General features: G+C 60.9%; 105 protein-coding genes and 3 pseudogenes (2 of these 108 running past the window's edge). 63 read left to right on the top strand and 45 right to left on the bottom strand.

What is annotated here, in order from left to right; all coding sequences use genetic code 11:
• The 3 genes from HYG82_RS32145 to HYG82_RS32135 all read left to right on the top strand — a co-directional run.
• On the top strand, window positions 1-686 hold the 3' portion of the coding sequence (locus tag HYG82_RS32145; RefSeq protein ID WP_179261133.1) for an NAD-dependent epimerase/dehydratase family protein. The gene continues 361 nt to the left of window position 1, outside the view; only the last 686 of its 1047 coding nucleotides appear in the window; its start codon lies off the left edge, out of view; the stop codon is at window positions 684-686.
• A 308-nt stretch (window positions 687-994) separates the two neighbouring features.
• Window positions 995-3982: a PAS domain-containing sensor histidine kinase gene (locus HYG82_RS32140; protein WP_179261132.1), complete on the top strand. Its 2988-nt coding sequence runs from the start codon at window positions 995-997 to the stop codon at window positions 3980-3982.
• A 260-nt stretch (window positions 3983-4242) separates the two neighbouring features.
• A complete protein-coding gene (locus tag HYG82_RS32135; protein ID WP_179261131.1) occupies window positions 4243-5304 on the top strand; it encodes an NAD(P)-dependent glycerol-1-phosphate dehydrogenase in 1062 nt (353 codons plus the stop codon).
• 79 nt (window positions 5305-5383) lie between these two features.
• Here the strand turns inward: HYG82_RS32135 and HYG82_RS32130 are convergent, their stop codons facing one another.
• The 3 genes from HYG82_RS32130 to HYG82_RS32120 all read right to left on the bottom strand — a co-directional run bounded on the left by HYG82_RS32130 (window position 5384) and on the right by HYG82_RS32120 (window position 9280).
• Entirely contained in the window at window positions 5384-6199 is an 816-nt protein-coding gene (locus HYG82_RS32130; RefSeq protein WP_179261130.1) for an ABC transporter permease subunit, read from the bottom strand.
• On the bottom strand, window positions 6196-7137 hold the full coding sequence (locus HYG82_RS32125) for an ABC transporter ATP-binding protein (protein WP_179261129.1): 942 nt from the start codon (window positions 7135-7137) through the stop codon (window positions 6196-6198). Before HYG82_RS32125 ends, HYG82_RS32130 begins: the two co-directional genes overlap by 4 nt.
• 313 nt (window positions 7138-7450) lie before the next feature.
• Window positions 7451-9280, bottom strand: a complete 1830-nt coding sequence (locus tag HYG82_RS32120) for a S9 family peptidase (protein WP_179261128.1) — start codon at window positions 9278-9280, stop codon at window positions 7451-7453.
• Window positions 9281-9481: 201 nt separating this feature from the next.
• On the opposite strand from HYG82_RS32120, the gene HYG82_RS32115 reads away from it, so the two are divergent.
• From HYG82_RS32115 to HYG82_RS32100, 4 genes are all read left to right on the top strand, one after another.
• Window positions 9482-10156 (top strand): ICP22 family protein, encoded by a 675-nt coding sequence (locus HYG82_RS32115; RefSeq protein WP_179261127.1) that lies wholly within the window; start codon window positions 9482-9484, stop codon window positions 10154-10156.
• Window positions 10157-10730: 574 nt separating this feature from the next.
• Entirely contained in the window at window positions 10731-12401 is a 1671-nt protein-coding gene (locus tag HYG82_RS32110; RefSeq protein ID WP_179261126.1) for a hypothetical protein, read from the top strand.
• A gap of 812 nt (window positions 12402-13213) precedes the next feature.
• The gene (locus tag HYG82_RS32105; RefSeq protein ID WP_179261125.1) at window positions 13214-14275 is read left to right on the top strand and encodes a glycosyltransferase; all 1062 of its coding nucleotides are present in this window, start codon (window positions 13214-13216) and stop codon (window positions 14273-14275) included.
• Window positions 14276-14529: 254 nt separating this feature from the next.
• Window positions 14530-14940: an HIT family protein gene (locus HYG82_RS32100; protein ID WP_179261124.1), complete on the top strand. Its 411-nt coding sequence runs from the start codon at window positions 14530-14532 to the stop codon at window positions 14938-14940.
• 51 nt (window positions 14941-14991) lie between these two features.
• On the opposite strand, the gene trpB is transcribed toward HYG82_RS32100, so the two are convergent.
• From trpB to HYG82_RS32085, 3 genes and pseudogenes are all read right to left on the bottom strand, one after another.
• A complete protein-coding gene (gene trpB, locus HYG82_RS32095) occupies window positions 14992-16143 on the bottom strand; it encodes a tryptophan synthase subunit beta (protein WP_179261123.1) in 1152 nt (383 codons plus the stop codon).
• 179 nt (window positions 16144-16322) lie between these two features.
• Window positions 16323-16529: pseudogene (locus HYG82_RS44630) on the bottom strand (YeiH family protein); the annotation flags it as partial.
• Window positions 16530-16770: 241 nt separating this feature from the next.
• Window positions 16771-16911, bottom strand: a complete 141-nt coding sequence (locus HYG82_RS32085; protein WP_179261122.1) for a hypothetical protein — start codon at window positions 16909-16911, stop codon at window positions 16771-16773.
• Between the two features lie 31 nt (window positions 16912-16942).
• Here HYG82_RS32085 and HYG82_RS32080 point away from each other — a divergent pair, with 31 nt between their 5' ends.
• A complete protein-coding gene (locus HYG82_RS32080; RefSeq protein ID WP_179261121.1) occupies window positions 16943-17230 on the top strand; it encodes a hypothetical protein in 288 nt (95 codons plus the stop codon).
• Window positions 17231-17334: 104 nt separating this feature from the next.
• Here HYG82_RS32080 and HYG82_RS32075 read toward each other — a convergent pair whose 3' ends face one another.
• Window positions 17335-19017 carry an NADH-quinone oxidoreductase subunit D gene (locus HYG82_RS32075; RefSeq protein ID WP_179261120.1) on the bottom strand — a complete coding sequence of 561 codons (1683 nt, stop codon included), beginning with the start codon at window positions 19015-19017 and terminating at the stop codon, window positions 17335-17337.
• Window positions 19018-19176: 159 nt separating this feature from the next.
• On the opposite strand from HYG82_RS32075, the gene HYG82_RS32070 reads away from it, so the two are divergent.
• Window positions 19177-20112: a phosphatase PAP2 family protein gene (locus HYG82_RS32070; RefSeq protein WP_179261119.1), complete on the top strand. Its 936-nt coding sequence runs from the start codon at window positions 19177-19179 to the stop codon at window positions 20110-20112.
• Between the two features lie 26 nt (window positions 20113-20138).
• Here HYG82_RS32070 and HYG82_RS32065 read toward each other — a convergent pair whose 3' ends face one another.
• Entirely contained in the window at window positions 20139-20987 is an 849-nt protein-coding gene (locus HYG82_RS32065) for a hypothetical protein (RefSeq protein WP_179261118.1), read from the bottom strand.
• A gap of 343 nt (window positions 20988-21330) precedes the next feature.
• Here HYG82_RS32065 and HYG82_RS32060 point away from each other — a divergent pair, with 343 nt between their 5' ends.
• The 6 genes from HYG82_RS32060 to HYG82_RS32035 all read left to right on the top strand — a co-directional run bounded on the left by HYG82_RS32060 (window position 21331) and on the right by HYG82_RS32035 (window position 30369).
• Window positions 21331-22920: a sulfatase family protein gene (locus HYG82_RS32060; protein ID WP_179261117.1), complete on the top strand. Its 1590-nt coding sequence runs from the start codon at window positions 21331-21333 to the stop codon at window positions 22918-22920.
• Between the two features lie 399 nt (window positions 22921-23319).
• Entirely contained in the window at window positions 23320-23646 is a 327-nt protein-coding gene (locus tag HYG82_RS32055; protein WP_179261116.1) for an Hsp20/alpha crystallin family protein, read from the top strand.
• A gap of 144 nt (window positions 23647-23790) precedes the next feature.
• Window positions 23791-24456 carry a lactate utilization protein gene (locus tag HYG82_RS32050; protein ID WP_179261115.1) on the top strand — a complete coding sequence of 222 codons (666 nt, stop codon included), beginning with the start codon at window positions 23791-23793 and terminating at the stop codon, window positions 24454-24456.
• A 310-nt stretch (window positions 24457-24766) separates the two neighbouring features.
• On the top strand, window positions 24767-26227 hold the full coding sequence (locus HYG82_RS32045) for a beta propeller repeat protein (protein WP_179261114.1): 1461 nt from the start codon (window positions 24767-24769) through the stop codon (window positions 26225-26227).
• 285 nt (window positions 26228-26512) lie between these two features.
• Window positions 26513-27679, top strand: coding sequence for a GNAT family N-acetyltransferase (locus HYG82_RS32040; protein ID WP_179261113.1), 1167 nt, complete (start codon window positions 26513-26515; stop codon window positions 27677-27679).
• 95 nt (window positions 27680-27774) lie between these two features.
• Window positions 27775-30369, top strand: coding sequence for a heavy metal translocating P-type ATPase (locus tag HYG82_RS32035; RefSeq protein ID WP_179261112.1), 2595 nt, complete (start codon window positions 27775-27777; stop codon window positions 30367-30369).
• Between the two features lie 13 nt (window positions 30370-30382).
• Here the strand turns inward: HYG82_RS32035 and HYG82_RS32030 are convergent, their stop codons facing one another.
• A complete protein-coding gene (locus HYG82_RS32030; protein ID WP_179261111.1) occupies window positions 30383-30946 on the bottom strand; it encodes a TIGR03668 family PPOX class F420-dependent oxidoreductase in 564 nt (187 codons plus the stop codon).
• A 96-nt stretch (window positions 30947-31042) separates the two neighbouring features.
• On the opposite strand from HYG82_RS32030, the gene HYG82_RS32025 reads away from it, so the two are divergent.
• The gene (locus HYG82_RS32025; RefSeq protein ID WP_179261110.1) at window positions 31043-32281 is read left to right on the top strand and encodes an MFS transporter; all 1239 of its coding nucleotides are present in this window, start codon (window positions 31043-31045) and stop codon (window positions 32279-32281) included.
• 254 nt (window positions 32282-32535) lie between these two features.
• Here the strand turns inward: HYG82_RS32025 and HYG82_RS32020 are convergent, their stop codons facing one another.
• Together HYG82_RS32020 and HYG82_RS32015 are read right to left on the bottom strand one after the other, a co-directional pair.
• The gene (locus HYG82_RS32020) at window positions 32536-32988 is read right to left on the bottom strand and encodes a response regulator (RefSeq protein ID WP_179261109.1); all 453 of its coding nucleotides are present in this window, start codon (window positions 32986-32988) and stop codon (window positions 32536-32538) included.
• Between the two features lie 210 nt (window positions 32989-33198).
• Window positions 33199-33585: a DCC1-like thiol-disulfide oxidoreductase family protein gene (locus HYG82_RS32015; RefSeq protein ID WP_179261108.1), complete on the bottom strand. Its 387-nt coding sequence runs from the start codon at window positions 33583-33585 to the stop codon at window positions 33199-33201.
• Between the two features lie 156 nt (window positions 33586-33741).
• On the opposite strand from HYG82_RS32015, the gene HYG82_RS32010 reads away from it, so the two are divergent.
• The 4 genes from HYG82_RS32010 (at window position 33742) to HYG82_RS31995 (ending at window position 39835) form a co-directional block, all read left to right on the top strand.
• Window positions 33742-35196 (top strand): citrate/2-methylcitrate synthase, encoded by a 1455-nt coding sequence (locus HYG82_RS32010; RefSeq protein WP_179261107.1) that lies wholly within the window; start codon window positions 33742-33744, stop codon window positions 35194-35196.
• A 261-nt stretch (window positions 35197-35457) separates the two neighbouring features.
• Window positions 35458-36618, top strand: coding sequence for a citrate synthase/methylcitrate synthase (locus HYG82_RS32005; protein WP_179261106.1), 1161 nt, complete (start codon window positions 35458-35460; stop codon window positions 36616-36618).
• 221 nt (window positions 36619-36839) lie between these two features.
• Window positions 36840-37454, top strand: coding sequence for a DUF7978 family protein (locus HYG82_RS32000; RefSeq protein WP_179261105.1), 615 nt, complete (start codon window positions 36840-36842; stop codon window positions 37452-37454).
• An 863-nt stretch (window positions 37455-38317) separates the two neighbouring features.
• Entirely contained in the window at window positions 38318-39835 is a 1518-nt protein-coding gene (locus tag HYG82_RS31995) for a hypothetical protein (protein WP_179261104.1), read from the top strand.
• Between the two features lie 471 nt (window positions 39836-40306).
• Here the strand turns inward: HYG82_RS31995 and hisE are convergent, their stop codons facing one another.
• The 3 genes from hisE to pdxT all read right to left on the bottom strand — a co-directional run bounded on the left by hisE (window position 40307) and on the right by pdxT (window position 41767).
• A complete protein-coding gene (gene hisE / locus HYG82_RS31990; RefSeq protein ID WP_179261103.1) occupies window positions 40307-40591 on the bottom strand; it encodes a phosphoribosyl-ATP diphosphatase in 285 nt (94 codons plus the stop codon).
• Window positions 40591-41058, bottom strand: a complete 468-nt coding sequence (locus tag HYG82_RS31985) for a bifunctional nuclease family protein (protein ID WP_179261102.1) — start codon at window positions 41056-41058, stop codon at window positions 40591-40593. Before HYG82_RS31985 ends, hisE begins: the two co-directional genes overlap by 1 nt.
• 91 nt (window positions 41059-41149) lie before the next feature.
• Window positions 41150-41767, bottom strand: coding sequence for a pyridoxal 5'-phosphate synthase glutaminase subunit PdxT (pdxT, locus tag HYG82_RS31980; protein WP_179261101.1), 618 nt, complete (start codon window positions 41765-41767; stop codon window positions 41150-41152).
• A gap of 208 nt (window positions 41768-41975) precedes the next feature.
• Between pdxT and sp36 the strand changes: the two genes are divergently transcribed.
• Window positions 41976-42191: a Sp36 family protein gene (gene sp36 / locus HYG82_RS31975; protein ID WP_179261100.1), complete on the top strand. Its 216-nt coding sequence runs from the start codon at window positions 41976-41978 to the stop codon at window positions 42189-42191.
• A 6-nt stretch (window positions 42192-42197) separates the two neighbouring features.
• Window positions 42198-43226: a DUF7972 family membrane protein gene (locus tag HYG82_RS31970; RefSeq protein ID WP_484549564.1), complete on the top strand. Its 1029-nt coding sequence runs from the start codon at window positions 42198-42200 to the stop codon at window positions 43224-43226.
• 134 nt (window positions 43227-43360) lie between these two features.
• Here the strand turns inward: HYG82_RS31970 and HYG82_RS31965 are convergent, their stop codons facing one another.
• Complete coding sequence (locus HYG82_RS31965; protein ID WP_006185602.1) at window positions 43361-43522, bottom strand: preprotein translocase subunit Sec61beta; 162 nt, start codon at window positions 43520-43522, stop codon at window positions 43361-43363.
• 118 nt (window positions 43523-43640) lie between these two features.
• Between HYG82_RS31965 and HYG82_RS31960 the strand changes: the two genes are divergently transcribed.
• Window positions 43641-43910 (top strand): thioredoxin family protein, encoded by a 270-nt coding sequence (locus tag HYG82_RS31960; protein ID WP_007110841.1) that lies wholly within the window; start codon window positions 43641-43643, stop codon window positions 43908-43910.
• 216 nt (window positions 43911-44126) lie between these two features.
• Here the strand turns inward: HYG82_RS31960 and npdG are convergent, their stop codons facing one another.
• On the bottom strand, window positions 44127-44795 hold the full coding sequence (npdG, locus tag HYG82_RS31955) for an NADPH-dependent F420 reductase (protein WP_179261099.1): 669 nt from the start codon (window positions 44793-44795) through the stop codon (window positions 44127-44129).
• A gap of 266 nt (window positions 44796-45061) precedes the next feature.
• A complete protein-coding gene (locus tag HYG82_RS31950) occupies window positions 45062-45319 on the bottom strand; it encodes a hypothetical protein (RefSeq protein WP_179261098.1) in 258 nt (85 codons plus the stop codon).
• A 109-nt stretch (window positions 45320-45428) separates the two neighbouring features.
• Here HYG82_RS31950 and HYG82_RS31945 point away from each other — a divergent pair, with 109 nt between their 5' ends.
• The 8 genes from HYG82_RS31945 to HYG82_RS31910 all read left to right on the top strand — a co-directional run bounded on the left by HYG82_RS31945 (window position 45429) and on the right by HYG82_RS31910 (window position 54832).
• Entirely contained in the window at window positions 45429-46271 is an 843-nt protein-coding gene (locus tag HYG82_RS31945; protein WP_179261097.1) for a glycerophosphodiester phosphodiesterase, read from the top strand.
• 443 nt (window positions 46272-46714) lie between these two features.
• Window positions 46715-49192, top strand: a complete 2478-nt coding sequence (locus HYG82_RS31940; protein ID WP_179261096.1) for a cbb3-type cytochrome c oxidase subunit I — start codon at window positions 46715-46717, stop codon at window positions 49190-49192.
• 143 nt (window positions 49193-49335) lie between these two features.
• Entirely contained in the window at window positions 49336-50103 is a 768-nt protein-coding gene (locus HYG82_RS31935) for a Nif3-like dinuclear metal center hexameric protein (RefSeq protein WP_179264464.1), read from the top strand.
• Between the two features lie 136 nt (window positions 50104-50239).
• A complete protein-coding gene (locus HYG82_RS31930; RefSeq protein WP_179261095.1) occupies window positions 50240-50503 on the top strand; it encodes a hypothetical protein in 264 nt (87 codons plus the stop codon).
• A 381-nt stretch (window positions 50504-50884) separates the two neighbouring features.
• The gene (locus HYG82_RS31925; protein WP_179261094.1) at window positions 50885-51718 is read left to right on the top strand and encodes a hypothetical protein; all 834 of its coding nucleotides are present in this window, start codon (window positions 50885-50887) and stop codon (window positions 51716-51718) included.
• A 93-nt stretch (window positions 51719-51811) separates the two neighbouring features.
• Complete coding sequence (locus HYG82_RS31920; RefSeq protein ID WP_179261093.1) at window positions 51812-52957, top strand: deoxyhypusine synthase; 1146 nt, start codon at window positions 51812-51814, stop codon at window positions 52955-52957.
• Between the two features lie 229 nt (window positions 52958-53186).
• Window positions 53187-54410: an NAD(P)/FAD-dependent oxidoreductase gene (locus HYG82_RS31915; protein ID WP_179261092.1), complete on the top strand. Its 1224-nt coding sequence runs from the start codon at window positions 53187-53189 to the stop codon at window positions 54408-54410.
• A gap of 206 nt (window positions 54411-54616) precedes the next feature.
• Entirely contained in the window at window positions 54617-54832 is a 216-nt protein-coding gene (locus tag HYG82_RS31910) for a hypothetical protein (RefSeq protein ID WP_235217666.1), read from the top strand.
• Between the two features lie 167 nt (window positions 54833-54999).
• Here HYG82_RS31910 and HYG82_RS31905 read toward each other — a convergent pair whose 3' ends face one another.
• Both HYG82_RS31905 and HYG82_RS31900 read right to left on the bottom strand, forming a co-directional pair.
• Entirely contained in the window at window positions 55000-55386 is a 387-nt protein-coding gene (locus tag HYG82_RS31905) for a pyridoxamine 5'-phosphate oxidase family protein (RefSeq protein ID WP_179261091.1), read from the bottom strand.
• A 471-nt stretch (window positions 55387-55857) separates the two neighbouring features.
• The gene (locus HYG82_RS31900) at window positions 55858-56535 is read right to left on the bottom strand and encodes a glycosyltransferase family 2 protein (protein WP_179261090.1); all 678 of its coding nucleotides are present in this window, start codon (window positions 56533-56535) and stop codon (window positions 55858-55860) included.
• A 289-nt stretch (window positions 56536-56824) separates the two neighbouring features.
• Between HYG82_RS31900 and HYG82_RS31895 the strand changes: the two genes are divergently transcribed.
• On the top strand, window positions 56825-57052 hold the full coding sequence (locus HYG82_RS31895; RefSeq protein ID WP_179261089.1) for a hypothetical protein: 228 nt from the start codon (window positions 56825-56827) through the stop codon (window positions 57050-57052).
• A gap of 502 nt (window positions 57053-57554) precedes the next feature.
• On the opposite strand, the gene HYG82_RS31890 is transcribed toward HYG82_RS31895, so the two are convergent.
• A complete protein-coding gene (locus HYG82_RS31890; protein WP_218834176.1) occupies window positions 57555-58154 on the bottom strand; it encodes a site-specific integrase in 600 nt (199 codons plus the stop codon).
• A 101-nt stretch (window positions 58155-58255) separates the two neighbouring features.
• Entirely contained in the window at window positions 58256-59590 is a 1335-nt protein-coding gene (locus HYG82_RS31885) for a hypothetical protein (RefSeq protein WP_179261088.1), read from the bottom strand.
• 375 nt (window positions 59591-59965) lie between these two features.
• Between HYG82_RS31885 and HYG82_RS31880 the strand changes: the two genes are divergently transcribed.
• The gene (locus tag HYG82_RS31880) at window positions 59966-60643 is read left to right on the top strand and encodes a hypothetical protein (RefSeq protein ID WP_179261087.1); all 678 of its coding nucleotides are present in this window, start codon (window positions 59966-59968) and stop codon (window positions 60641-60643) included.
• A gap of 149 nt (window positions 60644-60792) precedes the next feature.
• On the opposite strand, the gene HYG82_RS31875 is transcribed toward HYG82_RS31880, so the two are convergent.
• The 3 genes from HYG82_RS31875 to HYG82_RS31865 form a co-directional block, all read right to left on the bottom strand.
• A complete protein-coding gene (locus HYG82_RS31875) occupies window positions 60793-61227 on the bottom strand; it encodes a hypothetical protein (RefSeq protein WP_179261086.1) in 435 nt (144 codons plus the stop codon).
• Window positions 61228-61652: 425 nt separating this feature from the next.
• Window positions 61653-61844: a hypothetical protein gene (locus HYG82_RS31870; protein ID WP_179261085.1), complete on the bottom strand. Its 192-nt coding sequence runs from the start codon at window positions 61842-61844 to the stop codon at window positions 61653-61655.
• Window positions 61845-62313: 469 nt separating this feature from the next.
• Window positions 62314-63462 carry an MBL fold metallo-hydrolase gene (locus HYG82_RS31865; RefSeq protein ID WP_179261084.1) on the bottom strand — a complete coding sequence of 383 codons (1149 nt, stop codon included), beginning with the start codon at window positions 63460-63462 and terminating at the stop codon, window positions 62314-62316.
• Window positions 63463-64419: 957 nt separating this feature from the next.
• On the opposite strand from HYG82_RS31865, the gene HYG82_RS31860 reads away from it, so the two are divergent.
• Window positions 64420-66360 (top strand): PA domain-containing protein, encoded by a 1941-nt coding sequence (locus HYG82_RS31860; protein ID WP_179261083.1) that lies wholly within the window; start codon window positions 64420-64422, stop codon window positions 66358-66360.
• 56 nt (window positions 66361-66416) lie between these two features.
• Here the strand turns inward: HYG82_RS31860 and HYG82_RS31855 are convergent, their stop codons facing one another.
• Complete coding sequence (locus HYG82_RS31855; RefSeq protein ID WP_179261082.1) at window positions 66417-67664, bottom strand: sulfatase-like hydrolase/transferase; 1248 nt, start codon at window positions 67662-67664, stop codon at window positions 66417-66419.
• Window positions 67665-67782: 118 nt separating this feature from the next.
• Here HYG82_RS31855 and HYG82_RS31850 point away from each other — a divergent pair, with 118 nt between their 5' ends.
• A complete protein-coding gene (locus HYG82_RS31850) occupies window positions 67783-68022 on the top strand; it encodes a hypothetical protein (protein WP_179261081.1) in 240 nt (79 codons plus the stop codon).
• A 287-nt stretch (window positions 68023-68309) separates the two neighbouring features.
• Here HYG82_RS31850 and HYG82_RS31845 read toward each other — a convergent pair whose 3' ends face one another.
• Window positions 68310-69572, bottom strand: coding sequence for a cation:proton antiporter (locus tag HYG82_RS31845; RefSeq protein WP_179261080.1), 1263 nt, complete (start codon window positions 69570-69572; stop codon window positions 68310-68312).
• Window positions 69573-69735: 163 nt separating this feature from the next.
• Between HYG82_RS31845 and HYG82_RS31840 the strand changes: the two genes are divergently transcribed.
• From HYG82_RS31840 to HYG82_RS31815, 6 genes are all read left to right on the top strand, one after another.
• Window positions 69736-69894 (top strand): DUF1059 domain-containing protein, encoded by a 159-nt coding sequence (locus tag HYG82_RS31840; protein ID WP_179261079.1) that lies wholly within the window; start codon window positions 69736-69738, stop codon window positions 69892-69894.
• A gap of 8 nt (window positions 69895-69902) precedes the next feature.
• The gene (locus HYG82_RS31835) at window positions 69903-70667 is read left to right on the top strand and encodes a helix-turn-helix transcriptional regulator (RefSeq protein WP_179261078.1); all 765 of its coding nucleotides are present in this window, start codon (window positions 69903-69905) and stop codon (window positions 70665-70667) included.
• A gap of 146 nt (window positions 70668-70813) precedes the next feature.
• A complete protein-coding gene (locus HYG82_RS31830; RefSeq protein ID WP_179261077.1) occupies window positions 70814-71146 on the top strand; it encodes a HalOD1 output domain-containing protein in 333 nt (110 codons plus the stop codon).
• Between the two features lie 57 nt (window positions 71147-71203).
• Window positions 71204-71611, top strand: a complete 408-nt coding sequence (locus HYG82_RS31825; protein ID WP_179261076.1) for a DUF7344 domain-containing protein — start codon at window positions 71204-71206, stop codon at window positions 71609-71611.
• Window positions 71612-71780: 169 nt separating this feature from the next.
• The gene (locus tag HYG82_RS31820; protein ID WP_179261075.1) at window positions 71781-72620 is read left to right on the top strand and encodes an ion transporter; all 840 of its coding nucleotides are present in this window, start codon (window positions 71781-71783) and stop codon (window positions 72618-72620) included.
• Window positions 72621-72684: 64 nt separating this feature from the next.
• The gene (locus HYG82_RS31815; protein ID WP_218834175.1) at window positions 72685-74046 is read left to right on the top strand and encodes an SRPBCC family protein; all 1362 of its coding nucleotides are present in this window, start codon (window positions 72685-72687) and stop codon (window positions 74044-74046) included.
• An 88-nt stretch (window positions 74047-74134) separates the two neighbouring features.
• Here the strand turns inward: HYG82_RS31815 and HYG82_RS31810 are convergent, their stop codons facing one another.
• On the bottom strand, window positions 74135-74599 hold the full coding sequence (locus HYG82_RS31810) for a pyridoxamine 5'-phosphate oxidase family protein (protein ID WP_179261074.1): 465 nt from the start codon (window positions 74597-74599) through the stop codon (window positions 74135-74137).
• A 432-nt stretch (window positions 74600-75031) separates the two neighbouring features.
• Here HYG82_RS31810 and HYG82_RS31805 point away from each other — a divergent pair, with 432 nt between their 5' ends.
• Window positions 75032-76051: a hypothetical protein gene (locus HYG82_RS31805; protein WP_179261073.1), complete on the top strand. Its 1020-nt coding sequence runs from the start codon at window positions 75032-75034 to the stop codon at window positions 76049-76051.
• Window positions 76052-77470: 1419 nt separating this feature from the next.
• Here the strand turns inward: HYG82_RS31805 and HYG82_RS31800 are convergent.
• Complete coding sequence (locus HYG82_RS31800) at window positions 77471-78673, bottom strand: LEA/WHy family protein (RefSeq protein WP_179261072.1); 1203 nt, start codon at window positions 78671-78673, stop codon at window positions 77471-77473.
• 302 nt (window positions 78674-78975) lie between these two features.
• On the opposite strand from HYG82_RS31800, the gene HYG82_RS31795 reads away from it, so the two are divergent.
• From HYG82_RS31795 to HYG82_RS31775, 5 genes are all read left to right on the top strand, one after another.
• A complete protein-coding gene (locus HYG82_RS31795; RefSeq protein WP_179261071.1) occupies window positions 78976-80571 on the top strand; it encodes a GMC family oxidoreductase in 1596 nt (531 codons plus the stop codon).
• Between the two features lie 103 nt (window positions 80572-80674).
• Entirely contained in the window at window positions 80675-81343 is a 669-nt protein-coding gene (locus HYG82_RS31790; protein ID WP_179261070.1) for an AIM24 family protein, read from the top strand.
• Between the two features lie 73 nt (window positions 81344-81416).
• Window positions 81417-82808 carry a sodium:calcium antiporter gene (locus HYG82_RS31785; RefSeq protein ID WP_179261069.1) on the top strand — a complete coding sequence of 464 codons (1392 nt, stop codon included), beginning with the start codon at window positions 81417-81419 and terminating at the stop codon, window positions 82806-82808.
• A gap of 46 nt (window positions 82809-82854) precedes the next feature.
• Window positions 82855-83595, top strand: a complete 741-nt coding sequence (locus HYG82_RS31780; protein ID WP_179261068.1) for a hypothetical protein — start codon at window positions 82855-82857, stop codon at window positions 83593-83595.
• A gap of 100 nt (window positions 83596-83695) precedes the next feature.
• Window positions 83696-84139 (top strand): DUF2391 family protein, encoded by a 444-nt coding sequence (locus HYG82_RS31775; RefSeq protein ID WP_179261067.1) that lies wholly within the window; start codon window positions 83696-83698, stop codon window positions 84137-84139.
• 124 nt (window positions 84140-84263) lie between these two features.
• On the opposite strand, the gene HYG82_RS31770 is transcribed toward HYG82_RS31775, so the two are convergent.
• The 4 genes and pseudogenes from HYG82_RS31770 to HYG82_RS44625 all read right to left on the bottom strand — a co-directional run.
• Window positions 84264-85091, bottom strand: coding sequence for a GNAT family N-acetyltransferase (locus HYG82_RS31770; protein ID WP_179261066.1), 828 nt, complete (start codon window positions 85089-85091; stop codon window positions 84264-84266).
• Window positions 85092-85173: 82 nt separating this feature from the next.
• Window positions 85174-85593: a universal stress protein gene (locus HYG82_RS31765; RefSeq protein WP_179261065.1), complete on the bottom strand. Its 420-nt coding sequence runs from the start codon at window positions 85591-85593 to the stop codon at window positions 85174-85176.
• A 90-nt stretch (window positions 85594-85683) separates the two neighbouring features.
• Complete coding sequence (locus tag HYG82_RS31760; protein WP_179261064.1) at window positions 85684-87345, bottom strand: acetate--CoA ligase; 1662 nt, start codon at window positions 87343-87345, stop codon at window positions 85684-85686.
• A 232-nt stretch (window positions 87346-87577) separates the two neighbouring features.
• A pseudogene (locus HYG82_RS44625) lies at window positions 87578-87805 on the bottom strand (hypothetical protein); the annotation flags it as partial.
• Between the two features lie 303 nt (window positions 87806-88108).
• Here HYG82_RS44625 and HYG82_RS31750 point away from each other — a divergent pair.
• Window positions 88109-88612 carry a response regulator gene (locus tag HYG82_RS31750; protein WP_179261062.1) on the top strand — a complete coding sequence of 168 codons (504 nt, stop codon included), beginning with the start codon at window positions 88109-88111 and terminating at the stop codon, window positions 88610-88612.
• On the opposite strand, the gene HYG82_RS31745 is transcribed toward HYG82_RS31750, so the two are convergent.
• The 3 genes from HYG82_RS31745 to HYG82_RS31735 all read right to left on the bottom strand — a co-directional run bounded on the left by HYG82_RS31745 (window position 88581) and on the right by HYG82_RS31735 (window position 90837).
• Window positions 88581-89462 carry a TIGR01548 family HAD-type hydrolase gene (locus HYG82_RS31745; protein WP_179261061.1) on the bottom strand — a complete coding sequence of 294 codons (882 nt, stop codon included), beginning with the start codon at window positions 89460-89462 and terminating at the stop codon, window positions 88581-88583. The genes HYG82_RS31750 and HYG82_RS31745 overlap by 32 nt on opposite strands.
• 294 nt (window positions 89463-89756) lie before the next feature.
• On the bottom strand, window positions 89757-90392 hold the full coding sequence (locus tag HYG82_RS31740; protein WP_179261060.1) for a metalloprotease family protein: 636 nt from the start codon (window positions 90390-90392) through the stop codon (window positions 89757-89759).
• 49 nt (window positions 90393-90441) lie between these two features.
• Window positions 90442-90837 (bottom strand): UPF0146 family protein, encoded by a 396-nt coding sequence (locus HYG82_RS31735; RefSeq protein WP_250160953.1) that lies wholly within the window; start codon window positions 90835-90837, stop codon window positions 90442-90444.
• 39 nt (window positions 90838-90876) lie between these two features.
• On the opposite strand from HYG82_RS31735, the gene HYG82_RS31730 reads away from it, so the two are divergent.
• The 3 genes and pseudogenes from HYG82_RS31730 to HYG82_RS44615 all read left to right on the top strand — a co-directional run bounded on the left by HYG82_RS31730 (window position 90877) and on the right by HYG82_RS44615 (window position 92104).
• On the top strand, window positions 90877-91398 hold the full coding sequence (locus HYG82_RS31730; RefSeq protein WP_179261058.1) for an archaemetzincin family Zn-dependent metalloprotease: 522 nt from the start codon (window positions 90877-90879) through the stop codon (window positions 91396-91398).
• A gap of 88 nt (window positions 91399-91486) precedes the next feature.
• A complete protein-coding gene (locus tag HYG82_RS44620) occupies window positions 91487-91918 on the top strand; it encodes a transposase (RefSeq protein ID WP_425495330.1) in 432 nt (143 codons plus the stop codon).
• Window positions 91887-92104 (top strand): annotated as a pseudogene (locus HYG82_RS44615) (zinc ribbon domain-containing protein). The gene HYG82_RS44620 and the pseudogene HYG82_RS44615 overlap by 32 nt, the downstream one beginning before the upstream one ends.
• Before the next feature lie 144 nt (window positions 92105-92248).
• Here the strand turns inward: HYG82_RS44615 and HYG82_RS31720 are convergent.
• From HYG82_RS31720 to HYG82_RS31700, 5 genes are all read right to left on the bottom strand, one after another.
• Window positions 92249-92767 (bottom strand): DUF3592 domain-containing protein, encoded by a 519-nt coding sequence (locus HYG82_RS31720; protein WP_179261057.1) that lies wholly within the window; start codon window positions 92765-92767, stop codon window positions 92249-92251.
• Between the two features lie 304 nt (window positions 92768-93071).
• The gene (locus HYG82_RS31715; RefSeq protein ID WP_179261056.1) at window positions 93072-94886 is read right to left on the bottom strand and encodes a ribosome biogenesis/translation initiation ATPase RLI; all 1815 of its coding nucleotides are present in this window, start codon (window positions 94884-94886) and stop codon (window positions 93072-93074) included.
• A 1-nt stretch (window position 94887) separates the two neighbouring features.
• The gene (locus tag HYG82_RS31710) at window positions 94888-95205 is read right to left on the bottom strand and encodes an EMC6-like membrane protein (RefSeq protein WP_179261055.1); all 318 of its coding nucleotides are present in this window, start codon (window positions 95203-95205) and stop codon (window positions 94888-94890) included.
• 200 nt (window positions 95206-95405) lie between these two features.
• Complete coding sequence (locus HYG82_RS31705) at window positions 95406-96254, bottom strand: hypothetical protein (protein ID WP_179261054.1); 849 nt, start codon at window positions 96252-96254, stop codon at window positions 95406-95408.
• Window positions 96255-96323: 69 nt separating this feature from the next.
• Window positions 96324-96896, bottom strand: coding sequence for a DUF7344 domain-containing protein (locus tag HYG82_RS31700; RefSeq protein ID WP_179261053.1), 573 nt, complete (start codon window positions 96894-96896; stop codon window positions 96324-96326).
• A gap of 494 nt (window positions 96897-97390) precedes the next feature.
• On the opposite strand from HYG82_RS31700, the gene HYG82_RS31695 reads away from it, so the two are divergent.
• The 6 genes from HYG82_RS31695 (at window position 97391) to HYG82_RS31670 (ending at window position 103225) form a co-directional block, all read left to right on the top strand.
• Window positions 97391-97897 (top strand): hypothetical protein, encoded by a 507-nt coding sequence (locus tag HYG82_RS31695; protein WP_179261052.1) that lies wholly within the window; start codon window positions 97391-97393, stop codon window positions 97895-97897.
• Between the two features lie 27 nt (window positions 97898-97924).
• Complete coding sequence (locus HYG82_RS31690) at window positions 97925-99079, top strand: CARDB domain-containing protein (protein WP_179261051.1); 1155 nt, start codon at window positions 97925-97927, stop codon at window positions 99077-99079.
• 207 nt (window positions 99080-99286) lie between these two features.
• The gene (locus HYG82_RS31685; protein WP_179261050.1) at window positions 99287-100465 is read left to right on the top strand and encodes a signal peptidase I; all 1179 of its coding nucleotides are present in this window, start codon (window positions 99287-99289) and stop codon (window positions 100463-100465) included.
• A 138-nt stretch (window positions 100466-100603) separates the two neighbouring features.
• Window positions 100604-101788: a DUF5305 domain-containing protein gene (locus HYG82_RS31680; protein ID WP_179261049.1), complete on the top strand. Its 1185-nt coding sequence runs from the start codon at window positions 100604-100606 to the stop codon at window positions 101786-101788.
• Window positions 101789-102472: 684 nt separating this feature from the next.
• On the top strand, window positions 102473-102766 hold the full coding sequence (locus HYG82_RS31675; RefSeq protein ID WP_179261048.1) for a MarR family transcriptional regulator: 294 nt from the start codon (window positions 102473-102475) through the stop codon (window positions 102764-102766).
• A 45-nt stretch (window positions 102767-102811) separates the two neighbouring features.
• Window positions 102812-103225 carry a hypothetical protein gene (locus tag HYG82_RS31670; RefSeq protein WP_179261047.1) on the top strand — a complete coding sequence of 138 codons (414 nt, stop codon included), beginning with the start codon at window positions 102812-102814 and terminating at the stop codon, window positions 103223-103225.
• 82 nt (window positions 103226-103307) lie between these two features.
• Here HYG82_RS31670 and HYG82_RS31665 read toward each other — a convergent pair whose 3' ends face one another.
• Window positions 103308-104237 carry an NAD+ synthase gene (locus HYG82_RS31665; protein ID WP_179261046.1) on the bottom strand — a complete coding sequence of 310 codons (930 nt, stop codon included), beginning with the start codon at window positions 104235-104237 and terminating at the stop codon, window positions 103308-103310.
• 154 nt (window positions 104238-104391) lie between these two features.
• Window positions 104392-105000 carry a hypothetical protein gene (locus HYG82_RS31660; RefSeq protein WP_179261045.1) on the bottom strand — a complete coding sequence of 203 codons (609 nt, stop codon included), beginning with the start codon at window positions 104998-105000 and terminating at the stop codon, window positions 104392-104394.
• 164 nt (window positions 105001-105164) lie between these two features.
• On the opposite strand from HYG82_RS31660, the gene HYG82_RS31655 reads away from it, so the two are divergent.
• The 5 genes from HYG82_RS31655 (at window position 105165) to HYG82_RS31635 (ending at window position 110537) form a co-directional block, all read left to right on the top strand.
• Entirely contained in the window at window positions 105165-105890 is a 726-nt protein-coding gene (locus tag HYG82_RS31655; protein ID WP_179261044.1) for a bacteriorhodopsin, read from the top strand.
• A 246-nt stretch (window positions 105891-106136) separates the two neighbouring features.
• Window positions 106137-107012, top strand: coding sequence for a bacteriorhodopsin (locus HYG82_RS31650; RefSeq protein ID WP_179261043.1), 876 nt, complete (start codon window positions 106137-106139; stop codon window positions 107010-107012).
• Window positions 107013-107193: 181 nt separating this feature from the next.
• On the top strand, window positions 107194-107976 hold the full coding sequence (locus HYG82_RS31645) for a lycopene cyclase domain-containing protein (protein ID WP_179261042.1): 783 nt from the start codon (window positions 107194-107196) through the stop codon (window positions 107974-107976).
• A complete protein-coding gene (locus HYG82_RS31640; protein ID WP_179261041.1) occupies window positions 107966-109036 on the top strand; it encodes a Brp/Blh family beta-carotene 15,15'-dioxygenase in 1071 nt (356 codons plus the stop codon). Before HYG82_RS31645 ends, HYG82_RS31640 begins: the two co-directional genes overlap by 11 nt.
• Before the next feature lie 229 nt (window positions 109037-109265).
• Window positions 109266-110537: an RNA-guided endonuclease InsQ/TnpB family protein gene (locus tag HYG82_RS31635; RefSeq protein ID WP_179261040.1), complete on the top strand. Its 1272-nt coding sequence runs from the start codon at window positions 109266-109268 to the stop codon at window positions 110535-110537.
• Window positions 110538-110632: 95 nt separating this feature from the next.
• Here the strand turns inward: HYG82_RS31635 and HYG82_RS31630 are convergent, their stop codons facing one another.
• Both HYG82_RS31630 and HYG82_RS31625 read right to left on the bottom strand, forming a co-directional pair.
• Complete coding sequence (locus tag HYG82_RS31630; protein ID WP_179261039.1) at window positions 110633-110803, bottom strand: hypothetical protein; 171 nt, start codon at window positions 110801-110803, stop codon at window positions 110633-110635.
• A 466-nt stretch (window positions 110804-111269) separates the two neighbouring features.
• A complete protein-coding gene (locus HYG82_RS31625) occupies window positions 111270-113147 on the bottom strand; it encodes a PINc/VapC family ATPase (RefSeq protein WP_179261038.1) in 1878 nt (625 codons plus the stop codon).
• Window positions 113148-113460: 313 nt separating this feature from the next.
• On the opposite strand from HYG82_RS31625, the gene HYG82_RS31615 reads away from it, so the two are divergent.
• Window positions 113461-114885 (top strand): PKD domain-containing protein, encoded by a 1425-nt coding sequence (locus HYG82_RS31615; RefSeq protein WP_179261037.1) that lies wholly within the window; start codon window positions 113461-113463, stop codon window positions 114883-114885.
• 69 nt (window positions 114886-114954) lie between these two features.
• Here the strand turns inward: HYG82_RS31615 and HYG82_RS31610 are convergent, their stop codons facing one another.
• On the bottom strand, window positions 114955-115343 hold the final stretch of the coding sequence (locus tag HYG82_RS31610; RefSeq protein WP_179261036.1) for an RNA ligase family protein. 493 nt of this gene lie beyond the right edge of the window; the window shows 389 of its 882 coding nt (coding positions 494-882); its start codon lies off the right edge, out of view; its stop codon occupies window positions 114955-114957.

Here is a 115343-nt window from a genome sequence, read left to right as displayed (position 1 = left end):
GTACTGCAGAGCAAGCGACCGACGACTCGTTCGAGACCTACGGAAACCGGAAAGCCGAGGGCGATAGAGCGGCGTTCGCTGCAGCAGAGGAGGGCATCCGTACGATGGTTGTCCGCCCGCCGATCGTCTACGGGCCCCACGACCACACCGAACGACTGGACTGGTGGGTCGATCGCGTGAACCGGTTCGACCGCGTCATCGTTCCCGGAGATGGGACGAACCTCCGCCATCGCGTCTACGTCGAAGACGTCGCCAGCGCACTGCGGATCGTCGCCGAACGCGGCGAAGCCGGCGAAGCTTACAACGTCGGTGATCGACGGCTCGTAACGCTCCAAGAGATGATCGAGTTGATCGCCGACTCGCTGGACAGCGTGGCGCGTAGCGACACGGAACGCACAGACGGTGAGCAAAGCGGGCCGAGAGCGGGCGATGTTGAACTCGTCCACGCCGGCCCTCGAGAACTCGCAGCTGGCGACGTTACACTGGACGATTATCCACTTTACCGGTCGTATCCGCACGTTCTCTCGACTTCGAAACTCGCCGCGTTAGGCTGGGAATCGACGCCGCTCGAGGAAGCGATGCAGCAGTCGGTCGAAGACCACCTCGAGAGCGACCGGGACGGGGACGAAAACGGACCGGATCGGGAGGCCGAAGAGCGCGTGCTGGGGATTCTCGAGACGCTTTGATAGCGTCCTGGCTCCCGAATCGCTTGCTGTTGGCATACAGCGCCGATGATTGCTTGAATGTCGGCGGGACGAACGCCCCGCTGATCTTGCGGGAACGATGCACTCACGCCGCTTCGCTCCACTCAGTCACAAAACCATCCGATTTTCGATCAACCCGGGGTACTCGGCCTGGCAGCATCTGTCGATCACGATGACGAATGACGAGGCGATCGGAACCAGCTATCGCCCTGGATCCGTTGCTCCGAGTAGTATTGCAACAGCACACAGGCAGCGAGTGGTTTAATTATCGCAACGGTCTTTTACTGATCATGTGTTCACGAGCGGGCGCGACTACCGAAGCTTTCTGTGGGGACGTTTCGGACGATGTAGCGCTCAACCGGTATCGCACACTCGTCGAGACGATCGACGACGGGATATATCAGCTCGATTCTGACGGGCACTTCGTTGCGGTTACCGACGTCATCGTCGAAATGACGGGGTACCCTCGCGATGAACTCCTCGGCGAGCACGTCTCGCTCGTTCTCACCGACGACGATATCGATCGAATCGAACGTGAAACCGAAAATCTGCTCGACACGGACGAGACAGGCGTCGCTACCTTTGAGACCGCCGTCCAGACAGCGAACGGAGGGACTTTCCCCTGCGAACTACGTATTACCCCGCTTATCGAAGAGGAGGAATGTCAGGGAACGATCGGCGTTGCGCGGGACATCTCCGAAGAAACGAAGCGGCCAGCAACGTCCGAGTCGACGCGGGCGTCGTACGACTCGATCACGAGCGTTCTCGACGAAGCGAACATCGGCGTCTTCATTATTAATGACAAATTCGAGGTCGCGTCGGCCAACGAGACGATCGAACAGTATCTGGACCTCGATCGAGAGACCCTTATCGGTCGTGACAAACGACGGGTCGTCCGCGAAAACGTGTTGGACAAAATCGACGACCCGGACCGATTCGCGGAGACGGTTCTGGCCACCTACGGTGACAACAGTTACATCGAGGAGTTCGAATGCCACGTCGCCGCAGGCGACGATAGAGAGGAACGCTGGCTCGAACACTGGAGCAAACCGATCGAGTCGGGTCAGTACGCTGGCGGCCGAATCGAGCTCTACTACGATATCACGGATCGGAAACGATCGGAAGATGCCCTCCAGGACACCACGGAACGGTTTCACTCGCTGGTCGACGCCGTCGAAGAGTACGCTATCTTCCGCCTCGATCGGGACGGCCACATAATCAGTTGGAACGAAGGAGCAAGAGAAATCAAAGGCTACGACCGCGACGAAATACTTGGGAAGAGCTTTTCGACGTTCTACACCGAGGAGGATCGAGCGGCGGGCGTTCCCGAGCACAATCTCGAGCAAGCGACGAAAGCAGGATCGATCGAAGACGAAGGGTGGCGCATCAGAAAGGACGGCAGCCGGTTCTGGGCAAACGTGACGATTACGTCTATTTGGGACGGGGACGACACTCACCGTGGGTATCTGAAAGTAACGCGCGATATGACCGATCGGCACGAACGCGAGCAGGAACTCGAAAACGAACTTCAGCGCATTCTTCATCGAATATCGGACGCGTTCTATGCAGTCGACGAAGACTTCCGATTTACCCACGTCAACGAGCGTGCCGAAGATCTCCTCCAATACTCCGAGGAAGAGTTGCTTGGCAAGAACCACTGGGACGTATTTCCGGCGGTCGCTGGCGAGGACGAGGTCCGAACTACCTTCCAGACGGCGATGAACTCACAGGAAGCGATGACCATCGAATTTTACGACGAATCGTTCGGGTTCTGGGTCGAGGCGAATCTCTACCCCTCCGAATCCGGAGTTTCAGTATACTTTCGAAATGTCACCGAGCGCAAAGAACGCGAGCGTGAACTAACGAAGTACGAGACGATCGTCGAGACCGTCAACGACGGCATTTACACGGTCGACGAGAACGGCCGATTCACGATGGTCAACGAGGCGTACACGGAGCTAACCGGGTACTCTCGAGAGGAACTGCTCGGGTCGCACGTCTCACTGGTTGTTGACGACGAGACTATCGAACGGGCAACGGACCTCGAGGCGGAGATGGCGGCGGGAACCGTCGACAAGCCGATGGTAGAAACGGTAATAGAGACGGCAGATGGGGGCCAGGTTCACTCGGAGGCAACGTTCTCGCTGTTACCCGATGACGACCGCGTGCGAATCGGTGTTGCCCGCGACGTCACCGAACGGAAAGAGCGCGAACGAGCGCTGGAAGAGAGCGAACGTCGCTATCGGACGCTCGTCGAACACTTCCCGAACGGAGCAGTCGGGCTCTACGACGAAGCGTTGACGTACACCGTCGCAGGTGGAGAGATTCTGGCCGAACTCGATATTTCATCCGACGAGGTAGTTGGCACCTCCATCTACGAACGCTATTCCGACGACGTAATCGAGGAGATTAAACCACACTTTCGTGCCGTCTTCGATGGTGAGTCGAGGACATTCGAGATGGAGTACCGCGGTCGGCATCTAGTCGGGTATACGCTCCCCGTTCGAAACGCTGACGACGAGATTTACGCCGGAATGTTGATGATGCAGGATATCTCCGAGCGTATGGAATACCGTCGCAAACTCGAGAAATCGAACGAACGACTGGAACAGTTCGCGTATGCCGCGAGCCACGATCTTCAAGAGCCGTTGCGTATGGTCACGAGTTATCTCCAGTTGATCGACCAGCGATACGGAGATGCGCTCGACGAGGACGGAGAAGAATTTCTCGAGTTCGCTGTCGACGGTGCCGAGCGAATGCGCGAAATGATCGACGGCCTGCTTACGTATTCACGGGTCGAAACGAACGGCGATCCGTTCGGAGTGGTCGACTTGAACGTCATCGTCGAAAATGTTCGCGAAGACCTGCAGATACAGATCGAAGAGAGCGACGCCGAAATCACGACCGATAATCTTCCACACGTCGAAGGAGACGCGAGTCAACTCCGACAGGTCTTCCAGAATCTGCTGAGCAACGCGATCGAGTACAGCGGGGACCAACCGCCTCGGGTCGACATCACTACCGACCGCGACGGCAGCGACTGGGTCATTTCAGTTCGTGACGAGGGGGTTGGAATCGAAACCGACGATCAGAAACGCATCTTCGAGGTATTCCAACGGTTGCATACCCGTAGAGAGCACGCAGGGACGGGTATCGGACTCGCGCTGTGTCGCCGAATCGTCGAACGCCACGGCGGCGAGATCTGGGTTGAGGCAGAACCCGGTGTCGGTTCGACGTTCTCGTTTACGCTGCCGGCGGCACGTGATTGCGACGAGTGACCGAACGCTTGTGTCGGATCGACCGGCTGCTGCTCAGGCAAGCCGACCGGTGACGCACGACCGTCGCTATCGGCTGTGGTCGCTCTCCTGGTCGTTCGCTGTCCCAGTGTAGGCCGATCCGGGCGAGTAACAGTGAGACCGTCGCCTTCGAGCGAGTAGCAATCCGGCGCACGTCGATCAACCGTACTCGGAGTCTTCGAATCCCAAAAGCGCAGCGAGCGAACCTCACTTACTAAATGTTCCCGTAAGAAAGGAGTGATATGTTCGAGAAGTCGACGTGGATCCGCCTCCCGCGAAACGTTGTCGTCGGCCACGGCGTCCGGAGCGCGGTCGTGGACGTGGTCGACGATCTCCACCTGCAGGGGCGGCCGCTGTTCGTCACGAGCCCGACGCCCCGCGAGGTCGCTGCGGACCCCATCGCTGCTGACTTCGAGGCTGCCGGGATCGAACCCAAAATCGTAACGGTCGAAAAAGCGACGTTCGACGCCGTCGAGCGAGTCATCGAGGTTGCCGAGGCCGAAGGCGCCGCGTACCTCGTCGGAATCGGCGGTGGAAAGGCCATCGATATCGCGAAAATGGCCAGCTACCATCTCGAAATGGGCTTTCTCTCCGTTCCGACCGCAGCGAGCCACGATGGGATCGTCAGCAATCGCGGCTCCGTCCCCGACGGGGATTCCCGCCACAGCGTCGCCGCAGAGCCGCCGCTTGCGGTCGTCGCCGACACCGCTACCCTCGCCGATGCGCCGTGGGAACTGACGACGGCCGGATGCGCTGACATCATCTCGAATTACACCGCAGTGATGGACTGGCGGTTGGCCAAACGGTTGAAAGACGTCGAATACTCCGAGTACGCCGCCGCGCTCTCGGAGATGACCGCCGAAATCCTGGTCGACAACGCCGAACTCATCCGGCCAGGCCTCGAGGAGTCGGCCTGGGTCGTCACGAAGGCGCTCATGTCCTCGGGCGTCGCGATGAGCATCGCCGGCTCTTCGCGGCCCGCAAGCGGTGCCGAACACCTCTTTTCCCACCAACTCGACCGACTGGCACCCGGCGCAGCCCTCCACGGCCACCAGGTCGGCGTCGGCTCAGTTATGACCGCCTACCTCCATGGAGGCGACCGGGGCATCTGGCGTGATATTCGCAATGCCCTCTCGAGTATCGACGCGCCGACGACTGCGGCGGAACTGGGCATCGACGACGAGACCGTCGTCGAAGCGCTGACCACGTGCCACGAAATTCGAGATCGGTATACGATTCTGGGCGATGGGATGAACGAGCGTGCCGCTCGAGACGTCGCGAAGAAAACCGGCGTCATCGACTGAGCGACCGAGAAACGCTCCGCTAGGAGAGGGAAAACGCCTCTGTAGTCCGCCTAACACCGTCCTAACGGGTAGATTGACGTCAGTCGAGATCGGCGCGTTTGAACAGACGAATTCCGATTACGACTGGCACTATCAGCCAGGCGCACAGAATGGCGATCACCACTTCGCCCTGGAGATACCACGGATACTGGGGCGGGACCGATTTTCCGGGGAACGCTACTGGTGTGGCGACGAGGTATGCCGCCGTCGGACTGATAAGCACCTGCATGAATTTGATCCCGAAATCGGGGACCCCGAGCCCGGCAAGGTCGTTAAGGAAAAACCTGATACCGCGTTCGAGTGGGCCGAACAGATTCAACACGTTCGTCACGAAGAAAAAGCCGACCGCTCCAGCCATTGCCCGCGATCGGGATGCCGCCGATGCAGAAATGCCGATCGCGATGGCGACGTAGGTAAGCGTATAGAGGAGCGTCAGAGCTGCGATACCAACGAACATCTCCGTATCGAGTGTGGAATACCAGTTGAGTGCGAGTCCCCCTCCGACGAGAAACGCACAGATAACGGAAATAGTGACCATGGAGGCTCGTGACAGGTACTTCCCGAGAACGACCTGGCGGCGCGTGTTCGGGACCGACAGGAGGTACTTGATGCTGCTGGACTCGCGTTCGCCGGCGATCGCGAGGTACGCCGAAACGAGGGCGACGAGCGGGATGAACATCGCGCCGATGTCGATCAGGTTCAACAGAGCGGTTTCCACGTCCGGATTTGGGCCCCTGTTCTGCTCGGAATACAAAAATAGAGCGACGATAGAGATGTAGAGGACGCTAACGGACCAGACGACTCTGGATCGCCAGACGTCGAGGAAGTCCTTCTTTGCCACCGCGAGCGTGCTCATGCTGTCACCCCTATGCCCGATGTCTCTTCGTCCATCTGCTCTTCGTTCGTGTACGTATTGAACAGTTGCTCGAGCGAGACGTCCTCGGAGATGATGTCGTGGACCTCCGTTGCGGACGCGATGTGCTGGACGACGTCGACCTTGCTTGCAGGGTCGGTGCAGGTGACGGTGATCGTCGTTCCCTTGATGCTGGCCGATCGGACGCCGTCGAGTCGATGGAGGGCGAGATTTTTCGGCGCTCGCTCGACTTCGAGCGTGATCGTCGCATCGAGATTGAGGTCGCCCTGAAGATCGTTGAGCGTGCCGGTCGCGACCAGTCTCCCTTCGTTCATAATTCCGACCCGGTCGCAGACGGACTCGACTTCGCCGAGGATGTGACTCGAGAAAAAGACGGTCGTCCCGGTGTCGGCTTCCATCTGTATTATCCTGCGCATCTCCTGTTTTCCCGTCGGGTCCAGTCCCGCGGAGGGCTCGTCCAGAATCAGCAGTTCCGGATCGCCGACCAGCGCCATTCCGAGCCCCAGCCGCTGGGCCATTCCCTTCGAATAGTCCCCAACGGAGCGGTATCCGTCGTCGTACAGACCGACTCGTTTGAGGATGGCTCCCGGTTCGTCGTCGGCCCGCTTCGTGTCGATGACCCATTTGAGGTGCTCGCGGGCGGTGAGTCTGTCATAAAGGCTCGCCTGTTCCGGTAGAACGCCGATTCGATGACGGATTTCGGCGATGTCGGCCTGTGCGTCGAGGCCGAGTACCGTCGCGGTCCCGCTGGTCGGACGAACGAAATCGAGGAGCATGTTGATCGTCGTAGATTTCCCCGCGCCGTTCGGACCGAGAAATCCGAACACTTCCCCCTCCTCGACCGTGAGGTCGAGATCGTCGACGGCCAGGACTGACCTGTTGTATCGCTTGGTCAGTCCGGTTGTTTGAATGGCGGCCATAACCGGTATTTCATTGTCGAATACTGTATAGTTTTTGTAGGTATCCATCAGAACAGATATTTCTCTCCAGTTTCAGGCGACGAAAGAGCCGAACAGGCGCCTCGAGCGATAATGAGAACACGGCACCGTCGGCTGATCGGAATCGACAGGAGGATTTGCCACTTCCAGACTCGCGTTCACCGGCGATCGCAAGGGACACGGAGACGCGGGCAATCAATATCCCCATTCCGCTTCGCCCCTTCCGACCGGTTGCACCGTCTTCGGAACGAATCGACGGTCTTTCGGGTCTCACACGGAATACTATCGTCGGTAATCAGACGTGCTCGTCGAGGAAATCTGCGATCGCGGAATAGGCTTCGATTCTGTTCTCGAGTTTCGAGAACCCGTGGCCTTCGTCCTCGAAGATCAACTTGCGAACTGGAACTCCTTGTTCGGCCGCTTGCTCCGCGATCTGCTCGGCTTCGTCGACCGGGACGCGAGGATCGTTCTCGCCGTGGAGAACGAAAAGCGGCGCCTCGATCCGCTCGACGTTGTTAGTCGGCGAAATCTCTTCCAGAAACTCTCGATCCTCTGCGAGCGAGCCGTATTCGGCTTCGCGTAGTTCCCGCCGCCAATCGCCGGTATTCTCGAGGAAGGTGACGAAGTTGGCGATGCCGACGACATCGATGCCGGCAGCCCACAGATCTGGGTATTCGGTCATTGCAGCCAGTACCATGAAGCCACCGTAGGAGCCGCCTTTAGCGACGATCCGGTCAGGGTCGATCGCTGGATGGTCCGCCAGCCACTCGACGCAGGCCTCGATGTCCGCGACCGAGTCCATCCGCTTCTCGACGTCGTCGAGGGCGGCGTACTCGGCCCCGTAGCCCGCAGATCCTCTCACGTTCGGCTCGAAGTACGCGTAGCCTCGGTCGAGGAAGTACTGTTTGACGCTCGAGAACGAGGGTCGGCGCTGGCTCTCCGGTCCGCCGTGGATGTCGACGATGACGGGCGTGTTTCCGTTTTCGCAATTGTCCGGCACGGTCAGGAAGCCAGGAACCTCGAGTCCGTCGAAACTCTCGACGTGAACAAGATCGGACCCGTCGAACGTCTCGCGAGGAATGCCTGCGGTTGGTGCGCTCGTCCACCGTTCGGCCTCGCCGCTCTCGACGTCGATGACGAACACGTTCGTGTTGACCGTATCCCCGGTCGTCGAGAGAGCGAACCGTTCTGCGTCGGGATCGAAGCTTACGCCGCCGGAGATGCCGCCCGGAAGGTCGGGCTCGGGAAACGTCTCGTATTCGGTGGGGTCGGCGGCGTCGAACTCGCCGACCGTCAGTTCCGTGTAGCCGTCGACGTTTCGCGAGCAGACGAACCTGCCCGTCTCGTCGTCCAGTGCAACGCCGTCGACGTTCCATCCGTTTCCATCGATGACGGTCTCGGGGGCACTTCGTGCCCCGCCATCGAGATCGAGATATGCCAGATAGAGGGTGTCAGCCTCGCCCTCGTCGGTGACAAGGTATATTCCGTCACCGTCAGGTGCCCAGCTTGCGCTCTGGTAGCGGACGTCGCCCTCGTGTGGCGTGACGTGCTCGAGATCTGGTTTCTCAGCCTCGAGGTCGAGCACGTACAGGTCCTGATCGAAGTTAGAGTAGGCCTGCGAGACGAGCAGCCGGGAGTCGTCGGGGCTCCAGCCGGCAAGCGAGAGCCAGCCGTCGCCCTCGTATACGAGCCGTGCATCATCGCCCGTCTCGTCGCGACCCTGAACGTAGACGTCGAAGACGGACTCGTCGCGGCGATTCGAGGTAAAGGCGAATCGTTCGCCGTCGTCGCTCCATCCGCCCCAGCGGTGCTTGGCCTCGGGCATCGCAGTGAGGTTCTCTATTTTGCCGGTCGCCGCATCGAGCCGGAATAGTTGGGCACGTTCGTTGCCACCCTCGTCCATTCCAAAGATCAGCTCCGTCCGTTCGGGTGACCACGAGGCGAACGTCACCCGTTCCTCGAAGAACGTCCGTTGCTCAGGCCAGGCACGAGCGGAATCGATGGTCCAGACCTGCGAGGTTCCGGTCGTATCCATCAGGAAAGAGAGCCGTTCTCCGCTGGGTCCGAACGAAGCGCCGTACGCGCTACGGACGTTGAGATACCGCTCGATATCGTAATTGTTCATGCTCCAGCCGTACGGACTCGAGGGGGTAGTCGTTTCGGTCTATGTGATAGCTGACACTCAGGGCGGCCGAGTAGGAATCGATTGCCTCCTATCAATGGATCGTCTGTACATCGAACGACGAACGACTGTTCTCCGGGATAGTGTCGTCCGAAGAGAGATTGCAGCGATTAACGAAGTCATTCAACATGACTACTACGGACGATGGTAGACGAAACCGATTCGCCGCCGGTCGGGACCGTCTTCGTACCAATTGCGATTATACTCCTCGTATTCGGGCTGACCGTCGCGGCTGTCGGCCCAGAGCAGTTCGCGACCAAAGCGTCCGAGGATTCGGTGACTGAAAGCAAACTGTCGTCGCTGGGATCGAACAGTAGTGACGAAGGCGGGGCGGCCGCCGGTGTATCCGGAGACGAAGACGCTGACCGGGATACCAACGAGTCGAACACGAATTCGATCGACAGAGGCGGTACCGAGAGAAGTGATAACCAAACCGCTGACCGAAACGAGACGAGTGATTGGAACGAAACTGGTGACGGAAACGAGACGAGTGATTGGAACGAAACTGGTGACGGAAACGAGACGAGTGATTGGATCGAAACTGGTGACGGAAACGAGACGACCGATGGGAACGAAACGAGCAACCGAAACGAGACGGCGGACGGGTACGAAACTGGTGGCGGAAACGAGACCAGCAGTGAGGCTGATACCGAAACTGCAACCGAGACTGGAGCGGATACTGAAACCGATGGCAGCAACGATACTGCGGGTGACGAATCCGATGTGGAGGATGAAACGACTGGTGGTACCACCGACCCAGCGGGTGACGAAACGGACGACCGAGTGACGGACGCCGAGGCCAGCGACGGAACGGGTTGAGGGAAGACTACCGATGATTCTGCCGATACTGACTGCCCCTTCTTCCGATTCCGGGATCGAATACAGAGTACGAGTCGTTCGGCTCGAGCGGTTTTCCCGTGATCCGCCAGCAACGAAAGGTAATTCGTTGCCGGTCACTCGCCATTACCGCCAGGAAGGACGTAAACGCGATCCGTGATCCCGCCGACGGGTGTCGATTTGACGGCGTCTGGCAGCATATGACGTCTGTAGGGAAAGTGCGGTTCAACAGCGGATCGTGTCGGATTCGCAGCGGTGGTAATAGCCGCTATCACATACTTTCCTTGCGTTCGACCGTGAGGCTCTTCGTGATCGATATTTCGTTCACGCACCTTGTAACAAGAGGCGACATTTCGACGACTGCAGTGGGTCTGTAACGGTTCTCTGTTTGACTACGGATTGTTCCATAGCAATAAATACGACAATTTTTAAGCATTCAATTAAATCTCAGATCAACAAATACTAGTATTGGAAATTAGCAATCACTCGGACTGTTTGTCTTCTGTCCATAACAAAGCACGTGATGATCATCGAGGTGGGTTGCAGTTTGAAAACCATGAGAGACAAACCAGCGGACAGTACTGATTCGATTTCGGGTGCTCACATACGAACATCATTGACGATACTCGTCGTTCTGATGGCTGTTATCGGAATGACGTTCGGTGCGGGACTCGCCATGGCGAGTGGCGATACGACTACGCACGCGCCATCGTCATCCGACGACGATCAGACGACCGAACCGGAGGTACTCGACGTTACAGTTGAGTGTCAGCTTGGAAGCGGGCAGATCGACGTTTCGAATCCGACTGACGTACCGGTGGAACTCACGCTCGAGCGAGTCGACGTCGATCAGCCACCGTCCCAGCAGGAAAACGAGACTGTTGCAGCGAACGATAACGTCACGTTCACTCATCTCGAGGATGGGACATACAACCTCACTGCTGAAGCGGACGGAACCGAGGTTCCGCTTGACATCCCAGACGACGTTACGACGGTGGGGGACGACAGTGAGGTGCTAATTACGATCGACTGTCCTGACGAGGACGGTCAGGTTAGTACCAGTGCTAATACCGATGGAACTGGAGACGTGGTTACCACGGAAACGGACGACCGTGGAGAACATGACGTATCCCAGGATCGGCAGGCTAAACAGCAGGTTACAGATGGGGCACTAGACGGTGACCAGCAGGATGACCAGATAGACGTCGGTGACGAAGTTGCAGATGCCGACGATGGTCAAGATGCCACCGACAGCGAAGACGCCGATGACGGTAAGGATCGCGAAGACGGCGAGGACGGCAAGGACGGTGAAGATGGTGAGGACGGAGAAGACGGCAAGGACGACGAGAACGGCGAGGACGGTGAAGACGGCGAGGACGGCAAGGACGGAGAAGACGGTGATGATGGCGAAGACGGCGAAGACGGCGAAGACGGCGAGGACGGCAAGGACGGAGAAGACGGTGATGATGGCGAAGACGGCGAGGATGGTGATGATGGCGAAGACGGCGAAGACGGCGAGGACGACGAAGACGGTGATGATGGCGAAGATGGCAAGGATGGCGAGAACGGTGATGATGGCCAAGACGGCGAAGACGGCGAAGACGGCAAGGACGGAGAAGACGGCAAGGACGACGAGAATGGCGAGGACGGAGAAGACGGTGATGATGGCGAAGATGGCAAGGATGGCGAAGACGGCAAGGACGGAGAAGACGGCAAGGACGACGAGAATGGCGAGGACGGAGAAGACGGTGATGATGGCGAAGACAGCGAAGACGGCGAGGATGGTGATGATGGCGAAGATGGCGAAGACGGCGAGGATGGTGATGATGGCGAAGACGGCGAGGACGACGAGAACGGTGAAGACGGCGAGGACGACGAGAACGGTGAAGATGGAGGAGACGACGAAGACAGCGAGGACGGCAACAACGGCGAGAACAACAACGAAGAGAACAGCAACAACGGCGAGAACAACAACGAAGAGAACAGCAACAACGGCGAGAACAACAACGAAGAGAACAGCAACAACGGCGAGAACAACAACGAAGAGAACAGCAACAACGGCGAGAACAACAACGAAGAGAACAGCAACAACGGCGAGAACAACAACAATGCCCAGGACGGTACCGATGATAAGGATGTCAATAATGGAAACGACAGGGGCAGCAACAGTACCACCAACGATAAAAACACCAATTCCAGTAATGACAGCAATAGTGACAACAGCTAACGAAAGCCGCGAGCTACCGATCGAAGTATGAGGTAACCCGACTCGATTCGACGTCGCTCTTCGTTACATCCGTTTTTGAAATGGATGGGAGATTACATAGTGTGAGCTATCCGAAAATAAAAAAGAGAGGGATCGAGAACGATACCGACGACTACCCTGAGCAGCTGGAATAGCAACTCTCGTGAGCGAAACCGGTTGAATCCGCACGCTCTAAACGAACAGTGCGTTCGACGATAGTAGGTGCCCGCGCACAGAACCTCGAGCAGGCTAAATCGTTGAGGGGGCGCTGTAACGGCACGGTTCCTCTCCCGTCGGTCGGCTCTCTTTCGAGTTCCATCGAGCGCGGCGACTTGCTGGTGTCACCAGGACCCGGTATACGGCGGGAACGTCGAATCCAGTCGCGACTCCGATAGACAGCCCCACTATTGCCGGCGCAACGGGTTCGACCTACGCGGTGACTTCGAGCGGATGCTACCCAGTGGAAAGCCGCTGTCGATCGTTCGATTGGCACGAGTCCCACCGTTTTAGACGGTAAAATTCGTGGCGCCATCGAGTTTCGTCGACCCGGACGATGCGTCGTCGCGTCGACGCGGGAACCGACGAGATGATCCGAAGATGATATACTTCGGTACGGGTGTACCGCTCGTCCGTGATGGATCGTTCTTCCACGTCACCCAGGCGACTCCACCCGAGAATAGCGAGTCGTCACGAGTTAGACCGATGAGATAGGGCCGTCGTGTACCTCCTGAACTCATTTGGCCCCGTACGAAACAAGTAGAGTTTTTATCCTCTCGCTTGCATTCTGCGAGCAGATGCACGTTGCGTTCGTCTCGTTCGAAACGGTTCATCACCGCGACACCGAGACGAACCAACAATTCCGGACCGTCCTCGAGATTCTGAGCGAACGCGGCCACGACGTTCACTGTTACTGCGCTGGATTCTGGGCCGGCGACGGTTCGACGCTCGAGCAGGACGGCATCACCTACCATGCAGTTTCGACTGGTCTCGATGCACGGAGTTCGTTCTATTTGCGACTTCCGTTCGTCCTCGCGGCGGCGAACCCTGACGTGATCCACGCCGCCGCACAACCGCCGGGTCAGATCCTTGCAGCCCGATGGGGGGCGACGCTCGCACGTGCCCCGCTGCTCGTCGAGTGGTACGGCGACGGAGGAATTGACGACACGCGGTGGACGCGGCTTGCGACGGGGAGGCCCGACCGTATCGTCACCCCCTCGGAACTCGTCGGGACGTGGGTCCGAGAACTCGGAGCCGACGGCGATATCGTCGAGACGATCTCGAACCCGATCGATCTTGAACTGATCCGAGACGTCGAACCGGGCGAGGAAGTCGACGTGATATACGCCCGGCGACTCGACGACGGGGCCAACCTCGAGAGCCTGCTGCTGGCCCTCGCCGAACTTCGAGACCGGGACTGGTCCGCGACGGTCGTCGGTGACGGACCCGAACGGGAGACCTACGAGCGACTCACGCGAGACCTCCGGATCGAAGACCGCGTGACGTTCCTCGGTAATCTAACACTCGAGGACCGGATCGCGGTCTACCGCGGGGCGCACATCTTCGTCCAGACGGCCGAACACTGTGTCTTTCCGACGGAAATGCTCTGGGCGCTCGCCGCCGGTTGCGTCGGCATCGTGGAATATCACGCAAACTCGAGCGCTCACGAACTCGTCGAAGGCTGGAACCGTGGATTCCGGACCACCAGCGAGGCCGAACTGGGCGAGGCCATCCTCGCGGCGGGCGATCTCGAACGCCGCGAATTCGACGATCGGTTCGCCGACTACGACCGGTCGTCCGTCGCCGAGCGGTATCTCGAGTTGTACCGGGCGCTTCTGGAGGATCGCGGGATTCTGTGAACCGCCTCGGGGCCAAGTCGGTCGAGAATCTTCCATTCTCGTGACTGAGCGAATCGAAGATTCGCGAGGTCCGCGAAACCGTTGGTTTCGCTTGATCACGGAAATCGGAGATTTTCGAACGACCCCGTGGCATTCGGCCTGCTCCGCCTGTAGAACCGTCGAATCACGACGGTGCGAGAGACGGTTCAGTTTTCAAACGACGGTCGACGTTTCAGTAGGGGTACTTATATGTCGATTCGAGAGAGAATCGGGCTATGGTCGACACCTGCGAGTTCTGTCGGCTCGTTGCCGGAGAGAGACCCGCACACGTACTTTGCGAGGACGAGCAGACGGTCGCGTTTCTCGACCGCCGTCCAGCAGTACGGGGTCACAGTCTGGTCGTTCCACGCGCCCACGAAGCGGAGATTCTGACGATAGACGAGGGGGCTTCGATGGCCGTTTTCGAGACGGTTCGAACCGTCACGAGCGCTCTGGAGGAAGCACTCGACCCAGACGGATTCAGCATCTTTCACACCAGCGGGCCGCTGGTCGGGACCGTCGAACACGCACACGTTCACCTCGTTCCCCGCTTTGATGGCGACGACGTGTCGTTGTCCCTGTCTCGGAGCCAACTCGATCCCGACGAGGCCGCAGCGCTGACGGCACGCCTCCGATCCGCCCTGTAACGCGACTCGCGACTCGAGATTCGGCGACTGTCGAGAAACGACGATTCGGAGCTACAGATCGAATTTCGCGGCCGCTGTCTCCATGTCTTTGTCGCCGCGACCGGAGAGGTTCACGAGGATGGTGTCGTGATCGCCCGCCTCGGCCAGTTCGATCGCGCGAGCGATCGCGTGGCTGGACTCGAGGGCGGGGACGATGCCCTCCGTTTCGCTGAGCTCCCGGAAGGCGGCGAGTGCCTCGTCGTCGGTGACGCCCTGGTACTCGCAGCGACCGACGGCGCGGAACATCGCGTGTTCGGGGCCGACGCCGGGGTAGTCGAGTCCTGCGGAGACGGAGTGGACTTCGACGTCGTCGTCGATGACGCGGGTCTTCATTCCGTGAAGGACGTCGTCTTGTCCCTTCGCGAGTGGAGCAGCGTGCCGGCTCGAATCCGATCCCTCGCCCCCGCCTTCGGCACCGTAGAACTCGACGTCGTCGTCGCGGAAGGCGTGGAAGAGACCGATCGCGTTCGAGCCGCCGCCGACGCAGGCGACTGCGGCGTCGGGCAGTGCTCCCGTCCGCTCCTGGATCTGTTCGCGTGCTTCCCGACCGATGACGCTCTGGAAATCACGAACCATTCGCGGGAACGGGTCCGGGCCGACGACGCTGCCGACCAGGTAGTGCGTGTCGTCGACGTTCTGGGCGAAGTCCTCGAGCGCCGCGTCGACGGCGTCAGCCAGTCCTTCGTCGCCGCGGGTGACCTCGTTGACCTCGGCGCCCATCAGCCGCATCCGGAAGACGTTCATCTCCTGGCGCTCGACGTCTTTTTTCCCCATATAGATCTCCGTCTCCAGGTCGAGCAACGCGCCGACCATCGCCGTCGCGGTGCCGTGTTGGCCCGCGCCGGTTTCCGCGATCAGCCGGTTTCGGCCCGCCCGCTTTGCGAGCAGCGCCTGCCCGAGACAGTTGTTGATCTTGTGTGCGCCGCCGTGGAGCAGATCCTCGCGCTTGAGGAAAATCTCCGCGCCGTAGCGTTCGCTCAGGTTGCGCGCGTAGTACAGGGGGCTGGGTCGGCCGGCGAACTCTTCGAGGAGGCCGCGCAGTTCCGATTGGAACGCCTCGGTTTCGCCGACTTCGTCGTACGCCGTCGCCAGTTCCTCGAGCGGCTCCCGAAGCGGCTTTGGAACGTGTCTCCCACCATATCCTTCGAACTCTCCGTTGGACATATGCCGCTGGTTGCGCGCATACCGACAAATATGTTCTGTGCCACGGTCGTGTCAGCGCCAACTCTGACGAATTTTCCGCCGTTCTAACATTGGGGAAAATATTGCGCCTCTCTCCGACTGCTCTTTTCAGCCCGCTCGCGTCGCGTCAGAGATGCAGATCGAACGCGAAAGCGACTCGATCAGAACAGAACGGTCAGGATCGTTAGCGAGAGGCCATTTCCGACGAATAAGGCGAGCAGAACGACGACGGCCGGCGTTAGCCCGGTGGACCGGAGCTCGGAGAGTCGAATTTCGGTTCCGAGGCCGACGAACGCCAGCAGGAACAACCAATTGGAGACGTTCTCGATCGACGCCTGCTGGGCCGCCGTGAAAACGCTCAGACTCGAGAACGGCCTCGATTGACACCGAAACACCCATGAAAACGATCCCAGCGCCGAGCCACAGTTTGTGCGTGGCGAGACCCGGTTTGATTCGGGGCGGAATATCGACGACGTTCGTTATGACAAACCCGAGCGCGATGCGAACAGCAGATGGTTGAACCCGAGCAACTGCGCGACCGCTCGGGCGAGAAACGCACCGAGACAGCGCGCGATGATCCCCGGTAGGAGACGACGAACGTCCATCCCGTCACCAGGGGATCTGTAATTCGAACGCCATACCCAGCACGACGATCGCTCCCCCGACGACGACGCTTTTCCAGTCGCGTTCCAGCGCCGACCAGCGGTCGATAACGATGCCGATGTTCGACCACGATCCGTCGCTCGACATGTGTTAGGATTCCGAACGTCGTTACAGTTAATTGATACCGATACTGTCCGAGATACCGGCAAATAATGCCGACAAGCTACCACAGACGCTCGGATACGACGGGGTAGTCGAGCCCGGTGGCCTCTCCACTCGAGTGACCGAGGCCGAACGTCGGCAGCGCGTGACCGCAGTTGCGGGTTGGATGGGTGAATTCCGGCTTGACTCGACCATCGGAGGGATGCTCGAGAACCGAGAGCGGCCTGACCGGACTCGGACGGGACTGGCAGCCGAACGAATCGATGGAGCGACGCACTCGAGGGGTGACGCTCCCTCGGTCTAAAGGGAAATACACTCGCTCGCGAGTACCTCTGGGAGAGTCTGGACGGACTGACAACGACGAACAATCGCGCGGTCCGAGTTCGGTGACGATGCTCGTCTCACTTCTCAGCGATCGACGCTCCCGAGGACGATGTCGAGGCTTCCCAGCGACGCGATCAGGTCAGGGACGTACTCGTTTTCGGCCATCTCGGGCAACGCCGCGAGGTTGTGAAAACACGGACTGCGGATCTTGAATCTGGCCGGCGAATTCGAACCATCCGCGCGGATGTAAATCCCGAGTTCGCCCTTCGCGCTCTCGACGGCGCGGTAGGTTTCGGTTCCCGCGTCGGGTTTCAGCGTCCGCGGGACGTTGCTCTGGACCGTTCGCTCGTCTTCGGGCCAGTCTGCGACGAGATCGAGACACTGTTCGATGATCTTCGCCGACTCTTCGACTTCGCGCATTCGGACGAGGACGCGCGCGTGGTTGTCACAGGTGTCTTCCGTCACCACGTTCCACTCGAGGTGCTCGTAGTAGCCGTACGGATCGTCACGACGGACGTCGTAATCGATGCCGGAGCCCCGTGCGACCGGGCCGGTACAGCCGTAGTCCTTTGCGACCGCGGGCTCCAGAACGCCGGTGTCGATCGTTCGCAACTGGAAGATGTCGTTGCCGGTCAGGAGGTCGTGGTACTCGTCGACCTTCGCGGGTAACTCGTCGAGGAAATCCCGGCACTTTTCGATGAACTCCTCGCGGGGTTCGGGAAGATCCCAGCAGACGCCGCCGAGACGGAAGAAGTAGAACATCATCCGCTGGCCGGTTAGATCCTCCAAAATGTCCTGGACGACCTCACGGTCGCGCATGGCGTACTGAAAGATGGCGGTGAAATCGCCGTAGACGTCCAGTGCGAAGGTCCCGAACGCGAGGAAGTGGCCGAGCAGGCGCCCAAATTCGGTCGCCATCGTCCGCAGGACTTGTGCGTAGGCAGGTACCTCGATGTCGGCGATGTCCTCTATCGCACGGGCGACCGCCCACTCGTTGGGAAGGTTTGCCGTGTAATCCCAGCGGTTCGAGTACGGAATGATCTGGTGGCGATAGGTCCCGTTCTGACACATCTGCTCCTCGCACCGGTGAAGATAGCCGATATCTGGCTGAACGGCTGCGACCGTCTCGCCGTCCAGCACCGTCTCGAGGTGGAGCACGCCGTGGGTCGCCGGGTGGTGTGGGCCGATGTTGAGCAGCATCGTCTCCGACTCGCGATCGCGATGGTCCGCCTGGAGCGGGTTCGCGTGCTCTGCGTACCGAACGACCTGCGGTTTGTCCTGATCGTACTCGAGCGCGAGCGGATGGCCCAGCCACGACTCCGGAAGGAGAATCCGCCGGAGGTCGGGGTGACCATCGTATTCGATCCCGACGAGGTCGTAGGCCTCTCGTTCGTGCCAGTCAGCGGTTCGGAAAATCGGTTCGGCGGACTCGCAGGTGGGGTCGTCGGTCGGAAGCGGGACGACCAGCGTCACCTCGTGTGTGCGCTGGTCGTACTTCGTCATGTGGATAATCGACTCGTAGCGATCCGCATACTGCTGGGCCGTGAGACACGAGAGGTGATCGAACCCCGCTTCGTCGCGTAGCAGGCGGAGTACCTCCTGAACCTCGTCCGGCCGGATCACGAACGCCGGTGCGTTCTCGTGGTCGTCCCGCCCGATCGCGTGTTCGGTGAGAAGGGCCTCGAGTTCGGTCTCGTCGGCACCTTCGTCGCGCCGGTGGTCGTATTCCGGATCGATTTCGCGTTCGGGCACTGGTGTCTCGCTCATTGCGTTCTCCTCGCCACGCTCGTGGCGCGTCTCAGCTAGCCTACCGGAGACGCGGAAATGAGGGTTTTCCCGCTTCGGGGTGACTCTCCCTCGAGCCGGAACGACGATCCTTTCTTCCAGCGAAACGGTTTATGTATGCCGACGCACGTAGGGTGGACTATGACTCGCGGGATCGGTTGGTTCGACGCGTTCCGAGAGGTCGCTCCGGACTGGAGCGTCGTCCTGCTCGGGCTCGTCACGCAACTCGGCGACGTCTGGTTTCTCGGATTGCTCGTCGGTATCGTCTACTGGACGGACAGGTCCGACCGCGACGAAGCCGCCGCTATCGTCGGAATCACCCTCTCCGGTTTATCGCTCATTACGGGATTGAAAGCAGTCTTCGCACTCCCACGGCCGGAACGAGTGCTCGTCGAAACCGGGACGCTGCCGGAACTGACGCGGCCACTGTACGAGGCGACCGCGACGGCCACCGGATACGGGTTTCCGAGCGGTCACGCGCTCATGTCGACGGTCGTCTACCTGAGCCTGGCCGAGTACTGGTCCGTCAGCACGCGCCGTCGACGGTACCTCGGTGCTGGCGCGATCGTGACGGCCGTCTGCCTCTCGCGCATCGGACTCGGCGTCCACTATCTCGTCGACGTCGTCGCGGGTGTCGGTGCCGGAGCGGCGTTGCTGCTTCTCACCTGGCCACTACTGAACCGGTATCCTGCGTCTCGCGCCACGATCGGTTTCACGCTCGCGGTCGGACTTGCCACCGTCACACTCATCGTCTCTCGGGCGACTCCCGACGCTGTGCTGTTGTTCGGCGCATCACTCGGCGCGTTCGCCGGCTGGCAACTTGCCCTTCTCGCTCGAGCGCGGGAAGAAGGCCGCGGGCCGATCAGATCAAACCGGCTACTCACTGCAAGAGCGATCGTCGCACCCCTCGCGGTGGGCGTTCTCGTTGTCATCACTGCGTACTCCGGTCCCGTTTCGCTTGCCTTTCGGAGTATCACGCTCGGCGCAGCCGCCGCCACGTTCGTCGCGGTCCCCGTCATCTCCCGAAGCGAGCAGGTCCGAAACCGCGGACGGCAGGCTCCATCCGGCTCACAGTAAGCCGATCTCCTGTACGATCGTGACTGTTACTGTTCGCCTTCGTCCGTATCGCCACCGTCATCCCCATCGTCTGCGTTACCCTGGTCGTCCGCATCGTCTGCGTTACCCTGGTCGTCTCCATCGTCTGCATCGCGTTCGCCGTCCGCATCGTCTCTGTCCGGCTCCGAATCGTCTTCGGTCGGCGGATCGACCTTCATGTGGGAGGCGTCCTCCGCGGGGCTTGCTTCCGGTTCTGTCCCTTCCGTCTGCGTCGGCTGGGCCTGTTCGGAACTCGGTCCCGTCGCCTCGCTCTCTTCGTCCGCCATCGCCGAATTCGAGACGTCAACTGCGACTTCGGCGTCAGTGTCGCGCCGGGGATCGGTTTCTTCTGCTTCGATGCCCGGCCTCTGTCGCGGCTCTTCGTCGGCTTCCTCGGTGTACTCGATGTCGGACTCCGCTGTTCTGGACTCGCCGATCTCGGGCTCGTCTGCGATCTCCCCGTCCGGCTCGATCTCGGAGACGCGGCCGGAATCGATCCGGTTCGCCGCGGAAGCGGCTTCATCCGACGTTTCCTTCCCCTCGGTCCCGCCTTCGACCTCCGGGACGTCGGCGGCCTCGCTCGAGCGACGCTTTCGAAAGCCGAGCCCGATCAGCCCGATGCCAGTGATGCCAAGCAGCATCGCTCGCGTCCGATTCTCGATACGCGAGCGGATCGCGGCAAGCACCAGCAGGCCGCCACCGACTAACGGCAGCGTTCCGCTCGCCACTCCGACGGTCGCTGGGGAGGCCGCGTCGTCCGTTCCCGTCGGGACGTCATCCCCCTCGAGATCGGTGACGTCGTCGAGACGATTCGTCGAACCGTTCGTCGCCGTATCGTGATCGTGGTGGTCAGTCATCGAATGCACTCCGAGCGACGCATCAGTGGCTGCTCACGCCGAACGGCCCACCGGCGTCGACTCGGTGGCGCTACGCCGTCCCGTCGGATGAAGATTCGACCGGCAACTGAATACCCGACCCCGGACATCGACACCCATTCCAGCGTCGTTTGCTGAATTCTCGGGACGGCGGCGCTGGGCATCGTCGCTTCCACTCGAGTGAAACGACCCTCCCGCCAGAGACGTTTCGGGCCGAAATTACGCAGATCGACGATTTGCGCCCAACCAGTCGGCGATATCCCGGATTATCCCCCTGCATACTCCGGGGTTGTGACCTTCCGCACGTGACGTGGATGGAAGGTATATGTCGGAATCCAACGGACGTGACGGTGAGTCACATCGTATTGTGCGGAACGTTGTTTTCGTCGTACTCGATACGGCTCGAGCCAGAAGCGTTGGCAACCGAACCGATACGGGCGATCGGGCCGTGATTGAGTCCGGCCGTGCCGGAACGGACCGCTCTTCGGACGATCGGATCGTCTCGAGTACCGAGGGAACGGATGCGAACCCGACGCCGACCCTGAGCCGACTTGCAGCCGAGGGAACAGCGTTCACGAACGCGTTCGCGACTGCCCCCTGGACGTTGCCCTCCCACGCGTCGTTTTTCACCGGGACGTACCCCTCCGAGCACGGTACGCACGGCGGCCACACCTATCTCGAAGATGAGCTTCGAACCCTCCCCGAGGCGTTCGCCGACGCCGGACGTCAGACGGTCGGCGTCTCGAACAACACCTGGATAACCGAGGAGTTCGGTTTCGAGCGCGGGTTCGACGACCTTCGGAAGGGCTGGCAGTACATCCAGACAGACGCCGATATGGGGGCAGTCGTCCGCGGCGAGGATCTTCGGGAGAAAATCGTCGCAACTCGAGATCGGCTCTTCGACGGCAACCCGTTCGTCAACGCGGCCAACATCCTCTACAGTGAGTTGCTACAGCCACCCGGCGACGACGGTGCTGCTCGGTCGACGGACTGGGTCGCCGACTGGCTCGAGAATCGGACCGACGACCAGCCGTTTTTCCTGTTCTGTAACTTTATCGAGCCCCACGTTCAGTACGATCCGCCGAAGGAGTACGCAGAACGGTTTCTCCCCGACGGCGCCAGTTACGACGCCGCAACCGCGATCCGTCAGGACCCTCGCGCCTACGACTGCGAAGACTACGACATTTCCGATCACGAGTTCGCCCTGCTCCGCGGCCTCTACCGGGCCGAACTCGCCTACGTAGACCACCAGGTCGGTCGCCTTCGGGCCGCCCTCGAAGCTGCGGGCGAGTGGGACGACACCCTGTTCGTCGTCTGTGGCGACCACGGCGAACACATCGGCGAACACGGCTTTTTCGGCCACCAGTACAACCTCTACGATACGCTGTTGCACGTCCCGCTGGTCTGTCACGGTGGCGCCTTCACCCGCGGTGGGCGACGCGACGACCTGGTCCAGTTGCTCGACCTCCCCGCCACGATGCTCGAGGCGGCCGGAATCGACGATCCGGAATTGCGCCAGCAGTGGTCGAGCCGTTCGTTCCATCCCGATTCCGACACGGAGCCCCGCGACGCCGTCTTCGCGGAGTACGCCGCTCCGCAGCCGTCGATCGAACGCCTGGAAAACCGCTTCGGCGAGATTCCCGATCGGGTCCGGGCCTTCGACCGACGGCTGCGGGCGATCCGTACGGACGAGTACAAGTACGTCCGCAGCGACGACGGCTTCGAGCGCCTCCACCGCGTTTCGACCGACCCGCTCGAGGAAACGGATATCAGCGACGACGACCCACAGCGCGTGCGGACGCTTCGTCGTCGGCTCGAAGAGCAGTTTGACCCTCTCGGTGAGGCCGGCGAGACGGGTGACGTAGCGATGCGAGAGGGAACGAAAAAGCGGCTGGCGGATCTGGGCTATCTTTGACATCCTCCCCGCCCTAAAGGGTGAGGGTTCCCCGAAGGGGATATTCAGGTTGCGCGTTTCCTCGGTTCTCACGTACGCTTTCGCGTGGAACGTCGAAGGTCGCCACCGAGTTGTGACCAACGGTGTGCTTTTCAGCGCGTGTAGCCCTGTCAATGGGGCCTTCCTCCCCACATACAGCGGGCCTAATCGGCGAGAGCATCCGTTCGTTTACATCGAAAACAGCGCGATAATCCACGACTTCAGTCGAGGGAGAAGTCGACACGGGTGAATCGCGTCACTCGCCCCGACCCAGCGTGCGCTACCGTACGCGGATTCGTCGGTCGCGCGAAACGTCGGTCGGTATGAAACGTACATTTGTGCACGCGGAGATGTTTCGACCCATCGTCGAAACGCGGTCCCGTGTCTACCCCCTCGCCTCCCGAAACGGCGTCGTTCCCGTTTCCGATACAGATCGTCTACGACGGACCGGCCGACCGTCTTCGCGTCGTCGTCGACGTCGCCCCAGCCGACGCCGCCGATCTGACGGTTCAAGTCGGCTCGAGTCGTATCCGAATCGCTGTCGACTGCGACGACGATATCGCCGAACGTGTTCTCACGCCGCTTCCCCGCGATCTCGTCTTCGGCGGAGATCGTGAGGCGATCTACAACAACCGCGTTTGTACCATTTCACTCGAAACGCGGTCCCGCGGTCGCCACCGCGAGAACGGTGCTTTCAGACGACGGTGACTGTTGCCTTCGACGGGCGGACAGTGGCGACTCGCGATTCGCGACCGGTCAATCTACAGATAGGCAGTGGCGGAATCCGGGTGGCTCGACCGGTACTCGCTTGCTCTGCTTTGATCCGTCGAGCCACCGACTTCTCGGAACGAAATGGCTGACGACTACCACACGAAGGACGATTTCGCAGACCAACTCGAGATCGACGAGTCCCGCTTCGATCAGGCCCCGGACGACGAGACGATAGAGACCGTCGTCTCGAACGTCGAGGATCGAAACATCGAGGTCCACGTCTTCGACGACGGCGATGCGGCGCGCGAGCACCTCCGCGACCAGATACCGGACGGCAAAGCGGTGATGGACGGTCACTCGACGACGCTCGAGGAGATCGGTTTCACGGACGATCTCGAGGCCGAAGACGGGTTCGAGTACCTCGGAAACCGGGTACAAGAGAGGGATGACGACGAGGAGCGATACCGGATGCGACGGGAGGCCACCACCGCCGACGTTTTCGTCGACAGCGTCAACGCGATCGCCGAGACCGGCGAATTGCTCGGGGCCAACGCGCTCGGTAACGCCGTCGGCGCGTGGCCGTTCGGCGCGGAGACGCTGGTGCTGGTCGGCAGTACGAACAAAATCGTCGACGACTGGCAAACAGCCGTCGAGCGGGTACGCGAATTCGCGTATCCGCTCGAGGACGCCCGTGCACAGGAGGTGTACGGCCAGGGGAGCGTCATCGGGAAGCTCGTCTCACTCGAGTACGAGCGGGTCGACGACCGGACCCAACTGGTGTTGATCGACGAGCCCCACGGTTTCTAGCGGTCGTCGACGGTTTCTAGCGGCTGTCGACGGTTTCTAGCGGCTGTCGACGGTTTCTAGCGGCTGTCGACGGTTTCTAGCGGCTGTCGACGGTTTCTAGCGGCTGTCGACGGTTTTCAGCGGTTGGCGTCATTCGGAAGGGAAGCGGATGACGCTCTGACAGGAGCCGGACACCGAACGATTCGGAAGAGGATGTCGGTCGGAGTATCACCACGCCGGACCCGAATTCCACCTCGGCGGTCGCCTGCCTGCAGTACGTTTTTGCTCGCCAGTCCGATAGACGGATTCGAGCAGCCACGCACGTCGACCAATGGCTACCCACAACGCGCGTTCCGAGGATGGATTCGTCCCGTTCTTTCGCCGCTACACGAAGACGTGGATCCACGCGGTCGCGACGGCTGGCCTGACCGCGTTCGGAACGCTGACCATCGTCAACCGCTGGTTCGTCGTCCTCGCGCTCGCCTCGTACGTTCTGCCGCCGATCGTTCTGTATTTACGGGGGCGGTCGGCCGGTCGAATGCGCGACGCCGCCGGCCGAGAGGCGGCGAGGGGGACGGGCAATGGAGAGACGACGGTCGGCGATCGAGAGCCGACCGCGAGGGCGAACGATGGACGGACGGGGAAAACACCGGTATCTACTGGGACGGCAGCGGGACGGGAACCGGCCGACGAGACTGCTGATCGGACAATCGACCGAACGGGGGACCGCGGGACGGGAAGCGAGCAACTCGAGCGCGGTGTCGCGGAGGCCAACGCCGGTGCCGACGATGCTGGCGGTGAGGGTGCGACCGCGGCAGAGCACGCGGATCACGACGCCGGACAAAGCCGAAACGGTGCGAGTGCAGCCAGCGGGACGGACGACCGCGACCGACCGAGAGGGTGGCACGTCGTCGACGCGCCGACAGAGGTGACGCTCAGGGACGTCAGCGTTACTGCATCGGGGGCGGTCTACGCAGCTGGCGATGACGGAAGAGTGATCGCTGAGCATCGGAGCGACGCCGACGGGGAGAATGAGTGGGTAATCGTCCTCGAAGAGGGGCCGTCCGCAGCGGGAGCCGACCTTCGCGGGGTCGACGCGACGGCCGACGGCGATGCGATCTGGATCGCCGGCGACGGCGGCGCGGTGGCCCGTATCGAGACCGATACCGGCCGTCACACGGACTATTCGGCTCCCGCGGGGATCACGGCCAACTGGCTCGGAGCGGCCGTCGGCGGGACCAGCGGAGACGAGACCGTGTTACTGATCAACGGTTCCGGTGCGGTCTGTCGCGGGCGCTACCGCGACGGGGACCTCTCGTGGACCGACCCCGTCAAACCCGGCGGCGGCTCGAGTCTGACCGGAATCGCCCTCGCCGACGCGTCGATCGGCTACTGCTGTGACACGAACGACGGTGTCTTCGAGACGACCGACGGCGGGGACTCGTTCGACCGCGTTGGACTCGAGGGCGCGGACGGTACGCTCGAAGCCGTCGCGACGCTGGGTCGAGACGACTGTCTGGTGAGCGCGGACGACGGCGTCGTCCACCGTCACGACACGGGGACGTGGACGCCGGAGCGGGTCGCCGATGGCGCGCTACCCGGGCTCGCCTGGCGAGAGGGGGAGACGATCGCCTGCAGCGCGGACGGGGAAATATATGAACGATCTGCGGCGGCCGACTGGGAACGGGCTGCTGTGGACGCAGCGGGAACGCTTCTGGCTGTCTCGGTCAACTCCGATGACGGGCGGGCGGTCGCAGTCGGTGCGGACGGAACGATCGTCGACAGGCGTTGATTTGATCGGCAACGAGGTCGGTCAGTGTGTGTTCGATCTCCCCGAGGTGCCACGCCCTCCGGTTCCTCGCTCGGTGCGGTGCGTCACAGTGGACTGCCTCGGCGGAAGCCAGTTCGGATACGCTCGGTTGACTGTCGAACGCACGGACCAGTTTGTCAACGTGTCTAACTCGGCGTATTCAAGGCGAACTAGTATTCCGCTCTCGAGCGAACCGACAATCATCACGACCCCACAGCGAGGCGTCTCCAGTTCGCCTCGCAGCCGGGCGTGAACCCAGCCTCGACCATGAACGCACCTCTCCGAACGGCGACACGGTACACCGTCCGAACGTTCGCACCCGACGATCGAGCGGCGTTCCTGTCGCTGTACGAAACGGTGTTCGGTCACGACAGAAGCCCGCGCTGGTTCCGCTGGAAGTTCCGGGAGAATCCCTACGTCGATCACGTTCCGATCATCGTGGCGACGTCCGACGGTGATCCCGTCGGCTTCCGGTCGTTTTTCGCCCAGCAGATGCGCATCGGCGGGACCGTTCGAACCGCGTTCCAGCCGTGCGACACGATGGTCCATCCCCGCCACCGCGGACGTGGCCTGTTCGGACGGATGAACGAACATGCCATCGAGCGGTACGCCAACGGGTCGCCGTCGTTTTTCTTCAACTTCCCGAACGAGAATTCGAAGCCGGGCAATCTAGCCCACGGCTGGCAGGAGATCGGGACGGTGCCTGCCTACTATCGGCTGCAAAACCCCGCCGACGCTCTCGAGCGGCGGACTAACACCGACCCGTCGTCGGACGGTACCGACGGACGGTCGGTCGATACTCGACGTGCTGATGGCGACCGACGGCTCAGCGATGGTCGTCTGACCAGTGCGTTCACGGACATGCTCGAGGACACGATTACGCGAATTCACCGCGCCGGCGACCGACTGCTCGTCGATTCCGAACCCGGTCTCGGAATCGAGTACTACGAGACGCCGCCGACCGGCACCCTCGCGGCGATCTATCGGCGATCGATCCCCCCCGAAATTCACACCAACCGGACTGCGGCTTTCTACCGCTGGCGGTTCGCAAATCCGGCACAGACGTATCTGACCTACGTCGCTCGCCGCGACGGCGAGCCGGTCGCCGCGCTCGTCGTCTCGAGCGGCGTCGACCGCGCGCGAATCGTCGAGACGCTGCCGCGGTCGATCGAACCCGAGGAGGCGCCACTCAACCAACTCCTCGTGGCAGCGATGGACGATTTCGCGGACCGTCGCTATGTTACCGCGTTCGGAGAGACGGTACCGTCTCCGCTCAGGTACCGGTTCTACCCGGACACCCGACTACCGCTGTCGGCGTTCGTCCGACCGACGTCACGAACCCTCCTCGCACGCGATCTCGGCGACGGCCTCGACCTCGAATCCAGTCCGATCGAGGCGTGGACGTTCTCGCGTCTCGACCTGGATACCACCTAACGGAACTCGATCGAAACGGTCGTGGAGGTAATCGAACCGCCAAGACCGAGGACGTATCGGACACTGTTATTGCCGTCGAACTCGGAGTGACACCAGTGAGCGATCGAGGCGAGGGAACCGACCAACCGGACCGCTGTCGGCTGTGCGGGACTGTACTCTCGCAGTCGGCGGGCCAGTCGATATCGGACGCGTTCTGTTCGACCGGCTGTCGCGACATCGCTGCCGAGTACGGGACGAGCAGCGGCGCTGATCGCGGTACTGCCGGTGGCGATACCGGCGATGACGGCGGGAACGACCTCGAGACCCGGACGTCAGATCCGGAATCGATCGACGATACCGACCGGGGAGGAAGCGGGCCAGACGGGACTGTCACAACCTTCTTCCGGGTTGACGGTATGCACTCGGCGACCTGCGAAGCCTTCCTCGAGTCCGTCGCCGAGGGATGCGACGGCGTGACCGAGGCCGAGGCGAGTTACGTCACGGAAACGATCCGCGTGGATCATGATCCCGACCGAATCTCGGCGCCGGCGCTCCAAGAAGCGCTGAGCACACTCGGCTATACGGCCTACTTGCGGGAGGAGGCGACTGCCGACGACGAGACGGGTGGGACCCGGCGCTCCCGGGAGATGTCCGGCCTCCGAAAGCGCCGCGCCGACGATATGCTCGAAATGCGATACGTGGTGGGTATCGTCTTCGGATCTTTTCTCCTGTTGCCGTTCGTTGCCGTGCTCTATCCGATGTTTCTGACCGAGTTCACCGACTGGGGCGCGATCTCGCACTTCGAGAACGCCTTCACCGGCTTCACCGGGACACTGTATCTCCCCCTGTTCGTCGTGCTAACAGGGGCAATTCTCTACCTGACCGGCGGCCCGGTCCTGCGAGGTGCATACGTCAGCCTGAAACTTCGGCGGCCAACCACGGATCTCCTCGCGGGGCTGACCATCGTCAGCGCGTACCTCTACAGTATCGTCATCACCGGGCTCGGCGGTAACCACCTCTACTTCGATCTGACGATCGTCGTCGCCTCGATCGTGATGGGTGCGGTCTACTACGAGACGTCGGTCAAACGCCGCGCGACGGAACGATTGACCGATCTCACGGTTTCGCAGGTCGATACCGCGCGGTTGTACGCATCGGACGGGTCGACGACCGAACTTCCCGTCTCCGATCTCGAGTCGGGCGACCGCGTGCTCGTTCGCGAGGGCGAGCGCATCCCCGTCGACGGGACGCTGGCGGAGGGCGAGTGTGCGGTCGACGAGGCTGTGGTGACGGGGGAATCACTCCCGGTCACGAAACGCGCCGGTGACGACGTGGTGGGTGGGTCGGTAGTCACGACCAACGCGGCGGTCGTCGACGTCGGCGAGCGGACGACCAGCAGCATCGAGCGACTGACGCAGGTCGTCTGGAACGTCCAGAGCGCCGACCACGGCATTACCAGACGGGCCAACGAAATCGCGGCGGTCCTCGTTCCGATCGTCCTCGCCGCCGCGGTCCTCGTCGGCGCGATCTCCGTCCTCGTCGGCCCGAGCGTGTCGACCGCCGCGATGGCCGTTCTCATGACGTTCATGGTCGCGAGTCCCTGGGCGCTCGGCTTCGCGACGCCGTATACCGTCGCGACGAGCCTGCAGGAAGCCCTCGACCGCGGGATCGTCGTCTTCGACGAGACGATCTTCGAGCGCCTGCGTGCGGTCGATATCGTCGTATTCGACAAAACCGGGACGCTCACGACCGGTGAGATGAGCGTCCACGATGCCGACGCGCCGGCCGACTTGCTCGAGGCTGCTGCGGTCCTCGAGCAGCGCGCGGCCCATCCTGCGGCGGCGGCGATCGCCGATGCGTTCGACGGCCCAGACCAGTACCCCGACGGAGAGGGTTACCGCGACCGCGCCGGTGACGACGATGCAGGCGATGCAACCCGCGCGGACGGCGGTTCGGCCACGTCAGGCGAGGTGGAAGTCCGGGACTTCCACACCCACGCGACCGGCGTCGAGGGGACCGTCGATGGTCGGACGGTGCTCGTCGGTCACCCCGACCTCTTCCGCGATCGCGGCTGGGCGCTCACCGCGGCGCTCGAGACCCGAATCGAGGACGCTCGAGCAGCCGGGCGACTCCCGGTCGTCGTCGGTCGAGACGGTGAGGCAGAAGGGATCGTGATCGTCGGAGACGAACCCCGTGGTGGATGGGAGGAAACGATCGCGACGTTGGACGAGGACGGGGTCGACGTCGTGGTGCTGACCGGCGACGATGGAACGGCAGCCGACGTCTTCGATCGGCATCCGTCCGTCGAACACGTTTTTGCCGGCGTTTCGCCGAACGGAAAGACGGCAGCAATCGGGCGGATGAGAGCCGGCAATCGGGTAGCGATGGTCGGCGACGGGACGAACGACGCACCCGCACTCGCCGCGGCGGATCTGGGTATTTCGCTGGGCAGCGGCACTGCACTTGCCGCCGACGCGGCCGACGTCGCGATCGCCCACGACGACCTCGCTGCCGTGGCACGGGCGTTCGCGCTGGCGTCGGCAGCCCGAACGCGAATCGAGCAAAACGTCGGCCTCGCGTTCGGTTACAATGCGATCGCGATCCCCGCCGCGGTCCTCGGAATCGTCAATCCGCTGGTGACCACCGTCGCCGTCGTGGCGGGAACCCTGCTCATCGTCGGGAACGCCGAGCGGTCACTCACCGACGAGTGAGCGTCGCTGACGGTCAGCTATCCACGTTTCTGCCCCTGTCTCCGCTCTCGTTTCTGCCCCTGTCTTCGCTTTCGTTTCCGTCCCCTCGATCGAGGGCCCCCCACGAGACGGTCCGTTCGACGCGAATCAAGATAACCGGACAGTCGCCGAGATCGTGATCCGCATACTGGTCGTACTTGCGCTCGAGCGCGCCTGTCGCGGCGTCGTGCGGCGTCGATCCGGTCCGGTTTCGATTTGTGCTATCGGATCGGACACCGACCGCCGCATCGGGCTCGATAATCCGGGCTCGACCGCGGATCTGGACCCACGCGAGGCGCGACCAGTCCTCGCGGTAGCGATCGACTAGCAGCGTCACTCTCGAATTCGTCCGTATATTTCGAACGCGCTGGAGCTTTCGGGTCGCTTTCGGTTTCTCGTCGATCGCCGAGACGATCGCGGGGTCCGTCTCCGCCGTCGAGTCGTCGAACTCGGGGAGTGCGTAGCAGATCGGCACGACGTGAGGATTCCTCTCGTCGTCGACCGTCGCTAACGCGCCGACGCGGGTCCGTTCGAGGAACGCCTGTTCTTCGGGTGTCACGGGCGGACGGACGTTCACCGAACGGATAGAACTCACGCCGGTCCAGGCTACCGCGATACCAAGATACTCGGTCCCTGACCGTCACCCCACGCACGGATGACGGAACGGATGAATCGACGACGCGCGTACGGCGCCGTCGTCCTCGCGACGCTTTCGTATACGTGTTTGATGTTTATCTGGTTCACGCTGCCGGCTCACCTCTCGACGATTATCGACGACCTCGGATTGTCGAGTACCGAGGCCGGTATTGTTGCGGGTGCGATCCCGTTAACTTACATCCCGGTTGCGCTGTTTTCGGGAGTGATCGTCGACAGGTTCGGGCCGGGTCGGAGCCTCGCGGCCGGCGTTCTGATCTACGGCGTCGCCCAGGTGGGTCGTAGCTCCGCATCGGGCTTTCCGTCCCTGCTCGCGTGGACGCTGCTGATCGGCGTCGGCGCCACCGCCATCACCTTCGGATTACCGAAGCTAATCTCTGTGTTGTTCCCGCCCACGGAGACCGGGTTTCCGTCGTCGATCTACCTCGTCGGCGCGTCCGCAGGCACGGCTAGCGCCTTCGCTATCGGTCGCCCGATCCTCACTCCACTGCTCGGTAGCTGGCGGACGCTCTTTCTTTGGAGTGGCGCGGTTGCGATCGGCTACGGTCTCTGCTGGTTCGTCATCGCTCGGCGGCTGCGCATCGACGCTCGCAACCGTGCGTCAAACGAGGCCGACGCGGCGGATTCGTCACTCACGCTCGAGGCGATTCGACGGGACCTCACGCTCGTACTCACCCACCGCGAACTCCAGCTCGTGGTCGTCATCGGCACGATGTACCTGCTGATCGCTCACGGGATGCAAGGATGGCTTCCGACGCTACTCGAGGCCCGCGGGTATTCGGCGGATCGAGCCGGCCGGACGACCAGCCTGCTCGTTGCGGCCAACATCACCGGTGTCCTCACCGTTCCGGTGGTCGCGGACCGCTTCAGCGTACGTCGAACGGCTCTGCTCACGTGCGGTCTGGTGGCCGCTCTTGGCGTTTCGGGCGTGCTCACCAGCGGAATCGGCCTCCTACTCATCGGTAGCATCGTCGTCACCGGGTTCGGTGTCGGCGGCCTCTCTCCTCTCGTCCGTGCCATCCCGCCGGATCTCGAGGGAATCGGCGCGCGGTTGACAGGGACGGCAGTCGGGTTCATTTTTGCCGTCGGCGAAATAGGAGGATTCCTCGGCCCGGTACTCGTCGGGACGTTGCGCGACGTCACCGGATCGTACGCCCCTGGCCTCCTCGTTCTGGCTTCGGGGGGGCTCGTCGTCGCGGTGGCGGGGGGTGTTCTACGGTATCAGTACGGTGACGGCTAGCCCGGCTCACCTGCGCCGCGACCCGTCGGTCGCTGGCTCGAAGAAGTCGATCGACAGTCCCGTCTGCTCCGCTCCCAGTGCAACCGGGCAACGAACGGGGACAACGCGAATGCAGTTCTAGAGAGGAGGTCTCGGATGAATCTATCCACTCAGTCGTTCGATCGGATATTTTCCGGTCGTGACTCGATTCCACGTTCGATGGCGCAACGCTTGACGGTGAGTTCCGAATTCCGCTCCGCGTTCCCTGACGGTGTCTACGTGGGAGTTGGCGGATGCCGCGCGACGTCGATCCAGAAATCTTCGATCGCCTGCGCCATGGAGTTGAATTCCATCGGGCCGTCCGGCTTCGTGAGGTACGCATTCGCGTTCTTTTCGTAACTTTTGGTGATGTCTTCTTCAGTTTTCGAACTGGTAAGGATGAGGACAGGTGGCGGTGGATAGTCGAGTTCTTTATCGAGAGCCTCGAGAACCGCGAACCCATCGATGCGCGGGAGGTTCAAATCCAGAAGGACCAGGTCGAGGTCGGCATCCGGTTCCTCGGCGTGATGGCGATGAATATACTGTGCTGCCTGTGCCCCATCAGTAACGGTGTGGAATTCGATCTCGCTGTCTGTCGACTTGAACGCTTCTTCCGTGAGGCGGACATCACCGGGATTGTCCTCGACGAGCAGGAGGTCGATTGGTTCTTCAGGGGTGTATTCGTCCATACCATTCGTATCCGGTCTATGTGCGTAAGACATACTCCTACATGTGTGGGGTGAGCTGACCCTTGCAAGGGATGGGGATCGAGTCGTTCTCTCAGCAAACACCGTCTGGTTTCTTCTCTATTCTCGCTTTCTGTACGCACCGGCGATCGGTCGGCTCGTGGCACGATGGAACGCAGACGGTCCGTTCGGCGACCGCTGGAACCGGCTGGATCAGTCGTTTTCGGGCTCCCGGCGCGTCGGCGGCGTCTTCGAGAGGAGTTCACCCCAGCGGTCGCGGTTGTCGGCGACCCATCGGTAGGTGCGCTCCCGAAGCCGTTCGTAGTCCTCGAACTGGCGAAGAAACTCGAGGACGTCCCCCGCAGGCTTCACGACGTCGGTGCGAACGAACGCTTGTTCGATCGATGCGCCACAGGAGTACACTCCGTCGCCGGTTACCAGATGCGCACAGTCCTCGTAGTCGGTGGGCAGTCGCCCTCTCAAATCGCTATCGAGGTCGCTGAATCCGACGATTCGAAGATCAGACCGATCGTCGAAGTACTCCGCCCACCACGTACAGAAGCCGCAGTCATCGTCGTAAACGAGTGTCGTCTCAGTCATGGGTGTACAACGAACTCGAGACACAAACGCCTAACTCGAGACGGGACCGTTCGCCGGCGAGACGGGCGATCGTTCGGTCCCGGTGACCCGCTGGACGAACGATGCGTCGATTTTCCCGGAACCATTACAACGTCCGACTTCGACCACCAATTCATCGTGCCCCCTTCCGTCTTCGATCCGCGATTGCAGTTCGTCACGGTCGCAGAGACGACGCTCAGCGACATCGACGGTGAAAACGGCGAACTGCTCATCGGCGGTTATCCGGTCGAAGAACTCGCAACTCGAGCGAGCTACGAGGAAAGCGTGTTTCTCCTGCTCAACGGTCGGCTGCCGACGGCGGCGGAACTCGACGACTTTCGCTCAGGTCTCGCGAATCGACGCGGAATCTGTTCGGAGGTCCGGGCCGTACTCCAGCGTGCCGCGGCGGACGAAACGCATGCGATGGACGCACTCAGGATGGGCATCGCGACGGCGACCCTCGAGAATGCCGAGACAGACCCGCAAGCGACCGCCGAGCGCGTCGTCGCCGTCTTCCCGACGGTCGCCGCGACGTACTGGCGCTATCGGCGCGGAGCGGACCCAGTTCTGCCGAACGACGACCTCGGTCACGCCGCGAACTACCTGTACATGCTGACCGGCGAGGAGCCGGCTGAATCTGCGGTTCGCGGCCTCGAGACCTTTCTTACCACTCTGATCGATCACGGCCTCAACCCCTCGACGTTCACCGCTCGGACCGTGATGTCGACTGAATCGGACGTCGTTTCGGCGGCGACGGCTGCCGTCGGGACGTTCAAAGGATCTCGCCACGGTGGCGGTCTCGAACAGGTCTTCGAGATGCTATGGGAAATCCACGAAACCGGTGACGGCGAACGGTACGTTCGCGAGAAACTGGCGGCGGACGAACGCGTCAACGGATTCGGCCATCCGGTGTATCAGGTCCGCGATCCGCGGGCGGAAGTACTCGAGGCGGCTGCCGAACGCTTCGTCGAAGAGTCGGGGGACGACGAGTTTCTCGAGAACATCAGGCAGTTCGAAACGGTTGCGGGGAACGTACTGTCGGCGCGCGCTCCTCACCGCGGTACAGAGGCCAACGTCGAGGTCTACGCCGCCGCTTTGCTTCACGAGATCGGTGTCCCGAAGGAGCTGTTTACGGCCACGTTCGGCATCTCGCGTGTCGGTGGCTGGACGGCCCACTGCCTCGAGCAGTTGGACGACAACGCCCTCGTTCGACCCACTGGCCAGTACGTCGGCCCGACGGGGAAAGACTGGCTTCCGGTCGAGAATCGAGACGTGGCGGGGGACTCGCTGGTTCGACGACCCGTTCAATCGGCGACGCTCGAACCGGTCTCGGAGACGCTCGCGATCCTTTCTGAACCGAACCGACTCGAACTGCTTCTCCTGTTGTCCGATCGAAACGACCCGGTTTCGTATTCGGCACTCCGAGCGTCGTCGTCGATCGAGGACAAGGGCCGGTTCAACTATCACCTGCGCCAGCTACGGGATCACTTCGTCGTTAATCGCGCGGACGGCTACGAATTGACCGATGCCGGGCTTGCGTTCGTCGAGACTGTCCTCACGGAAGAGCAACTCCTCGACGATCTCCTGGACTGAATCCCGATCGACCGACCGTCACTGATGGAGAACGATCCTTCCCCGGAGTAGACGAGCCGTCAGTCTCACGCCAGCCGGCCGATCCGGACCGTTCATCCATTACTGGTGGTGTTGGGCCGCACGTCTCGGGTTTTGACCGGTGACTCCGTACCGCGTTGTAGTCGATCACCGAGAACCGTCCCTCTCTCCCCTGTTGGATGGGGAACGAAATTGCTCCAAGCGCTTACATTTCTTCCCGTCGTCGATTGGATATCGAAGCCCATGAACGACACTATCACCCCGGGTCTCGAGGGGGTCACCGTTGCGGAGACGAGACTCAGCGACATCGACGGCGAGAACGGCGAACTCGTCATCGGCGGCTATCCGATCGAGGAACTGGCCACTCGAGCGACGTACGAGGAAACCGTATTCCTCCTGTTCCACGATCGGTTGCCGACGGCGGCAGAACTCGATGACTTTCGCTCGGATCTCGCGAGCCGACGCGGTATCTCTGCAAGCGTTCGTGACGTGCTCCGGCACGCCGCCGAGGCGGAGAAACCGGCGATGGATGCGCTCAGGATGGGTACCGCGGCGGCGAATCTCGACACCGATGAAGAGGCGCGGCCGTTCCACCCAATCGGGGACGAGGCGACGCCGGCTCTCGCTCGGCGACTCGTGGCCGTTTTTCCCACGATCATCGCGACCTACTGGCGATACCGGCAGGGAAGCGATCCCGTCGAACCGCGTGAGGATCTCGGCCACGCTGCGAACTATCTGTACATGCTCACCGGCGATCGACCTGACGAAGCCGTCGTCCGTGGACTCGAGACCTACCTCAATACCGTCATCGACCACGGCGTCAACGCCTCGACGTTCACCGCCAGGACTGTCGTCTCGACCGAATCGGACCTCGTTTCGGCAGCGACCGCTGCGGTGGGCTCGCTCAAGGGGCCGCTTCACGGCGGCGCACCTGGTCCCGTCCTCGAGATGCTGAGAGACGTCCACGAATCCGGCGATCCGGCCGGGTACGTCACCGAGAAGTTAGCCGCCGGCGAGCGACTGATGGGATTCGGCCACCGCGTCTATCGCGTCCGCGACCCGCGTGCAGCGGTTCTTTCGTCGGCGACCGACCGTCTGATCGCGGAGTCGTCCGACGTCGACTTCTTCGAGACCGTCCGGGAATTCGAGACGGTTGCCGTCGAGGCTCTGCGGGAACACAACCCAGACCGCCGACTTGAAACGAACGTCGAATTCTATACCGCCGCGCTACTCGACGGTGTCGGCGTTCCGAAACAGTTGTTCACGCCGACCTTCGGTGTGTCGCGAGTCGCGGGCTGGATGGCCCACGCTCTCGAGCAACTCGATAACAATACGTTGATTCGGCCGGTCTCCCGATACATCGGGGAGACGAACCGGTCGTGGACGCCTGCTAAAGACCGATAGAACGTGTACAACGGCGTCCGTTTCGCCTGATCGACTCAACTGCTGTGGCGGCCGCGCTTGCTCTGGACTGTCGTCGTATTCTCCGTTCCGATCGGATACCGTCGATCAATCGTCGTGGCCGGGATACCGAGCTGTATCGACAATATCCTCCCAAATGAGAACAAATTATTACCATTTGCATGTCCGTAATTATTTTGTACTGTGGATTGGTATTGTGTGGCATGATAGTTGATGACGAATCGAAGGTCATGATCGGAAGGGGGACGCTGGGTGGTGCTTTTGCCTGGATCGCTGGATATCTCTTCACCTACGTGACCGCAATCGGTGACGTCACGTCGGACGAAAAGTTCGAGGCGCTGGAACTTGCCGCTAATGAGTCTCTTTCCGTCGAAATGATTGGCATGTTGTTCTACAATGCACACCGAGTCACCATCGATGTTCCACAGTACAGCATTTTGCAAGCCCTCGATCCGAATCACAATTTCATCTCTGCCCAAGGGGGGAGTACGACACTCCTGTATGGCGTTCCGATTGTGACCTTGCTCTTCGCTGGCGCGCTGGTGACGATATACACCCGACACGATCTCGAATCGACGACCGACGCCGCACTCACTGGAACGACCGTCATGGTGGGGTACTTACCATTGGCCGTTCTCGGCACGACCGTATTTGCTATCGATCTCGGCGACGGTGCGATGCAACCCGATCTTCTCTTGACGATCGGGTTTGCCGGAACGTTTTATCCGTTGATATTCGGTGCGATTGGCGGCATCGCAGCGAGCATCGTTACACGCGCTTCCCACGAAGGTTCGGTTTTCGACCCCGATAGTACGTGATCGAATAGTTCGTTCAGTTTCCGGGGGATGGGTACCCGGCTGATCGTTCCACCGGAACGAGACGTCGGTGACCGATCGATAGACGTTGCTGGTGGGCGGTCGGTTTCGTGCCGGTAGATCGTTGCTCGAGGCCCCATCGGTGCGCGCGTGTTCCGGCCGACTGTATTGTCGATCGTGAGAGCGTGCGGAGTCCCGTTCGGTCGTTCTCGTCGACAATCGGCCGTGAGAGAGCGTGTGGAGTCCCGTTCGGTCGTTCTCGTCGACAATCGACCGTGAGTGTGTACCAGACGCTCTGAACGATACGACGATCACGGGCGCCCCACACGGTGTTCGAATTTTTTCGCTCAGAACAATCGTTGCAAAAACGTGAATAGTGAGATAAGGCGGTAGCAAACGGTCGGGGGATACGTTGCAGGGGAAACGTTGTCGTTCGGACCGACAAATCGGACCGGACCCGACGAAGGCCGTTTACTGTGTGAACCAAATGGCAAGGCCGCTGAATTTCACCGACACCGAAACGCTCGCCTAATACTGCCCTCACGAACGCTCACTGCGAGTCTCAGAAAACCGTGTGTCCGTCATCCTATCGCCGAAGAAGTAATTGCAACAAAGGGCTCCTTTTCACAAGCAAATCCGTTCTCGAAGGGCTTAATCGCCCGTAAACCGGTTCATACCGCCTCAAAGTCCCGTGTTTCTTTCAACGAGTACAGACTATATCACTGATGGAAACTTTCGGTTAATTAACACGGCGTACAAAACACACAACACTGCAACTGTTTAGTGCTCGAATAATAATGATAATAAAAAGCTTGACTAATTCGTATCCTGACTGGACGTTCGCGTTCCAGTCGGGTGAGACAATCATGGTAGACGGAACCCCAATCTCACGGCGGAACAGCATGAAGATATTAGCGACCAGTGGCGCGGTACTGGGAAGCGGTGCTCTCGGTGTTTCAGCAACGATGCAGGACACCGGCAGTAATTCCGGATCCGGGTCGGCCGACACGGAAGAAGCGGCCATCGATCCGAGCGCGATAGAACTCGTAGCCGAGTGCGTCGACGCGAGCCGCAAATACGCGACGTTCCGCGTCGACAATAACGCCAGTCAGTCGGCCACACTCACACCTCAAGGGACCCCACTGTACAATTCGGGCGGCTCTGGCGGTGACGATGGCTCCAGCGGCGACGACGGCTCCGGAAGCGATGGCGGTGACGATGGCTCCAGCGGTGACGACGGCTCCAGCGGTGACGACGGCTCCAGCGGTGACGGCGATTCCGGAAGCGATGGCGGTTCCGGCGGGAGTAACGAAGCAGCAATTCAGGAGATCAACGGGATACTCGAAGGCATCAACAAGAAGCTCGAGAACGTCGAGAACGTCAGCACGATCGACTCGATCGGACCGGATACGGCCAGCAACCTGCAAGACGAGATCTTCACGAAGGTCGTCAACGAGATCAACGCCCAGGCACAGGAACAGATCGGAACGGACATCGCCAATTCGGTTAGTACGCCGACGGAAGCGAGAGAGGAGGCAACCCGACTGGAAGAGAACCTCGGTGGCGCGGCTCAGGAAGCGGTCGACGCACTGAACAACGCCGCGGATAAAGTCGAGCAAATCAAGCAGATCGCCGCCGACGCGAATAGCGGCTCAGGCGACTCCGGAAGTGACGATAGCTCCCAGAGTGCCACTACCTCGAGCAGTGAGACTGGCTCCGACGATTCCGGTGGCTCCGGCGGCTCCGGAAGCGATGACGGTTCCGGCGGGAGTAACGAAGCGGCGATTCAGGAGATCAACGGGATACTCGAAGGCATCAACGAGAAGCTCGAGAACGTCGAGAACGTCGGCACGATCGACTCGATCGGGCCGGACACGGCCAGCAACCTGCAAGACGAGATCTTCACGAAGGTCGTCAACGAGATCAACGCCCAGGCTCAGGAACAGATTGGCACGGATATCGCTAATCCGGTTAGCACGCCGACGGAAGCGAGAGAGGAGGCGACCCGACTGGAAGAGAACCTCGGTGGTGCGGCTCAGGAAGCGGTCGACGCACTGAACAACGCCGCGGACAAGGTCGAGCAAATCAAGCAGATCGCCGCCGACGCGAATAGCGGCTCCGATGACGGATCTAACGGCGGTTCCGACGACGGATCTAACGGCGGTTCCGACGACGGATCTAACGGCGGTACCGACGATGGATCTGACGGTGGAGCCACCGACGGACTGACGGTTGCTGCGAACAGTTCGACCCAGTTCCGGACCGAACTCGAGTCGGATTGTACGGCCACAGTGACTCTCACCATGGACGGCGAAACGGTTGCAGAAGCCTCGATCGACTACAACGAACAGGACACGTACTGTGAGCAGGAGGCGTCCTGTTAGTTGGCACCTGATTCGTACCACCTTCGACGATAGCTGTCTCGGAAGCAACACTCACGGCGCCAGCGCCGTTCAGACGTATTTTTCGGCGAATAGGGCGAACTCTCGAGTTTGACCGCAGGGAAGACGTCAACGCGACGTGATACGTCGTCGGATCGGCGGGCCGCCCTCGATCGAATCCGATGGGACGACGATTGTGATACGCATACCGTTAGGCGGTCACTCAGACGGGTCGAGCGGAACTCGGATGTAGAACACCACGTCGCCGCCCACGGTTCTTTCCAACTGCGCGCTCGAGCGTCAGTCGAGCGCCAGTGCTCGAACTCTCGCTGGTCGGTCGAACCGCTCACGGCGATTGCGAGAACGTGATTGCGTCGCGGTCAGCGTTACCAGGATCGGTTTCGCCGCGTTTCGGCCGCGACCCGCGGCGATATGGAGGTCCGCTGGGACGTCGCATGGGCACGGTACGGAGACTCAGCGCCGGGCTTCGAGTTCCGCCTCGAGATCCGTGACGTCCATGTCCTTCATCGCGAGCAAGACGAGAAGGTGGTAGACGATGTCCGCGCTCTCGTGGGCGATTTCCTCGCGGTCGTCGTCTTTCGCGGCCAGTACGAGTTCCGTGGTCTCTTCGCCGAGTTTCTCCAGGACGGCGTTTTCGCCTTTCTCGTGGGTAAACAACGAGGCGGTGTAGGAGTCTTCGGGTACCGTTTTCTTTCGATCCTCGATGACGGCGAACAGGTCGTCGAGTACGTCGTCCATTACAGCTCACCCGATACGTTTCGGATATCTTCGAGCTCGTCGAACTTTTCGCTGTCGTCCCGGCCGTCTTCGAAGACGTCTTCGGTTATTTCGATCGACGCGTTCGTTCGCGCAGCCAGCGCAAGCGAATCGCTCGGGCGAGCATCGATGACGGTCTCGCCGCGCGGCGTCTCGAGGTGGATGTCGGCGATGTAGGTCCCACCTCGACCGTCGTCTCGCTCTTTGATTTCGTTGACGACGATGTGATCGATGCGACTGCCGAGTTCTTCCATGACGTCGAGCAAGAGGTCGTGGGTCAGCGGTCGACCGATATCTTCGGCTTCGAGGCCACGAGCGATACTCGTCGCCTCGTTGAACCCGATGAAAATCGGTACGACGTCGTCTTCTCCGTCGACGGTGAGGACGATGACCGGGACCGGCCCTTGGGGAGTCCCTGCGACGCGAACTGCGTCGATAGATGCTTGCATATCCAGACCGTTGCGCGGGAGGGAGAAAACATATCCGGTCGCGAATGCATGCACGGCCGAGTCGAGGGTGTGTTCGTCCGATGCAGCGACGTCACTGAGCGTCTTCGAGGGCCGGTACCGTAGACGCATCATTTTCGAAGAACGCGAGGCCGTGGATCCGGCTGTCCGGAGTCAGTTCCGGATGAAACGAGGTGCCGATAACCGGGCCGTCACGGACTGCGACCGGCCGGTCGTCCCACGTCGCCAGCACGTCGGCCTCGCCGACCCCGTCGATCGCGGGCGCGCGGATGAACACCGCCGGATACGGCTCGTCGAGCCCTGCAACCGCCAGCGGGGCTTCGAAACTGTCCTTTTGTCGGCCGAAGGCGTTGCGCTCGACGCTCACGTCGATTACGTCGAGTTCGTCGACCCGGTCGTCTCCGGCGTTGCTCGAGGCGACGATCAGTCCGGCACAGGTCGCAAGCAGCGGTTTTCCTGCGGCGACGTGCGCTTGGATTTCAGGAGCGATCCCGTCACCGTGGATCAGTCGGGAGATGGTCGTCGACTCTCCGCCTGGCATCGCAAGCAAGTCGCACTCGGGGACGATTCCCGATTCTCTGATCTTGCGGACGGTGACCTCGTGACCGTGGGCCGCCGCTGCTCGTTCGATGGCGGCCGCATGCTCGGAAACGTCGCCCTGAACGGCGACGACGCCTGCAGTCAGTGACATGGTTACAGCTATGAACGGTGTCGTCAAAAACGCCGCGCCATCGGCGTCGAATTCGAACGTTCGTACCGGAGTCGCGACGTGAAGCCATCGTCGACCGGGGGTAATCGGGTAGCGCCGCCACGAAACACGACTCGAGTACGTAGCGAAAGCACGTGCGTTTTCGGAAGGGCCCCCTACGCTTAGTGCGATCGAAGACGTAAAATCGAACGTGAGTCGATCTACTGTGCGTCGTTGGGAATACAAGACTGTCAGGCCGGTCCGCGGCGAAACCAAAAAAGAAGCCGAGGATCCGCAGGAGGAATTGAACGCTCACGGCGAAGACGGATGGGAGCTCGTCGAAACGATCGATTACACGGGGGGCGGAACCAAGTATCTCGTCTTCAAACGCCCGGCAGAGAGCACAGGCGATACGATTGCGGAGTGAGTCAACGTGAACGACCGCACTGATTCCTCCACAGACATCGGGACGGCCAACACGATGCGCGAGCGCGCGGGTGAGAGTCGCCTCAAGATCTGGCTGCTCCTCGCCGCGAACCGTCTCCAGGTGACCGCAGTGCTGGCGCTGGCCGTGCTCGTCAGCTTCGTGGCTGCCGTCACTTTCCTCCCGGAGCCACTGATCCCGCAACTTCGAACTGGCGACACGATCGAAACGATGTTTTCGACGATGATCACGGCCATCGTCACCGGCACCACGCTCGTCGTCACGATCGGTCAACTGGTCCTCTCTCAGGAGAACGGTCCGCTCGGCGAGCAGCGCGCTCGAATGGAAAACGCGATGGACTTCCGGGATTTCACCGAAGAGTTGATCGGAACGCCCAGCCCGGCGGATCCGTCGTCGTTCCTCCACCAGATCGTCGGCGTCACTCAGCTGCGAGCCGAGACGCTCCAGGAAAGCATTTCCGAAAACGAAACCGACGAACTTCGCGAGGAAGTCGACGAGTTCACCGATAGTCTCGTCGGGAATGCCGAACTCGTTCAAGATCAACTCGAGGGCGCGTCGTTCGGGAGCTTCGACGTGCTGTTCGCCGCACTCAACTTCAACTACGGCTGGAAGATATTTCAGGTCGAACGGATCATCGACGAGTACGAAGACGACCTCTCCGACGAGGAACTGGCCCATCTGGACGATCTCAAAACGGCGCTGAGTCTGTTCGGACCGGCACGAGAGCACGTCAAGACGCTGTACTTCGAGTGGGCGCTTGTTTCGCTCTCGCAACTGATACTCTACGCGTCGGTGCCGGCGCTGGTCGTCTCCGGCATCATGCTCACGGTCGTCGACGCTGGTACGTTCCCCGGGAGCACGTTCAGCGTGACGAATATGACGTGGGCGATCGGTCTGGCGTTTACCATTACGCTCGTGCCGTTTCTCTTGTTTACGTCCTACGTGCTCCGGATCGTAACGATCGCGAAGCGGACGCTCGCGATCGAACCGCTCATACTCCGCGACTCACAGCGGTAGGCGCGGATACCAGCGATCTCCCGGCTCGCCCGTCTCGAGAATCGGGCCTGAAACCGATCGTCCGCAGTGACCGTATATCGATTGCCGGCGCTCCTCGAGGCGACGCTCACGGCAGAATTGAGACGGCGATTCCGTTACGAGACGAACGTCAGCAGTTGAACCAGCACGCCCAGTAACACACCGAACGCGATTACCGTTTTGGGGTCGATACGAATGGCGTTCGAGTCTTCGGAGTCGAAGTACCGGACGAGACCGGCACTGGACATCAATCCGCCGGTGTTCTGTCCTTTATCCATACTCGGTTCTACGGCTCCCCTGAACTAAACCTTTCGACCGATCTGCATCGCCGAATACGGAAAGTCGTCGGCAGTGGGAAACCCTTATGCGCGCAGCCACGCTACTAACGCTGACCGCATGACTGTCACTCTCAAGGACTTCTACGCGGACTGGTGTGGCCCGTGCAAGACCCAGGACCCGATTCTCGAGGAACTCGAGGACGACTGGGAGGGCCGATTCGAAGTCGAGAAAGTCAACGTCGACGAACAGCAAGACATCGCCAACGAGTATCAAGTTCGCTCGCTGCCGACCCTCATCATCGAGAACGACGACGGCATCGTCGAGCGCTTCGTCGGCGTCACTCAGCGCGACGACATCGAAGACGCTCTCGAATCGGCCGGCGCGTAAGGTCGACGATCACCGCCAGTTCTCTCGGTTTTCCCGCCAGCGAGCGGTTGCGATCGCTCGCGTATGCCGTGACTACCCGATACCACATGCTCGTGGTTTCGGTCGCGGGAGGCGGTCGGTTAGTCGACCGAGAAACGATCGGACCGACCTGGAGAACACTCGATGCAAAGAACCGACCGAGGGAACGACCGCTCTTCCCGAAAGCGCTTCCGTCGTCTAGATCCACTTCACGCCGACATCGTGCATGTCGTCGTTGTACTTCGCGATGTTGATGACGAGCGGTGTGACGCTTTCGACCTCGGCAGCGTTCGCAAGCGGTCCGGCCTCGAGTGCGCGCAGACCGACGATTTCGTTTGCAATCGTCAGAACGGTGTCGGCGGCAGCGTCATCGTCGGCGACGACGAGCGTATCGAGGTCGAGTTCGTTGTCCAGGTTTGCGAGCGCGTCAGCAGCGAGGTTGTGGAATGCGCCGACGACTGAGACCCCGTCGGGAGCACGCTGCTCGACTAGTTCGGTGACGCTCCCGGCGCTTGGCGGATGATAGTGGAGTCCGTCTTCGTCGCCCTGCATGCCGACAGCAGGGGTGACTAACACCGTGTCCGAGTCGAGGCTGTCTGCGACTGCCTCGACGGTATCGCCGACGTAGTACGGCGGGACGCTTACGATGACGACGTCCGCGCGGTCGGCCGCCATTTCGTTACCGAAGCCCTTGATGTCGGCCTCGGCATCGCGCTCTGCGAGTTCGTCTTCGTATCCTGCGACCGCATCCCGTGCTTTCTCCGGGTCTCTCGAGCCGATGAGGATCTCGTGATCCGTATCCCGAGCAAGCCGCAATGCGAGTCCTTCGCCGATATCGCCGGTGCCGCCCAGTAGTGCAATTCGCATACGGCCTCGTCGGAACGGCACCCGAATAAATGGGTCGGAGATCGGACGATATCGCCGGGTTCTCCGACGGACCACAGCGCCGTGGCGGCTGTGGCTGCTCGGGGGAGGCCAGGCGATCGGATGGCGACGAGTATCGTTCCGGCGATTCAGAGACGTTCAGTAGCGAATTGTCGGCGTGACGGATACCCGACCCGGCCCGGCTGTACACCGTGCTGGCAGTGGACGCCGATCCGTCCATTGATCCTCGCGGACTGCAGTCATCCGGTCTACGGCGCATCGTCTTCGGTCGGATTCATCGCCGATCCCAGGCCACTATCGTAGGCGTCGCGTTCCGTCACTTCCCGGATTCGTTGTTCCAGCTGGGTCTGGAGCGCCTGGCGCCGCTCCTCGTCGATCTGAGGATCGCCCCCCAGGTTTTCGAGGTCCTGCCGAGCCGTTCGCAACACGGCGACGGCTTCCTCGGCTTCGAGGTCGGTCGCTCGATCGAGCGCGCGTTCGACGTCGGCGAGTGTCGTCTCCGTCATATCGGTCGTCGGTGGCGCAAACGCATCAAAAGCGCCCCGGGAAGCGCAACGGTGGCGGTGCGAACGCGCCCGCCGTAGCCTCCATTATCCGGGCTGCCGACGTTCCGGTATGACGCGCCCTGCAGTCATCGCTCACCGCGGGTATGCACGCGTCGCGCCCGAAAACACCATCGAGGCCGTCGAACGTGCGATCGGGCACGACGAGACCGCGATGCTCGAGATCGACGTCCAGCCGGCGGCCTGTGGAACGCCAGTGGTCGTCCACGACGAGCACCTCGACGGAACCCGGGACGGCCGACCGCTGACCGACGCAACCGGACTCGTCCGGGAGACGGCGCTCGCTGACCTCGAGAAAACGCAAATCCTCGGTACAGAGGCGACGATACCATCACTCGGAGATCTGCTTGCGGTCGTTCCCGAGACGATAGGGGTGAACGTCGAGTTGAAGAACCCGGGGCGATCGGACCTACGAGTCGGAGCGTCACTTCCGTCGGCCGACCGCGACCGACGTCGCACGGTGTGGCGGCCGTTCGTCGAGCGAGTCGTCGCTGACTGCGAGTCGTTCGGCGGGGACCTCCTCTTCTCGTCGTTCTGCGAAGGTGCGATCGCAGCACTGCGAGACGTAGCCGAGTATTCTGCTGCGGTGATCGTCTGGGACGATCTCGAGGGCAGTCTCGAAATCGCGCGCCGATACGATTGCGAGGCGATCCATCCGCCCCGAAACGCGATTGCGGGGACGGAACTGGCCGGGACGGAGTACGCCGGCTTTTCGGCCGCCGAACCGGAGATCGACGTTCTCGAGGAAGCCCACGCGGAAGGACGTGCGGTCAACGTCTGGACGGTGACGAACTGGAACCAGTTCGACGGGCTTGCAGCGGCCGGCGTCGACGGCATTATCGCCGACTATCCCGGACTAATCGGGGGCACGAGCCGGACGGCTGAGAGTCGTTGAACGGAAGCGCTTTCCCGGTCGGACGATGGGTGTGTGGGACGCGCAAACAGGCTCAAGTGATCGCGTCCTGCTATCGGCTGGCCCTGTAAATTTCGCAGTGTTGCCTGACAGAAGTTCGTCGTATTGAGTCGGCCGCGGTGAACAGATTCGATTCCCTCCGCGTTCGTCGTCGCGTCCGGTCAAATCGCTATCGACCTCGTACCTGATTCTGCCGGGATCGAACCCGCCGAATACGAGCCGACGCGGCTCTCGGAGAATAAGTACCGCCTGCAAGCGCACCGGATACCTTGATACGGCGAATCGTGGTGGTGATCTGATGATTATGGTTCCAGTCGCCCATTCGAGGGGCCGTCTCGGCCGTCGGGTTGCGGGCGTACTCGATCAACTATCGACACGAGGCGATGTCGACGTGAGGGTCCGTTTTGGTGGGGAGGTGGACATGGATGAGTGATCTCCCTCCACGGACGACGGTCAAGCGGTGGCTGGTCACGACAAATCACAAAGACGTCGGGATTCTCTACCTGGGAACCGCATTGTTCATGCTCGTTGCTGGAGGTGTCCTCGCACTGCTCTTTCGTGCTCACCTCTGGGAGGCCGGCGGTACTGGGCTCCTCGAGAACACCGAATACAACCAGGCGGTTTCGATCCACGGGTTGTTGATGGTGTTCTGGTTCATCTCGCCGTTCGGGTTCGGTCTCGCGAATTACGTGGTTCCGTTACAGATCGGTGCGAAGGACCTCGCGTTTCCTCGCCTGAACGCCCTGAGTTACTGGTTTTACCTGTTTTCTGGGATTCTCGTCTTGCTCTCGTTCTTCCAGGGCACGACGTGGGCAAACGGCTGGTACATGTACGCCCCGTTGAACGTCCCGATCTACAACCCCGGCTATACGCTGACGACGGGTGGGACTGCGACGATACTCGCGTTGACCCTGTTCGTCATGTCGGTCACGCTCGGCTCGGTGAACTTCCTGACGACGATCCATCGCTGCCGCGCGGAGGGCATGGGAACCTGGAACATGCCGCTGTTCACGTGGGGGACGCTGCTGACCGTCTGGATGATGCTGTTTGCCTTTGCGGCGCTTTTGTCCGCGCTAATTCTCATGCTCACCGACCGCATTCTGCTCACACAATACTACTCCTCGACACAAGAGGGATCGAGCCTGTTGTGGGGTCATCTGTTCTGGTTCTTCGGCCATCCGGAGGTGTACATCGTGTTCTTCCCCGCACTGGGAATTATCTTCGAGACGTTCCAGACCTTCTGTGGCCGCCGACTCGTCGGTCGGAAGTGGGTCATCATCGCGATGGTCCTGGTCGCGGTGCAGTCGTTCCTCGTCTGGATGCACCACATGTTCCTGACGACGATCAATCTCGAGATCAAGACGCTGTTCATGGCGACGACGATCGGGATCTCCCTGCCGTTCGACCTGATGGTCTTCTCGATGATCTACACGATGGTCAAGGGACGTGTCCGGTTCACCACGCCGTTTCTGTTCAACCTCGGTGCGGTCGTGTTGTTCATCCTCGGCGGCATCACGGGCGTTTTCCTGGGCGCCGTCGTCCTCGACTACGAGTTCCGGGGCACCTACTGGGTCGTCGCTCACTTCCACTACGTGATGGTCGCGGGGGTCACCGCATTGATCGGCGGCCTCTACTACTGGTGGCCCAAGATCACCGGGAAGATGTACTCCGAACGACTCGGCAAACTCAGCTTCGCCGTCTACTTCATCGGGTTCAACCTGCTTTACTTCCCGATGTTTCTCGCCTGGGAGACGCCGCGGCGCGTCTTTCACTATGCCGAGGGGATGCAACTGTACCACCAGCTCGCGACGGTCGGGGCATACGTCCTCGCCCTGTCGGTCCTCCTCGTGTTCATTACGCTGGGGAAGAGTCTGGTGTCCGGTCCCGATGCGCCGGACAATCCGTGGCGGTTCTCCCGAACGGCTGAGTGGGCGACGACTTCGCCCCCGCCGCTCGAGAACTGGCCGAACCGGCCCAGCTACGCCAGCGGCAATCTCGAGTTCGTCGACGATCGATCGTCGACCGCAACGGACGGCGGGGCGGCGACACACGAGCGAGCCAATCACGCCGAGTCGCTCGAGGCGGGTCACGAAGACCACGCGAGCATTTGGCCGTTCGGCATCGGGATCGGCATGTTCGTCCTTTTCCTCGGCCTTTCGGGGATGACGCCGTGGGTCGCGAATTTCGCAACGGCGCGAGGGGCCGAACTCGCCGGTTCGACAGCCGGGTCGACGAACGCAGCCTATCCTGCGCTCTCGCTCGTCGGGGTCGGAATACTCGGATACACGCTGTTCGAGTACGGCCGCGAGCGGTTCCACGCACCCGAGATGAAGATCGCCGAGCGCTGGCCGTTCGAAGGCGTCGGAACGACGAAAACCGGCGTCTGGTTCTTCCTCGCGTCCGACGTCGTCGTCTTCGGTGCCGTCATCGGCGCCTACATCTTCATGCGACTTCACACGGGCTGGGGCGAAGTCGAGACCGTGCCGCCATCGTCGCTCATCGGTCTGATCAACACCTACGTCCTGCTGACCTCGAGTTTCACGGTCGTCCTCGGGCTGGTGATGGCCGAACGGGGGAACAAACGCGGGCTGCTGGCGTCGATGGGCGCCACGCTCGGGCTCGGATTCCTGTTCCTCGCGATCAAGGGCTACGAGTGGAGCGTCGAGTTTTCCCACGGCATCTACTGGTTCAGCGACCTCGAGTACTCCATGTACTTCGTGACGACCGGCCTGCACGCGCTACACGTCATCCTCGGGCTGCTCATCGCCGGGTTCATGATCTACCGGGTCGTGACCGTCGACGCGTACCTCACGGACGACCGCCCGGTCGAGTACTTCGGGCTCTACTGGCACTTCGTCGACATCGTCTGGGTGTTTCTCTTCCCGCTGTTCTACCTGATGTAGCGCTGGCGCTGCGGTTCGCGTTTTGCGATCGGTTCGGCGGAAAACCGGTCACGTCCCACCGTTCCTCGGGTCGGCGCGACCATCGATCGTCACGAGGGGTGAAACCAACCGGATACAAGGAGATCGATTCCGAACCAACGGGCATGAAACTCTCGAGCGTCGTCGATCGACTCGACGACACCCTGCGAACCGCCGACTACGCCGACATCGACGCCAGCGCGAACGGCTTACAGATCGGCCCGGAGGAGGCCGAGATCGAACGCGTCGCGTTCGCCGTCGATGGCGTCCGCGAAACGGTCGACCGCGCGGTCGAGGCCGACGCAGACCTCCTCGTCGTCCACCACGGGCTCTCCTGGGGCGGCTTCGATCGCGTAACCGGCCGAACGTACGACCGGATCGCGCCGCTTATCGAGCACGACCTCGCGCTGTACGTTTCTCACCTCCCGCTGGACGGTCACCAGGAACTGGGCAACGCCGCCGGCGTCGCCGACCTGCTCGATCTCGAGGACCGGGCACCCTTCGGCGAGCTTGGTCCCGAGTATATCGGCCAACGTGGGGTGGCATCCGACCCCTACCCATCCGACGAATTACGCGAGCGACTCGAGGCATCCCTCGAAACCGGCGGCCAGTCCGTTCGGCTGCTCGGGTTCGGCCCGGATCGGATCGAGGACGTTGCGATCGTCACCGGTAGCGGGATCGACTGGCTCGACGAGGCCGTCGCGACCGGTGCGGACGTGCTGGTGACGGGGGAGGGCAAACAGCAGGCCTATCACGAGGCCCGCGAGGCCGGCATCAACGTCGTTCTGGCGGGTCACTACGCCACCGAGACGTTCGGCGTGCGCTCGGTCCAGGATGTCGTCGCAGACTGGGGACTGGAGACGACCTATCTCGAGGTTCCGACCGGACTATAGCGGGGTCGCGTCCGTCATCGTCGACGATGGCCAGTCGCGCTCGACGCTGCCGCTTGCGATTACCGTGGGACGTTAGCTACAAGCGATCTTTCAGCTTTCCCTACCATTAAGTGGCGACCGTCGAAACCGACGGTTCATGTCTTCATCACGGACACCGCAATCTGCGCTTCCGGTATCGACGTACGTGACCGATGGGGCGACTATTGCGGCTATTTTGCTCGTCTGGGGCGTTATCGCGGCGTTTTTCACCTACGGAATCGCCGAAATCGGAGGCCCGGGAAGTCTGTTCAAGACTCTCGGTCCGCAACTGGGTGGTGTGTTCGTCCTCACCGGCTTGCTCAATGCGATCCTGTATCTCCTCTATCGGACGGTCGAGTACTGGCAGCAGCTAACAACATAGGTAGCCGCTGAGGGTCGAATTTTCGTTTTCGATCGGGAAACACCGTGTTATCGTGACCGCCAGTTGCGATCGTCGATTGCGATCGTCGGTTGCGATCGTCGATTGGGTCGTCGGTTGTGAGATCGTCGGTTTTGAGGTGGGCGGGTAGTGTGGGCGTGCGTGCCGAAAGACGGGATTGCCGATCGCAACCGGCGCGAGTTACCGAAAGCGGTCCGAACCGGACACCGTCTCCGTTGGGGGTATGTCAGTCGGGCCCTACCGATCGTTTCAGTCACGACAACGATCGATCATCGTCGTGGCAGTCGGACAGTCAGCCGATAACAATAGTCATCGTTCGCCGATTGTCTGGCAACTTCCGGGGCCAATTCCGGGAGACTATCCATGACAACTGACGATTCACGGACGCGACGAGACTGTCTGCGAACGCTCTCCACCGCCGGTGCGGTCGTTGGCGGTGGTGTACTCGGCGTCTCGAGCGCCGGTGCCAGCAGTGCGACCGACGACCACAAGTCGTCGACGGTCGACCCCGCGAAGATCAACCTTCGGGCGATCTGTGCGGATACGGATCGCGGTGCGGCGCTTTTTTGCGTCGAGAACGAATCCGACCAGCCGGTACACCTCGAGTGGGAGACCGTCCCCGTCGAGGAGGGGATCGAGTATCTGGACTGCCAGACGGTCCGCGTCGTCGGTGACTTCGCCGAGGTGATGGTCGACGCGACGTTCGACACGGACAGCGGCATCGGAAACATCTTCTGGCAGTTCGGTCCCGTCGACGGGTGTGCTATCTTCGACATTGCCGACGTAGACGACGTTCCCGACAACTCCATTATCAACACGACTGACGCGTTCCGAGAGGGAACCCCCGTCGTCCCCTACGGTGGCGACATCTCGGCAGACAACCCGGAGTACGTCGCGTGTCAGGAGGAATTCTTCGGGGAAGTGATCGATCCCCCGTCCGGCGGTGAAACGGATGGAACGACCGCTTCCGGCGGTGTCGCGGATGAGACGACGGGGTCCGACGATGGATTCGCGGAAACCGGTAGCGACACCGACCGTAACGAGTTGCGCATCCGGGCGAACGGGACGCGCTGTTTCATCGCAACCGATAGCGACGGATCTCTCTGCGTCGATCTGTTCGCGAACGACGAGCGGATCGCCGCGGCCTCGAGTGCGAACGCATACTTCTGTCCACTTCCGAGCTGGTGGTGGCGATGACCACGTGGCACCCAGAGACCGTTGGCTCGAACCGGGCCCGTTCTGAGAAGCGAGACCGCGACGTTCAAACCGGTGGCTCGCGGAACCGAGGACATGAACGAGGACCACGACAGGAGCGGGGAGCGCGATCACGGAGGCGGCGACCACGACGGGAGCGAGGACGGTGAGACGAGCGGGCATTCGGAGCCCGAACGGCACACGTTTTCCCACGATCCGATCGGTCACGCCGAGGTCCGCGCGGGAATGACGGTCGGCGAACTCGCCGACGAGTACGGTAACGCCGGCGTTGGCTCGGCGAACCTCCACGAGGCGGTTGACGTGACGGAGGCGATGTTCGACGACGACGTGACCGTCTTTTTCAGCCTCGCAGGTGCGATGGTGCCGACGGGGATGCGAGCGATCGTCGCCGACCTGATCCGCGACGGCTACATCGACGTTCTCGTCACGACGGGAGCGAACCTCACGCACGACGCCATCGAGGCTATCGGCGGCAAACACCACCACGGCGACGTCCACGCGGAGGGGAAGACCGAACGCGAACACGACGAGACGCTTCGCGACGAAGGCGTCGACCGCATCTACAACGTCTACCTCCCGCAGGAGTTCTTCGCGACGTTCGAATCTCACCTGCGCGAGGAGGTGTTTCCGGTCCTCGAGGCCGAGTGCGAGGGGGGCGAGGTGGAGGCCACCTCGGACGCCGCGGGCGGCACCAGCCGCGAGGGCGGACCGGTTTCCATCCAACGGCTCACCGAGGAACTCGGCCGGGCCAACGCCGAAGTCAACGAGCGCGACGACGTCGGCGAGGACCCCGGTATCGCCGCCGCCGCGTACCAGAACGACGTGCCGATTTACTGCCCGGCCGTTCAGGATTCCGTCCTCGGGTTGCAGGCGTGGATGTACTCCCAGACCTCCGCGTTCTCGCTCGACGCGCTGGCCGACATGACGCCGCTTACCGACATCGCGTTCGACGCCGACGAAGCCGGCGCGTTCGTCGTCGGCGGCGGCGTTCCCAAGAACTTCACCCTCCAGACGATGCTCGTGACCCCCGGCGCCTACGACTACGCCGTCCAGTTGACGATGGATCCTCAACAGACCGGCGGCCTCTCCGGCGCGACCCTCGACGAAGCCCGCTCGTGGGGCAAACTCGAGAAAGATGCCGAGAACGTCTCGGTTTACGCCGATGCGACGATCACGCTCCCACTGGTTGTTGCGGCCGCGCGCGAGCGACTCGAGGGATAGGGAAACCGACTAGCGGCCGGGCGGTCTGAAGGCGAATCCGTCGTGGGTCGAGAGACGTAGGTCGTAGGTCGTGGATCGAGGGCACGATCCGGTTTTCGGCCCAAACGTCGCCGTTCTGGCTTCCCGAGCGGCTCACCCCAGCCGGTTCGAGACGACCCGATCCGGCGACCGTCCCGTCCGCATATTCACGGGGCAGCCTCAACCCGCTGGGCCCGCGAGTGCGCGTACGATGACTGATTCGAGCGGACCCCTCGAGTACGAGGTCGCCGTCGTCGGCGGCGGTCCTGCGGGGATGACGACCGCGCTGTACACGACCCGACTCGGCCATCGGACGGTCGTTTTCGAGAAGGAAGGCGGTCGTCACACGGCCGTCAATCACGTTCACAACCTGCTCGGGGTCTCCGAAAACGTCTCCGGACAAGAACTCGCTACTCACGCCGTTGACCAACTCGACCAGTACGGCGGCGACTTCTATCCGGACGCCGTCGAGTCGGTGACGCGTATCGACGATCGTCCGGACGCCGACGGCGACGACGGTGGCGCCGCCGAAACAACCGACGCCGACAGCGAGACCGACGATGGCGGCACCGGTCCCGACCGCCCTCGATTTCGGCTCGAGACGGCCCACGCGACCGTCGACGCCGACAGAGTCGTCTTCGCGACCGGGTTCCGGGACCGGAGCCCCGACGTGCCGGAACTCGAGCGGTTTACGGGACGGGGTCTACACTACTGTCTCCACTGCGACGCGTATACGCTGGGCGACGGGCCGGTCTTCGTCCTCGGTCACACCGAGAGTGCGGCGCACGTCGCGATGACGATGCTCAACTTCACTCCCGACGTCGACCTGTTGTTGGACGACCGAAAGCCGGAGTGGGACGAGGAGACTGCCGACCAACTCGACGCACATCCCGTCGATCGGATCGACACGGCCGTCGTCTCCGCCTACGACGACGAGAGCATCGACGAGGACGAACCGCCGTGGCTCGGCGGTCTCGAATTCGCCGACAGCGTGGGACCACGTCCCACTGACAGCCGCACGGAGTCCGGTGACGGAACCGAGCGCGATTACCTCGGCGGCTTCGCGATGTACGGGTCGGTTTACAACGCCGGTCTTCCCGCCGATCTCGGGTGCGACCGCCGCGACGACGGTGCGATCGCCGTCGACGAACGACGGGAGACCAGCGTCGACGGCGTCTACGCCGTGGGCGACGTCACTCACGGCCAGAATCAGACCACGATCGCCATCAGCGACGGGGCCTACGCTGGTCTGGCGATTCACAAGGACCTTCGCATCTTTCCGAAATCGCTCGCAGACCTCGAGGACGGCGACGGCGAAACCGACCTCGAGCAGTCTGTACCCGCCAGTCAATCCGACCTCCGCGCCAGGATGCGACGGGTTCGCGAGGTGGACGTTCATCCGGGGCTCCGTGGGCCGTCGCCCGGTCGAGAGTAATTATCCGCCTCGGCGCGCACCACAGTTCGCCGATTCGAAATGTTCGCTTTTCACAGCCGGTCGAGTAGGCCCCACCACGACGGCGATCGCCTTCGATCTCGACGGGTCCTTGCTCCACCCGATCGGGAATACCGCGACGTGTTGGCCAGCGCCATCGCAGATGTCCGGGAAACGCCTCCAGGGAGTAGCGACAGGCATACGATGGGGTGGTCGCCTCGCTGTCTCCACCGCAGCGCGCTCTCGAGGACCTCGAACAGCCGGCAGAGACGATCGAAATCGAAGTACTCACGAACGGGTTCGCGACCGCCAACTGGCGACGCTTCGAGCGCACGACCTCGAGAACTGCTTCGACGGGTCGTCATCTCGTACGAGGTGGGACGGCACAAGCTGAATCCGACACGGTACGGTTGCTCGAGGACTGAATCCCGTCGGATCGGTACGGATGATCGGAGACAGCGATGCGACACCGACGGTGCGTCGAACGCCGGCTGGGATGCGTATCGCTACGATGGCGACGGGATCACCCCTCTTCCTCGAGTCCTTTTTCGAAGTTGATCCGGGGTGGTGGCGTCGTTGCGTCGAGCCGGCGTCAGTACGTCCTGTACGTCGCCGATCCGATCTCGATTCGGACCAGCGTATTGTCGGCGTAGGCGTCGGGCTCGGCAGCGTACTTTTCGTTTATCCGCCGACGAGCCGCGTCCGTCTCGACCTCGTCCTCGATCACCGTCGCGGTCCCCAGCAAGGACACCATCCAACGCGTCTGCCCCGCGTCGTCCTTCTGGACCGAGAGTGAGACGCGAGGATTCCGTCGGACGTTCGCCAGTTTCCGGCCCGTCGTAACGATCTCTACCGTCCCGTCCACGTATCGGTACCAGACCGGTGCGACGTGGGGCCGCCCCTCGACACAGGTCCCCAGATGAGCCATCACCGGCTCGCTCTCGAGCAGTCGTTCGGCTTTCGATGGAACGCTCGTCACGGTTCAACGGCCGACGAGGAGGACCAAAAGTAGCTCCCATGCGGGTTCCGATAGTCAGTATGTGACCGACTCGCCGCCGACGATTCCGGCAATCCGTTAGTCCGTTTTTGCCACCTTTCTCGCGTTATTTTCTCTCACCGTGCATTTTCCCCTCTCGTCTCGCCCGAATAGCCGTCCCGCTCGCTCGAGTTTGTCGGGAGTACCCCGAGTGGCTACCGGTTCATGTGGCATCGAATCCGACAAAAACCATTTCAGTATTGAAACCGTCCATATCCTGTATTTTAAGTCGATAGGCGCCGACCTTCCTGTGTCCCGGATGTTCCCTCACGGGGAAACGTCATGGCTCTCACAAGACGATCCGGGACATTTTACCATCGTCCGACGATCCGAGACAGATTACCCTGTCCAATCGGTTGAGTGTGCTCGTAGTCACTCCCTCGTTGCACACCACCGCCGGGCTGAAGCAGTCGTTCAGTAGTCCGTTCGAAGCCGTTCGACGTCCAGTTGCAGGTAGTGCCACAGCGTTCCCGTCAGCCCGGACTCGTCGATCCGACGTCCGGAACTCTCGACCAGCACTGTCGGACAGTAGGCAGTCGGTAGTTCTCTCGAGAACGCCCGGCTGAACGCCGTGTCTTCGTTCGGTACCCGGGGAAATCCACCGCTTTCCTCGAAGGCCCGCACGTGGACGAAACAGTTGAACCCCGGCAGAATGGGGTACTCGAGCCGTGAGAAGACGTGGTTGATCGTCACTTCCATCAGCTTGGCGCGATAGGGGCCGGTGATCCGACAGTACGAACTCGCCGCCGCGAGCCCGTTGGTTTCGACGAAGCCGAGCAGTTCGGTCAGGTAGTTCGCCCGCACTCGCGTATCCGCGTCGACGAAGGCGAGCCACTCGCCGCTTGCTCGCTCCGCGCCGAGATTCCTCGCCGCGGCGATGCTCGAGCCGGCTTCGTGGACGACCGCGGCGCCGTACTCTCGAGCGATCGACACCGTGTCGTCGTGGGAGTTGCCGTCGACGACGATCGCCTCGTACGTGTATTCCGTGTCGAGCGCGGCGAGACTGGCGAGTGTCCCCCGAAGGTAATCGGCCTCGTTGCGCGCCGGCACCACGAAACTCACGTCGACGTCGTCACGGTCTTCGTCCGCCATCTTGGTCCACTTCGGATGATGCGGCCGCGGGTTCTCAAACTATCGACAGCTGGCAGTTCCGACCGCGCTTTGTAACCGCGTATTCGTACCCTTTCCGGCGCGAATCGTGCCTGCCGTTGTCGTGCTATTACCTCGCATGATGGTACGTCACGTAGCAGGATACATCATGAACATTTATTATGGAGTGGGGAAAAGGAGGTGAGTAGAGATGTCGGTCGTACACGTAGCAGTCTGAGTTCGTTGCCGATGACGAGTACCGATTTTCGACGATATCCCACACCAGACCGACATGAGCACACAACACCTCACACGACCCGAACCGGACACCGATCCCGAATCGACGCTGAACCGAACCACGACGCGACCGGCCCCCTCGAGCACCGTCACCGAGGACCCGCGAACAGCGACCGACCTCGCCCCCCGTACGTTCCCGTCCCAGAATCGTGCCCGACTCGAGAACCTGATCGACGAGTGGAACGCGGGGTTCGCATCCGGAACCAGTGACGAAGCCGCATAGGGCTCGCGTCTCGAGCGACCGTCTCGGAACCGCGACCGCTCGAGGGATGACAACGGTCGGCACGTCCGGTGACCGGACCGAACGTGGCTGCCAGGACTATCGTTCGTTGGAATTGCACGAATTCGATGGGTTGAGATGTACGACGAGTCTCTACTCGATGCGCGAACCGCCGTGACAGAGCCGGCTCGTCGGGAATCCAAATCGTCTTTAGAGCGATAGACGTAGCCTCGAGTGGCCGATGACGACGCACCCGCTCAGAGCCGGACTCGGCACCCGGTCGTGACGAGCCCTATGAGTGCCGAGGCCAGCTTTCTATCCAGACATTTCGGGAAAGAAGTGTACGAACGTCATAGAATCGTGTCTGCTATCCTCTGAGAGAGGTCAGTAGGAACCTGTGGTCGAATAGAGTACACTTTGAGTGCCGTGGCCGCACTTCCTATATATGAGTTCTATGCGGAACTGCCATAGTTGCTTCGACGCTTAAATCGAAGTAGACAATCGTTCAGAAACGTCGCCGGCCCTGCAGCCGCGGCACCATCTGGTCAAGATACTGCTCCGACACCACACTGTCACCGTCGGCAGCCGCAGCAGCCACCGCATCCTCCAACCGGTTGAACGCGTGCCGGACATCGCTCTCAGCTTCCTCAACCGTTTCTGCCGCGATCCGGTGGAGCAGTGACTGTTGAACAGCCTGAACGGCGGTATCAGCTGCAGTGAACCCCTGCTCCAGGAGCGTCATCAGCTCATCTTCCGAGTATGGCTCGAACATGACATCCTCGTAGTCGAGCACGGTCCAATCGAGGATTGCGCCTGAATCTTGCGACGATACCAGAACAAGCACGATCTGTCCGTCCACCTCTTCGTTGACGGATTGTACCTGTTCGATGAAGTCTTCCGGATCTCGGAGCCGGATGAACCCATCGTCGAGCATCAAGTCGTCCATCTTGATCTCCAGTGCTTCCCCCAATCGACACCCAGTCTTCGCCAGCAGGACGGCGACCGCCTTGTTCCGCGGATTCGGAATCGCCTTCACGATCTCCTTCGCGTTCTCCCACGTCGCACAATCAGGGCGCTGCCGAATCTGCTTCGGAATCTCCTCCAACAACCGTGCCGCCGAGAATACTCAAGTCAGCATGAATTCCGAAAAACTAGATTCAATCGAACGGCAGAAATCATATCTATTGCAGTCTATCTGGTAGTCGGCTATTGGCAACTGGAAATCGACGTCCCCGACTCGAGGTTGTATGTGTCCGGTCCCGAATTGTTCTCGAAGGCCATCCCATCGCAGCCCATGACTCTCGCATTTCCGTCTCTGATCGCGATGCCGTACTTTCCACTCCCACGGATCGTCGAATCGCTAATGGTGACAGCGGCGGCGCGTTGGTCACCGTGGAGGAACAGGTTTGCCACGTCGTCGGCACCGCCGCCAACGGTTTCGCCGCTCCCACCGTTCTCAATGACGGTGTTTTTCAGGACGTTGTCGCTGCTCAGAGAGTTAACGAAGTAAAGCCCCTTCCAGAAGCCGGTGATGTCTTCGGTCCCGCTAAAGAAGATAGGGTCCCCACCGGTGGCGTCTGCTGTCAACCGGCCCTCACCACGGATCTGCATCCCCTTGCCCTGTTCGAACGTGAATGTTGCCCCAGATGCAACCTCCACCGGTGCTTCGACGTGGACGTTGATTCGCGGTCGGTATGGCACGTCGAGCGCCGGCCAGTCGGCCGGTTCAGTGACGGTCGTCCGACCGGCACCACTCGGCTCACCGATATAGACAACCCCCTCGTCGTTGTTCGTGAAGGTGGTCGCCGCCTCAAGACCGCGAACCAGATTCGCCGGCATATATAGTGGCGCCTCGTTCTCCTCGAAGAGTACTCCATCAAGGCCGAGCTGTGCCCCGGCCTTGGTCACAGTCACGCCAACGTTGGCATTTCCTCGGAACGTTGAATGCTGAATGGACAATCGTACGTTCTCCCCGCGGAGGAAAAGACCTGCTGGGGAGTAGTTTGGATTCCACGCTGAGCTGCCGGCATACTCAAGGATAGTACGCTCGAGGACGTTATCGGCAGAATTCGAGTTTCTGATTTGGACGCCTTTCCAGAAGCCACGGCTCTGTTCGGTCCCCGTTAAGCGCACCGGGTTTTCCTCAGTGCCGCTGACCTGTATCCGACCATCGCTCTCGATGTTCAACCCGACGTCGTTGGTGAACTGTATGACGACCGCTGGTTCCACGGTCAGTGTTCCCGTCTCGACTGTGAGCGTTTTCTCTACCCGGTAGCAGCCCGCCGATATAGTGCCGCCTTCCTTGACGTCCGATGGTGAGAGCGTCGTTGGGGAGTCACAAGCGGCCGCAGTAGGAGAGGCTGTTTGCGGGGTTGTCATTGGGGTGGCGTTCGTATCTCCCCCACCATCTCCGCTCTGATCACCGCCACCTTGCGAACAGCCGGCCATGCCCCCAATCGCAAGGGTCCCTGTCATCGCTAGGTATCCCCGTCGAGAGAGTAATGGCCTGGCTCGGACCTCACTCCCGATTTTTTCTGGCATTCTGCTTTAGTTAGTGGTAAGCACATCGGATAAACCTTGATGTTACTTATATATCACATTGGAATTGGCGTTGTTCAATCGCATACATAGATCAATTCAACCTGATGGATTCGGGCGTCTAAACAGGGCCCAGAGGGTGTATTCATCACTACCTTCGCCAGCGAGGGTGGCATGTCACGGGCAAGGACCGTCCACGGGCCCTACTATATCAATGACATGGAGGAACCCATTGCCGGAAACGTATTATCATCCGATACGAAGTGACGACTTCATCCATCTCGAATGAATACGAATCTAACCAGTCAAACGTCAGTGTTCATCCGACTGTCAGATTCCCACAACCCTTATGATTCCTTTCCGAATTGTAAGGTCTGTATGGAAAGTGCGTCCGATCCCGACCTCTCACCGGGGGAGTATTGGATCAAGCCCGCGATCGATCTGTCCGATATCTCGCTCCGTGACGTGCTGTTCGGCGACCTTGGATACGAGACGGAGGCCGACGGAGATCGGGTGCACAAGTACGATGTCGTCAGGTCGGGCGGCACGTACGTTTTCGACGTCTTCGAGACAAACGGATCGGCGGACTCAGACTGGCTCCCCGTTTCCATCCCGCACTACGCGTACGTGTTCATCGAGCCCGAGGGCGATCCTCGCCTCGTCGTCGAAGTGGACCAGGGAAGCAGCGGCTATACGATTTTGGACCCCCAGACGGGGGAACAATTGGGGACGGTTGCAAAGTCGCGTCGGATTCTCGGCGACTGGCAGCTCACCAATACAGAGGGAGATGTCGTCGCCACCACTGATCAAGTGGACAAGTCGACGCCCCTCCTTTCGTCCGGAACGTACGTAACGTGGGATGTATTGGGACAGGATGGTGCGAAGATTGGACAGTTCCAGCGCGGCCCGGCAGAGGGGTCATCCTCCGACAGGTTGTCCGCCATGCAGATCACTTGTTCCCGGTCACGAGTGTCTACGGATCAGTGTATTGCGTTCGCGTTCGTGCTCCTTTACGAGGGATCACAGTCAACTATTCGACCCCAGCACGGGCCGTGATCGGACAGTAAATATGGCGGAGGGCCAACGGTGAGACCGTGCTGAATTTGCGCGCTGTATTCAGCAGCGTCATTTCCAGCTACTCAGTCTTTGTCAATACTGGCGTGACCGATACAGAGGGTGTATACAGACCCAAGACCGGGTCGGTCCTACCGACTGCTTGTTTTGGTTCGGAAGAGACACTCGCCCCCGCCAAAGATGGCGTAGAGAATGAGAGCGAGTGGAGAAAGGTACGCCGCGTAGAGGGCGAGACCGAAAATCGTCTGGAGTGAGAGTATTCCCTGTATGGCACCGAGGATGAGCCACCCAAGAACCACGGCCACGAGGACTACAAGCGGCGTGATCAAATTAAACCGGAGGAAGAAGGCGATGGGGAGTCCGACGAAGGTGATCACGAGGACAATCATGCCCAGAAGATACCCGAGAGTGTCAACTGAGAGATGAGTGAGAAATTCGCTGATGCTCCATCCTGCTAGGAGTAAGCCAGCGCCGAAGTATAGACAGACCACGGCCAGCCCAACGAGACTGCCGACGAGCGCTGCAGCGGCACTGGATGAGTGACTTCGTGGCAAGAGCGAGCCCATGCGGTACGCTAACGTGAGAGTGAGCATAAAAGGTACCGTCAATGGAACCGTGATGGGACTGCTACTGACTATGCGCTTTGTATTTAGCACGACTCCCGAACCTATCCTTTCGCTGCACCCGTGTCCCCGTGCTAATGGATAACGTCGGGTCCGAAGTGTCGGTGTCGTGGCCGAATCATATCGGTTGCAGCCTTCACCACTCCTTCCAGTTTCTTTTCTGGCCCCTACACGACGTCAGCCACGGTGAGCCCGGCGCCCAGCGGAAGCCATCTGCGACCGCTCGACTCACTGTGCCGACCGAAAGGGTGACGGCTCGCATACGAGGCGTCTGGTTTGGTGGTTTCGGTTACTTTTCCCCGGCTGAATCGGAATTCTCACGCGTTGAACCCCGAGACCGTCCGACGCGAGAGGTCGGTTGGCCGCAGTCAAAACGAGGGAAGGACTTCCTCACAGAACAGGTCTATCGAGGACTCGGCGATGTCGTCGTCCATCCCGGGCCACTGCGTCCGGAAGAGCAGGTAGTCCGTCCCGAAGGCCTCCCGGTACGATTCGATTGTCTCGATGACGTCGTCGGGCGATCCGAGGCAGAAGCGCGCGTCGGCGAACGAATCGAACATCTACTGGTCTGTACTATTTCGGGACCTAAAAGCGACGTCCGGCCGAGTTCGGTCACCGAAGGAGGTTTCTTGGACCCACAGCGATTCTCTGCGGAAATGCGATCTGTCGTATACGCGATCGAGATTCACTTCATCGGCATCGCGATTCTCTCGAGAAAGTCTGATCTTCGGGACCTATCGCAGTTCGTCATTCGGTAGCTACTGCTATCAGATCGAGGACTGGGAGTATTGAGGCTATCGTTTCTGCTCAGGCCCTCGGTTGTGCTGAGGATGCTGTTTCTGCTCAGGCCTTCGGTTGTGCTGAGGATGCTGTTTCTGCTCAGGCCCTCGGTTGTGCTGAGGATGCTGTTTCCGCTGTCCCAGGCGGGCGGTGATATCTCGACAGAAGAACGACCCGCCCGGAAGCGACGAAGGACGCTTTCCGGTATGATGACAGCCGAGCGATTCGAGACGGAGACGGCGGCATCGATCACGCCGAACAGTTGTTGGCCCCGGTTTCGAGTTTCGTTGCCTGCCGACTGCTATCGGGACGCTCTCGGCCGGTGTTGACGTCGATCACGGTTTCGTAATTGTCGGGTTTCTCCGGGACGTTCTCGACCATTCGTTCGACGAACTCGTCCCGACCCAGTTCGAGGAGGTCGAGCCGTCGTTCGACCTCCTCGAGCGAGGCGGCGACAGGCCGTCCCGGCGACCCGTTTTCGAACCGACCGTCGTTCGTGACGGTGACGTGTCCCGGGAGGACGGTGAGGTCGTCCGGCAGTTCCGTGAGCGTCTCGTGGAGCGTCTCGTACTCCATCTCGGCCCCCTCATCCGCTTGGTCCTCGCCGAATTCGAGTTCCGTGCGTCCGACCGAGTCGACGAACAGGGCGTCGCCCGTAAGAATTGCTTCGTCGTCGACGCGGTAGTTCACCATCTCGGTGGTGTGTCCGGGCGCGGCGAGTGCCGTGATTTCGACATCGCCGACGTGAATCGAATCACCGTCCTCGAGCGGCTCGTACTCGTACTCGAGGTCCCGCTCTTCGGCGCGGGCACCGAGGTGATACGGTACGTCCAGTCGCTCGGCTAGCTCTCGACCGCCGGAGACGTGGTCGGCGTGGACGTGCGTATCGAGTACGTGCGTTATCTCGGCGTCGTGTTCGGCGGCGGCGACGACGTACTGGTCGATATGTCGGGTCGGATCGACGACCGCTGCTTCGCCCGCGTCCGGGGACCAGACGAGATAGCTGAGACACCCCTTTCCTCGCCGCTGGAATTGCGTGAGGCCAACGTCGTCATCGGTGTCGACGCGAGCCCGTTCGTATAGCGAGTTCCAATCGCGCATTCCGCCTTTCACGACCGCGACGTCGTCGTACCCGTTCGCGTCGAGTTCCCCGGCGAGGGTCGTTGACGTCGCGCCCTTGCCACAGATGGTGACTATCGGGTTTCCGTCGACGAGGTCGTCGATCTCCGCTTCCTGTTCGTCGCCGAGCGTCTCTGCCGGTCCGAACGGAACGTTCTCCGCCTCGGGGACGTGCCACGACTCGTAGCTGTCCGCCGGTCGAGTGTCGACAATCGCGTACTCGTCGTCGTCCGCATCGAGTTCGTTCGCGAGTTCTCGTGCGGTGATTTGTTCGAACATCGTTGTTCTAGTGCTAGCCTCTCGTTCGCCATGGAAGAGGTATTGTCCTGAAAATGCAACTCTGGGCCAGCGATCAAGGGAGGGAAAATCAAAAGCCGCAGTTCAACCGGTAAATATTGCTGTGTTACGCAGGGATCGAGACAACGTGGATGATGGGTGTTCTATACATGAACAATATTAGGGGTGTCTCGAGGACGTCAGGCCGAACTATCGTCGGGACGTCGACTTCCACCGCCGTTGGGGGACGAGTTCCAGCCCCAACTGTTTCGAACCGATCTGTCTCTAGTTCAACGGGGGCGATGCAGCCGAACTCCGCGTCGGATCGGTCACAGTCCGGGCCCGAGGAGTCGCGAACGCGCCCAGCGCGAAGAACTTCGGACGGCTCGTGTCCGTGAGGTCGCCGTCCCGTCGCTCGAGCGCCTGCACGGCCGAACGCCGCCATCCCGTCGCTCGAGCTACTGCACGGCCGAACGCCGCCGTCCCCGCACAGACCGCGGGGCTTCAGCGCTATCGCGTCCGATGACGGATGATCGCTCACTGCTCGGTCTCTGTCCCCGCTGCGGCCGGGACATCGCCGTCGACTATTGCTTCGGCTCGACAGAATGCGGACGATTCGCCTGGCCCTGCGGCTGTCGCCTGTCTTCTCCGGCGACGACCGAGTGGGCCGATGAATAAGCCGAACGGGGTTTCGTCGCCGGAATAGCACCACTGTACGCGCCCGGTAGCGCTTCGAAACCGTTCACCCCTGTTAACATCGTATTTATTGAACAACTTCTCCCAATTACCGATAGTAACATCGCTTAATAACTGTTTATATATGATTGTATGAACGATAGGCGAGAGAGAATCGCTGCGCATCGATGCAGCGAGATAACCGATATGTCACCAGCAAATTCAACGGATACCGACCACAGTTCGACAGAATCACATTCGCCACCGGCCGTCTCGCGGCGATCGATGCTCGCTACGTTCGGCCTCGGCAGTCTCGGCGTGATACCACGAACGGGTACCACTCACCCGTCGTTCGCGGTGACGGACGACGCGGAGTTGCCTGAGCGCGTCGTTCACGGGGGTTCGGTCCAGGACCCCAGTCGGCGACTGATGAAACAGGACGCCGCGACCAGTGATGTCGTCAGCGACGGACCGTGTGCCGATTGCGCCGAGAACCTTACCCTCACCGGGCGCGGCGAGCGCTTACTACCGAGCGGGACGACGGACGTGTGGGCACACGATGGCTACGCGTACCTGGGTACGTTCGGGGACCCCTGTGGCACCGGCGAGGGATTCGACGAGGACGGACTCGTGGACGATCGTCTCGGCCCGGGCGTCCCCGTCTTCGACGTTTGCGATCCTCATTGTCCGACCTACGTCGGTAGCTTGCCGTCGGTCGAGGGCAGTCGGATCAACGACGTCAAGGTCGCGGACATGAACTCCGGGTCGATCCTGGTACACTCGAACGAGCCCTGCGACGGCGGTCGCGGAGGCTTCGAGGTGTACGACGTCGACGATCCCACTGCCCCGACGCATCTGGCGTCAGTCCAAGTGGACGACGCCAACGAGGTGGTGCGGGACACGTTCGGCGTCGTCGACGTTGGGGTACACAATCTGTTCCTCTTCACCCAGGGTGCATGTGACTACGTCGCCCTCCAGGCCGGGGGCTACTTTGGCGGCTTCCAGATCTTCGAGCTCACCGAGCCAACCGAACCGGAGTTCGTCAGCGCCTGGGGCGCGGAGTATCTGTGCGAGGGTGAGTTTTGTAGCGAGAACCCACACGAGGAGGACGACGAGGAAGTTCTGACGGCAATGATCGACGACTGGCTCCAAGACGGCTTCGGCCAGTCGCAGAATCGGCTTCTGCACGACGTCACCGTAAGCCAGGACGGTACCCGCGCGTACCTCGCACACTGGGACGCCGGATTGATCCTCCTCGACATCAGCGATCCGGAGAATCCCCGGTTCGTCTCACAGGCGCTCGATCCTACCGCCGGTGATCACGAAGGGAACAGCCACCAGGCGTGGCCGTCGGCGGACGGCTCCGTCGTCGTCGAAACCGAAGAGGACTTCGCCCCGTTTGCGACGACGTTCCGGATTACCGACGGCCCACACGCCGGCGAGTACGAGGCCGCCGAAGGCGGATTCACGACTCCTCTTGCCGACCTGCCAGACCAAACGATGGCCGGTCCTACGACCTATCTGGGGCTGGGGTGTGACCCTGCGGCCGAGGACGTCCCCCAAGCCGGTGGACCGGGTGAGATCGCGGTTATTCAACGCGGCGATTGCCGCTTCGATACGAAAGCCGAGACCGCTATCGAGGCGGGGTACGACGGCATGATCGTGTTCAACAATAGCGCAAACGGCGACGCGGTATCGACGATGAGCGGTGAATCGCGTGACATTCCGGGACTCCTCGTCGGTCACACGACCGGCCTGAACGTATTCGACGTCGGCAGCGCCGACGACCTCACCGTCGGTGCCACCGGCGAAAGCATCAGTGCCGTCGCCGAACCCGAGCGCTGGGGCAACGTACGCATCTGGGACTACACCGACGAAGCGAACCCGGTACTGGCAAGCGAGTTCGACACGCGCTGCAGCGCCGATCCGACCCACGAGGGCTGCGATCCCAGGGGGACCTACTCCGTGCACAACACCATCGTCGAGGACGACAAAGCGTACGTCTCCTGGTACTCGAACGGAGTGCTTATTCTCGACATCAGCGATCCCTCCAAGCCGGTCGAGACGGCCCGTTACAATCGCGGCGGGGACGACTTCGAGGAACAAAACGGTGGCATTCAGGACGTCTGGGGTATCTACAAGGAGCGGGAGAAGCCCTGGATCTACGCTTCCGATCGCAACGGCGGTCTCTACGTCCTCGAGGAACGGGATTCGGGCCGAACGTGACCGATACCTGGCGGCGCCGACGCGGATGACGGCATCGCAGCGGCCGATTCGAGTTGCTATACTCGACCGCTCTCGGCGAGGTCTGATACGGCCTCGACGACTCGTTCCTTCTCGGACTGGGACCCGCGATAGAAGTCGACGAGGTCCTGACCGATCGTCCGGAGATCGTCGTCGTCGAGTTCCTCATCTTCGCCGTCGGTGAGGTCGTATAGCTCCTGCTCGTCGGGCGACCAGATGTATTTCCAGTCCCGTCCGCGGACGGCGACGCTCGGCATGCGATTCGACGAGAAGACGTACGGTTCGGTGAGGCGGTCAGGGACCGTTTCGTCTCCGCTGGCGAGGCCGCCTAACAGGGCCGGCAATCGACTGAGGGAGAACGGCTCTTTGACACGCCCTGAAGGGCCGTTGCAGACGACGAGCGGAACGTTTACGAGGGGTTCGTACAGTTGCCGTCCGTGACCGTACATGCCGTGTTCGCCGAAGGCCTCGCCGTGATCGCCGTGGACGACGAACAGCGGGTCGGTGCCCACTTCCTCCGTGAGAAACGAGAGGAATTCGTCGGTATACTTAAGCGTGTTCTCGTAGGCCGTCGTCAATACGTCGTGGAGGACGGACTCGAACGGAAGGTCCCGGTCCAGAAACAGGCCCATGTTGGCGGGATAGGTCTTGAGTCTAGACTGTGTCCGGTACGTCGCCGGCGGAAGATAGGGAAGGTGACTATCTACGAGAAATACCCAGAGGAAATACGGCGCTTCGGCCTCGGCCGTCCACTCGGTGATCTCGTCTGCGAGCGCTTCCCAGGACATGAACATGTCCTGACCTTGCCACCAGTTGGTTGCGTTCATCGCCAGCGTCCCGATGGTGCTCTTCTGTTCACCCCCTTCGAGGAGGCCGCTCGAAGCATCGCCGTCCATAAAATCCTCGAAGTGGTCGAACCCGTCGTCGAAGCCGAAGTATCGAGAGGTCCACGGATTCGCGGTGAACGCGGCCGTTTCGTAGCCACGTTCGGAGAACTCCTCGGCGACGGACCGACGCGCCGCCATGTGTTTGCGGACGTGTGATTTCGTTTCCTCGCGGCCCCCGCCGGCGGCGTCCGGCCGTTCGACGGGTTTCATTCCGGTTAGAAAGGAGGTAGCAGACTCGAACGTCGCCGGACCTGATGCGATGGCGTTTTCGAACACCAGTCCATCCTCCGCGTGAGCCGCAAGCGTCGGCATCGTCTCGCTATCCCCCGCAGCCACGCCGCAATAATCAGTTCGGAAACTGTCGATAGTAACGAGCACCACGCTCTTGCCATCGGGCATACATTCGGACACTGTCCGAAAGGGGCCAATATTATTCAGATAATAAGTCCAAAACTTTCACTGGTCGCGGCCTAAACAATGGGGGGCGCTTTTATAACCACGTGCGGTTTCGCCATCTATGTCACGATCGGATGTCGCCCCGGAGAACGTCACGCGCGTCGAGTTACCGTCCAGTCTCGTCGACGACGTCGAACAGCGTGTCGCGTATACCGATTTCGACGACGCAAGTGAGTACGTGACGTTCGTCCTCGAGGAAGTACTGGCGGCCGTCTCGGAGGGAGACGAGCGGAATTACGACGCCGTCGACCAGGACGAAGTCGAGAGCCGCCTCGAATCGCTCGGCTATCTGAGCGACTGAGTGATCGACGTCGGTAACAGCGAATCAGAGACCGCCATTCGGTCGGTTATAGCGTCGGTACTCTGCCGTGTTGCATCCGCCAACGAAGACCGACTCGGTCGCACATCTCGAGTAAAAATCCGTCGGAGACGCGGATAGCGAGTGCTGCCACCGTGCTCGAACGAGGCCGACCCGTGCCGGTGTGGACTCCGCGTTCGACCGGTTCGATTCGTCCGCGACCACAGCGGACGGCACGCCCCGATTACGGTCGTTTGCGATTGCAGTCGTCCCAGCACGATGTACGGAGGTCACCTTCGTCGTTCCGCCCTATCGACGGCACCGACACGTGAGGCGCGGTCTCGAATGCCGATGATGCGCAGGACCGATGGCAGCAACAACCCCTGGACGACCGCTCCGGTTATTGCAACGCCGAAAACCACCGTCTGGATGAACTCGCGATGGGGTATCCACGGGGGCAGGCCGAGCGCTAACGCGATGGGGACGACGGTGTGTAACCCTCCCCAGACGAGCACGTGTTGATAGCTGTTGGGAACGTTCTTCGTGGCAGTTACGTTTACGACGCCGACCAGCCCGTAAACGACGACCGCCCGCACGAGCAAGACGAGCGCGGCAGCGACGAGTATGGCCCACCGGTGGCCGACCAGGTCACTGATCGGCACCTGCGCGCCGATGAGGACGTACACTAACGTCGACAGGAGAAACGCACCGCCGTCCCAGGTATCGCGTACGAACTCGAGCGCGTGATGATCGATCACGGATTCTTCGTCAGCGATCGTCTCCACGTACAGGCCCGCACCGACCGTTGCGAGGATGCCGCTTACGCCGATCACGTGCTCGGCGAGGACGTAGCTCCCGTATGCGGTCAGAATCGTGGCAAGCAGGATCGCCATTCGTTCGGGAACCCGGCGGACGAACAGCGTGGTCCCGTACCCGCAGACGGATCCAACGAGGAACCCGACAGCGCTGATGACGAGGAAATCCTGGACGACCGTTCCGGCGAACTCGAGACTGATCGTCGGATGGGATTGCTCGGCAGCGATCGACGTCAGCACGTTCACGATGACGATCGCAACCCCGTCGTTGAACAGGCTCTCGCTGTCGATCATGACCGAGAGTTGCTCTGGCACATCGACTTCCTCGAACAGCGAGAGGACCGCTATTGGATCGGTCGGAACCACGATTGCGGCGAACAGAAACGAACTCAGGATCGGAAGTCCGAACGCGACGGTACTGACGGTTCCGAGTAGAACGACCGCGAGGGGAATCCCGAGAACGACGAGAACGAGCGGAACAGCCAGGTTTTCGCGCAACGCGGTGCGATTCAACTCGATTACCCCATTAAACAGAACGGGCGGCAGAACCAGGGTCATGACCACTTCGTTGGACAGCCGAAGCCCGACGTCGACGTGGAGTACCGATATCACCACTCCAACTAGAATGAGAAGGACCGAGTAGGGAACGTCGAGCCACGTATCGACGGCGACTCTAACCACCAGGGCGAGTCCGAGAAGCCACAGAACGCGAAGCACCAGCTGAAGAGTCGCGCTCATCTGTCGTTCGTACGGTTCGGACGGGGTAATATTCGGCGGGTGCGCCGAACGCGTCGAAACGTCCTCGCTGTCGACAGCTGTATACGAACGACCCACCGGTCTCGGCTGCAATCGCTGGCTGCGAATTTAATGGGCTCACGTCCGTTTCCTGTGTCGGACCGCCATGACAGTTCAATTCGAGTGCTTTCAGGAGGGATGTCCATTTCTGGTGCGTGCCGCCAGCACGGACGAAATAGTCCACCTCGTGGACGAACACGCCGAGTACGCTCACGATCTGGATATCGAACGCGACACCATCGAATCCGAGATCGAACGGATGTAACGACAGGAATGACCGAAGACGCACCCGCGCCCGATCCGGTGGAACTCGTGCGGCGCGGCGAACTACTCGACGCGCTGTTCGATGGACCGAAAACACCGGGCGAACTCGAGGCCGAAACGTCGTTTTCTCGATCGACGGTCCATCGGGCGATCGAATCGCTCGTCGAACAGCACGTCCTGACGGAATCCGACTGCGGGTTCGAACTCACCGGGTTCGGCCGCGTCGTGGCGACGGAGACCGCCGAGTACCGCACGAACGTCGTAACCGCCGGTCGACTGCAACCGCTGCTCGACGAGGTAGACGCCACGGCGGTGACGCTCCCGCTCGATGGGCTCGAGGGTGCCGAGATTACGCGCCCGAAACAGGCTCACGCCCACGTTGCGACGACACGGATCACGGACTTACTCGCCGGGTCGAATCGAATCCGTCTCTTTTCGGGCGTGATCTCCCCGATATTCCTCGACATCGCCTACAAGCAGGTTTTGAGCGGCACGGAGGTCGTCGCGATTTTCGACCGGCGGGTCATCGAAATCCTCTTTTCGGAGTACGGGAAGAACGCCCGCGAGGCAGCTCGTACCGGCCGGTTCGAAGTCATGATATACGACGACTGCCCGTTCGAATTGTTCCTCTGTGACGGGACGGTCGGAATCGCCGCTCACGACGACGGGTTCCTTCGTCTGCTCGTCGAATCCGACGACCTCGGGGTGTACGAGTGGGCCGAGTCGGTGTTCGATCGCTACCGCGAGCGGTCCGAGTATGCAACGATTTTCTGATTTCCGTCATCGACGGGGTCGTTTTCACGAGCGGGAACGATTTCGTCGATGAGAAAATTCCCGCCGTTGGGGTGCCGAGGGGGCCAAATTTAACAGTGTCGGGCCCCTGTCTCGCATAGCGGCCATCGGAAAGCGGAGGTGCCACTATGAATGGAACACATCAGCCGAGCCCTGTTGACCCGACGCTCGACGCACGAACGGGAACGTACGAACAGCAATACGAGACCGCCGACGGTTCCGAGATCCTTATCAAAGCAATCAGATCGGTTGCGGCGGTCGCGGGCGTTTCAACGACCGATATAGACCCGCTCGGTGAGGCTGCCGATCCGGAGATACTGGTTGGCTCGGTCGAGGCCGCCGACACGAACGGAGGTTCGACGGACGGCGTCACGGTCCGCATTTACGAACACGACGTGACGATCGACGACGGCCGGATCGTCATCGATCCGCCGGCCGACGAGCACAGTCGGTGCGAGTAAAAAGAGTTCAGCGTCAGCAAGCCGCGGTCCTTAGTGTCTGTGTCCTCGTGGAGGCATATGACGTCGCAAGACGGTTCGTTCCACACGCGGATGCAACCGACTCGCAGCGTCCCCGCGAAACTCTGCACTGACGGTGGCGAACCGTCGCTTTCCACCAACGATGCGTTCTCTCTCCTGGCGAACCCGACCCGTCGCTACGTTCTGGAACACCTCCGACGTGAAGGTGCGGCCGTAAAGCGGTCGGTACTCGCCCGTCACGTCGCTGCTCGGAAACACGACTGCGATCCAGACGAGGTTCCGACCGATGCGCTCGAACGAGCGATAACGGACCTCCACCACTTCGCCCTCCCGCCGCTGCGGGCAAACGGCCTCGTCGAATACAGCGAGGGCGTCGTCGTGTTGATCGACGAGGACCCCACGATCGCCCGGCTGTTAGACGCTGCCGACGCTGACACTCGCTCGTAAGCCATCGACCGTTTCGACTGCGAGTCTCCCTCGAGACGTGGTCGCTTTGCCCTTCATCGGCTGACCGAGCGATCCCTGTCGATCGCGAACACGCCCTGCGTCTTGAATTCTGCTGCCGTGCGCTAGAACCGAGGGTCTACGTATCTCGATCCCAAATCAGTATTGTCGAATGACGGCCGAATCGCCGCTCCAGCGTCGTAACACCCGAGAAGCCGTGCGGTTCTATCTGCTGGATCACCGAACGTGGCTGGGGAAAGTGATAGATATCGCGCTGTTGGTTCTGAACCTCGTCTTCGTCGCCATCTTCGTCGCGGAGACGTACCCGCTCTCCTCGCCCGTCGTCCGCGTCCTCTGGAACGCCGAGGTTGCCATCGCCGTCGTCTTTCTGGCCGAGTACCTGCTGCGACTCTACGGGGCCGAAAACCGCCTCGCGGAATTCCTCGACGTGTACACACTGATCGACCTGATTGCGGTCCTCCCGACGCTACTCGTCGTACTCTGGCCGGGGGCGGCGACCGTTGCCAGCGTGGGGTTCCTCCGAGTGATTCGGGTCGTTCGAGTCCTTCGATTTTACCGCTTTACGAGGGACGCGGAGTTCTTCTTCGGGACGATCTCCGACAACGCCCTTCGAGCGCTAAAACTGCTGCTGACGGTGCTGGTGCTCCTGTTCGTCTCCGCCGGCCTGTTTTACAGCGCGGAACACGCCGCCAACCCCGAGGTGGCTACGTTCGGCGATGCGTTTTATTACGTCGTGGTTGCGCTGTCGACCGTCGGATTCGGCGACATCGTCCCGGTTACTGTCGCCGGACGATGGGTCACTGTTGCGTCGATACTGGCCGCCATCATCGTCCTCCCGTGGCAGGCGAGCAAGATCGTCCGCGAGTGGAGCCGCAAGGGGAAAGTAGACGTCACGTGCCCGAACTGCGGGCTGTCGTCTCACGACCGAGACGCGTCACACTGCAAGGCATGCGGTCACATCATCTATCAGGAGTTCGACTCCCGCGAGTAAGGCGCCGAACTGGCACGTGCGGCGCGTTCGTTCTATTACCTCGGCCGTCGTCGAATGAACACCGATGCGAGATCCGTTTCAGACAGCTGTCTCAACGGGAACCGATCAATCGATGCACATCGACCGATTTCTGCCCGAGTTCGACGTCACGGTGGTTCGCCACGCGATCGTCGAGGCCGATCCCGAGACGACCTACGAGGCGATGCTCGAGTCCGACCTGACAGACACCGGCCCGATCGTGGGCGCACTCTCCCGGCTTCGAGACGTCCCGGCGGCCGTCTCACGAAGGGGCGGCGGCGAGCCCGGAGAACCGACGCCCGGACGGCTCCGTTTCGCCGACGTTGCGGAAACGGAGGAATGGACGCGGCTCGCCGATGTCCCGGGCGAGGAATTCGTTTTCGGTGCCGTCGGGAAGTTCTGGCGACCGACCATCGAGTGGCGCCACGTCGATGCCGACGAGTTCGTCGCGTTCGACGATCCGGGCTACGCGAAGCTCGCGATCGGTCTGTCCGTCCGACCGTACGGCGAGCGACGGACGCTTCTGACGTACGAGGCGCGTACGGCGACCACGAGCGAGCGCGCCAGCCGAAACTTCCGCCGGTATTGGCGTCTTATCGGCCCGTTCGCGGGATACCTGATGTCTCGGGCGCTCGAGCGCATCACGGCCGACGCGGAGGCCGTCGCACGCCGGAAATCAACGGCCAGCGAACGGAGCAAAACGCGAAGGGGACCGGGCCTGTCCGGTAGCCGGCTCGTCGCAGCCGCCGCGCTCACCCTCGTCGGCGCGTATCACTTCGTCATTCGACCCTGGCACCGCCGCTGGGGTTCGACGACGCGGGAAGCGCGTGCACCGCTCCCGGGCGACGATTTACTTCCCGACGCGACGGACCAGGTCACCCATGCGATCGAAATCGACGCTCCCGTCGAGGCAGTCTGGCCGTGGCTCGTCCAGCTCGGACAGGGGCGAGGTGGCTTTTACAGTTACGACTGGCTCGAGAACGCGGTCGGTGCCGACATCCACAACGCGGATCGAATCGTTCCGGAGTACCAGACTCTCGAGGAGGGCGACGTCGTTCGGTTAGCACCGGCGGATTATCCCGTTTCGTCGCCGGAATCCGCGCCGGAAGTTGCACATCTCGAGACCGAACGCACGCTCGTTCTCAGGCCGCCGGGCGAGTCGCCGGCGTGGACGTGGGCGTTCGTGCTCGAGCCGGTCGCCGACGGATCGACGCGGCTCCTGGCGCGGACGCGGTCGAATCCGGGCCGGTCTTCGATCGGACCGTTCTCGTCGTTTCCGGCGCTCCAGGAGGGAGTGAACTACCTTTTCTGGGAGCCCGCTCACTTCGTCATGGAGCGAGGGATGCTCCGCGGGATCAGACGCCGGGCGGAACAGATGGGACGAACGGCCCCCTCCTCGACGTCGTAACGCGAGCGGACGCACCGTCGAGGTCGGTGGGACCGACGTACTGTGAAAGGCGGGACCACGTTTTCGCCGTAACTGCACCTCTTTCGGGCTACGCCGTCGGTTCGGTCGAGTTCCCACCCATCCGACTGCTGTAGTCCCAGCTGTATATCGTCCGCGGCTCGATTTCGATGCGCACCTCCTCGCGGTCGTCGCCGAGCAACCACCGAGCGAGCGGGGAGGACGTTCCGTCCAGATAGCGCTCGATGAGGGCCCGAAGCACCGCCTTGTCGCTATCGGTCGTCATCGTGACGGTTCCGTTTCCTCTGATCCCGCGGTACGGTACGTCGTTCGTGGAGATATCGAATGCGACTTCCGGGTCCTGCCGGAGGAATCGAACCAGCGTCGCGTTCGCCCCGGTCGCACACTCGAGTACGCCGTTCCGGTAGCGATACCATAGTGCGACGAGCCACAGCGAGCCGTCCGGTCGGTTGGTAGCGATCCGAATCGGGACTGTGGTCTCTTCGAGGAAGTCCTCGACTTCGGCTTCCGTCCACGCGCCGCGGAATTCGGTCATAGCTGGTCGTTCGCCGCGGAGCTTGAAAAAACGGGAGTCAGGCTACGTGGTTTTCGGGTGCCGTCACTCGAAATAGGCAGCGAACGAAGGGTGACGAACGGTGGCGGTCAATCCGGACCCCTGGCCCCCAGACCCGTTCGAAACGTCAGTCCCAGCCGTTCAACGTGCGGGTAAAGTGATTCCATAACCCGTGGAGCGGCAATCGGCCGGCTCGCTGGTTCGTTCGAATACTTTTCCCCAACGGACCGGCCGCACCGGTCTCTCGACGGGTGGCCTCCTACAAAACATTACAGCAGACAGCTTTTCTGACGACCTATCTCGATGCTTTCGCTATCCGAATCTGCCCCAGAAATTTCCATCCATCGATTGCGTATATCTAAATACAGAATTCAATATGTTTATTACCTCCCTTTGCCTGCATTTATTTAGGCTATGGGGAACGAGGATAAATCGAAGGCTGCCGAGAATGCGGATATTACTCGGCGTCAGACGCTGAAGCGGGCGGGACTAACGACTGTGGGTGCCATCACGGGTCTGGGAGCCGCGGCGGACAGCACACGCGCTGCCCCGGCATCGAATGTCGGTTCCATCGACATTTCAGATCTGGACCTTGGTGGCACGGATCGGTACACCGGTGGCTGGGGACCGCACACTGAGTCGATTGATGCGCGTTACTCGCTCGTTCCGTCCCAGACACCGAACATCTTCCAATACGCGTTCAAGGATATTCGGCCCGGCATCGAGTATCTGGGTTACTCGCCGAGTCCCACGACCCACTGGTTCGCGTTCAGCCTGGTTTCCCACACGTGGAGGGGCGACCACAGATTCGATATCGGTAACCCTCTTTCTGTCCAGAATGGAACCAAATTCAAAACGGAGTCACCGTCTTACGTCGATGTCACGATCAAACCGGAGTATCTCTACTCCGGATTTATCGACAGGAGTACGGATCCGCGATGGGAAGAGGTCGTCAATGGCGACGACCCCATCTCGCAATACAAAGAGAAGGCACAGAATGAGATCTCGTCGGGTAACGGATGGGACGATGTGCTGGCATCGCTATCGGCTACCCTCTACGAAGAAGTGATAGGTGCGATCGGTTCTCCCGTTGGACTCGCACTGGCAGTCTTCGGAGCGTTGGCGAAACCAGATGATTGTGGCATGAATCGAATCGGGAACAACGGGTTCGGTTGGGAGTGGAACTGGTGTGCCAATCAGAACGAGAGTCGGTACGGGGTCCCGATCCAGTATCAGAACGCAATCGTTGGATTCGAACTCCCGGACTGGACGTCCCAGGAACAGGTTAGCGTCGAAGTAGGGGCTTCCATCCGAAAGCGCGTTAACGAGAACTTTGGGGACTCGAAATACAATAGCGCGACTTCTATCCGATGGGAACTGGACCTCCCCGGCGATGAGTCCGAGGCCCAGATCGCAGATACGCAATACCGGTGATATAGCCCGTAGCAGTGGGGGCGTATCTCCCCTCAAACCCGGCGATTGCCCGCCGATCGCAGGTCTTTCCACCGGGCCTGAAACACCCGCGTCTACTGGCCGTCTGTGTACCCGACGAGGACGTCAACCACAGAACGATGGAGTGAGAATTGTACGACTGTCTATCTGTGATAGAAGTCGTCAGCTCGTCGTTTTGGAGTCCACGATTCACGACCCGTCGCAGAAAACGGGGGTGCTGATCGGCCTAAGTGAGGACAGTCCGTCCCCATCACGAGACGGCTCACTGTAACGAATACGACCCGGAGTCCCCGGTTTCGGCCCCTCATATGCCCACGAGAAGAATTTGAACATTCTTCGGATATTCTAACCAGAAACCCAACTATTAAATTAGATTTTCAAAACAATAGAAATATTATTGTGGCAGGGGGATATTTATGGAGGTATGAGAACTTCGGCCCCTCGGAAAATTGGTATCGTCCGTAATAGTCCGCGAGTTCGAGAGTACGTAGTATTGTTTTTGTTGTTGGTCGCATCCCTGTTTCTGCAAATACAGGTGTTGAGAGGCGTCGAGGCGATATCTACGCGCGTCTCGGAACACGACCCGCTGGTGGTTGGATCGGTAGTGTACGCGACGCTCGTCGGGGTTGCTATCGCCACCGGGTACGCGGTGACCCGCCGACGACGAGCAACGGCCGAGAGGCTCGACCGGGAAGCACTGTTCACGCTCGGTGGGGCGACCGGGAGTGTCCTCCTCGTCGGTGCGTACGTACTCCACGGAACCACGGACCTCCCCGTATTCCCCGACGAAGTCGTCACTTCGTTCCTGATCGGACCCGTTTTGATGGGGGTTCTGGCGGTTTGCTACGGCAGAGCGCGCGGAATCGACGTCGAGATCGATCTCCCTCGCCGAGAGGCGCTTCCTCCCGTTTTCCTCGTATCAGTAGTTGCGGGTGCGGGGTGGATTGGCGCGTTCAAAATAGCGGACGAGTGGTACTTCCTGCATCCGGGCGGCCCCTTCGGCCCACAGTTATCGACCGGCAGGCTGCTCTGGCAGGTCGTGTTTCCGGGTGTGTTGACCGGGCTCGGGATGGCACTTCTGTACAACGGTGCGATTCAGCAGGGCCTGCGGAAACACGGTGACCCGTCCGTCGCTGTTGGGGCGGTTACGACACTTGTCGGGACCATCGCCTGGTCGTCCGGGAGGATCTGGTTCATCTGGCCGTTCGGCCAGCTCACTGGTGTGGTCGCCACGGGCGCGGCTAGTACGGCGATCGTCGTCCTCTCGCTTGGTGGCTCGCTCCTTACCGCCCGGGTCGCGCGGCTTGGATCGCGATCGCTCGGCGTCGCGATGACTCCGACCGTGGCGGCTTCGGCCGGCGTCCTCGTCGTTGCACTCCCGTTGCTCAGTGCAGCCGCGGTTCAATCGTATTCACTGGTATTCGTTGCCTCCGTCCTCGGTACCACAATCGTCGCGGGCGCGGCCTGCATCGGGTTCGAACGGTCTCGCTCACTGTGGCTCCCCGCCTTCGCATTCGCAACGTACCTGTGTATTGCCGATCCCTCCCTCGCAGCGTTCCTGTGAGATACCGCAAATCGTCCGTTGACGCGAGCAGGCGACCCCCGCTTGGACCACACCCGAACCGACTGCTCGTCTCGGACCGCCCGGGATCGGTTCGGAGACGAATCGTTCGTCCTGTTGGGTTGGGTGCCGAACAGGTCCGTCTCGAACGTCCGCTCGTAGGAGAGAAACTCGAGCGGGAGCGTCCGCGTGACGCCGCCGTACTCGATGGTCGCGTCGAACTCGACCGTCAGATTCGACGTCTCCTCGTTCCGGAGGTGCGTGACCCACCAGTCGTCGAGTCGCGAATTGTCGATCGTCGCATTCGCCTCGAGCGGTCGGGTACTGTCGGGTTTCAACACGGTCTGCTGGGCGGCCACGCCCTGACCCACGGCGATGCCGTTCAGTTCGACCGAATACCGGATCTCCGTAATCGGCACCGGAATCGATAACTGATTGGTAACCGTCGCCGACGCGTCGATCGGCGTTCGGTTGGCGGTCGCTTTGCCCCACTGCGCGTTGGTCTCGTTGATCACGAACATCGTCCGTCCACTGATCTGGAGGCGCTGACTCTCGTTCGTCCGGATCGGCTCGAGCAAGTTCGTCTGCACGGTTCGAGTCCCTGTCAACCCGGTTGCCGGGAGCTGGATTCCGGCGACGTCGATGCCGACGCTGGGATTGACTCGCACTGTCGTCGTTTCGTTTCTGCCGATGTGGGAAGCCCACCACGCCGGAATGTCGTCGTTGTCGAGCCACGTCGAGACGGTAACGGTACTGTCGTCGTCGGCGAGGGACATCCGATTGCGGTGCTCGTTTGCGACCTCGATGTCGTTCATCGAAACCGTATACGAGACGTCCGCAGCGGCATCGCCGAGGCGAAGCAATCGCGGATTGTCGATGGCTATGCGAGTTTCGACTTCGGTCCGGTCGTCCGTGACGGACCCCCATTCATTGTCGACCGATTCGACCTGCGGTCGGCCCGCTTCGAGGACACCGTAGGCTGCAGTCGCACCGATCAGGACTATCGCGACTAGAATCACCAGCCACGTTCTGCGACGAACCATCTACTGCAGTTTTGACCCGGCCGAAGTTCGGCCGTCACGTTACACGTTCAGGTCATTAAAGTACGGACGGCCGTTCTCAGGACGACGGGGTGCGGACGACCGTTCTCAGGACGACGGGGTGCGGACGACCGTTCCACTCAGTGACTCGTCGTTTCGTGCTCGACACCGAGTACTTCGGCTCTATTTTAGTGATTTAGTGATCTGTCCGGGACGCTTTCGTTCCGACACGACGTTCTCCGAAGCGAGACGGTCACGTCGCGAAGATACTACTATTGTGGTCGCGGTATTTGGTATCTGGTATCATGCCGAGGAACGGGCGATCCTACGATTACGTTATCGTCGGTGCGGGGCCGGCGGGGTGTGTTCTCGCGAACAGGCTGTCGGCCGACGCCGGGACTGATGTGCTGTTACTCGAGGCCGGGAAGCCGGACGACCAACGCGAGATCAGCATTCCGGCCGCGTTTTCGGAACTTTTCGAGTCGGCGGTTGACTGGAACTATCACACGGAACCCCAGTCGGAGCTCAACGGTCGAGAACTGTACTGGCCCCGCGGAAAGACCCTCGGCGGTTCGAGTTCGATGAACGCGATGATTTACATCCGCGGCCAGCCCGAGGACTACGATCGCTGGGCTATGGCGGGTAACGATGGCTGGGCCTACGAGGATGTCTTGCCGTACTTCATGCGCGCCGAAGACAACGAGCGCGGACCCTCGGACTTCCACGGATTGAGCGGCCCCCGGAACGTCGTCGATACTCGGTCGCCGAACGAACTAAGCGAGGCGTTCATCGAGGCGGGCCAGGCGGTTGGGCTTCCCCACAACGAGGACTTCAATGCCGGCGAGCAGGCAGGGGTCGGGTTCTACCAGGTTACACAGAAGGACGGCCGCCGTCACAGCGCGGCAGACGCGTATCTGAAGCCGGTGTTGGACCGCGACACACTGACCGCGGTAACCGGGGCGCACGTAACTCGGGTTCGGTTCGACGGGCGGGAGGCAGTGGGCGTCGAGTACGTTCGAGACGATGCCAACGGCGCACCGGCGACGGTCGATGCGACCGAAGAAGTAATCCTTTCGGCCGGAGCCATCAACTCACCGCAGTTACTGCTCCTTTCGGGCGTCGGGCCGGCCGACCACCTCGAAACCCACGACATCGACGTCGTCGAGGACCTCCCCGGGGTCGGTCGAAATCTGCAGGACCACCTGCAGGCCGGCGTGGACTACGAGTGTACGAAACCGATCACGCTCGACGACGCAGACTCGCTGGTGAACCTCCTCAAAATCCTCCTCCTGAAGAGCGGACCGCTGACGTCGAACGTGGGGGAGGCCGGCGGGTTCGCGACCGTCTCCGAAGACGCCGACACGCCGGACGTTCAGTTCCACTTCGCCCCCGCACACTTCGTTGAACACGGCTTCGCAAACCCCGAAGGCCACGGGTTTTCGCTGAACGCGCTCCGGTTGCGACCCGACAGTCGGGGCCGGATCACTCTCCGGTCTGCCGATCCCTTCGACGACCCCGCGATCGACCCGCAGTATCTCACCGCCGAGGAAGACCTCGAGATCCTGCTCGAGGGGGTGAAACTGGTACGGGAGATATTACAGGCTGAACCGTTCGACGACTATCGCGGAGCGGAACTGCTACCGGGATCGGACGTACGGAGTGACGCGGAACTGACCACACACATTCGCGAGACCGCGGAGACGCTGTATCACCCCGTCGGCACCTGCAAGATGGGCGACGACGAGATGGCAGTCGTCGACGATCGACTTCGGGTCCGCGGACTCGACGGAATACGCGTCGTCGATGCGTCGATACTGCCAACGATTACGAGCGGCAATACGGACGCGCCGACGACGATGATCGCAGAAAAGGCCGCGGACTACATCCGGAGCGAGACGTGATCGATGTCCGTCCATTTCACGAGGTGAAATGTTCTCTATGCGTACCTATTTGTCACCTCCCGCTCAATGAGGGCGATAGAGCCGTTTTGCGGCTCGGTACACTATGAACGTCGACGAATTTGTCAACGCGAACGAACCGAAAGAAGGCGGCGAATCGTTTCAACTCGAGCACGGAAAGTTACTCGACATTGATCTCGACGGGTCCGTAACCACGAAGACCGGGTCGATGATCGCCTACAACGGTGATATCTCGTTCAAAGGCAAGTCCTCAGCAGAAGGGGGGATTACGGGATTTATCAAGGAAAAGGCGACGGGTGAAGGGACGGACGTGATGGAAGCGACCGGTACTGGCCACCTGTATGTGGCCGATCAGGGAAAAAAGATCCAGATCCTCGAACTCGAGGCGGGCGACGAGATTTCGGTCAACGGAAACGACGTCCTCGCGTTCGAGTCCAGCGTGGACTACGAAATTCGAACGATGAAGAGCATCGCGGGGTTCACGGCCGGCGGTATGACCAACGTCTTCCTCTCCGGACCAGGTGCGGTCGCGATTACCACCCACGGCGAGCCGCTGGTGTTGCAGCCGCCGGTTCGAACCGATCCCAGTGCGACGGTTGCCTGGAGCGGCTCTCTCTCCCCGGGCAGCTACGTCGACAAGAGTCTCTCGAACATGATCGGCTCGTCCTCCGACGAAACTCACCAGTTGGATTTCTCCGGCTCCGACGGATTCGTGGTCGTCCAGCCCTACGAAGAACGCGCGCCACAGCAATAGCGTCGTTTCCGGAGTCGAACGGCCATCGTATCATGTATGCCCGTTCGGGCAGTATCCATCTCCATAGATCTTCATGAGACGACGAGCGCTTGCCCCCATTTCGATCGCACTGGCACTGACATTTCCCTGGGTCGTCATGTGGGGAACGACGTCCCTTCTGCCCTGGGTTGTGAATGCCATCGTCCCGGGACTCGAGTACGGAGCACCGGCGCTCGTCCGATCGACGTCGACTCTCGGGACGGTGATCGTGACCGGTCTCGCCGTTCTCGGAGCGTCGTTCCTGCTCGCATGGGCCGCTGAAACGGCCGAGAAGGACGTACCGAGAGCGTTCGCGATCGCCGTCCTCGCAGTTCTGGCGGTTGCACCCGAATACGCTGTCGACGCCCTCTACGCCTGGGATGCGGGTCAGTTCGCCGGCACTCCTCGCGGAATCGAAGCGGGGAACCTTGCGGTCGCCAACATGACGGGTGCGAATCGAATCCTCATCGGCATCGGCTGGGCCGGTATCGCCCTCTTTACGATCTATCGACGCGGGTCGTCGATCGATCCCGCCGTCGAACGGCGTTCCGGCTTCCTCGCCGACGTCGTCGTCCTCGATCGCGATATCGGTCTCGAAGTCATGTTTCTCCTGGCCGCGACGGCCTGGGCGTTTCTCGTGCCGCTCGGCGACGGCATCGATATCCTCGACATGCTGGTTCTCGTGGGACTCTACGTCCTCTACATCGCCGTCATCCTCCGCGGCGAGGCCGAACCCGAGACGGAACACGTCGGCGTGCCAGCGTATCTGCAGCGCTTCCCGAAGGGGCGCCGGATCGCCGTCGTTCTCTTTCTCTTCGCGTACGCTGGCGGAATAATATTCACTGCCGTCGAACCCTTCGCTCACGGCCTCGAACTTCTCGGTCAGAACGTTGGTATCCCCTCGTTTTTCATGATTCAGTGGATCGCGCCGTTGGCCTCCGAATCGCCGGAACTCATCGTCGTCATCTACCTGGTGAACAAAGCGCGGTCGACCGCAGGGTTCAACGCGCTCATCTCCTCGAAACTCAACCAGTGGACGCTCCTCATCGGAACGCTCGTCGTGGTTCACTCCCTCGCGCTCGGCCAGTACGGCGTTCTCGCGTTCGACTTCAAACAATCCGCGGAGATATGGCTGACCGCCGCGCAGTCGTTTTTCGCCATCTCTCTCCTGCTCCGGTTCCAGATCTCCGTTAGGGAAGCACTCACGCTGCTCGTCTTGTTCCTCTCGCAGGTCGTCATCGAGTTCGTCATCATCCGCGAGTTCGTCATTTTGCCGGTGACGAGTACCGAGTTGTTGCTCATCTATACCGCCATCTACGTCGTCCTCGGGACCGCGCTGTTCGTCCGCCGCCGCCGGTCGTTCCGACGCCTCGTCCGCCGAACCGCAGGGACGGTCGGCGATGCGATGCCGATCGGGGGCGATCGGCCGCGGAGTACGGACGATTAAGTCGACCGGCCAAACACCTTGGCCGTCCGCCGTGTAGCCTCCGGCGATGCGCCCACCTGAACCGGCGGCTGCATCCGTCCCGGCACTCTTCGCGTATGCGGCCGTCCTCGCGCTGGTGCACCTCTTCGCCGGCCGTCTCGGCGTCGGCGGCCGAATCCCGCGGAGCCGATGGCTGTCCGTGGCGGGAGGCGTCTCGGTTGCGTACGTGTTCGTCCATCTTCTCCCCGACATCCACGAGGCTGCAGTGACGATCGAGCGCCACGGGACACCAATGGTGTTCGCCGACCGGTACGGGTACCTGATCGCGCTTTTCGGATTCGTCGTCTTCTACGGTCTCGAGCAACTCGCTCGACGGGCGAACAGAGGCGCCACTCGGACCGACGGAATCCCCGCCACCGCCGTATTCTGGATTCACCTCGGGTCGTTCGCGCTCTACAACGCGATCATCGGCTCTCTCCTCTGGGACCCCGAACTCGGTAATATCACCCTCTTCGTCGTCGCGATGGCGCTTCACTTCGTCGTCACGGACGACGGCCTTCGCGAACATCATGGACAGGTCTACCAACACCGGGGTCGGTGGATTCTGTCGGGAGCCGTCATCGTCGGGTTCGTGGGCGGCTACGCTCTCGAGGGGGCCGAACTCCTCGTCGCGGTGTTCGTTCCGTTCCTGGCCGGCGGCGTCGTCCTCAACGGTATCAAAGAGGAACTCCCGTCGGACCGCGAGAGCCGCTTCTGGCCGTTTGCCGTCGGTGCGGGAAGTTACGCCGCGCTTTTGCTGTTCGTCTAACTCGCGTCCCGGGTCTTCCTTGCTCACCGCCGGAATCGAGAATCAGTGTCTAACCCCGATCGAGCGGGACTGTTTTACCCCTTCCCCATCATCTTCCGCCATGAAACTTCGACGGCCTCGTCGCCCGCCCGAGTATCGGCTTGCGGACTCGGCCCAGCAAATCATCGGGGGATTCTTGCTCGCGGGTCCGTTCGTCGTCACGGAGGAAGTCTGGACGCTCGCGGGGAATATGCACATCGCCCAGGCGCTTACGATCGTCGCCATTGTCTTCACCATCGGCTACGCGGCGCTGTACAAGGCCGATACGACTCGCGATGCCGACGACGAGCAGGAGGTCGCCGGCATTCCGGTTCGATTTATCTCGCTGATGCTGGTCACCTTCGGCTCCGTTACCGTCCTCGCGCTTCTGTTTGGAGCACCCGATACTTTCCTCGAGACCGAGTCGACCGGCGATCTCGTACTGACCACGTTCAAGGCCGTCAGCGTCGGTGCGGTCTTCAGCGTCGTCGGTGCGGCGACGGCCGACAGCATCTTCGCGAAGTGATTCCCCTTTTCGAAGTGATTCCCCTTTTCGAAGTGATTCCCCTTTTTCCGAAGTGATGAACCGATTCGAGGTCGGATACCGACTCGGAACCGGATGGACACGGGGGAGCCTCGCGACTCACCGGCTAGAGGTATGAGTCGTCGTACGATTCACCGGACCGCTCTGCATGGGTATTTCCGCAGTCCCCGCACTCGAGTCGATCCATGTTGTCCATGGAGATGTCGAGTGAACCGCAGTTCGCGCAGTAGAACCCGTACTGGTCCGTGAAGTCGGCATCCTCGTAGGTGACGAAAAACGACGCCGCCGTGCCGGATTCTTCCTCGCTGCGGTCGATGTATACCGTCTCGCCATCGTCGGTCGACGCCAGGGTCCCGTCGGTCATCTCCGCTTCGGGGAACCCCTCCTCGTCGGCGTCCTGAGAGTCCGCGCCGGTCGACTCGGCCGGATGATCGGCATCGACGCTCGGGTCCGTGTACACGTATTTCACGAGCGACTCGTCGGCGACGTCGACTCGCCAGTCGCCGTCGTGTTCGAGACCGAACCGTTCGACGAACTGATGGCCTTCAGTGTTGGCCTCGAGGACGGTGACGCAAACTCGTTCGGCACCCCGATCGCGCAGGGTTTCGGACATGGTCTCGTACAACTCCGTCCCGATGCCTCGTCCGCGGTGTTCCGGATCGACGAAAAGCCATCTTACCGTTCCCCAGCCATCCTCGAGGCGCCCTTCGACGAACCCGGTGACTGCTTCGCCTTCGATTTCAGCAGCTGTTTCTGCGACGCGGAGCACCGTGGTTTCGTCCTTGAGCCGCTCGGCGACGGCATCCTCGGCAAACGTATCGTCGGTCACTGCGTCGATTTGATTCGGGCTGAGCCTGAACGAAGTCGTCATCGAACTGTCGACGACCTCACGAATTCGCTCAGCTTCGTCCGAGGTCGGTTCCCGTATCTCCATACGTACCCGTCAGTATCGAGCCGCATAAGGTGGCTGCTGGCTTGGACATGGCTGCCCCACGAGTGAACCGACGGACGTCGACCTATTCTCCGCCGCCGGTGACGACCACGGGGCGATCGGAGTTGAGAATAACCCCCTGAGTAGTGCTGCCGAAGAGCGCTTTCCCTACTGGCGAGCGTTTCCGACCGCCGAGAACGATCGAGTCGACGTCGTATGTGTCGGCTTCCTTCAGAATGTCCGCCTCGGTGTCGCCGCTGTTCTCGAGTATCGTGACCTCGATGCCGGCCTCCTCGATTCGCTCTTGTGCGCGTCGGATGGAACCGATCCGCGACGCGGTTTTGAACTTCTCGAATTCCTTAGGCAGGTCGTCGCTGTCCTCGGTGAAGACGAACAGGAGATACACTTCGACAGATTCGCTGGCCTCGGGCAGCGACGTGACGTATTCGGCCTGTTTGAGCGCGCGGTCCTCGTTCGCATCGACGGGCATCAATACTCGATACATACCCTGACATTCACTTGCGAAGATAATAAAACCGCCTCTGTTTCCCGGCCCGTTGGAAAACGGTGACAGCCCATCACTGCCAGTATCGCTTTATCCGTCGTCGGTTTCCTCGCCGTCTCGAAGAGCGCGACGCTGTATTTTGCCCGTCGTCGTCGTCGGCAGCGCCGCCACGAACTCGACGTATTGGGGGTATTCGTATTCGGCCAGTCGCTCGCGGACTACTTCGCGGATCTCCGTCCGAAGTCCGTCGGGATCGTATTCGTCGATTGCGGGTTTCACGAACGCCTTGATCGCCTCGCCGCGGGTGTCGTCCGGAACGCCGACGACGCCGGCCTGCTCGACGGCCTCGTGTGTGAGGATCGCATCTTCGACTTCCATCGGACCGACGCGGTAACCGCTCGTGAGTATAACGTCGTCCGCTCTGGAGACGAACCAGCAGTAGCCGTCTGCGTCGCGCTCGACGAGATCGTCGGTCAGGTACCACCCGTCATCGGTTCGTTTGGCCGCCGTCTTCTCCGGCAGGCCGTGATATTCGTCGAAGAAAACGCGGCGGTCCCCCGGTCGGATGGCAAGCTCGCCAACCTCGCCGCGCTCTCTGCGTTTGTGGGTGTCCGGATCGAGTACCGCGATCTCGTAACCGGGCAACGGTTTTCCCATGCTTCCCGGTCGCGTGTCGAACCAGCTTCCCACGTTTCCGACGACGAGGTTGAGCTCTGTCTGACCGTAAAATTCGTTGATCGCGACGTCGTCGAACGTCGACTCGACCCAGCCGACGACCTCCGACGTAAGCGGCTCGCCAGCCGAGGCGAACGTCTCGAGCGAGAGGTCGTACCGTGCCTCCGGGTCGTCGACGCTCATCAGTATGCGAAGCGCCGTCGGAGGCATGAATGCCTTGGTTACCCCGTGGCGTTCCATGAGGTCGTAGGCGTCTTCGGGATCGAATCCGTCGCGGGGCCACCCGACGATCGTACAGCCGTGGTGCCACGCCGCGAAGAGGGTTCCGCCGAGGGCGGCGCCCCAGGCCCAGTCCGCGGGCGTCCACAGCGTCGCCTCGCCCTCGGATAGCCCCTGATCGAAGTAGTTGTACGCTGCGGCGGCCCGACCGAGCCAGAGCGCGTGACTGTGCCGGACTCCCTTCGGCGGCCCGGTCGACCCGCTCGTATACATGATCGCCGTCGGCGTCTCCGGCGTCGCCTCGTATACGTCGATCCCGGGGTCGAAGCTCTCGACTACGTCGTCGAAGGCGTATGCCTCGCCCTGCACCGAATCGCCGTCACCGAGTTCGATCACCGCCTCGAGCGCGGGACACTCGTCTCGGATCTCATCGATCGTCTCCCGAACGCTCGGGTCGATGACGACCGCTTTCGCCTCGCTATCGGCGAGTCGGTACTGAAGCGCGTCGCGACCGAAGAGAACCGTCAACGGGACCGAGACGACCCCGAGTTTCCAGTTCGCGAGGTGGGTCAACGGGTTCTGTGGTTTCTGCGGAACGACGACGCCGACGCGGTCCTCCGCCTCGACGCCGAGGGCTGCCAGAGCTGCGGCGAGGCGATCCGATCGCTCGTCGATTTCGTCGAACGAATAGGTCTCGAGTCCTGTATCGGGATCCTCGTATCGGAGCGCCGTTCGACTCGTATCCTCGTGTTTCCGAAGGAAATCGACGGCGGGGTTGTACTCGTCGGGCAGTTCCCACGAAAATCCTTCGCGGGCCGCTTCGTAGTCCGCAAACGTCGGCATAACAGTCCAGCTCATGCCACCGCCTTCTGGGGCCAACACGTTGCGTTTTTCGACACGCGGATCGTCCTTTCTGAGTAGTCGACGATTCGATGCGCATCCCGCTGACCGCGGGCGCTGTGTCGAATCAGTCCTCCTCAGCTTCGTCGTCCGTTTCTGTCTCGGCTTCTTCTTCCTTTGTTTCCTCTTTAGCTTCTTCCTCCTCCTCGTCTTTCTCTTCCGTCTCGGCCTCTCCCTCCGCTTCAGCTTCTTCCTCCTCCTCGTCTTCGTCTTCGTCAGCTGGCCCTTCCGCCTCTTCGTCTTCGTCTTCGTCTTCGTCTTCGCCTTCGACCTCGATCTCCGCCTCGACTTCAATGCTCAGCCCTTCGACTTCGAGTTCGCCCTCGAATTCGCGTTTGTCCCCGACTTCGATCTCGAGCTCGTCGGAGTCCACTTCGACCTCTACTTCGACGTCGACGGTAATTTCGGAATCTTCCATACATCACGTTACCCAACCTCCATAAAATACCTACCGTTGACATGCCTGCGAAATCTGGGACGATGCCCGGACTGACGCTTCCCGACGAAGTCGGGAACAGTTTCAGACGACCGAGTCACAACGCAGTGACTGGCTCGAGTCAACGGCTGCCGATGCGATGCCGTCCTTTGCTCGCCATCCGTTCCGTCTCGAGAGCATCGAACAATCTTTCATCTTCCAATTCGAATCTTTCTCGACGAACGACTGGTCACTCTACTATCGTATGACCGTGCGGTTCTTTTGGTCCCATTCCGAAATCGAAGTATGTCTCCACCGCTCGAGGATGCCATCAGTATCCTGTTGATCGAACCCAATCCGGGGGATGCGCGTCTATTCTCTGAATCGTTCGAAGACGCGAACATTGTCTGCAATATTCACACCGTTTCCGACGGCGAATCGGCCCTCGATTTCGTCCACCAACGGAACGAGTACTCGGATAGCCCACGCCCGGACATGATCTTGCTCGATTTCCAACTGCCCGGCGTCAGCGGTGCAGACGTTCTGTCGGAACTCAAATCCGAATCGACGCTGCGATCGATTCCGGTGATCGTAATGACCAGTTCGCCGTCGGAAGAGGACATCGCGCGATCGTACGATCTCTACGCGAACGCCTACGTCCAGAAACCGGTCGAACCCGACGAGTTCATCGATCTCGGCCGTTCCTTCGAAGATTTCTGGCTCACGCTCGGCCGTCTTCCCGGCGACCGCTCGAGACGCCGCCAGTCCTCTCCTCTGGCTACGAGTCGAGCAGGTCCGGCACCTCGTTGACCGATTCCAGCACCGCTGTTGCCCCTTCGCGTTCGTACTTCCGTTGTCCCTCTTCGCCGGTCAGCCCGCCGGTAAGCACGCCGATGCCGTGGTACTCCCGATCCTCATCGGTTTCGGTCGCGTTGACTGCGGTCCTGACATCGTCTAACGTGTCGCCGACGAAAACGACCGAGTCGGCGTCGAACCGCTCCGCAAGGGTACACAGCGCTCGGGGATGGGGCTTGCCTTCCTCCCAGTCGTCCATCGTAAAGCGGCGGTCAATCGCGATCGCCTCGTCGAGACCGACCCGATCGAGCGCGATTTCGGCTTCGGCTTCCGGCCGGCCGGTCAGGATGCCAACGTCGTAGCCCTCGAGCAGTCGGTCCCGCGCATCTGCTTCGAGCAACACTGGCTCGTCGTGGATGAACCCCGGCGTTTCGCGCTCGAGATCCGGCTCGCCCCCTTCGAGTCCGCGATAGAGTTCGTCACCCAGGTACAGTTGCTGGAAGACGTCGCGCAGTCGCGTCCGATCCCACTGGTCGGTTACACGCTGGGTCGCTCGTGCACCGATCGCCTCCTGAACGACGGTTTTGGCTGCCTCGAGGCCGCCACCCACGGATGCGATCTCGTCGGTGAATGCCGTTATCGACCCATCGTATCCGTCCTCGATCGCCAACACGTAGAGGGCGACTGCGTAGGTCAGTTCCCAGTCGTTGTTGAACCCGCCCGCGTCTTTGAAGTCCTGAATATCGGCTTTTCGAATCGTCCGGTCGTAGACGGCCTCGACAGATTCGACGATTGCGCGTCGGTAGGAGTCACCGACGTCGACGAGTACTCCGTCGATGTCTAGAACGACGGCGTCTGCGTTCATACTCGGTCGGACGTGTCTCGGAGGTTAAAGACCAACCATTTGTACGGCGGATGCCTCGATCGTTGCTCGTGGTTTGTACGGCGGACGCCTCGATCGTTGCTCGTGGTCCATCCATTCGTGATTCGTCAGCCCACTCGTCGCCTACCGTAGTCGTTGAAGTCACTGCTCGCCCTGCTCGCGAATTCGCGGCCAGCGAGGATTTGCTGGCCGCAGCAGTGCGATCGGAGAGCAAAACGTTTCAACGACTCCGAGAGCTATCTTGTTGCATCGACCGCCGAGACCGCAACCGGACGATCAAAATATCGGCGGCCCGATAAAAGAAAACGCCACGACCCCGATTCCAAGCGCGTAGAGCCAGTCTGCACCAAGCCACGAAAGCAGATTCGCGACGTAAATCACGACCACCACGGGGATGGCGAGCAATACCGTCGGCGATCGCCGCCACTCGGCTCGCGAACGGCTCCAGAGGCTGTTTGCGTCTCCCGTGCTCGGAAACGCGTGCATCCCGACCGAGAGTCCCAACCACCCTAGAACAACGGCGATGACAATCTCTTCGCCCGAGGCTGCCCGAATACTGCCCGTCGTCTCGAGGAACGTTGCGAGACAGAGAAAGGCGACGAACGCGGTGACTGTGTTGACCAGAAATGGAGCAACGCTGACGACGAACGTCTCCCGATAGCGTTCCGGTTGGGCGTGGCGGACGTACCCCGGCGGATCGCTGAGTCGAAAGTACGCGACCTCGAGTACCGGGACGCCCACGAATTCGCAGGCCCACTTGTGAGCGAACTCGTGAACGACGACGCCGGGGACGGTAAAGAGACGGAACAGTAGCCACAGGATGGTGCCGATACCGACTATCGCTGCAGCTAAAACGACCATGGCGATCACGGCACCACCAACGTAGGTGACCCCCTCTCCGTTCACTACCATCGAAACGTTCCGCGAACGGATAATTCATTCGTACTGTCCGCTATCCCAATTATGCACGAACGACGTACAGCGTCCCCGTTTCGATCGTCTTTCGTTCGACCGGCACTGTCGGCTGATCGCCGCCGAGTGTCGTAAACAGGAAGTCTGCGTCGGCGTCCCGTGCGACCTCGAGTGCCGGGCGGTGGAGTTCCGGCGGCAGGTTCCGGGCGTATACGGCATCCGCGCTCGCATAGACCGTCGGGTCGGGGGTGACGATGTCGTCGCGGACGAACCGAACCGTCGCTGGAACCTCACGGTCGTGTACGTCCGTCGCAGTGACCGTCGTCCCCTCCTTTGCGAGCGCCCGAGCCAGGTCGGTCCGACGGCCGATTCCGATCTCGATCACCCGCTCGTAGTCGGCGAGGTAATCGATCATGGTCTCGGCATTCCTGCGAGAGTGGTCCACGGCGGGACGTTTATGCCGCCCGCGGCCATAGCCCTTGCCATGCTCGTCGATATCGTGCCGGTCGGCAACGTTCCCGCCGAGGTCAAGCGGGCGGCCTCCACTGCGTTGCGATCGGTTTACGACTGCGACGTGTCGGTCAACGACTCGCAGTCGGTCCCCAACGGCGCCTACGACTCCGATCGGAACCAGTATTCAGCCGAAACGTTCATTCAGCTTGCCGAACGGGTCGGTCGCGGGAAGAAAAACATCGCCATCACTCCTCACGACCTCTTTTATCGGCGACGCAACTACGTCTTCGGTCTGGCGTATCTCGACGGCAGCGGGAGCGTCGTCTCCACCTACCGCCTCCAGACCTCGAGCGACGGCGGCTTCTCGAATCAGAGTGCCGCCGACATCTTCGAAGACCGCGTCCGCAAGGAGATCGTCCACGAAATCGGCCATACCTACGGGCTCGAACACTGTGACAACAATCGCTGCGTGATGAACTTTTCGCCGACTGTTCGCGAGGTCGACATCAAAGAGGAGAATCTCTGTGGGAGTTGCCAACGGTTGATCAGCTAATCGAATACTGTACTTGCAGGAAGATTCGATCCACGTTGTCCGGTGACGGCCAGAGCGAACCCACGACGAGATCCAGCAGTGCAATCGGTTGCAGCTGCGTCAGGATGCCGATCATCTATCGGCGGTGACGGCGGGGCTTCTCATTGATGGCGTGTACGCACCGTTCAACTGTCTGAAGCAGGACGGCTACTACTTCAGCAACCGCATCGCTCGCTGTGACGACTCCGACTCCGAGCAGGCCACGCGGTTGAATCAGAAGAAGTCGGCTCGTCGCACCCACTACTTCCACACGCTCTCCAAGCACATCGTTGAACGGTGTGTGGATGAGGGAGTTGGAACCATCGTGGTGGGTGACCTCTCTGGTAACCGTGAGGACGAGGAGAACGGCGAGTCGAAGAACTGGGGCAATCACGGCAACCTTGACCTGCATTCGTGGGCATTCGTGGGCGTTCGACCGCTTCACCGACCTGCTCGAATACAAGGCCGAGATGGAAGGCATCGCGGTCGAGCAGGTGTCTGAGCGTGATACGTGGAAGTCGTGTTCGTGTTGTGTCGGAAGCGTAAGGCGAACCGTGTTGAACGCGGGTTGTACGTGTGCGATAAGTGCGGTACAGTAGCGAACGCTGATGTGAACGGCGCTGAAAATATTCGACAGAAAGTATCTCCGAGTCTCGCCACGGATGGCGATGATAGGAGTAACGGCTAGTTGGCACAGCCTTCAACGTTCCTGTTTGACACGGAAGCTGGTGCGTTCGCACCGCAAGAACAGGTCACGTCGTAAACCACAATATCCCACCGTGGGAATCCTCGCCCTTCAGGGCGGGGAGGATCTCAAAGTGTGACGTGGATGTCAGTCCTCGTTGAGCGAGACGAGTCCGAGCGTTCCACCGATCCCGATACCACCGAACACGAGGCCCATCAAACCCATTATGGCCGTCGTCACGAGAAGATCCGTCGACGGATCCTGCAGATACGAGACGTCCGGGTCGGCTGGGTCGTAAAAAACGCTGGCGGTGTCACCGTCTGGATACGAATCGACGATATCCCGTGCATCGCCCTGACTGTCGAATTCTTTACCGCGAAGTTCTCCGGGTTCGTTCTCTATTTGCGATGCGTGAAAGACTCGATTGTCCGTGTAACTCGTTCCATCTACGGAGTACTCGTATTCGACGCGCGGATAGTATTCGGTCTCGGTTTCTCCATCTTCTTGCTCAGTTGCCGACTCCATGCCTGAACTGATGATCGTCGCTTCTGCCGTTTCGTAGCCCTGGACCTCCTGATACGTCGAAAACGGCCCCAGTACTGCCCCACCCAGAAGACCGGCGGCAACCAGTATCAGTACCAGTCCTATGACTTGTTGCTTACCCATACCGTACCAGTAAAATCCAGAATTATTAAATTATGCGACCGATCGAGATTCTCGAATCGAAGCCCGCACGGAGCAGGAGAACAGTGGTTTATACGCCGGATTCTATTTCTCCGACTCCATCCTGAGTTAGATAAAAGATATGATTATCGAACGTATTGGGGCGTCTTCATCGCGGGTGCGAGACACGTTCTTCTGTTGACCGATCTCTGCAACCGGCGGCGACCGAATCGATCTACTGGCGGCGACCGAATCGATCACCCGCTTTCTCAGAGGATGGGTATGCGGACGAGATCGGCCCAGCCGATCACGGCGCGTAGTAGTACTCGCCGTCGCTTTTCTGCTGGCGGTCCAGTTGAGAATCGGGTTTGTTGATCCGCGGGCGTGAGGTGCGTTCGTCCCGGCGGAAAGTAACCTCGAGGTTCGCGAGGAATTCGTTCATGCCGTCGCGCATCGGCTGGGGTTTTCCTGCGCGGCCGTGGACGGCGGATTCTCCGTCGAAGACCATCAGCCGATCCGCGAGCAGATCGATCATGTAGATGTCGTGGTCGATGACCATCACGGTCGCGTCCTGCTGTTCGGCGTAGCGGCGGATCGCTTTGGTCGCCTGTACCCGTTGTTCGACGTCGAGATGAGCGGAGGGTTCGTCGAGCAAGTAGAGGTCGGCCGAATCGGAGAGGCAAGCCGCGATCGCGACCCGCTGGCGCTCACCGCCGGAGAGGTCCGAGAGGTTCTGCTCCATGATACGCTCTAACTGGAGCGGCTGGGCAATTTCCGTGTTCCAGTACGACGAGCCGAACTGGTCGGTGATCGACGAGAGGAAGGCGTCGACCCGCATATGCTGGTCGATGGTGACGTACTGGGGCTTGTAGGAAATTTCGAGATCGAGATCGGCATCACCATCGTCGGGCGTCAGATTGCCCGTCAGTAGTTTCGCGAACGTCGACTTCCCGATCCCGTTCGGGCCGACGATCCCGAGTACCTCGTTTTCGCGAATCTGGCCGCTCTCGATCTCGAGGCTGAATTCGCCGTCGCCGTAGCTCTTGGTGAGGTTGGGGTACTCGACGAGCGTGTCGCCGTGGGTCCCGGTTCGGGGCGCGTGCTCCTCGAATTCGATCGGATCCGGCCGAATCCGCATGTTTTCGTTGTCGAGATACCCCGAAAGGTACTCGTTGATGCCGTTGCGGACGGATTTCGGGGACGTGATGACACCGTAGGCCCCCGGCTCACCGTAGGCGACGTGGAGCGTGTCCGCGAGCAGGTCGAGAATTGCGAGGTCGTGCTCGACGACGAGCATCGACTTGTCCTCCTCTTCGGCGAGTTCGCGAATCAGCCGCGCCGCGGTCACGCGCTGGCCGATGTCGAGATACGGCGTGACCTCGTCGAGGAAGTAAAAGTCAGTGTCGCGTGCCAGCGTGGCCGCGATGGCGACCCGTTGGAGTTCGCCGCCAGAGAGGTCGTCGATCGACTGCTCCATGACCGGCTCGATCGAGAGGCGCTCGACCAGGTCGTCGAGGGCCCCCCGCTCGTTCGTCCGTTCGAGTAGCTGGCGCGTGTTGCCGTCGAAGGTGTTCGGAATCTGGTCGACGTACTGGGGCTTTCGTGCCACCGTAACGTCGCCGTCGCGGACGTCTGCGATGTAATCCTGTAGCTCCGTCCCGCGATAGGCTTCGAGCACCTCGTCCCAGCCCGGCGACTCCTCGTAGCGGCCGAGATTCGGCTCGAGTTCGCCTGCGAGGATTCGGACCGCGGTCGTTTTCCCGATTCCGTTGGGACCAAGGATACCGGTCACCTGCCCTTCCTGCGGAGCGGGGAGGCCGTACAGCGAGAAGGCGTTCTCGCCGTAGCGGTGTGCGGGGTCGTCCTGAAGTTCCTTGGGGAGGTTGATTATCTCGATGGCGTCGAACGGACACTTCTCGACGCAGATGCCACAGGTTTCGCCCAGACAGATCTCTTCGGAGATGTGGATCTGCTCGGGTTGCCCCTCGTCTGCTTCCTCACCGCGGAGGGTGATACACTCCTTACCGGTGCGGTTTGGCGGACAGTAGTTTTTGCACTCGTAGCTACACCGATCGGGCTGACATCGGTCCAGGTCTACGACGGCGATGCTGTCGTCGGCCATCTTAGCCAGTTGCCTCCGCGGTGAGCAAAATGCCCCACGTAATAAACCATAGCGCGAAGGTCATGAACGCCACGAACAGATAATGCTTGGTTCCGAATTCGTCCTCGCCGTATATCCCCAGGGCGTTGATGAGGACGTACTGGACGACGATTGCGCCGACGACGAACGCGAGCGTTTCCGTGCTCTGGGCAGCCGTCGTGGTCGTTCCGACCCACGTCGCGGAGGCGACTGCCGCGCCGACGCCCAGTAGCGCGGACATGGCGGTTACACTGACCGAGCGAATGTGTTCGCGTCGGTCGCTAATCGATTCGGTCGACATGACAGAAACTGCGGGACCGGTGCTAAAAAGGCGTTCGCATTGGGTGCGAAGCGGTCACGTGACCGAACAGCGGATTACCAGGTGTTCCGTCCGTTACGTCGTTACCTTGGCCGAATTACCGGGTATTCCGTCCGTTACGTCAATTATCTGGGCCGAAACGACGTTCGAGAATTCTTTGCTGCGTCGATTGGCCCCCACGTTCAATTAAAATCACAGGTTCCGAGACAGAGTTTGACAATGGCAGAACTCCCGTCGCTTAGATACAGCGTGATTCGGATGTCCTCTCCCTGCATATCCACTTTGGAATCTTTGTTTCCCTTCCCGTTCCCGGATGCAGTTTGCATAAATTCCCTGAATTCGAACCTCATGGGATCGTTTCGGAGTAATTGAACCGATTGGTTGAAGTCACGACGGGTATCGCTCTCGGGATTACCGCTATCTATCGGAATTTGATCTGTAACTAACTCCTGTTTCGTATTTTTGTTAAACAGACTTCCCTTTCCGGAGACGTAGTCTGCACCAGTCGTCGTTTCGTTGATCCCGACCCCGGTCCACGTCACATCGGAGCAACCCGTGTTTTCTATTTCGAATTCGTACTTGCCACTGCTACCGGCGCTTTTCGCAGTCCCGGTGAATTGCACCTGTCCAGCCTCGGAAATCTTGAAATCTCGAGAAAGGTGAACAGAACCGACGGTGTTCCCACTCCCGTCGGCAAGTCCTCCGGTAATGTCCACCGTCGCCCAGCCTGCGCTGGTGCAGACGCCGAGATACCGGATGTTCACTTCCTTCGATTCACCTGCAACCAGCGGGAACGACGTCGGAGGCGAGACCCAGTTTCCATCGTTTCCGACGTCCAGTTCGATAGCTTCGGCGCTATCGAGCGTTACGTCCATGTGTCTGTTGGTGTTGTTCGTAAACGTCGGTGTGATCGACGTATCATTCGCGCCGGTGATACCAAGGAGCGCGTTCTTATCGGTGGCGGTCTGTACGTTCGTCAACCGTTCTCCCAGTACGTGAGAGTAACCCTGGGTTTCCAGGATCGAGAACACTGCACCACCCCCTATGAGACCCAGTGCACCACGACGCGTCGTACGAACTCGATCGGCCATGGGTGTTAGTTACGGCGGTCGCTCCGTTTTTCCGATTCGCATTCGTCGGTTCTGTACTACGTGGACGACGGCCGACACGCCGAACAGGGCGAACACCAGCGTCGCCCAGCCGAGTTCGGGAATCGTCCCCGTCGGGACCACCTCGAGCCACACCCCCGCGATCACGACGGCCCCGACCGCGGTCAGCCCCAGGTAGTAGACTCCCCACGGGACTGAATCGCCCGGAACGATGTCGAGGTAGACGTCCAGTTCGGCCGCTTCGTCGGTGAGTTCGACCGTCCGGTCGTCGAATTCGATCACATCGGCTTGCTCGAGGGCTGGCAGGTGTGACTGCTGTAGCGATGTATAGACTCGCTTTCGTTCTGCCGAGGTGATTTCTTCGAGTTCCTTCTCGAGTTCCCACGCAGCGACGTGTTCGGCGAGGTCGCCCAGCGAGACGGGCGTTTCCTCGCGCTTACAGTAGTGGATGGCGTATCGGCGGCGCTGATTGGAAAGCAGGTCGAATATTTCGCCTTCCCTCGATTGGGTGTCGTAGTCTCCGGGCCTCGACTGGGCCGGTTGACTCTCACCGGTTGTTGCCATCCTCCTAATCAATATAAATATCTGTTCTGGTGATATATAACGTTTGTTGTCCTTCAGTGGCCTCCAGCTATCGCACGTATCGCTTCGTGAAAACGGCGTCTATCGACTGCGAACGCCTGACTGAGTACTGTTGAATGATTTTCGCATCACAAGCGATCTGTTCACTCGATAATTATGGACGAGATTGGGATAACATACATGACTGAATTAATTGGTGTAAATATAGAGGGTCTGATAATAGTGGCCACTGTCGCTCGAGAGTCGCTTTCGAGTCGCCAACGATCGCGGTTCGGTTGGCGAAACGTCATCGTCTCCACCCCGGTAAAACGGCCGCAATCGGCTTTCAGGCCCCCCTTGAAGATGCGTATGGCCGGGCTTTCGCCGGTTCTGGCTACTCAATACAAAGTGGGTATCGTTCCACGGTACGACCAGAACCGCACACCGGTTACCCGTCGCATACGGGTGCCGGAAACTGCGGAACGGAGACCATAATCATGAGAATGAACCGACGCAACGTGTTGTTCGTATTGGGAACGACCATCCTACTTGGTGGAGCGCTTATCGCTTCGGGCGCGTTCAGCCAGGTCGAAGCGCAGCGTGACGTGAGTGTAGAAACGACCGGTGACGCGGATGCGGCCCTCGGCATTTCCCTCAACAGTAGTTACACCGGCAGTAGCGCTATCAGCTACAGTAACGGGTCAGACGGTGAACTCGGGCTGAAATTCACGAAGGTCAACGGGAACGCCACTACGTATTACGACGACGTACTCGACATAGAGAACAACGACGAGGGAGTTATCAAAGCCAACGTCTCTTCCAATAGCGATTCGATCATGGTATATACCGGTGAAACCCGGACGTACACCACCGGTAACAAGGCCGAGTTAACCAGCATCGGCACCTCGGATACCAAATCCGTCGGCCTCGCGCTTAATTCCAGCAAGTTCTCGTCATCAGATGACGTGACGATCACCATCAACGCCACCAAAACGAGTAACTAAGCTCGGTACCTCGCTTTCCCCCTCTCTATGTCCGTTCGGTATACGTTTCTGGTGTTGCTCACCGTGGTGGGAGCCACAGTATCGACTGGCGCAGTCGTGATCGCTGCAAATGGGGGACCACAGAGCGATACAACCGATAGACTCGAGTTGGAACCAGCGTCCGGACCGAACGGAGACTACGCTCGTATTTCGGGCGATCAACTCGAGTTAGATCTCGAACGCCTGAACGAGGACGCGGTAACGCACGCGGATGACGTGTTCACGATCACGGTAACCGATGACGTCGAGAGGGTCTGGATCGACCACGACGTTTCCGGCCTCACATTCTACAAGGGTGGCGATCCGACTCACACGATCAGTGAATCGAGCCCACTCGAGCCGGCAACCGGTAAAACCAAACACATCGGCGTCGCGGTAGACACGAGCATCGCACAGAACGGAACGGAGACGTTCACGGTCATGGTGGAGTACGAAGATGACGAACCCGAACGTGACGACTCCGATACCGGACCGGTAATATCGGGCTATAACCTCACTGTCTCGCCGATGTCGCTCGAGACCGGCGAAACGGTGACGGCGACCGCGACGTATCGAAACGTCGGCGACGAAACGGGGTCGGTTACGGCGTCGTTGACGGTGGACGGAACTGTCGTCGAACAGCGGTCGATCGAACTCGGGCCCGGCGAGTCGACATCCGTCACGTTCGAACGGACGATGTACTGGCCGGAGTCGTTCGACGTGGGAATCGAGGGCGTCGGAAGCCGATCGGTAACCGTCAAAGGGCCGCCGATCGATGTCGTCAACGCGTCTGTCGACGATGCGTCACTCACTGCTGGCGAATCAACGACGATCCGAGCGACGGTTAGCAATCCAACCGATGCGCCGGTCGAGCGGACACTCGAGTTTGCGGTCGACGGAATCGTCGTCGACAGTCGTGTCGTCTCGATTCCAGCCAACGGCGAACGGACGCTAACCTTCGAGCGCACGTTCGGCGAGACGGGCACGTACGAAATCGCGGTGAGCGGGATAACCGCGGGGACGGTGAGAGTCGATGAACCAGGACCGCTTGCGATCCGGAATCGAGAACTTTCGGCGGTGACGACGGCAGCACTCGCGCCGCCGGCGTCGGCAGGGCTGATGATCCTGATAGTGGCTGCGAACCGCCGGTGGACGATCGTCTGATAGGCGCGTTTCAGATCGGATGTCGCCCTCCACCGTCGCCCGCAACCGCAACGCTGTCGCTTCGAACTGGAGCATCTCGATTCGTCGCTCGGCGGATACGAACCGCCGGTCTTCCTCGTGCATCGACGGCTCGCGACATTTATACATCAGCAGTAGTATAGTCAGACCGAACAGTTAGTCGACAATGATCGTTCTCGCTCAGCATCCATGACTGCCGCCGCGCTCGCCAAGCGGGGATTCGGGTTCGTACTCGCGTTGGTCGTCGTCTTGCTACTGGTCGGCCAGCTCCTCGGACAGCCGATCTTGCTCGGGTACGTCGCGTCCGGTAGTATGGAACCGACGATGGACACCGGTGACGGTTTCATTGCGATTCCGAGCATCGTCTCGGGTGACGTCGAGGAGGGTGACGTCATCGTCTTTCAGGCGAGAGAACTCCACGGCGGCAGTCTGACGACGCATCGCGTCGTCGATACGACCGATGAGGGATACGTGACGAAGGGAGACGCGAATCCGTTTACCGATCAGGACGGCGGTGAGCCGCCCGTACAGGACGGGCAGATAGTCGCGAAAGCCCTGCAGATACGGGGTGTGGTCGTAACGATCCCGTACCTCGGCACCAGCGTGATGGCGATTCAAGGGTTCGCGGAACGGGGCTACGGGACGATCGCGACGATCGTCGGCGTGACGACGACTCCGTCCTCGAACGGCCTCGGTGCCATGCTCGTCGCGATCGGCGTCGCATTCCTCGGCTTCGCCACCCTTTTCGAACGGCTCGGACCCGCACGGCGCGAGACGACGAGACGTCGGTCTCGCGAGAACGTGATCGCGTTCTGGACTGCACTCGGACTCGTCTTACTGGTGTTCGTGACGTTCGCGACCGCGGCGATGGTCGTCCCGTCGGGAACCTACGAGTACGAACTCGTAAGTACCGAATCGCCGACCAACGATCCACAGATCGTCACTCCCGGCGCGACGACAGAACTCACGAGATCCGTCCACAACGCCGGGTACGTGCCCGTCACGATCGTCCACGAGTCCGAAAGTAGCGGGATCGGTGTCGACCCTCGGTGGCAGACAGTCGGCATTCGGGACCGCGGGGAAACATCCGTGTGGCTAACCGCTCCGGAAGAGACGGGCAAATATACGCGTCATCTCGGCGAATACCGATATCTCGCCGTATTACCTCCGGTCGCCTTGGTTTGGCTCCACGACCTCCACCCGCTGGCAGCCATCGCGGCCGTAAACGGCGTCATCGTCGCGACCACCGTCTCGCTCGTCCTCCTGATCTTCGGGAGCGGAGATATCCGGTTTCGATCTCCGGGCCATCACGTCCCGCTCTCGACCCGACTCGAGCGAAGACTGCGAAAATGGTTGAACGATCGATAACCGGCGCCAGGGCCACTATGCTTATAATAGTCGATTTCCATCATTTGCCTATGGTTATCCCGTCGACCGGCCCAGTACGCGGGCCGGTCCGGGAAAATGGGGGGGAGTACCAATCGGAATTCGGCAGGTGTCACACGTGTGATCGATAACCCGCGGCTCGATCTGTTGCTCGCACGAAGCGCTCGCTCGATCGTGATCGTGCTGGTCATCGTCGGCGTTCTCTCACTCGGTGCGACCGGCTGGGCCGTCGCGAACCCGGTGACGACGTCTACGCCCCAGTTCGGCGAAGAACGCGTCTCGTCGTCCGTCGAGACGAGCGCTATCGTCATCCAAAATAGCACGCTCTGGAACGAGGGCGAACGACTCACCGATAGCTCGGTCTACGTACTCGACGCCTCCCCGGAATTGACGATCACGCCGAAAACGAAACTGCGAAATCCGACCGACGGAACAGCAATCGAGGAAGCGAACGTCACGCACGAACTGCAGGTTCGCTTCGAAGCGTCTCGCGACGGTACAGCGTTCTGGAACGAAACCCACACCGTGTTCCGCGAATCGCCGTCGATCGAAAACGGCATCGCAAGGTCGGAAGCGACTATCGATGTCGAAGCCCTTCGGCAGCGCCAGCGGGAACTCGAGAGCGAAGTCAGCGGTATCGGGTCGGTCACGCTCACGATGACGTATCGTGCCGAGTACGATACCGGTCGACACGAGGGAACGATAACGACCTCGTCGCCGATACGGATCACCGAGGACGCCTACTGGCTGGGCGGATCGATGTCCGATTCGGCGACGCACAGCTACCAAAGCGGCGTGGAACGGACGACCGTCCCACGCAGCACTGCGCTCATCGGCGGCCTCTCGGTGCTGGGAACGCTTTCGCTGGTCGGGGCGGCGTTCGTCGCGCGCCGGTCGCCAGCGGACATCGACGCCGCTCGACGGGCAGTCCACGAACATCGATACGCCGAATGGATCTCGCGTGGATCGATTCCGATGTGGCTCGGCGACTACCACGTGTCGCTCGATACGCTCGAGGACGTGGTCGACGTTGCGATCGATACCAACGAACGCGTCGTCCACGACAGCCAACGCGGCCTGTTCGCGGTCGTCAACGACGGCATCGTCTACTACTACAGCGATCGCGGCCTCTGGGAAGAGACAGCCTGGCCGGAGATGAACCTCGAGGAACAACCACCCGTCGTCGGATCTGACAGCGAGTTCTCCACCAAGGATTTCACAGAATTCGGGGGAAGCGACGACTTTTCAGCCCCCGATGAACCGGACGCCTTCGAGGACGACGAGGAAATCTGGGAACAGTTGTAGCGTCCCGCCTCACTTCGGGGAGAAACGAGTTGACCGTCAATCCGCGTTTCGAGGACGGATGAGTGGCCCATCGATCGTCGGGGCCAGAACGGACCGACCAATTCGTGAACGTCGTCGCGTTTGCAAACGCCACTACCGTACGGGCGATCTCGCAACGGTCGACGGAAACGGGCTGATCGCGATCCGGGACCCAAGAAGGAATCACACGGATGTTCGTCGAGTCGAATACGCTGCCGAACTTCCGAATCCGCGACCGGAACGATCCAGAAGTACGAACGTCGCAAGCGAAGTGGGAAGACGAAGATTCAACGATCGGCGACGGACGGGCCCGAACGAATCCTCTAGCAGTCGTTGAAACGATGTCCCCACCGCTCGCACTGCTGCGGCCAGCGAGTACTCGCTGGCCACGAATTCGCGATCGAGGTGTGCAGTGACGTTCAATGACTCCTATACCTGTCGAATATATCATTCACCACGGGGACCTGCTTTATTTGCACGTACTCTACCACACAATATTGGGTGTCACTCGTTTTGATCTGTTTCACCCGATCGAGCCACATTCCCAAATTCGACTCTCAACCCCCTCAGAGTATAATTTACTGGTTTTATAATTAAGTAACATATGCCGGTTACACGTTGGGTAAGGCTCAACTTTTATACTGCTGGGGCCTTTCGATTCGTAACATGGAAGAGACCGACGGGGAAGAGATCGAAGACCTGCCACCGAGTGCGAAACTCGTCTTCAAGGTTCTCGAGTACGATGGGCCGTTGACGCAGAAACAGATCGTCCAGGAATCGATGCTTTCGGCCCGGACGGTGCGATACGCGCTCGAGCGACTCGAGGAAATAGGGATCGTCGACGAGGACATCTACTTTGCTGATGCTCGCCAGAGCTTGTACCGACTCGAGGAACCGGTCGCAGCCGACGGCAACGGCGTCGAAGAATCTCCGAAAAAGGACGCTTGCTGTGCAGAATAACGCTCGGAGCGGCAGAACTATTTTCCAGCGGTGACCGTCCCCGGTATGGACAAAGAGCGGATACCGCGATGGGGATGGCTCATGGCCGGCCTTTTCGTCGCGACGCTGGCTGCTAACTTGCTTAACGTGCTCGTCTTGGTTCCGGCCGTTTTCCCCGAGACGTACCGTTCGATCACGATCATCTCGGCGATGTCTCCCGTGGTGATCTACGTCGGCGTCTGGTTCGACGAACACCGACAGCACTACTGGGCCCACTCGCGGGTGCGAATCGCCGGTGACGTCCTGTTCATCGTAACGGGGGCTGCGCTGGGGGCTGCGATCACGCTCGTCGCGATTTCGGGCAGAGGTCTCCCCAGTTTTCTCCTCGATATCATCGCGATGGCTGGCGGATTTCTGCTCTCCTGGGGCCTGTTCTGGTGGCGCAATCCGGAGTTATACGCCGACGATTCGGGCCGCTGAATCGACCTCGAAGGTCGATGTGGTGCCGCGTCGCAAGCGAATCCCCGCCGCCGATCGGGCCCGGACCGTCGTGTCCTCGCGGCTACTCGTGCGCTTCCGATCCGTTTCCCGATCGGCTATCGCCGCGGCCATCGATTCCCGGCGTCGGTGGCGTGTTCCGTTTGTGCGTCGAGGCGGCGTGTCTCCGTTCGATATCGCGCGCCGTCTCGCGATCGAATCGGAGGTCGTCGACGGCATCGTCTACCGGGAGTCCGTCGTCGACGAGTCGGGAGAGCAACGGGTCGATGACGTCATAGCGCGCACCGAGCTCGCCGGCATCGGTCTGAGTAGCCCAGAACCCCGCCGTCGGTTCTTTTCCGATGATTCGGCGGGGGATTCCGACGTGTTTCGCCAGCGCCCTGACTTCCGTTTTGTAGAGGTCGCCGATCGGGTACATGTCGGCCGCACCGTCGCCGTACTTGGTGACGTAACCGAGCAGCCGCTCGGAACGGTTCGCAGTACCGAGAACGAGCCGTGACTGACCGTTTGCCGCGTAGTAGGTAGTTGCCATCCGCAATCGCGCGGTCACGTTTCCGATCTCGTGATTCCGTTCGTTCGGCCGGTCGTCGCCATCGGCCGGCGATTCGAGTTCGTTCCCGACCGTCCCCTTGAACGCCTCGAGGAGCGGACGCAACAGGATTTCTTCGAATTCGATTCCCAGTCCATCCGCGATCGTGCGCGCATCGTCAACGTGAGCCAGTTCCGTCTTGTGACAGGGCAGTCCCAATCCGAGGACGCGATCGCTCCCGACGGCCTCGACCGCGAGCGCCGCCGTCAGCGTCGAATCGATCCCGCCGCTCATCGCGACGACGACGCCGTCCGCACCAGCGTCGTCGACCGTGGCCCGAACGTCGGCGACGATTTGTTCGCGTATCGCCTCGAGTTTCGTTCCGCTCGTCACAAAAGGCCCGGCGTTCGCGGTATTTCCAGTGGCGGCACGTTTTTTGCCGTCTGTACCGACGTCATACTTCATAGAGTAGTATCACAACCATCTCACAGAATTACAAGACACTTGTCTCGTGTTTATGGCTTTTCCTTAAACAACTAGGTCTCATTTCAGCAGCGGATACACATACGATCACTCCAGACTTTCCTGCGACGACGGACCGAGGGGCTACCGTCGGACGTCAGTGAGACTCGAGCGAGAGATACCGACTGAGTAGATAGAGCACACAGGAACTTACCGCGGCCGCTGTGCCGACGGCGACAACGGGGACTGAGATCACAGTTTGTTCGAACGGGTCTCGCGGCGCGGATTCGATAACCGCCTCGAACGTCTCGATTCCGGCGTGTCCCACCAGGAAGAACCCAACGGTGAGCAAAATGGCGAACCCACCGGTCGCGAGTCCGAACATTGATGCGACGTCCTCGATGTTCAAGAGCGTGTCTGCCTCCGACTCCGATAACCCTGGTTCCCGTCGGTGGCGAGCGATCGAGACGGCGACGAGACACGTCGCCGTTCCCAACTGGATGGCGCCAGCGTAGACGCCAACCCACAACACGAGCGGCGACGACCACAGCGGATTTCCTCCCGGGAACGCCGCCCGGACCGAGGACGGATACGTAGCGGTGATCGGGACGATGAGCGCGAGAACACACAACAGGCCGCTTTGCCAGGCGAGTTTCCGAGGAATCCGGCGTTTGATCAGCGCATACCGTTGCACTCGAAGTCGTTCGTACGTCGATTCGCCGAGGAGCGCGTCCGCGATCGGATCGGTCGGGTCAGTTGAGCTCATCAGTTCGAGATCGAGGTCGGCGTTTGGGGGCAGGTGTTCGAAAACGAGGCGTCGGGATATACACTCCGATATCTTCAGGTATCAACTGACGAGTGGGATGTTCTCGATGACATTCAGTCTCGGTATGGGAGACGGTATTTATCCGAGAGGTGTTAGTGATGGCTATGGCCACTCCAGTCGGTCCAGAATCTCTGTGGCTGTGGATCGGAACGATCGGAATGACACTCGGAACGCTCTACTTCATCGGCCGGGGACGCGGTGTGCGTGACCCCAAGATGCAGGAGTTCTACATCATCACGATATTCGTGACGTCCATCGCCGCCGTGATGTACTTCGCGATGGCGACGGGTTTCGGCGTCACTGAGGTCACCGTCGGCGACGAGGCGCTCACGATTTACTGGGCACGGTACGCCGACTGGATCTTCACGACGCCGCTTTTGCTCCTTGACCTCTCGCTGTTGGCGGGAGCCGATCGCAACACGATCGCAACGTTGCTCGGTCTCGACGTGTTCATGATCGGAACCGGGACGATCGCGGCGTTCGCGACGACACCGCCAACCCGAATCGCCTGGTGGGGTATCAGCACCGGTGCCCTGCTCGCCCTCCTGTACTTCCTGGTTGGAACGCTTTCCAAGACCGCCCGAAATCGCACGTCGGACGTCGCGTCCCTGTTCGGCACGTTGCGAAACCTGCTCATCGCGCTCTGGTTGCTCTACCCAGTCGTCTGGCTTCTCGGAACTGAGGGCACCTTCGGCATCCTTCCGCTATACTGGGAGACTGCCGCGTTCATGATCCTCGATCTCTCGGCGAAAGTCGGTTTCGGCGTCCTCCTGCTCCGAAGTCGCTCCGTCCTGGAACGGGCGACCGCACCGACCGCGACACCGACCTGAACCACACCAGTATCGTCCCCTGACTGTCGCCTTCCCGACCGTCCGATGCGTCGCCTAATCCTCCGACCGTCCGCCGACCGAACCGACAACTCGACCTGCTTTCTACCGGTCCCGCCAAGTGCCCATCCGCCAGTTGATCGCCATCGCCAGTAGACACTTTACGGCACTTACGGCTCAACGGCCGTGAGTCTCCGTCTCGGACTGGAAACCCGTTTATGTATTGCGAGATTGACGTAACCAGTATCGATGCAGTCACTAGTCGCAGCCGGATTTCGATCAGGTCACGTCGCCCTCCAAAACGGGATGACCGACGCGGAGCTGTTCGAGTACGTCTTCGGCGGCGACAATACCCTGCTCGCGTTGTCGTTCGTGATCAACATCGCGCTCGCGGGTATCACGATCCTCGGGATCGCCTATCTCGGACGGAACCTGACCGATCCCAGATCGAAGGCGATCGCGACAGTTCTGATGCTGATCTCGGTCGTTTCGATCTCGAGTTACACGGGACTCGCGTCGGGATTGACGCTGAGCGTCCTCGAGATGCCGGCGGGTCATCCGGCCGCGGGTGCGACGACGGCCGGCGAGAACGGAGTCCTGACGATGTGGGGACGATATCTCACGTGGACGTTCTCTACGCCGTTCATCCTGATCGCGCTCGGGATGATCGCGGGGTCGAACTGGACGAAGATCCTCACGTCCAGTGCGTTTACGATTGCGATGTGTGTCACCGGCCTGGCGGCCGCACTGACGACGTCCTCGCTGGTGCTCCGCTGGTGGTGGTTCGTGCTGGGTTCGATCTTCTTCCTCGTGATCGTGTACGTCATTCTCGTCGACTGGACCGCGGAGGCAAAGCGGGCGGGAACCGGCGATCTGTTCCGCACGCTCAAGTTCCTCACAGTAGTCGGCTGGTTCGGCTATCCGATCCTCTGGGCGCTCGGCGTCGAAGGGTTCGCCATCCTGGACGTCGCGGTCACCTCGTGGGGCTACAGCCTTCTCGATATCGTGACGAAATACATCGTCACGTTCGTTGCCATGTCCTACGTCGTCGAGGAACCGGATACGATCACCGGCGGCACGGACTACGGCGCCAGTATCTCGGGGCCGACGACGCCTGACGATTGAATCGAATGTTTCAGGACCGCTTCGACGCTCGACTCCCGCGGCCCCGTCGGAAGATGTCCCGAGGGGGAATCCACGGTCGAACCGTACCCTCCGTCGGCGCGAGACTCCCTCTCCGACGGACCGTCTTCCGGCACGGCCCGCTACTTCGCAGGAAGTACCCACGACACGCGTTGTACCGCTTATGACCGTCCCTATCACGTACTTCGGCGTTCTCCTGGCGTTCATCGTGCCGCCGATACTGATTCTATACCGCGTCGCTCGGCGACGCGATCGGGCCTGGTGGGGTGTTCGGCCGCTTTCCGGACTCAGTATTCTGATCGCGCTCGCGGTCATCTACACGACGCCGTTGACCAATCGTTTGATTCCCGCGGGAGTCTGGTGGTACGGCGAGGGTGCGGTCGTTGCGACCGTCTGGCATACCCCGATCGAGGAGTACCTCTTTTTCGTTCTCCAGACGACGCTGACCGCGTTCTGGTTGTTTCAGGACCCACCGGCCATCGATCGATCGTTGGGCATCTCTCTCGCTCATCGCCTCTGGGGGGTTTTCAGCGGCCTGGCCCTCGTTGCCGCCGGCTGGATGCTGATAGGCGGCACCTCAACGTACTACCTCGGGTGGCTGTTGGCCTGGGCCGGACCGGTTCTCGCCATCCAGTGGGGGTTTGGCATCACGTACCTCTGGGATACTCGTCAGTCAGTGCTGGTCGCTATTAGCGTTCCGACGCTATACCTCTGGGTCGTCGATCGAATCGCGATCGCACTCGGCATCTGGGTCATTTCGGACGCGCACACCGTCGGGTACACGCTGCTGGGGCTTCCCGTCGAGGAAGCGCTGTTCTTCCTCGTGACGAACGTGTTCGTCGTTCAGGGGATCGTCATGTACGTATGGCTGCTCGAGCACGTCCACGAACTCCCGTCACCGGCGGGGACATTAAGCCGACTCGACGCGCGTTCTGATGACCGGTGATTCGATCCCTCGCGGGAGGACCGCTCGCGGACGGGACGGCGCCCGACGGCGAGCCGCTCGCCTGAGTCTCGGATGCGGGCTGCTCACGGTCGGTGTCTCGATATCGATCACGGCCGTCGCCGGTTCGCCCCGATTCGTCTACCAGTACGTTCCACTCCTGCTCAGCGTCGTCGTCCTCGGGTTGCCTCACGGGGCCGTCGACCATCTCGTGCTACCGCGGGCCCGCGGTGCCCCCGTCACCGCGCGCTCGGTCGGGTTCGTGTGCGTCCTCTATCTCTTCGTCGGCACGGCATACGCAGTCTTCTGGTGGCTCGCCCCCGCCGCCGCGTTCGCCCTGTTCGTCCTCGGTACGCTCGTCCACTGGGGGCAAGGCGATGTTTACGCGCTCCTCGCCTTCGTCGGTGCCGACTATCTCGAGACCCGGGCGGACCGTCTGCTCGCGCTCATCGTTCGCGGCGGAATTCCGATGCTCGTTCCGCTGATCGCGTTCCCCGAGCGGTACGCGTCCGTCGCGGAGACGCTCGTGGGCACGTTCGCTCCCGGTTCGGCCGCGAGGGTGGTACGAGTAGTCTCACCGACGCTTCGGACTGCTTTAGCGATCGGTGTCGGTACGGGTATCGCTCTCGCGTTACTCGTCGGCCTCATCCGGGCGGGGAGAGACGATCGGGGGGCGTGGCTCGTCGATCTGACGGAGACGCTTGGACTCGTCGCGTACTTCGCGGTGGTGCCGCCGGTTCTGGCGATCGGCCTGTACTTCTGTTTCTGGCACTCCCTCCGGCACGTCCTCCGGACGATGCTCGTCGACCCGGTCGCCCGGTCTGCGCTCGATCGCGGTGCAATCTCCGATGCCTGTCGCCGGTTCTCCCGCGATGCGATGCTCCCGACCGCCGGCGGACTGGTGATATTCGTCGCGATCGGACTCACCGTTCCGCAGACGCCCGCGACCGTCCCCGACGTCGTCGCGCTCTATCTGGTCACGATAGCCGTACTAACCCCCCCTCACGTCGTTGTCGTCACGCTACTCGACCGAGAACAGCGAATCTGGGACCCGACGGACTGACCCGCGACCCGCCCGATGGGCGGCCCCGGGGGACCCCTTCGCCGAGCCGGATCGTTCTGAATCCGACGATGACGCCGCTCGTTTCACAGGCAGTACGAGGCGGATGCCCCGACCCTCGAGGTCGGGGAGGAAGCCGACACTCGATTCGACAAACCACGCCCGATGGCAAGGGTGACTCCCCATTACGCATAAACTATTATAAGGCAGCAGAAGGTAATGTGAATCACGGATGGACGACGCGCCACGACGTACCGTGCCCATCAAACTCAACGTGCCCGAAGAGCGTCGTGGCGACCTCCATCAAACCAAAACTCAATTCCTGCACTGCGCCAACCGCACCAGCGAATGGGCGTGGCGTTACGACGACTTCTGCATCACCAACAAGAGCAAAGCCGAAGACGCCCTCTACAGCGAGTTGCGCGAGGAAACCGACCTCACCGCAAACCTCGTTCAGAAAGGCATCCGCCGCGCCATCGAAGCCGTCAAAGGTGGCGTCGAGAAACTCAAGCAGGGAGAGAAGACGAGCCGACCAGAGTTCGATTCGTGGAGCGTCGTCTACGACAAACGCTCCGCAACATTCAACGACGACCATGCCACGCTCTCCACGCCGAACGGTAGAGTCACCGCCGAATACGTCCTCCCACCCGAAGAGGAGCGCGAGGACACGCCGTTCGGCAGGTACTATGAGAGTAAGGCGTGGGATGCATCGAGTGCCACGCTCCAGTACGACGAGCAGGACGACACGTTCTACCTGCACGTCACCTTGAAGAACCCCAACTACGAGGTTGACGCAAGCGGACGCCAAGAATGTGAGTCACGTGATGGCCCCCCTGAGAACGGAGTGGTTCTCGGCGTGGACTTGAACGTGACTGGCGCGTTCACCGTCACCTCCACGGGAGAGTTCATCGGCAGCGCAGACTACCTCACCCACAAGCGCGACCAGTACGAGCAACGCCGTGCCCGCCTGCAACAGACGGGAACGCGGTCGGCACACCTCACCATCCAGTCCATCGGCAGCAAGTTCAGAGATTGGTCGTTGGACTGGCTCCACAACCGTGCGAACGACCTCATCGAGGAAGCGCAAGACGTGGATGTGGACGGCATCATTTTCGAGAGCCTGACGCATATCCGCGAGAACATCGCTAATGGGTCGAAGTTCCAGCAGTGGGCGTACGCAAAGTTCGTGGAACTCGTGGAGTACAAGGTCGAGTCCACGGAGTTGTTCGTGGACACGGTAAATCCTGCGTACACATCACAGCGGTGTTCGAACTGTGGTTTCACCCACGAGGACAATCGTGACGACAAGCAGTTTGCGTGTCAGTCGTGTGGGTATGAGGTGAATGCGGATTACAACGCGGCGAAGAATATCGCTAATCGGTATTGCGGGTATATCCATCGCGGGCAGAAGTCTTGCGGTGGATGGGCTACCAGTCAACTAGCCCTCAAGTCAGGGACGCTGAACGTGAACGGCGACTACACGCCTACCGAGCTACTCGGTTAGAACGGGAGTCCACTGACAAGCCTCGGGGCTTGACCCCGAGGCGGTTGACCGACCCATCCACCGTGGCGGCCTCGCCTCGTTTTGTTCCGGGCCCGTCACGACGACACGACGGTGATCGGCACCTTGCGATCGATTGCACGCTCGAGTTCCTCGGCGATCGCGATGCTGCGTAACTCCTGTGTGATACCTACGAGACACCTGAATCTCACACACGCACCTTTTTTCTCGTCGGGCTCGCTCGCATCGCTCGCGACCCGCTCCTCCAAAAAACCTGCACCAAAAAAGAGCCGCTCACTCACTTCGTTCGATCGCGGTTGGTCGCTTACGACGGGACGACCGTAATCGGCGCTTTGCGATCGATTGCACGCTCGAGTTCCTCGGCGATCGCGCTGCCCCGCGACACCTGAATCTCACACACGCACCTTTTTTCTCGTCGGGCTCGCTCGCATCGCTCGCGACCCGCTCCTCCAAAAAACCTGCACCAAAAAAGAGCCGCTCACTCACTTCGTTCGATCGCGGTTGGTCGCTTACGACGGGACGACCGTAATCGGCGCTTTGCGATCGATTGCACGCTCGAGTTCCTCGGCGATCGCGCTGCCCCGCGACACCTGAATCTCACACACGCACCTTTTTTCTCGTCGGGCTCGCTCGCATCGCTCGCGACCCGCTCCTCCAAAAAACCTGCACCAAAAAAGAGCCGCTCACTCACTTCGTTCGATCGCGGTTGGTCGCTTACGACGGGACGACCGTAATCGGCGCTTTGCGATCGATTGCACGCTCGAGTTCCTCGGCGATCGCGCTGCCCCGCGACACCTGAATTTCGCCGCCGCGGCTCACCGTCGCCGTAAAGAGGTAGTCGCCGGCGGCCTGGATCTCGACGGTTTCGCCGTGATTGCCGTCGACGGGGATGACGATGTGCCTCGAGGTAATCTCGGGCTGGACCATCTGACCGGCCTGCCCGCCGCCACCGCTGTCGTTCGCATCGGCTCCGCTGGCTCCGCCCGCACCGGAACCGTAGTTGGGATTCTCGTCGTGGGTCCGGACGTCGATGTCGATTCCGAGTCGGTTCTCGATGTCGGTGATTCGGCCGCCGCCTTTGCCGATGACGGTCGAGATGTCGTCTTCCTCGACGTAGACGACGGCCGTATCCTGGCTCTTGAGTTGGACGTCGACGTAGCCGCGGGCGACGGAGCGAATTTCGCGTTCGATCTCTTGCTTGGCGATGCGGTCGACGCCCGACTCGCTGGCGGGCCCTCCATCGTCGTCTTTGAGCGGGACGGTGACGACCTGCCGGTTGAACGTGTAGATCTCGTACTCGGGTTCGTCCGTCTGGAAGTTCGTCACCTGGATGACGGGTCGAGCGAGATCCTCCTCTGTGAGGCCCGCGGGCACTTTGACCTCGGTCCTGACGTCGTAGACGGTTTCGACCGTTCCGGCTTCGATGTAGACGACGGTGTCGACGACCTGCGGGATCATCCCGAGTTCGACGCGGCCGACGAGTCGCTGGAGCGCGTCGATCGGTCTGGTCGCGTGAACGACACCGATCATGCCGACGCCGGCCAGGCGCATGTCCGCGAACACCTCGAAGTCGTTCGTCTTGCGCACCTCGTCGTAGATTGTGTAATCTGGCCGAACCATCAACAGCGCGTCCGCCGTTTTGGCCATGTCGCCGCCCAGTTCCGTATACTGGGTAATGTCGGGACCGACTTGCAGGTCCCGCGGTTTCTCCATCGTTTTGACGGAGTAATCGTGATCTGCGATGTAGTGGGCGACCGCTTGCGCGAACGTCGACTTCCCTGCTCCGGGCGCTCCCGAAATGAGGACGCCGCGTTGACGCTCGAGAAGCCGGTCTTTTAACTCGTCGGCGTACTCGTAGTCCTCGATGGTAGTCTGGGCGATGGGGCGGACTGCCGTGATCTCGATGCCGTCGGAAAACGGCGGCCGGCCGATGGCGATGCGGTAGTCGCGAAACTGGACGATCTTCATCCCCGGCTCCGAGAGCTCGATAAAGCCACCGGCCGCTTCCTTTGCGGCGTCGACGATTTCGCGCGCGTATTCGTCCATCGTCGCTTCGTCGAGTGGCTCGTCGGCGATCGACTCGTAGTGCATCGCCCCGAGTTCGCCACGTTTGGCTTTCGGTACGGCGTCAGTTTTGAGGTGGACGCTCATCGTCTGATCGTCGAAGAACTCCTCGACGGTCAGCGTTCCCACATCGCGGACCTCGGGCGAGACGTATTCCACGTCGAGCCCCTTTGCCCGTGCAACCTCCGATTGGACGATGTCGCTGGTGATGAAGGTAGCCTCGAGATCCTCCGCGAGATCGCGGATCAGGGCGTCGATTTCGCCCTCGGAGGCGTGACCTCGTTCGATGGCGCTGGGTCGCTCACCGACGTACTCGAGGTCGATCTCCCCCTCGTCGGCCAGGTCCGCCAGCCGCTGTAGTTCCTCGAGGCCGTCCCAGCCGCTGTCGATACCGTCGTTCGCCTGCGCCTCGAGTTCCGCGACGACTGCCTCCGGGACGCAAATCGTCGCTCCCTCGAACTGCCCGTCTTCGATGGTCGCCGAGACGCGGCCGTCGATGACCACGCTCGTATCCGGGACGACGTTCATACGATGTGCTTGGTCGTGTGACCGTATAAGGGTGCGGACCTTCCGTTCGGTACCGTGCCACCCAATCATTCGTCCGTTCGTCCCCCAGTTTCGACGTTCGTTCGAATCGGTCAATCGACGTGTCAGCGGCAAACCTCTTCATATCGTGTCACTGCAGCCCATTTACCACATAAAATTAAAGTAATTTTTATTAATTACAAATCGTATTGTGCGAACGATACCTACGGATCAATTTAGATACCCATCCTCCGCTCGACGCGAACGAGCCGTACCGATTGTCGACGAATACTCACCTACGACCAGCAGCAGACAGATGAAACCAACACGCCGAAATCTAATTCGAACAGCAGCAGCACTTACCGCCGGACTGGCCGGGGCAAATACCGTAAGCGGGGCGCAATCACCGCCCGCCTGGGATCCAGAGACCGTCTACACGGCCGGGGATCGGGTCACTCACCAGGGAGTGGTCTGGGAGGCCAAGTGGTGGGTCCGCGGTAACGAGCCGGGTACCGGTGGCCAATGGGGGCCCTGGAAACGGGCCGGCGATGGAACCGCTGACCCTGAACCCGAACCGCCGAACGGACCGACCGCTACGTTCACCGTCAGTGAACAGTCTCCCGAACCAGGTCAGGAAATCACGGTCGACGCGAGCGAATCGGTGGGCGACCTCGAGACGTTCGACTGGTCTCTCGGCGACGAGTCCGAGGCGACCGGCGAGGCCGTCACCCATGGCTTCGAGTCGGCTGGTGACTACACCGTCGAACTGACCGTTACCGATACCACCGGGCAGACGGACTCCGATTCGGTTGTCGTCTCAGTCGAACCAGCCGATTCGTCGCAACCGGCAGACCCGGGTCGTATACCCGACAGCGTGTTCGCCCCCTATCACCACGTGAGTACTGCTCGGGACACGGCGCTCACCGAGTGGGCTGATCAGGCCGGAACGAAGTACTTCCATCTGGCGTTCATTCTGGGGACCGGCGATGGGACGCCCGCCTGGGACGGGAATCCCAACCTGGCCGTCGGCGAGAGTCCGTTCGGGGACCAGATTCGCGACCTCCAGTCGCAGGACGGACAGGTCGTCCTCTCCTTCGGCGGTGCGACGGGTAACTACCTCGCTTCCGATTACGACGATCCGGCTGCGCTCGCCGACACGTTCGAGTCCATCGTCGACGAGTACAACTGTCCGTACCTCGACGTCGACGACGAGGCGCCCGATCCGAACGTCGTGGACCGGCGAAATCGCGCGCTTGCGATCCTGCAGGACCGCCGTCCGGAGGTACACGTTTCCTACACAGTTCGCACGCGAGTCAATGGCATCGCGGACACCGAGATCGTCACGAACGCGATCGACAACGGCGTCGACATCGAGTTCGTCAACCTGATGACGATGAACTGGGGCTGGGTCCGAACCAGTGCCGAACACTGTATCCAGTGTGCCGAGGGGACCCTCAGTCAGCTCCAGGAGTGGCTTCCCGACAGGTCGGACGCGGAACTGTACGATATGATCGGCATCACGCCGATGATCGGCGTTCAGAACTCCGGCGGCCCGTTCCGCCCGGCCGACGCCAACGAAGTCCGCGACTACGCCGAGAAAAACGACATCGGGCTCCTGTCGTTCTGGTCGGTCGAACGTGACAGACCCGGCGACGGACTGTCCGGCGTCCACAGCGGGATCGATCAGGACCCGTTCGAGTTCTCCGAGGCGTTCAACGACTTTACCAGCACGAGCGGGTAGTAGCGCCCGAGGACCGTCACGATACGTCGCCACGTCGTGTTCGCCCAACGCTGCGAACTCCGTCGTCTTTCACCGCGACGAACGGTCCTGCGCTTGCGACCGCGATTCGCCGTTTCGCTCTTCGAGAAATTCTCGTGTCAGTGCGGCCACCTCGGAGCGGAACGTCTCCGATTCTGCAGCCCCCTCGCTGTGGTGCAGTTGTTTGTGTGCCTCGCGCAGAATATCCTCGAGGGCCAGTTCGTACAGCGATTCGACGGTTACGGGTCGCCCTCGATCCGTGAGTTTGGCTGCGAGTTTCTCGAAGCGCCGACGAGTCGCATATTTCGCCGCGAGTTCCGCCGCCGTTGCATCGACGGAAACCGTTTCGTCGACTTCTCGATAGTCAGGATGGAGTAGCTTTGCGCGGTGCCCTCGTTTGTTTCGGATAACCACGCCTTCGGCGGGACCATCGTACCAGT

Source organism: Natrinema halophilum, assembly GCF_013402815.2.
Taxonomy (GTDB): Archaea; Halobacteriota; Halobacteria; order Halobacteriales; family Natrialbaceae; genus Natrinema; species Natrinema halophilum.
This window is presented reverse-complemented; position numbering and strand designations above follow the sequence as displayed.

Excerpts from the sequence above, each read along its gene's own strand:
- HYG82_RS31960 (WP_007110841.1), top strand. The coding sequence starts at position 43,641 with ATGACTGTCACTCTCAAGGACTTCTACGCGGACTGGTGTGGCCCGTGC.
- HYG82_RS32045 (WP_179261114.1), top strand. The coding sequence starts at position 24,767 with ATGGCTACCCACAACGCGCGTTCCGAGGATGGATTCGTCCCGTTCTTT.
- HYG82_RS31710 (WP_179261055.1), bottom strand. The coding sequence starts at position 95,205 with ATGTCGACCGAATCGATTAGCGACCGACGCGAACACATTCGCTCGGTC.
- HYG82_RS31615 (WP_179261037.1), top strand. The coding sequence starts at position 113,461 with ATGAAACCAACACGCCGAAATCTAATTCGAACAGCAGCAGCACTTACC.
- HYG82_RS31650 (WP_179261043.1), top strand. The coding sequence starts at position 106,137 with ATGCAGTCACTAGTCGCAGCCGGATTTCGATCAGGTCACGTCGCCCTC.
- HYG82_RS31740 (WP_179261060.1), bottom strand. The coding sequence starts at position 90,392 with ATGGTAGTGAACGGAGAGGGGGTCACCTACGTTGGTGGTGCCGTGATC.
- HYG82_RS32085 (WP_179261122.1), bottom strand. The coding sequence starts at position 16,911 with ATGTCGAGCGACGGATCGTGGTCGAACATCGGCATCGTTATCGACCGC.
- HYG82_RS31885 (WP_179261088.1), bottom strand. The coding sequence starts at position 59,590 with ATGCCAGAAAAAATCGGGAGTGAGGTCCGAGCCAGGCCATTACTCTCT.
- HYG82_RS32130 (WP_179261130.1), bottom strand. The coding sequence starts at position 6,199 with ATGAGCACGCTCGCGGTGGCAAAGAAGGACTTCCTCGACGTCTGGCGA.
- HYG82_RS31730 (WP_179261058.1), top strand. The coding sequence starts at position 90,877 with ATGCTCGTCGATATCGTGCCGGTCGGCAACGTTCCCGCCGAGGTCAAG.
- HYG82_RS31870 (WP_179261085.1), bottom strand. The coding sequence starts at position 61,844 with ATGTTCGATTCGTTCGCCGACGCGCGCTTCTGCCTCGGATCGCCCGAC.
- HYG82_RS31635 (WP_179261040.1), top strand. The coding sequence starts at position 109,266 with ATGGACGACGCGCCACGACGTACCGTGCCCATCAAACTCAACGTGCCC.
- pdxT (WP_179261101.1), bottom strand. The coding sequence starts at position 41,767 with ATGTCACTGACTGCAGGCGTCGTCGCCGTTCAGGGCGACGTTTCCGAG.
- HYG82_RS31860 (WP_179261083.1), top strand. The coding sequence starts at position 64,420 with ATGCTCGCTACGTTCGGCCTCGGCAGTCTCGGCGTGATACCACGAACG.
- HYG82_RS31760 (WP_179261064.1), bottom strand. The coding sequence starts at position 87,345 with ATGAGCTGGACTGTTATGCCGACGTTTGCGGACTACGAAGCGGCCCGC.
- HYG82_RS31830 (WP_179261077.1), top strand. The coding sequence starts at position 70,814 with ATGAATGGAACACATCAGCCGAGCCCTGTTGACCCGACGCTCGACGCA.
- HYG82_RS32050 (WP_179261115.1), top strand. The coding sequence starts at position 23,791 with ATGGCTGACGACTACCACACGAAGGACGATTTCGCAGACCAACTCGAG.
- HYG82_RS31790 (WP_179261070.1), top strand. The coding sequence starts at position 80,675 with ATGAACGTCGACGAATTTGTCAACGCGAACGAACCGAAAGAAGGCGGC.
- HYG82_RS32040 (WP_179261113.1), top strand. The coding sequence starts at position 26,513 with ATGAACGCACCTCTCCGAACGGCGACACGGTACACCGTCCGAACGTTC.
- HYG82_RS31775 (WP_179261067.1), top strand. The coding sequence starts at position 83,696 with ATGAAACTTCGACGGCCTCGTCGCCCGCCCGAGTATCGGCTTGCGGAC.
- HYG82_RS31880 (WP_179261087.1), top strand. The coding sequence starts at position 59,966 with ATGGAAAGTGCGTCCGATCCCGACCTCTCACCGGGGGAGTATTGGATC.
- HYG82_RS31670 (WP_179261047.1), top strand. The coding sequence starts at position 102,812 with ATGGACAAAGAGCGGATACCGCGATGGGGATGGCTCATGGCCGGCCTT.
- HYG82_RS31750 (WP_179261062.1), top strand. The coding sequence starts at position 88,109 with ATGTCTCCACCGCTCGAGGATGCCATCAGTATCCTGTTGATCGAACCC.
- HYG82_RS31675 (WP_179261048.1), top strand. The coding sequence starts at position 102,473 with ATGGAAGAGACCGACGGGGAAGAGATCGAAGACCTGCCACCGAGTGCG.
- HYG82_RS32140 (WP_179261132.1), top strand. The coding sequence starts at position 995 with ATGTGTTCACGAGCGGGCGCGACTACCGAAGCTTTCTGTGGGGACGTT.
- HYG82_RS31845 (WP_179261080.1), bottom strand. The coding sequence starts at position 69,572 with ATGAGCGCGACTCTTCAGCTGGTGCTTCGCGTTCTGTGGCTTCTCGGA.
- HYG82_RS31925 (WP_179261094.1), top strand. The coding sequence starts at position 50,885 with ATGACAACTGACGATTCACGGACGCGACGAGACTGTCTGCGAACGCTC.
- HYG82_RS31865 (WP_179261084.1), bottom strand. The coding sequence starts at position 63,462 with ATGTTCGAACAAATCACCGCACGAGAACTCGCGAACGAACTCGATGCG.
- HYG82_RS32005 (WP_179261106.1), top strand. The coding sequence starts at position 35,458 with ATGAACGACACTATCACCCCGGGTCTCGAGGGGGTCACCGTTGCGGAG.
- HYG82_RS31995 (WP_179261104.1), top strand. The coding sequence starts at position 38,318 with ATGGTAGACGGAACCCCAATCTCACGGCGGAACAGCATGAAGATATTA.
- HYG82_RS31825 (WP_179261076.1), top strand. The coding sequence starts at position 71,204 with ATGACGTCGCAAGACGGTTCGTTCCACACGCGGATGCAACCGACTCGC.
- HYG82_RS32015 (WP_179261108.1), bottom strand. The coding sequence starts at position 33,585 with ATGACTGAGACGACACTCGTTTACGACGATGACTGCGGCTTCTGTACG.
- HYG82_RS31815 (WP_218834175.1), top strand. The coding sequence starts at position 72,685 with ATGCGAGATCCGTTTCAGACAGCTGTCTCAACGGGAACCGATCAATCG.
- HYG82_RS32125 (WP_179261129.1), bottom strand. The coding sequence starts at position 7,137 with ATGGCCGCCATTCAAACAACCGGACTGACCAAGCGATACAACAGGTCA.
- HYG82_RS31720 (WP_179261057.1), bottom strand. The coding sequence starts at position 92,767 with ATGGGTAAGCAACAAGTCATAGGACTGGTACTGATACTGGTTGCCGCC.
- HYG82_RS31625 (WP_179261038.1), bottom strand. The coding sequence starts at position 113,147 with ATGAACGTCGTCCCGGATACGAGCGTGGTCATCGACGGCCGCGTCTCG.
- HYG82_RS31665 (WP_179261046.1), bottom strand. The coding sequence starts at position 104,237 with ATGAAGTATGACGTCGGTACAGACGGCAAAAAACGTGCCGCCACTGGA.
- hisE (WP_179261103.1), bottom strand. The coding sequence starts at position 40,591 with ATGGACGACGTACTCGACGACCTGTTCGCCGTCATCGAGGATCGAAAG.
- HYG82_RS31835 (WP_179261078.1), top strand. The coding sequence starts at position 69,903 with ATGACCGAAGACGCACCCGCGCCCGATCCGGTGGAACTCGTGCGGCGC.
- HYG82_RS31850 (WP_179261081.1), top strand. The coding sequence starts at position 67,783 with ATGTCACGATCGGATGTCGCCCCGGAGAACGTCACGCGCGTCGAGTTA.
- HYG82_RS31795 (WP_179261071.1), top strand. The coding sequence starts at position 78,976 with ATGCCGAGGAACGGGCGATCCTACGATTACGTTATCGTCGGTGCGGGG.
- HYG82_RS31645 (WP_179261042.1), top strand. The coding sequence starts at position 107,194 with ATGACCGTCCCTATCACGTACTTCGGCGTTCTCCTGGCGTTCATCGTG.
- HYG82_RS31840 (WP_179261079.1), top strand. The coding sequence starts at position 69,736 with ATGACAGTTCAATTCGAGTGCTTTCAGGAGGGATGTCCATTTCTGGTG.
- HYG82_RS31640 (WP_179261041.1), top strand. The coding sequence starts at position 107,966 with ATGACCGGTGATTCGATCCCTCGCGGGAGGACCGCTCGCGGACGGGAC.
- HYG82_RS31770 (WP_179261066.1), bottom strand. The coding sequence starts at position 85,091 with ATGGAGATACGGGAACCGACCTCGGACGAAGCTGAGCGAATTCGTGAG.
- HYG82_RS32135 (WP_179261131.1), top strand. The coding sequence starts at position 4,243 with ATGTTCGAGAAGTCGACGTGGATCCGCCTCCCGCGAAACGTTGTCGTC.
- HYG82_RS31900 (WP_179261090.1), bottom strand. The coding sequence starts at position 56,535 with ATGGCGGACGAAGACCGTGACGACGTCGACGTGAGTTTCGTGGTGCCG.
- HYG82_RS32105 (WP_179261125.1), top strand. The coding sequence starts at position 13,214 with ATGCACGTTGCGTTCGTCTCGTTCGAAACGGTTCATCACCGCGACACC.
- HYG82_RS31660 (WP_179261045.1), bottom strand. The coding sequence starts at position 105,000 with ATGAGCTCAACTGACCCGACCGATCCGATCGCGGACGCGCTCCTCGGC.
- HYG82_RS31690 (WP_179261051.1), top strand. The coding sequence starts at position 97,925 with ATGTCCGTTCGGTATACGTTTCTGGTGTTGCTCACCGTGGTGGGAGCC.
- HYG82_RS31945 (WP_179261097.1), top strand. The coding sequence starts at position 45,429 with ATGACGCGCCCTGCAGTCATCGCTCACCGCGGGTATGCACGCGTCGCG.
- trpB (WP_179261123.1), bottom strand. The coding sequence starts at position 16,143 with ATGTCCAACGGAGAGTTCGAAGGATATGGTGGGAGACACGTTCCAAAG.
- HYG82_RS32110 (WP_179261126.1), top strand. The coding sequence starts at position 10,731 with ATGAGAGACAAACCAGCGGACAGTACTGATTCGATTTCGGGTGCTCAC.
- HYG82_RS31800 (WP_179261072.1), bottom strand. The coding sequence starts at position 78,673 with ATGGTTCGTCGCAGAACGTGGCTGGTGATTCTAGTCGCGATAGTCCTG.
- HYG82_RS31700 (WP_179261053.1), bottom strand. The coding sequence starts at position 96,896 with ATGGCAACAACCGGTGAGAGTCAACCGGCCCAGTCGAGGCCCGGAGAC.
- HYG82_RS32115 (WP_179261127.1), top strand. The coding sequence starts at position 9,482 with ATGGTAGACGAAACCGATTCGCCGCCGGTCGGGACCGTCTTCGTACCA.
- HYG82_RS31655 (WP_179261044.1), top strand. The coding sequence starts at position 105,165 with ATGGCCACTCCAGTCGGTCCAGAATCTCTGTGGCTGTGGATCGGAACG.
- HYG82_RS31940 (WP_179261096.1), top strand. The coding sequence starts at position 46,715 with ATGAGTGATCTCCCTCCACGGACGACGGTCAAGCGGTGGCTGGTCACG.
- HYG82_RS31745 (WP_179261061.1), bottom strand. The coding sequence starts at position 89,462 with ATGAACGCAGACGCCGTCGTTCTAGACATCGACGGAGTACTCGTCGAC.
- HYG82_RS32000 (WP_179261105.1), top strand. The coding sequence starts at position 36,840 with ATGATAGTTGATGACGAATCGAAGGTCATGATCGGAAGGGGGACGCTG.
- HYG82_RS31930 (WP_179261095.1), top strand. The coding sequence starts at position 50,240 with ATGTCTTCATCACGGACACCGCAATCTGCGCTTCCGGTATCGACGTAC.
- HYG82_RS31780 (WP_179261068.1), top strand. The coding sequence starts at position 82,855 with ATGCGCCCACCTGAACCGGCGGCTGCATCCGTCCCGGCACTCTTCGCG.
- HYG82_RS31715 (WP_179261056.1), bottom strand. The coding sequence starts at position 94,886 with ATGGCCGACGACAGCATCGCCGTCGTAGACCTGGACCGATGTCAGCCC.
- HYG82_RS31985 (WP_179261102.1), bottom strand. The coding sequence starts at position 41,058 with ATGCAAGCATCTATCGACGCAGTTCGCGTCGCAGGGACTCCCCAAGGG.
- HYG82_RS32060 (WP_179261117.1), top strand. The coding sequence starts at position 21,331 with ATGTCGGAATCCAACGGACGTGACGGTGAGTCACATCGTATTGTGCGG.
- HYG82_RS31950 (WP_179261098.1), bottom strand. The coding sequence starts at position 45,319 with ATGACGGAGACGACACTCGCCGACGTCGAACGCGCGCTCGATCGAGCG.
- HYG82_RS31920 (WP_179261093.1), top strand. The coding sequence starts at position 51,812 with ATGAACGAGGACCACGACAGGAGCGGGGAGCGCGATCACGGAGGCGGC.
- HYG82_RS31765 (WP_179261065.1), bottom strand. The coding sequence starts at position 85,593 with ATGTATCGAGTATTGATGCCCGTCGATGCGAACGAGGACCGCGCGCTC.
- HYG82_RS31855 (WP_179261082.1), bottom strand. The coding sequence starts at position 67,664 with ATGCCCGATGGCAAGAGCGTGGTGCTCGTTACTATCGACAGTTTCCGA.
- HYG82_RS31805 (WP_179261073.1), top strand. The coding sequence starts at position 75,032 with ATGGGGAACGAGGATAAATCGAAGGCTGCCGAGAATGCGGATATTACT.
- HYG82_RS31965 (WP_006185602.1), bottom strand. The coding sequence starts at position 43,522 with ATGGATAAAGGACAGAACACCGGCGGATTGATGTCCAGTGCCGGTCTC.
- HYG82_RS31895 (WP_179261089.1), top strand. The coding sequence starts at position 56,825 with ATGAGCACACAACACCTCACACGACCCGAACCGGACACCGATCCCGAA.
- HYG82_RS32075 (WP_179261120.1), bottom strand. The coding sequence starts at position 19,017 with ATGAGCGAGACACCAGTGCCCGAACGCGAAATCGATCCGGAATACGAC.
- HYG82_RS32065 (WP_179261118.1), bottom strand. The coding sequence starts at position 20,987 with ATGACTGACCACCACGATCACGATACGGCGACGAACGGTTCGACGAAT.
- npdG (WP_179261099.1), bottom strand. The coding sequence starts at position 44,795 with ATGCGAATTGCACTACTGGGCGGCACCGGCGATATCGGCGAAGGACTC.
- HYG82_RS31875 (WP_179261086.1), bottom strand. The coding sequence starts at position 61,227 with ATGGGCTCGCTCTTGCCACGAAGTCACTCATCCAGTGCCGCTGCAGCG.
- HYG82_RS32025 (WP_179261110.1), top strand. The coding sequence starts at position 31,043 with ATGACGGAACGGATGAATCGACGACGCGCGTACGGCGCCGTCGTCCTC.
- HYG82_RS32070 (WP_179261119.1), top strand. The coding sequence starts at position 19,177 with ATGACTCGCGGGATCGGTTGGTTCGACGCGTTCCGAGAGGTCGCTCCG.
- HYG82_RS31820 (WP_179261075.1), top strand. The coding sequence starts at position 71,781 with ATGACGGCCGAATCGCCGCTCCAGCGTCGTAACACCCGAGAAGCCGTG.
- HYG82_RS32120 (WP_179261128.1), bottom strand. The coding sequence starts at position 9,280 with ATGAACAATTACGATATCGAGCGGTATCTCAACGTCCGTAGCGCGTAC.
- HYG82_RS31810 (WP_179261074.1), bottom strand. The coding sequence starts at position 74,599 with ATGACCGAATTCCGCGGCGCGTGGACGGAAGCCGAAGTCGAGGACTTC.
- HYG82_RS31915 (WP_179261092.1), top strand. The coding sequence starts at position 53,187 with ATGACTGATTCGAGCGGACCCCTCGAGTACGAGGTCGCCGTCGTCGGC.
- HYG82_RS32100 (WP_179261124.1), top strand. The coding sequence starts at position 14,530 with ATGGTCGACACCTGCGAGTTCTGTCGGCTCGTTGCCGGAGAGAGACCC.
- HYG82_RS31785 (WP_179261069.1), top strand. The coding sequence starts at position 81,417 with ATGAGACGACGAGCGCTTGCCCCCATTTCGATCGCACTGGCACTGACA.
- HYG82_RS31695 (WP_179261052.1), top strand. The coding sequence starts at position 97,391 with ATGAGAATGAACCGACGCAACGTGTTGTTCGTATTGGGAACGACCATC.
- HYG82_RS31935 (WP_179264464.1), top strand. The coding sequence starts at position 49,336 with ATGAAACTCTCGAGCGTCGTCGATCGACTCGACGACACCCTGCGAACC.
- HYG82_RS32020 (WP_179261109.1), bottom strand. The coding sequence starts at position 32,988 with ATGGACGAATACACCCCTGAAGAACCAATCGACCTCCTGCTCGTCGAG.
- HYG82_RS31685 (WP_179261050.1), top strand. The coding sequence starts at position 99,287 with ATGACTGCCGCCGCGCTCGCCAAGCGGGGATTCGGGTTCGTACTCGCG.